Source organism: Glutamicibacter sp. NPDC087661 (assembly GCF_044743275.1).
GTDB lineage: Bacteria > Actinomycetota > Actinomycetes > Actinomycetales > Micrococcaceae > Glutamicibacter.
In genome coordinates this window covers 1-113,615 of record NZ_JBIUWE010000007.1, presented here as the reverse complement: position 1 = coordinate 113,615, position 113,615 = coordinate 1, and the positions used below count along the sequence as shown (strand labels likewise).

Annotated in this window: 108 protein-coding genes, 1 tRNA gene, 1 other RNA gene and 2 pseudogenes (1 of these 112 running past the window's edge); 81 read left to right on the top strand and 31 right to left on the bottom strand. The window is 62.4% G+C overall.

What is annotated here, in order from left to right; translation table 11 throughout:
* From ACIOTN_RS16975 to ACIOTN_RS16910, 14 genes are all read left to right on the top strand, one after another.
* Positions 1–309: the 3' end of a hypothetical protein gene (locus ACIOTN_RS16975; RefSeq protein ID WP_402735760.1), read on the top strand. 330 nt of this gene lie to the left of the window's left edge; the window shows 309 of its 639 coding nt (coding positions 331–639); its start codon lies off the left edge, out of view; it ends in the stop codon at positions 307–309.
* Entirely contained in the window at positions 275–1,495 is a 1,221-nt protein-coding gene (locus ACIOTN_RS16970) for a hypothetical protein (RefSeq protein ID WP_402735759.1), read from the top strand. The genes ACIOTN_RS16975 and ACIOTN_RS16970 overlap by 35 nt, the downstream gene beginning before the upstream one ends.
* A 48-nt stretch (positions 1,496–1,543) precedes the next feature.
* Positions 1,544–1,975 (top strand): ImmA/IrrE family metallo-endopeptidase, encoded by a 432-nt coding sequence (locus tag ACIOTN_RS16965; RefSeq protein ID WP_402735758.1) that lies wholly within the window; start codon positions 1,544–1,546, stop codon positions 1,973–1,975.
* A gap of 90 nt (positions 1,976–2,065) precedes the next feature.
* Positions 2,066–3,490 (top strand): recombinase family protein, encoded by a 1,425-nt coding sequence (locus tag ACIOTN_RS16960; RefSeq protein WP_402735757.1) that lies wholly within the window; start codon positions 2,066–2,068, stop codon positions 3,488–3,490.
* A gap of 141 nt (positions 3,491–3,631) precedes the next feature.
* Positions 3,632–4,051, top strand: coding sequence for a TadE family protein (locus ACIOTN_RS16955; RefSeq protein WP_105658363.1), 420 nt, complete (start codon positions 3,632–3,634; stop codon positions 4,049–4,051).
* The gene (locus ACIOTN_RS16950) at positions 4,044–4,490 is read left to right on the top strand and encodes a hypothetical protein (protein ID WP_105658364.1); all 447 of its coding nucleotides are present in this window, start codon (positions 4,044–4,046) and stop codon (positions 4,488–4,490) included. Before ACIOTN_RS16955 ends, ACIOTN_RS16950 begins: the two co-directional genes overlap by 8 nt.
* Before the next feature lie 49 nt (positions 4,491–4,539).
* Entirely contained in the window at positions 4,540–4,938 is a 399-nt protein-coding gene (locus ACIOTN_RS16945; RefSeq protein WP_105662567.1) for a hypothetical protein, read from the top strand.
* A gap of 391 nt (positions 4,939–5,329) precedes the next feature.
* Positions 5,330–6,445, top strand: a complete 1,116-nt coding sequence (gene prfB, locus ACIOTN_RS16940; protein WP_105658366.1) for a peptide chain release factor 2 — start codon at positions 5,330–5,332, stop codon at positions 6,443–6,445.
* A gap of 280 nt (positions 6,446–6,725) precedes the next feature.
* On the top strand, positions 6,726–7,523 hold the full coding sequence (gene ftsE / locus ACIOTN_RS16935) for a cell division ATP-binding protein FtsE (RefSeq protein ID WP_105658367.1): 798 nt from the start codon (positions 6,726–6,728) through the stop codon (positions 7,521–7,523).
* Positions 7,520–8,434 (top strand): permease-like cell division protein FtsX, encoded by a 915-nt coding sequence (ftsX, locus tag ACIOTN_RS16930; RefSeq protein WP_105658368.1) that lies wholly within the window; start codon positions 7,520–7,522, stop codon positions 8,432–8,434. The genes ftsE and ftsX overlap by 4 nt, the downstream gene beginning before the upstream one ends.
* Before the next feature lie 53 nt (positions 8,435–8,487).
* Positions 8,488–9,951, top strand: coding sequence for a M23 family metallopeptidase (locus tag ACIOTN_RS16925; protein ID WP_105658369.1), 1,464 nt, complete (start codon positions 8,488–8,490; stop codon positions 9,949–9,951).
* Between the two features lie 54 nt (positions 9,952–10,005).
* Entirely contained in the window at positions 10,006–10,485 is a 480-nt protein-coding gene (gene smpB, locus ACIOTN_RS16920; protein WP_105658370.1) for an SsrA-binding protein SmpB, read from the top strand.
* 113 nt (positions 10,486–10,598) lie between these two features.
* Positions 10,599–10,967: a transfer-messenger RNA gene (gene ssrA / locus ACIOTN_RS16915) on the top strand.
* Between the two features lie 177 nt (positions 10,968–11,144).
* Positions 11,145–11,618: a DUF2568 domain-containing protein gene (locus ACIOTN_RS16910; protein ID WP_166650814.1), complete on the top strand. Its 474-nt coding sequence runs from the start codon at positions 11,145–11,147 to the stop codon at positions 11,616–11,618.
* A 47-nt stretch (positions 11,619–11,665) separates the two neighbouring features.
* On the opposite strand, the gene crcB is transcribed toward ACIOTN_RS16910, so the two are convergent.
* From crcB to aroA, 7 genes are all read right to left on the bottom strand, one after another.
* Positions 11,666–12,046, bottom strand: coding sequence for a fluoride efflux transporter CrcB (crcB, locus tag ACIOTN_RS16905; protein ID WP_105658372.1), 381 nt, complete (start codon positions 12,044–12,046; stop codon positions 11,666–11,668).
* Positions 12,046–12,507 (bottom strand): CrcB family protein, encoded by a 462-nt coding sequence (locus ACIOTN_RS16900; protein ID WP_105658373.1) that lies wholly within the window; start codon positions 12,505–12,507, stop codon positions 12,046–12,048. The genes crcB and ACIOTN_RS16900 overlap by 1 nt, the downstream gene beginning before the upstream one ends.
* Entirely contained in the window at positions 12,504–12,989 is a 486-nt protein-coding gene (locus tag ACIOTN_RS16895) for a universal stress protein (RefSeq protein WP_166650813.1), read from the bottom strand. The genes ACIOTN_RS16900 and ACIOTN_RS16895 overlap by 4 nt, the downstream gene beginning before the upstream one ends.
* Before the next feature lie 74 nt (positions 12,990–13,063).
* The gene (locus ACIOTN_RS16890; protein WP_402735756.1) at positions 13,064–13,693 is read right to left on the bottom strand and encodes a metal-dependent transcriptional regulator; all 630 of its coding nucleotides are present in this window, start codon (positions 13,691–13,693) and stop codon (positions 13,064–13,066) included.
* A 14-nt stretch (positions 13,694–13,707) separates the two neighbouring features.
* A complete protein-coding gene (locus ACIOTN_RS16885) occupies positions 13,708–14,514 on the bottom strand; it encodes an inositol monophosphatase family protein (RefSeq protein ID WP_105658376.1) in 807 nt (268 codons plus the stop codon).
* Positions 14,515–14,528: 14 nt separating this feature from the next.
* Positions 14,529–15,620 (bottom strand): ribosome small subunit-dependent GTPase A, encoded by a 1,092-nt coding sequence (locus tag ACIOTN_RS16880; RefSeq protein ID WP_105658377.1) that lies wholly within the window; start codon positions 15,618–15,620, stop codon positions 14,529–14,531.
* A complete protein-coding gene (aroA, locus tag ACIOTN_RS16875) occupies positions 15,620–16,936 on the bottom strand; it encodes a 3-phosphoshikimate 1-carboxyvinyltransferase (protein ID WP_105658378.1) in 1,317 nt (438 codons plus the stop codon). Before aroA ends, ACIOTN_RS16880 begins: the two co-directional genes overlap by 1 nt.
* A gap of 295 nt (positions 16,937–17,231) precedes the next feature.
* Here aroA and ACIOTN_RS16870 point away from each other — a divergent pair, with 295 nt between their 5' ends.
* Both ACIOTN_RS16870 and rsrA read left to right on the top strand, forming a co-directional pair.
* Positions 17,232–17,885, top strand: coding sequence for a sigma-70 family RNA polymerase sigma factor (locus ACIOTN_RS16870; RefSeq protein WP_166650812.1), 654 nt, complete (start codon positions 17,232–17,234; stop codon positions 17,883–17,885).
* A 1-nt stretch (position 17,886) separates the two neighbouring features.
* The gene (gene rsrA, locus ACIOTN_RS16865; protein WP_105658379.1) at positions 17,887–18,147 is read left to right on the top strand and encodes a mycothiol system anti-sigma-R factor; all 261 of its coding nucleotides are present in this window, start codon (positions 17,887–17,889) and stop codon (positions 18,145–18,147) included.
* A gap of 73 nt (positions 18,148–18,220) precedes the next feature.
* Here rsrA and ACIOTN_RS16860 read toward each other — a convergent pair whose 3' ends face one another.
* From ACIOTN_RS16860 to ACIOTN_RS16850, 3 genes are all read right to left on the bottom strand, one after another.
* Positions 18,221–18,295, bottom strand: a complete 75-nt coding sequence (locus tag ACIOTN_RS16860; RefSeq protein WP_369299107.1) for a 50S ribosomal protein bL37 — start codon at positions 18,293–18,295, stop codon at positions 18,221–18,223.
* Between the two features lie 98 nt (positions 18,296–18,393).
* Positions 18,394–18,999 (bottom strand): GDSL-type esterase/lipase family protein, encoded by a 606-nt coding sequence (locus ACIOTN_RS16855; RefSeq protein WP_105662568.1) that lies wholly within the window; start codon positions 18,997–18,999, stop codon positions 18,394–18,396.
* A gap of 215 nt (positions 19,000–19,214) precedes the next feature.
* Positions 19,215–22,973: a multifunctional oxoglutarate decarboxylase/oxoglutarate dehydrogenase thiamine pyrophosphate-binding subunit/dihydrolipoyllysine-residue succinyltransferase subunit gene (locus ACIOTN_RS16850; protein ID WP_402735755.1), complete on the bottom strand. Its 3,759-nt coding sequence runs from the start codon at positions 22,971–22,973 to the stop codon at positions 19,215–19,217.
* A 429-nt stretch (positions 22,974–23,402) separates the two neighbouring features.
* Here ACIOTN_RS16850 and ACIOTN_RS16845 point away from each other — a divergent pair, with 429 nt between their 5' ends.
* From ACIOTN_RS16845 to ACIOTN_RS16825, 5 genes are all read left to right on the top strand, one after another.
* Positions 23,403–24,719, top strand: coding sequence for a hemolysin family protein (locus ACIOTN_RS16845; RefSeq protein ID WP_105658381.1), 1,317 nt, complete (start codon positions 23,403–23,405; stop codon positions 24,717–24,719).
* The gene (locus ACIOTN_RS16840; protein ID WP_332594812.1) at positions 24,712–25,785 is read left to right on the top strand and encodes a hemolysin family protein; all 1,074 of its coding nucleotides are present in this window, start codon (positions 24,712–24,714) and stop codon (positions 25,783–25,785) included. The genes ACIOTN_RS16845 and ACIOTN_RS16840 overlap by 8 nt, the downstream gene beginning before the upstream one ends.
* A gap of 130 nt (positions 25,786–25,915) precedes the next feature.
* Positions 25,916–26,749 carry a metal ABC transporter ATP-binding protein gene (locus tag ACIOTN_RS16835; RefSeq protein ID WP_105662569.1) on the top strand — a complete coding sequence of 278 codons (834 nt, stop codon included), beginning with the start codon at positions 25,916–25,918 and terminating at the stop codon, positions 26,747–26,749.
* A 9-nt stretch (positions 26,750–26,758) separates the two neighbouring features.
* Positions 26,759–27,616 carry a metal ABC transporter permease gene (locus ACIOTN_RS16830; protein ID WP_402735754.1) on the top strand — a complete coding sequence of 286 codons (858 nt, stop codon included), beginning with the start codon at positions 26,759–26,761 and terminating at the stop codon, positions 27,614–27,616.
* A gap of 78 nt (positions 27,617–27,694) precedes the next feature.
* Complete coding sequence (locus ACIOTN_RS16825; RefSeq protein WP_402735753.1) at positions 27,695–28,324, top strand: maleylpyruvate isomerase family mycothiol-dependent enzyme; 630 nt, start codon at positions 27,695–27,697, stop codon at positions 28,322–28,324.
* Positions 28,325–28,369: 45 nt separating this feature from the next.
* Here the strand turns inward: ACIOTN_RS16825 and ACIOTN_RS16820 are convergent, their stop codons facing one another.
* Together ACIOTN_RS16820 and ACIOTN_RS16815 are read right to left on the bottom strand one after the other, a co-directional pair.
* Positions 28,370–29,830, bottom strand: coding sequence for an HNH endonuclease (locus ACIOTN_RS16820; RefSeq protein ID WP_402735752.1), 1,461 nt, complete (start codon positions 29,828–29,830; stop codon positions 28,370–28,372).
* A 114-nt stretch (positions 29,831–29,944) separates the two neighbouring features.
* Positions 29,945–30,370 (bottom strand): Fur family transcriptional regulator, encoded by a 426-nt coding sequence (locus ACIOTN_RS16815; RefSeq protein ID WP_402735751.1) that lies wholly within the window; start codon positions 30,368–30,370, stop codon positions 29,945–29,947.
* A 152-nt stretch (positions 30,371–30,522) separates the two neighbouring features.
* On the opposite strand from ACIOTN_RS16815, the gene ACIOTN_RS16810 reads away from it, so the two are divergent.
* Genes ACIOTN_RS16810 through ACIOTN_RS16795 form a run of 4 tightly spaced genes read left to right on the top strand, consistent with a single transcriptional unit; the run spans position 30,523 to position 32,902 of the window.
* Entirely contained in the window at positions 30,523–31,227 is a 705-nt protein-coding gene (locus ACIOTN_RS16810; RefSeq protein WP_133834478.1) for an MBL fold metallo-hydrolase, read from the top strand.
* On the top strand, positions 31,224–32,060 hold the full coding sequence (locus ACIOTN_RS16805) for a sulfurtransferase (protein ID WP_105658388.1): 837 nt from the start codon (positions 31,224–31,226) through the stop codon (positions 32,058–32,060). The genes ACIOTN_RS16810 and ACIOTN_RS16805 overlap by 4 nt, the downstream gene beginning before the upstream one ends.
* A 29-nt stretch (positions 32,061–32,089) precedes the next feature.
* Complete coding sequence (locus ACIOTN_RS16800) at positions 32,090–32,518, top strand: HIT family protein (protein ID WP_105662573.1); 429 nt, start codon at positions 32,090–32,092, stop codon at positions 32,516–32,518.
* Between the two features lie 3 nt (positions 32,519–32,521).
* Positions 32,522–32,902: a hypothetical protein gene (locus ACIOTN_RS16795; RefSeq protein WP_105662574.1), complete on the top strand. Its 381-nt coding sequence runs from the start codon at positions 32,522–32,524 to the stop codon at positions 32,900–32,902.
* Here ACIOTN_RS16795 and ACIOTN_RS16790 read toward each other — a convergent pair.
* Positions 32,899–33,333, bottom strand: coding sequence for an Lrp/AsnC family transcriptional regulator (locus tag ACIOTN_RS16790; RefSeq protein WP_105658391.1), 435 nt, complete (start codon positions 33,331–33,333; stop codon positions 32,899–32,901). The two genes, ACIOTN_RS16795 and ACIOTN_RS16790, sit on opposite strands and share 4 nt — an antisense overlap.
* An 81-nt stretch (positions 33,334–33,414) precedes the next feature.
* On the opposite strand from ACIOTN_RS16790, the gene ACIOTN_RS16785 reads away from it, so the two are divergent.
* The gene (locus ACIOTN_RS16785; protein ID WP_105658392.1) at positions 33,415–34,191 is read left to right on the top strand and encodes an AzlC family ABC transporter permease; all 777 of its coding nucleotides are present in this window, start codon (positions 33,415–33,417) and stop codon (positions 34,189–34,191) included.
* Complete coding sequence (locus ACIOTN_RS16780; RefSeq protein ID WP_332504321.1) at positions 34,181–34,504, top strand: AzlD domain-containing protein; 324 nt, start codon at positions 34,181–34,183, stop codon at positions 34,502–34,504. Before ACIOTN_RS16785 ends, ACIOTN_RS16780 begins: the two co-directional genes overlap by 11 nt.
* On the opposite strand, the gene hrpA is transcribed toward ACIOTN_RS16780, so the two are convergent.
* Positions 34,499–38,458 (bottom strand): ATP-dependent RNA helicase HrpA, encoded by a 3,960-nt coding sequence (hrpA, locus tag ACIOTN_RS16775; protein WP_402735750.1) that lies wholly within the window; start codon positions 38,456–38,458, stop codon positions 34,499–34,501. The two genes, ACIOTN_RS16780 and hrpA, sit on opposite strands and share 6 nt — an antisense overlap.
* A 398-nt stretch (positions 38,459–38,856) precedes the next feature.
* Between hrpA and ACIOTN_RS16770 the strand changes: the two genes are divergently transcribed.
* From ACIOTN_RS16770 to ACIOTN_RS16760, 3 genes are all read left to right on the top strand, one after another.
* A complete protein-coding gene (locus ACIOTN_RS16770; RefSeq protein ID WP_105658395.1) occupies positions 38,857–39,852 on the top strand; it encodes an ABC transporter substrate-binding protein in 996 nt (331 codons plus the stop codon).
* 99 nt (positions 39,853–39,951) lie between these two features.
* Positions 39,952–40,869: an ABC transporter permease gene (locus ACIOTN_RS16765; RefSeq protein ID WP_105658396.1), complete on the top strand. Its 918-nt coding sequence runs from the start codon at positions 39,952–39,954 to the stop codon at positions 40,867–40,869.
* Entirely contained in the window at positions 40,862–41,653 is a 792-nt protein-coding gene (locus ACIOTN_RS16760) for an ABC transporter ATP-binding protein (RefSeq protein WP_133834474.1), read from the top strand. Before ACIOTN_RS16765 ends, ACIOTN_RS16760 begins: the two co-directional genes overlap by 8 nt.
* 1,213 nt (positions 41,654–42,866) lie before the next feature.
* Here the strand turns inward: ACIOTN_RS16760 and ACIOTN_RS16755 are convergent.
* The 3 genes from ACIOTN_RS16755 to ACIOTN_RS16745 form a co-directional block, all read right to left on the bottom strand.
* On the bottom strand, positions 42,867–43,349 hold the full coding sequence (locus ACIOTN_RS16755) for a hypothetical protein (RefSeq protein WP_133834473.1): 483 nt from the start codon (positions 43,347–43,349) through the stop codon (positions 42,867–42,869).
* Between the two features lie 276 nt (positions 43,350–43,625).
* On the bottom strand, positions 43,626–44,462 hold the full coding sequence (locus ACIOTN_RS16750; RefSeq protein ID WP_133834472.1) for an SDR family NAD(P)-dependent oxidoreductase: 837 nt from the start codon (positions 44,460–44,462) through the stop codon (positions 43,626–43,628).
* Between the two features lie 181 nt (positions 44,463–44,643).
* Positions 44,644–44,719 (bottom strand) — tRNA-Arg (locus ACIOTN_RS16745).
* A gap of 166 nt (positions 44,720–44,885) precedes the next feature.
* On the opposite strand from ACIOTN_RS16745, the gene argS reads away from it, so the two are divergent.
* The 20 genes from argS to ACIOTN_RS16645 all read left to right on the top strand — a co-directional run bounded on the left by argS (position 44,886) and on the right by ACIOTN_RS16645 (position 66,349).
* Positions 44,886–46,529 carry an arginine--tRNA ligase gene (gene argS / locus ACIOTN_RS16740; protein WP_402735749.1) on the top strand — a complete coding sequence of 548 codons (1,644 nt, stop codon included), beginning with the start codon at positions 44,886–44,888 and terminating at the stop codon, positions 46,527–46,529.
* 6 nt (positions 46,530–46,535) lie between these two features.
* Entirely contained in the window at positions 46,536–47,957 is a 1,422-nt protein-coding gene (gene lysA, locus ACIOTN_RS16735) for a diaminopimelate decarboxylase (RefSeq protein ID WP_105658400.1), read from the top strand.
* Positions 47,958–49,244: a homoserine dehydrogenase gene (locus ACIOTN_RS16730; protein WP_105662581.1), complete on the top strand. Its 1,287-nt coding sequence runs from the start codon at positions 47,958–47,960 to the stop codon at positions 49,242–49,244.
* Position 49,245: 1 nt separating this feature from the next.
* Positions 49,246–50,346, top strand: a complete 1,101-nt coding sequence (gene thrC, locus ACIOTN_RS16725) for a threonine synthase (protein ID WP_400343280.1) — start codon at positions 49,246–49,248, stop codon at positions 50,344–50,346.
* Positions 50,347–50,476: 130 nt separating this feature from the next.
* The gene (gene thrB, locus ACIOTN_RS16720) at positions 50,477–51,409 is read left to right on the top strand and encodes a homoserine kinase (RefSeq protein WP_105658403.1); all 933 of its coding nucleotides are present in this window, start codon (positions 50,477–50,479) and stop codon (positions 51,407–51,409) included.
* A 335-nt stretch (positions 51,410–51,744) separates the two neighbouring features.
* Positions 51,745–54,015 (top strand): transcription termination factor Rho, encoded by a 2,271-nt coding sequence (gene rho, locus ACIOTN_RS16715; protein ID WP_402735748.1) that lies wholly within the window; start codon positions 51,745–51,747, stop codon positions 54,013–54,015.
* Positions 54,016–54,203: 188 nt separating this feature from the next.
* A complete protein-coding gene (gene prfA, locus ACIOTN_RS16710) occupies positions 54,204–55,277 on the top strand; it encodes a peptide chain release factor 1 (RefSeq protein WP_105658405.1) in 1,074 nt (357 codons plus the stop codon).
* 7 nt (positions 55,278–55,284) lie between these two features.
* Positions 55,285–56,142: a peptide chain release factor N(5)-glutamine methyltransferase gene (prmC, locus tag ACIOTN_RS16705; protein ID WP_332731250.1), complete on the top strand. Its 858-nt coding sequence runs from the start codon at positions 55,285–55,287 to the stop codon at positions 56,140–56,142.
* A gap of 34 nt (positions 56,143–56,176) precedes the next feature.
* The gene (locus tag ACIOTN_RS16700; protein WP_105658407.1) at positions 56,177–56,860 is read left to right on the top strand and encodes an L-threonylcarbamoyladenylate synthase; all 684 of its coding nucleotides are present in this window, start codon (positions 56,177–56,179) and stop codon (positions 56,858–56,860) included.
* Positions 56,857–57,978, top strand: a complete 1,122-nt coding sequence (locus tag ACIOTN_RS16695; RefSeq protein WP_332488148.1) for an MraY family glycosyltransferase — start codon at positions 56,857–56,859, stop codon at positions 57,976–57,978. The genes ACIOTN_RS16700 and ACIOTN_RS16695 overlap by 4 nt, the downstream gene beginning before the upstream one ends.
* A 247-nt stretch (positions 57,979–58,225) precedes the next feature.
* The gene (locus ACIOTN_RS16690) at positions 58,226–58,582 is read left to right on the top strand and encodes a hypothetical protein (RefSeq protein WP_146112315.1); all 357 of its coding nucleotides are present in this window, start codon (positions 58,226–58,228) and stop codon (positions 58,580–58,582) included.
* A gap of 285 nt (positions 58,583–58,867) precedes the next feature.
* Positions 58,868–59,659, top strand: coding sequence for a F0F1 ATP synthase subunit A (atpB, locus tag ACIOTN_RS16685; RefSeq protein WP_105658410.1), 792 nt, complete (start codon positions 58,868–58,870; stop codon positions 59,657–59,659).
* 107 nt (positions 59,660–59,766) lie between these two features.
* Complete coding sequence (locus ACIOTN_RS16680) at positions 59,767–59,979, top strand: ATP synthase subunit C (RefSeq protein WP_013348621.1); 213 nt, start codon at positions 59,767–59,769, stop codon at positions 59,977–59,979.
* 80 nt (positions 59,980–60,059) lie between these two features.
* On the top strand, positions 60,060–60,614 hold the full coding sequence (locus tag ACIOTN_RS16675; protein WP_013348622.1) for a F0F1 ATP synthase subunit B: 555 nt from the start codon (positions 60,060–60,062) through the stop codon (positions 60,612–60,614).
* Positions 60,614–61,426 (top strand): F0F1 ATP synthase subunit delta, encoded by an 813-nt coding sequence (locus ACIOTN_RS16670; RefSeq protein ID WP_402735747.1) that lies wholly within the window; start codon positions 60,614–60,616, stop codon positions 61,424–61,426. The genes ACIOTN_RS16675 and ACIOTN_RS16670 overlap by 1 nt, the downstream gene beginning before the upstream one ends.
* 125 nt (positions 61,427–61,551) lie before the next feature.
* Positions 61,552–63,189: a F0F1 ATP synthase subunit alpha gene (atpA, locus tag ACIOTN_RS16665; protein WP_133834461.1), complete on the top strand. Its 1,638-nt coding sequence runs from the start codon at positions 61,552–61,554 to the stop codon at positions 63,187–63,189.
* A 76-nt stretch (positions 63,190–63,265) separates the two neighbouring features.
* Complete coding sequence (locus tag ACIOTN_RS16660) at positions 63,266–64,159, top strand: F0F1 ATP synthase subunit gamma (protein ID WP_133834460.1); 894 nt, start codon at positions 63,266–63,268, stop codon at positions 64,157–64,159.
* A 35-nt stretch (positions 64,160–64,194) separates the two neighbouring features.
* Positions 64,195–65,640, top strand: coding sequence for a F0F1 ATP synthase subunit beta (gene atpD / locus ACIOTN_RS16655; protein WP_133834459.1), 1,446 nt, complete (start codon positions 64,195–64,197; stop codon positions 65,638–65,640).
* 2 nt (positions 65,641–65,642) lie between these two features.
* Complete coding sequence (locus ACIOTN_RS16650) at positions 65,643–65,912, top strand: F0F1 ATP synthase subunit epsilon (RefSeq protein ID WP_038990466.1); 270 nt, start codon at positions 65,643–65,645, stop codon at positions 65,910–65,912.
* A gap of 8 nt (positions 65,913–65,920) precedes the next feature.
* The gene (locus ACIOTN_RS16645) at positions 65,921–66,349 is read left to right on the top strand and encodes a DUF2550 domain-containing protein (protein ID WP_105658413.1); all 429 of its coding nucleotides are present in this window, start codon (positions 65,921–65,923) and stop codon (positions 66,347–66,349) included.
* A gap of 129 nt (positions 66,350–66,478) precedes the next feature.
* Here the strand turns inward: ACIOTN_RS16645 and ACIOTN_RS16640 are convergent, their stop codons facing one another.
* Positions 66,479–66,616: a hypothetical protein gene (locus ACIOTN_RS16640; protein WP_181149085.1), complete on the bottom strand. Its 138-nt coding sequence runs from the start codon at positions 66,614–66,616 to the stop codon at positions 66,479–66,481.
* Here ACIOTN_RS16640 and ACIOTN_RS16635 point away from each other — a divergent pair.
* Entirely contained in the window at positions 66,615–67,601 is a 987-nt protein-coding gene (locus ACIOTN_RS16635; protein WP_400343293.1) for an NAD-dependent epimerase/dehydratase family protein, read from the top strand. The genes ACIOTN_RS16640 and ACIOTN_RS16635 overlap by 2 nt on opposite strands.
* 23 nt (positions 67,602–67,624) lie before the next feature.
* Here ACIOTN_RS16635 and nagA read toward each other — a convergent pair whose 3' ends face one another.
* From nagA to nucS, 3 genes are all read right to left on the bottom strand, one after another.
* Positions 67,625–68,833 carry an N-acetylglucosamine-6-phosphate deacetylase gene (nagA, locus tag ACIOTN_RS16630; RefSeq protein ID WP_400290774.1) on the bottom strand — a complete coding sequence of 403 codons (1,209 nt, stop codon included), beginning with the start codon at positions 68,831–68,833 and terminating at the stop codon, positions 67,625–67,627.
* A gap of 129 nt (positions 68,834–68,962) precedes the next feature.
* Positions 68,963–69,709: a DUF4126 domain-containing protein gene (locus ACIOTN_RS16625; RefSeq protein ID WP_402735746.1), complete on the bottom strand. Its 747-nt coding sequence runs from the start codon at positions 69,707–69,709 to the stop codon at positions 68,963–68,965.
* Positions 69,710–69,846: 137 nt separating this feature from the next.
* The gene (nucS, locus tag ACIOTN_RS16620; protein WP_105662590.1) at positions 69,847–70,542 is read right to left on the bottom strand and encodes an endonuclease NucS; all 696 of its coding nucleotides are present in this window, start codon (positions 70,540–70,542) and stop codon (positions 69,847–69,849) included.
* A gap of 59 nt (positions 70,543–70,601) precedes the next feature.
* Here nucS and ACIOTN_RS16615 point away from each other — a divergent pair, with 59 nt between their 5' ends.
* Positions 70,602–70,973 carry a hypothetical protein gene (locus ACIOTN_RS16615; protein ID WP_105658418.1) on the top strand — a complete coding sequence of 124 codons (372 nt, stop codon included), beginning with the start codon at positions 70,602–70,604 and terminating at the stop codon, positions 70,971–70,973.
* 24 nt (positions 70,974–70,997) lie between these two features.
* Here the strand turns inward: ACIOTN_RS16615 and ACIOTN_RS16610 are convergent, their stop codons facing one another.
* Positions 70,998–72,365, bottom strand: a complete 1,368-nt coding sequence (locus tag ACIOTN_RS16610) for an AI-2E family transporter (RefSeq protein ID WP_105662591.1) — start codon at positions 72,363–72,365, stop codon at positions 70,998–71,000.
* A gap of 161 nt (positions 72,366–72,526) precedes the next feature.
* On the opposite strand from ACIOTN_RS16610, the gene ACIOTN_RS16605 reads away from it, so the two are divergent.
* The 6 genes from ACIOTN_RS16605 (at position 72,527) to ACIOTN_RS16580 (ending at position 79,958) form a co-directional block, all read left to right on the top strand.
* On the top strand, positions 72,527–74,221 hold the full coding sequence (locus tag ACIOTN_RS16605; protein ID WP_146112978.1) for a hypothetical protein: 1,695 nt from the start codon (positions 72,527–72,529) through the stop codon (positions 74,219–74,221).
* 5 nt (positions 74,222–74,226) lie between these two features.
* Positions 74,227–75,138, top strand: a complete 912-nt coding sequence (locus ACIOTN_RS16600) for a co-chaperone YbbN (RefSeq protein WP_402735745.1) — start codon at positions 74,227–74,229, stop codon at positions 75,136–75,138.
* Between the two features lie 139 nt (positions 75,139–75,277).
* Entirely contained in the window at positions 75,278–76,036 is a 759-nt protein-coding gene (locus tag ACIOTN_RS16595) for an ABC transporter ATP-binding protein (RefSeq protein WP_105658422.1), read from the top strand.
* Positions 76,018–77,583: a transporter gene (locus ACIOTN_RS16590; protein WP_402735744.1), complete on the top strand. Its 1,566-nt coding sequence runs from the start codon at positions 76,018–76,020 to the stop codon at positions 77,581–77,583. Before ACIOTN_RS16595 ends, ACIOTN_RS16590 begins: the two co-directional genes overlap by 19 nt.
* A gap of 301 nt (positions 77,584–77,884) precedes the next feature.
* Positions 77,885–78,136, top strand: coding sequence for a DUF3039 domain-containing protein (locus ACIOTN_RS16585; RefSeq protein WP_105658424.1), 252 nt, complete (start codon positions 77,885–77,887; stop codon positions 78,134–78,136).
* Positions 78,137–78,191: 55 nt separating this feature from the next.
* A complete protein-coding gene (locus ACIOTN_RS16580; protein ID WP_105658425.1) occupies positions 78,192–79,958 on the top strand; it encodes a DEAD/DEAH box helicase in 1,767 nt (588 codons plus the stop codon).
* 78 nt (positions 79,959–80,036) lie between these two features.
* Here the strand turns inward: ACIOTN_RS16580 and ACIOTN_RS16575 are convergent, their stop codons facing one another.
* Positions 80,037–80,630: an isochorismatase family protein gene (locus ACIOTN_RS16575; RefSeq protein WP_105658426.1), complete on the bottom strand. Its 594-nt coding sequence runs from the start codon at positions 80,628–80,630 to the stop codon at positions 80,037–80,039.
* A gap of 104 nt (positions 80,631–80,734) precedes the next feature.
* Positions 80,735–82,033: a nicotinate phosphoribosyltransferase gene (locus ACIOTN_RS16570; protein WP_105658427.1), complete on the bottom strand. Its 1,299-nt coding sequence runs from the start codon at positions 82,031–82,033 to the stop codon at positions 80,735–80,737.
* A 142-nt stretch (positions 82,034–82,175) separates the two neighbouring features.
* Between ACIOTN_RS16570 and clpS the strand changes: the two genes are divergently transcribed.
* The 4 genes and pseudogenes from clpS to ACIOTN_RS16550 form a co-directional block, all read left to right on the top strand.
* Complete coding sequence (clpS, locus tag ACIOTN_RS16565; RefSeq protein WP_105658428.1) at positions 82,176–82,460, top strand: ATP-dependent Clp protease adapter ClpS; 285 nt, start codon at positions 82,176–82,178, stop codon at positions 82,458–82,460.
* 2 nt (positions 82,461–82,462) lie between these two features.
* Positions 82,463–83,041, top strand: coding sequence for a DUF2017 domain-containing protein (locus ACIOTN_RS16560; protein ID WP_105658429.1), 579 nt, complete (start codon positions 82,463–82,465; stop codon positions 83,039–83,041).
* A 3-nt stretch (positions 83,042–83,044) separates the two neighbouring features.
* The gene (gene murI, locus ACIOTN_RS16555; RefSeq protein WP_105658430.1) at positions 83,045–83,968 is read left to right on the top strand and encodes a glutamate racemase; all 924 of its coding nucleotides are present in this window, start codon (positions 83,045–83,047) and stop codon (positions 83,966–83,968) included.
* A pseudogene (locus ACIOTN_RS16550) lies at positions 83,965–84,759 on the top strand (MBL fold metallo-hydrolase); the annotation flags it as partial. The gene murI and the pseudogene ACIOTN_RS16550, both read left to right, overlap by 4 nt.
* 228 nt (positions 84,760–84,987) lie before the next feature.
* Here ACIOTN_RS16550 and ACIOTN_RS16545 read toward each other — a convergent pair.
* Positions 84,988–85,452 carry a hypothetical protein gene (locus ACIOTN_RS16545; protein ID WP_286134318.1) on the bottom strand — a complete coding sequence of 155 codons (465 nt, stop codon included), beginning with the start codon at positions 85,450–85,452 and terminating at the stop codon, positions 84,988–84,990.
* An 88-nt stretch (positions 85,453–85,540) separates the two neighbouring features.
* Between ACIOTN_RS16545 and ACIOTN_RS16540 the strand changes: the two genes are divergently transcribed.
* The 3 genes from ACIOTN_RS16540 (at position 85,541) to rdgB (ending at position 87,650) form a co-directional block, all read left to right on the top strand.
* A complete protein-coding gene (locus ACIOTN_RS16540; protein WP_105658432.1) occupies positions 85,541–86,197 on the top strand; it encodes a metalloregulator ArsR/SmtB family transcription factor in 657 nt (218 codons plus the stop codon).
* Positions 86,198–86,286: 89 nt separating this feature from the next.
* The gene (rph, locus tag ACIOTN_RS16535) at positions 86,287–87,021 is read left to right on the top strand and encodes a ribonuclease PH (protein ID WP_105658433.1); all 735 of its coding nucleotides are present in this window, start codon (positions 86,287–86,289) and stop codon (positions 87,019–87,021) included.
* Entirely contained in the window at positions 87,018–87,650 is a 633-nt protein-coding gene (gene rdgB, locus ACIOTN_RS16530; protein ID WP_105658434.1) for an RdgB/HAM1 family non-canonical purine NTP pyrophosphatase, read from the top strand. Before rph ends, rdgB begins: the two co-directional genes overlap by 4 nt.
* A gap of 66 nt (positions 87,651–87,716) precedes the next feature.
* Here the strand turns inward: rdgB and ACIOTN_RS16525 are convergent, their stop codons facing one another.
* Positions 87,717–88,844, bottom strand: a complete 1,128-nt coding sequence (locus tag ACIOTN_RS16525; RefSeq protein WP_146112317.1) for an HNH endonuclease — start codon at positions 88,842–88,844, stop codon at positions 87,717–87,719.
* A 383-nt stretch (positions 88,845–89,227) separates the two neighbouring features.
* Here ACIOTN_RS16525 and ACIOTN_RS16520 point away from each other — a divergent pair, with 383 nt between their 5' ends.
* The 5 genes from ACIOTN_RS16520 to ACIOTN_RS16500 all read left to right on the top strand — a co-directional run bounded on the left by ACIOTN_RS16520 (position 89,228) and on the right by ACIOTN_RS16500 (position 93,142).
* Entirely contained in the window at positions 89,228–89,587 is a 360-nt protein-coding gene (locus ACIOTN_RS16520; RefSeq protein WP_181148913.1) for a GntR family transcriptional regulator, read from the top strand.
* 29 nt (positions 89,588–89,616) lie between these two features.
* Positions 89,617–90,534, top strand: a complete 918-nt coding sequence (locus ACIOTN_RS16515) for an ABC transporter ATP-binding protein (RefSeq protein WP_105658436.1) — start codon at positions 89,617–89,619, stop codon at positions 90,532–90,534.
* Positions 90,531–91,226: a hypothetical protein gene (locus ACIOTN_RS16510; protein ID WP_105658437.1), complete on the top strand. Its 696-nt coding sequence runs from the start codon at positions 90,531–90,533 to the stop codon at positions 91,224–91,226. Before ACIOTN_RS16515 ends, ACIOTN_RS16510 begins: the two co-directional genes overlap by 4 nt.
* Positions 91,227–91,415: 189 nt before the next feature.
* Positions 91,416–91,913, top strand: a complete 498-nt coding sequence (locus ACIOTN_RS16505; RefSeq protein WP_402735743.1) for a polyketide cyclase — start codon at positions 91,416–91,418, stop codon at positions 91,911–91,913.
* A gap of 227 nt (positions 91,914–92,140) precedes the next feature.
* A complete protein-coding gene (locus tag ACIOTN_RS16500) occupies positions 92,141–93,142 on the top strand; it encodes an exonuclease domain-containing protein (RefSeq protein ID WP_105658459.1) in 1,002 nt (333 codons plus the stop codon).
* A 77-nt stretch (positions 93,143–93,219) separates the two neighbouring features.
* Here the strand turns inward: ACIOTN_RS16500 and ACIOTN_RS16495 are convergent, their stop codons facing one another.
* Positions 93,220–94,158 carry a hypothetical protein gene (locus ACIOTN_RS16495; protein ID WP_402735742.1) on the bottom strand — a complete coding sequence of 313 codons (939 nt, stop codon included), beginning with the start codon at positions 94,156–94,158 and terminating at the stop codon, positions 93,220–93,222.
* A gap of 51 nt (positions 94,159–94,209) precedes the next feature.
* Here ACIOTN_RS16495 and ACIOTN_RS16490 point away from each other — a divergent pair, with 51 nt between their 5' ends.
* The 3 genes from ACIOTN_RS16490 (at position 94,210) to ACIOTN_RS16480 (ending at position 99,853) form a co-directional block, all read left to right on the top strand.
* A complete protein-coding gene (locus ACIOTN_RS16490) occupies positions 94,210–95,376 on the top strand; it encodes an exonuclease SbcCD subunit D (protein WP_332498733.1) in 1,167 nt (388 codons plus the stop codon).
* Positions 95,373–98,465: an AAA family ATPase gene (locus ACIOTN_RS16485; protein WP_402735741.1), complete on the top strand. Its 3,093-nt coding sequence runs from the start codon at positions 95,373–95,375 to the stop codon at positions 98,463–98,465. The genes ACIOTN_RS16490 and ACIOTN_RS16485 overlap by 4 nt, the downstream gene beginning before the upstream one ends.
* A 113-nt stretch (positions 98,466–98,578) precedes the next feature.
* Positions 98,579–99,853, top strand: coding sequence for an MFS transporter (locus tag ACIOTN_RS16480; protein WP_402735740.1), 1,275 nt, complete (start codon positions 98,579–98,581; stop codon positions 99,851–99,853).
* A 115-nt stretch (positions 99,854–99,968) separates the two neighbouring features.
* Here ACIOTN_RS16480 and ACIOTN_RS16475 read toward each other — a convergent pair whose 3' ends face one another.
* A complete protein-coding gene (locus tag ACIOTN_RS16475; protein WP_105658443.1) occupies positions 99,969–100,664 on the bottom strand; it encodes an IclR family transcriptional regulator in 696 nt (231 codons plus the stop codon).
* Positions 100,665–100,930: 266 nt separating this feature from the next.
* On the opposite strand from ACIOTN_RS16475, the gene ACIOTN_RS16470 reads away from it, so the two are divergent.
* Complete coding sequence (locus ACIOTN_RS16470) at positions 100,931–102,271, top strand: MFS transporter (RefSeq protein ID WP_105658444.1); 1,341 nt, start codon at positions 100,931–100,933, stop codon at positions 102,269–102,271.
* A gap of 197 nt (positions 102,272–102,468) precedes the next feature.
* On the opposite strand, the gene ACIOTN_RS16465 is transcribed toward ACIOTN_RS16470, so the two are convergent.
* Positions 102,469–103,476, bottom strand: coding sequence for a LacI family DNA-binding transcriptional regulator (locus ACIOTN_RS16465; protein WP_105658460.1), 1,008 nt, complete (start codon positions 103,474–103,476; stop codon positions 102,469–102,471).
* Positions 103,477–103,588: 112 nt separating this feature from the next.
* On the bottom strand, positions 103,589–105,277 hold the full coding sequence (locus ACIOTN_RS16460; RefSeq protein ID WP_402735739.1) for an alpha-amylase family glycosyl hydrolase: 1,689 nt from the start codon (positions 105,275–105,277) through the stop codon (positions 103,589–103,591).
* 268 nt (positions 105,278–105,545) lie between these two features.
* Here ACIOTN_RS16460 and ACIOTN_RS16455 point away from each other — a divergent pair, with 268 nt between their 5' ends.
* The 7 genes from ACIOTN_RS16455 to ACIOTN_RS16425 all read left to right on the top strand — a co-directional run bounded on the left by ACIOTN_RS16455 (position 105,546) and on the right by ACIOTN_RS16425 (position 113,467).
* Positions 105,546–106,814 carry a maltose ABC transporter substrate-binding protein gene (locus ACIOTN_RS16455; RefSeq protein WP_105658446.1) on the top strand — a complete coding sequence of 423 codons (1,269 nt, stop codon included), beginning with the start codon at positions 105,546–105,548 and terminating at the stop codon, positions 106,812–106,814.
* Between the two features lie 116 nt (positions 106,815–106,930).
* Positions 106,931–108,526, top strand: coding sequence for an ABC transporter permease subunit (locus ACIOTN_RS16450; protein WP_402735738.1), 1,596 nt, complete (start codon positions 106,931–106,933; stop codon positions 108,524–108,526).
* Positions 108,526–109,440 (top strand): sugar ABC transporter permease, encoded by a 915-nt coding sequence (locus ACIOTN_RS16445; protein WP_105658448.1) that lies wholly within the window; start codon positions 108,526–108,528, stop codon positions 109,438–109,440. The genes ACIOTN_RS16450 and ACIOTN_RS16445 overlap by 1 nt, the downstream gene beginning before the upstream one ends.
* 101 nt (positions 109,441–109,541) lie before the next feature.
* The gene (locus ACIOTN_RS16440) at positions 109,542–110,531 is read left to right on the top strand and encodes a hypothetical protein (protein WP_402735737.1); all 990 of its coding nucleotides are present in this window, start codon (positions 109,542–109,544) and stop codon (positions 110,529–110,531) included.
* Between the two features lie 63 nt (positions 110,532–110,594).
* Positions 110,595–111,350 carry a TetR/AcrR family transcriptional regulator gene (locus ACIOTN_RS16435; protein WP_402697297.1) on the top strand — a complete coding sequence of 252 codons (756 nt, stop codon included), beginning with the start codon at positions 110,595–110,597 and terminating at the stop codon, positions 111,348–111,350.
* A gap of 98 nt (positions 111,351–111,448) precedes the next feature.
* Positions 111,449–113,005, top strand: a complete 1,557-nt coding sequence (locus ACIOTN_RS16430) for an MFS transporter (protein WP_105658451.1) — start codon at positions 111,449–111,451, stop codon at positions 113,003–113,005.
* A 45-nt stretch (positions 113,006–113,050) separates the two neighbouring features.
* Positions 113,051–113,467, top strand: coding sequence for an META domain-containing protein (locus ACIOTN_RS16425; RefSeq protein ID WP_105658452.1), 417 nt, complete (start codon positions 113,051–113,053; stop codon positions 113,465–113,467).
* 22 nt (positions 113,468–113,489) lie between these two features.
* On the opposite strand, the pseudogene ACIOTN_RS16420 reads toward ACIOTN_RS16425, so the two are convergent.
* Positions 113,490–113,615, bottom strand: a pseudogene (locus tag ACIOTN_RS16420) (acyl-CoA desaturase); the annotation flags it as partial.

Sequence of the window (113,615 nt, the reverse complement as noted above, 5' to 3'; positions counted from 1 at the left end):
TTGTCTCTGGTAGCCGCGATGCATGACGCGGAAAGTGGCATTAATGGACAACGAGGCCAATCTCAAGCAAGCGAAACTTCAACACTGCGAGAGGTGGCGCCCGCGGGTGACGCTCGCCCTGGACAGAAGACCGAACGTGACTACGGCATCACGGAGCTCCACGGCGAAGAAGCCAGGAGCATCCCAGTGCCACCACTCCAGAAACTCGCAGCGCACCCAAAGGTGAAGACCAAGCAAGAGCAACTTGACGCGGAATTGGACCACAGTGTGTCCGATGTTGACCCTGAAGGACGTGATTCCGATTTCTGAAATTGATCTCGCAGCGAAAGACAACGCATTTCGACTTTTGCGGGCTACACTCCAAGGAATCTCGGATAACTTCAACGGCTGGGCTCGGACCTTCAACCAGGCAGACCCTATGGGGCGGATGGCGAGCTCAATCGCTTCGGTAATTGATCAGCACACCAACATGTTCACGGGCTTGGTACTTGAGCATTTGACCCAGGTCTCCCCGGACAAATTTGTCAATCTTGAGCGCTATCTTGACCAGTCCTATAAAAAACTGGATCTTTCTTCTGCCAATACACTTCAAGATCTGACGAGGGTTTTGCACTGGATGGAAGAGGTCTACTTCATGGAGTTAGACCCCGCACACTATATTCCCGAGTTGTCTAACGACCCAACTTACGGCAAGAAGTTCTCCAACCTCCGTCGAGATTTCATAGATCTCCAGTATGCCTTGAAGAAGGAGGAGCAGCAGTTGGCGCTTGATCGCCAAGCAGCAGCGGCGATTGATAAACTCAACTCCATCAATCTGGATCCGGATGAGATATCGAGCCTTCGGAATCGGTTGGAAAGCCAAGCTACTGACTTGAGTTCGTGGACAGTTCGAGCAGAGAATTTGGCGAGGGATCTTGAGGGAACTAAAAGCACGATAAGCCAACTAGAGTCACAGGCACTGGATGCAGTAAATAATTTCTCCGCCGCCCAGGCAAGGTATGACGCAGTTTCTAAGCGGTCCTCGGCAGACACGCTTGTGCAACATTTTCAGTCGTTTCGTAAAAAGCATGATGTGTCAACCATGTTCTTCTTCACAATTGGAATCATGGTCCTTTTCGGAGTGGCAGACTTTTCAGTAACCTTTGCATTGCAGTCCGGGGACGCCGAATTTAATTTGCCTGAACTGTCATGGCGGTTCGCAATTGTGGCCGGGGGCGGAGCGATTGGAACTTATTTGTTGCGACTGGCCACATATCATCGCCGCCTCGCAGTTTGGGCGGACACGATGCAAGTTCAGCTTCAAACGTTTGCCTCCTACACCGAGCAAATCGGAGACGAAGCTTCCAAAAATCAACTTCGCGCCGAATTTGCGAAACGAGTATTTGGCGAAGAGCCAGGGCGCCCTCAATCCGGTTCCGGCGAAAAAATCGAAAGTATCAGCATCGCTGATCTTTCGACGCTCATCGCCAATATCGCCAGAATCCAAGTTAAGTAACGTCACCGACCGCTGATGTCACGGACCTGATTCCAGTCATATTGTGACTTGCAAGCTTTCGAACATATATTCGATTATATGCAAACTGTATGGGCTATGCTGCGCTCGTTCGCGCACGTCATTATCATTTGGAATCGTCCTCACCCGGACATAGTTGCGGCCACGGATGGTCGGCGTATCTGGATCGACCCGAAACTCACCGCAGTGGAGCGGAAATGCTTCCTGGCGCACGAGGCAATCCACATCCGGCACGGTCACGACGGCTGCCAGTCGCGGGCCATCGAACGGCAAGTCTGCCTGGAAGTAGCTCGTTTCCTTGTCAGCTTCGAGAGCCTACAGGAAGTTGCAGGCTGGTCACGCTGCCCGGCCGAAATGGCCGAGGAAATCGGCGTCACCGAACAAGTCATCCTGGATCGGCTGGCCACGTTAGACGGCGACCAGATCCAGGCGCTTTGGCCGCCAGGCGAACATATCGCCTAACCACTTATTCCCATCCCGTAATTAGTCGCGCCCAAAAACTCGCGTCAACGCACAAAGTAGAAGCATCTCCGAAGCACAGGAGTGATTCCGATGAATCCAAAGAGGACCCAGCAACGACCCCGAGCTATCCTCTACCTGCGCCAATCCGTGGCCAAGGAGGAATCCATCAGCCTAGAGCTGCAAGAGGACGCAGGCCGCCGCTACGCTACACAGGCAGGCTACGATGTAGTCGCAGTCGAGTCCGATCACGGTATCAGCGGCCGAACATGGAAACGCCCGGCAGTGCTGCGCGTCATGAAGATGATCGAAGACCAGGAAGCCGACGTCATCATCCTCTGGAAATGGTCACGCCTCTCACGCGCACGCCTGGACTGGGCTGTGGCCATCGACAAGGTTGAAGCTGCCGGCGGCCGTATCGAATCCGCGACTGAGCAAGTCGACGTCAGCACGTCCACTGGACGCTTCGCCCGCGGCATGCTCGCAGAATTCGCAGCCTTCGAATCCGAACGCATCGGCGACACCTGGAAGGAGGCACACCGGCGCCGCATCGAGCAGGGCCTGCCGGCGACTGGCAAGAAACGCTTCGGCTACCAGTACGACAAGAAGACCGGTTTCATCCCGGACCCCATCGAGGGCCCGATCCTTCAAGAGTGTTACCGCAAATACGTCGCCGGGGCCTCCTTCTACGACATTACCGACTACCTCAACGCAGGACCCACCAAGCCTGGGGAAGGCTACACCGGGCCGAAGCCGGGCATCTGGTCAGCAAACACCGTACGCCGCGTCATGGACAACCCCTTCGCCTCAGGCCGCTTCATCTCCAAAGGAGAAGTCCGCCAAGGGATCCACGAACCGTTGATCAGCGAAGAAACATGGGAACAATTCCAGGTGCGCCGCAAGAGCCGTCGGGTCACCCGCTCCCGCACCAAAGGAAAATACCCGTACACCGGCCTGATCTTCTGCGAGCTCTGCGGCCACGGAATGTACGCCGGCCTCTTTGGCTCAGACCACACCCTCAAATACCGCTGCAGCGGGGCCGCCCAATGGAAACTCCACCCCGGCGGCTACGTCATGAACAGCACCATCGAAGCCACCCTACTTCCCTGGCTGTCCGACATAGCGGATGAAATCAACGAGGCCACCCAGGACCACAAGGCACCTAAGCCCCACGACCCCACACCCGGACTTCGGCGAGCGCTGATCAAGGTGGAGTCCAGGTTGGAGGCGTTGACTGAGAAGCTGGTGGATGGGACGGTGCCGCAGGAGGTCTATGAGCGGATGCGTGATCAGTGGGTCGGTGAGAAGAAGTCTCTGGAGGATCAGCTGATGGCGGCGCGTGTCGAGTCCCGGGTTGAGCCCTTGAAGTTGCCTCCTGATCTGATGGAGCAGTGGGGTGAGATGCCGGCGGAGGTGAAGCGGGAGCTGCTGGCCAGGGTGGTGGCGAAGATTGTGGTGAAGCCTGGTCGGCCTCGTGGTCAGGTGCAGATCGTGCCTCGCTGGGGGAGTACTTCCTAGTCAGGGTCTAGGAGCAGTCAGGTACTAGTCATACTCATGTCCGCGTTGCTGGTTGCCGCCTTGCTGGCCATTGCAGGGCCTAGGCTGCAGGACCTGTTCAACCAAGCGATCGATCGAGTTTCCGGATTGGGATAACCGCGCATGTGGTCGAGTGCGGGGTCTCCTGGAAATTCGGAATCTGCGGAACTTGTAGATTGCGAGAACGGGTCTGCTGTAGCCGAATTTGTCATGGTCACAACGTTGCTTGTGGTCATCGCAATGACGCTCATCCAACTCGCGTTGGTACTGCATGTGCGCAACACCCTGATTGACGCAGCATCGAACGGCGCCCATTACGGTGCTTTGGCCAATCGGTCAGTATCCGACGCTCGAAGCAGAACTCGGATGTTGATCACCGAAAGCTTGCATGGCGGATTTGCCCGTGACATTGCTGTGAGCACAACCCGCGTTGGTGATAGCCAGTTGGTAACCGTATCGGTTAACACTAGGGTGCCCTTAATCGGGTTCTTGCCCAACGGGTGGGATTTGCAGGTTCAGGGAGAAGCTGTGCGTTATGGGTAGAGCCAAGTATCTCGCTGCCGCGATGCACAAGAGAATCCGGGCCGAAGATCGCGGCAGCGCGATAGTGGAGTTTATTTTTGCTTCAACTGTCTTGCTGATTCCCATGGTGTACCTGATTCTGGCCGTCGGACAGCTGCAAGGCGGTAGCTATGCCGTGGTTGGAGCTGCTGATCATGCAGCGAAGGTTTTCGCCGCCGCCGATAACCCCGCCCAGGCAAGGTCAGATGCGCACGCAGTCGTACGAAGAACCATGAACAACTTTGGATATGCCGACGCTCGCACATCGATTAGTTGCGACAAGGAATGCTTGAGTCCGGGCAGTGTCGTCACTGTGACGGTAGCGTTGGATGTTCCCCTTCCTTTCGTTTCCGACTGGGCAGAGGTATCTGCTTTCACCGTGGATTCTTCAGCCTCGCAAAGGACTGATCGCTTTGGCTAGGACAAAACGCGCTGCCCTGAATCCACGGGACGAGGATGGACAATCCTTAGTGCTGGCAATCGGCTTGTGCGCCATCACTTTGCTGACTATTTCAGTGGTGCTAGCAGTCAGCGCAGTCAACCTCAAAGCGCGTCAGCTGTTGTCAATTGCCGACGGGGCGGTCGTGGCTGCCGTGGATGAATTCGAATTTGTTGCGGACAATGGCGACCCGAGGATTCAGTTGGACCAGCAGCGCGTGCAACAAGCCGTGCAACAGTACCTTTCGGATGTGGGTGCGGCCGGCCGCGTCGACAATTTACGCATTGGCCGGGTGCAGATCACGCCTGATGGGCAAGGCGCGAATCTCGTGCTGCAGGGCTCGGTGCAACCGCCGATAGTGGGGTGGATCGTTCCAGACGGAGTACCAATATCTCTAGATTCATCAGCAAGAACTGTACTGAGCAGGTGAACACCTCCGCGCAGAGCAGCATGGATGTTCCAGGGAAGCGGGAAATGCACAAGTACTGGGAAGCAAGAGAAAGAACGTGTCAGCGAGCAACGCTGCTGCATGCCCCAGGAGCGGAATCCAAGAAGGATGGATCCAGCGCAACCGGATCCATCATTTTTGCGGTAGTTCGGGCTTCTTTGGAAGCTTGCGGACCCCACCTCCAAATCCCAGTTCAGAAATACTGTTCGAGAACTGACTGGCCGGATTCCCGATCGACCCGTGGATGCAAGCCTTGCAAGTTGGCTAGGGGTTCCACAGCGCGATTTTCAGTGAAAACCTCGATTGGAACTTCTTTTCGGCGATAGCACCGGACTCATTGATCAATGGCTAAATGACGTAGTCTTAGAGGACCATGGCAAAAACTGACTTCTCCGCTGAAATCCGCTCACTGCGTTCTACATTCTCCGCAATTGAAGACGTGAGCGATGTCGAGCAGATCAAAGCTGACATCGCAGTCCTCTCGGAGGAAGCTGGCGTTCCGAACCTCTGGGATGATCCGGCCGCCGCGCAGATCGTTACCAGCAAGCTATCGCATCGCCAGTCTGAGCTGGAACGGCTGACCCGGCTGAAGACCCGCATCGACGATTTGGAAGTCTTGGTTGAGCTTGCTGAACTTGAAGACGACGATGATACGTTGCACGAAGCGGATAGAGAGCTCGTCAGCGTCCAGAAGTCCCTTGCCGAACTCGAAATTGTTACCCTTCTCAACGGTGAATTCGATGCTCGCGGAGCGGTTGTCACGATTCGCTCCGGTGCCGGCGGCGTTGATGCCGCCGATTTCGCAGAGATGCTTTTGCGCATGTACCTGCGCTGGGCTGAACGCCGTGGTTACAAGGCCACCGTTATGGATACCTCGTATGCCGAGGAGGCCGGCCTTAAATCGGCAACCTTCGAAATCGACGCACCGTATGCCTTCGGCACACTCTCGGTAGAAGCCGGCACGCACCGTCTGGTTCGTATTTCACCATTCGATAATCAGGGACGTCGCCAGACGTCGTTTGCCGCAGTGGAGGTCGTGCCGCTGATTGAGCAGACTGACACCATCGAAATCCCTGAATCTGAAATCCGCGTGGACGTCTTCCGTTCCTCTGGCCCTGGCGGACAGAGCGTTAACACCACCGACTCTGCAGTACGCATGACGCATATTCCTACCGGAGTTGTCGTCTCGATGCAGAACGAAAAGTCGCAGATCCAGAACCGTGCTGCCGCACTTCGAGTTCTGCAATCGCGGTTGCTGCTTCTGAAGAAGGAACAAGAAGACGCCCAGAAGAAGGAATTCGCCGGAGATGTGAAGGCATCTTGGGGCGATCAGATGCGATCCTATGTGCTTAATCCGTACCAAATGGTCAAGGACCTGCGTACCGAACATGAAGTCGGCAATACCCAGGCAGTACTTGATGGTGAAATTGACGATTTCATTGATGCAGGCATCCGCTGGCGTGCAGGACAGCGTCGCCCTAGTAAGTAAGCGAAATCGCGAATTCCAGCTGGTCTAAACGCTTTTGCCACAGAGGGTGTAAGTATCATCACCGTTACGAACTCCGTTTCGCTAATTCCAGCTAGTCATGCCTAAGCTGGGCATTCTGCGTTAGCTGTATGTACGGCATGAATCTCGCAACACACCTTATATTTCGGCTGGTTAGCTACCTGGCACCGATAGTGTTTGGAAGACTGGCGCACCAAAAGACGTTTGATCTCGAGATTGGTATTCGTGGGTCGCGCCCCGACGAAGACTAGCGATTGAAGACATGATTAAATTCGAAAACGTCTCGATGGTTTACGAGCCAAAGCAGCAGAATGCAGCTTTGGACGATATAAACATCGAGATAGACCGTGGCGAGTTCGCCTTCTTGGTTGGCGAATCCGGTTCGGGTAAGTCGACCTTCCTCAGCTTGGTGCTGCGCGAAAAGCGCTCCACCGACGGATCCGTCTACGTGGCGGGACAGAACCTCAACCGCATTCCGAGCCGCCGTGTGCCTAAGCTGCGCCGTGACATCGGTTTCGTTTTCCAGGACTTCCGCCTGCTGCGCGAGCGCACGGTCTTCGACAACGTCGCGTTCGCCATGGAGGTCATTGGAGCTTCACGGGCCCAGATCCGCGAGCGTGTGCCAGATGCACTTAAAATGGTCGGCCTTGAAGATAAGGCGCGTCGCAAGCCAACTGAACTTTCCGGTGGCGAGCAGCAACGCGTCGGCATTGCCCGCGCCATTGTGAACAGGCCCTCGATCCTGCTTGCCGATGAGCCTACGGGTAACCTCGACCGCAAGAACAGCATCGAAGTCATGAACGTGCTCAACCGCATTAACCAGAACGGTACGACTGTCCTGATGGCTACGCACGCACATGAACTGGTGAGCGAATACCGCCACCGCGTTATTGAACTGAGTCGCGGGCAGGTCATCCGCGATGAAATTGATGGACAGTACGCCCCGATGACCACCGTGGTGAACCAGGACGGTTCGCGCGAACTGCTCGTCGGCGATTCCGCCGTGGAGTACGACGAAGAGTCACAGGTTGCTGAGGACAAGAAAGACGAGGACCAGTGAGACTAGGATTTATTCTCCGCGAAGCGGCGAAGGGCCTGCGGCAGAATGTCGTCATGGTCGTCTCTGTGGTGCTGGTGACTTTCGTATCGTTGACCTTCGTCGGTGCCTCGGTATTACTGCAGCTCCAGATCAACCAGATGAAGGGCTACTGGTACGACCGCATGGAAGTTGCGGTGTACCTCTGTGATGACACGAGCACTTCGCCCAACTGCGCTGGTAGCGCGGTTTCCGAAGAGCAGCGCCAGAGCATTGAAGAGATGCTCAAATCAGAGCAGCTTGCGCCGTATATCAAGGAATTCGCCTACGAGTCGAAGGACCAGGCATACGAAAACTTCCTCGACCAATACGAGAACTCGGCATTGGTTGACCAGGTCACTGCTGAGCAGCTGCCCGAATCATTCCGCGTCGCACTGGTAGATCCGGAGAAGTATCCGGTGATCAACGAAGCGTTCTCCACGGTACAAGGCGTTGACTCGGTCATTGACCAACGGGAACTGCTTGAAAAGGTCTTCCAGTTGGTGCGCGTGGCATCCGCCGCCGCTGCTGTCGTTGCAATCGTGATGATTGTTTGCGCGGTGCTGCTGACCGGTACGACTATCCAGCTCTCAGCCATGCACCGGCGACTCGAAACAACGATCATGCGACTGGTTGGTGCATCGAAAGCAACGATTCAGCTGCCGTTCATTATCGAAGGAGTCATCGCGTCGCTGATTGGTGGATTGCTGGCTTCTGGCACCTTGTGGTTGCTGCTGAAGTTCCTCGTCGAGGATAAGTTGGCCAATGAAAACGTCGGTGTAGCGTTCATCTCCACCAGCGAAATATGGCTAGTTGCTCCGATACTCTTGATTATTGGTATCGTTTTGGCCACAATTTCATCAGTGGTAACGTTGAAGCGTTACCTGAAGGTTTAGCTGAAACGTTATCTAGGCTTGAACTGAAGTACGCAATTTCTAAAAGGAGCTTTATGCTGTCGAACGCAGTGCGACGTAAATTCTTACGCGCCTCCATCGGTGGAGCAATGGCTCTCGCGCTCACGCTGCCCGCAGGGCTGGTAGCCGCCGATGAACTGGACGACAAGAAAGCTCAAGTCGAAAAGAACATCGATACCCTCGAGAACGACATGGAATTCTTGGATGCCGACATTCAAGAAACCGACAGGAAATTGCGTGACCAGCAAGCACAGGTTCCTGTAGCCCAGCAGGCATTGGCTGACGCGCAAAGCCGCGTAGCCAATGCACAGGCCACCCTTTCCGATCTCAACAACCGCTTAATCAGCGCGCAAGCGACTCGTGATGAAGTGGCTAAGCAGATCGAGGAAAACGCGGCTAAGCTTTCCGACGCTCAAGATGCGATGGCGCAGATCGCTTCTGAAGCTTATAAGCGCGGCGGCGTTTCTGGCGGGCTGGACATGATCCTCAACATGGATTCGGCGACCAAGATGGCCGATGGCCTGGACATGGCCAACCGCGCCATGGAATCCCAGAATGCCGCATACAATGACCTGGCCCAGGAACAAGCCAGCAATGAAAGCAACAAGCTTCGCCTGGTTGCTGTTGAAAAGGAAATTTCCTCCCTGAAAGCCCAGGCTGAGGAAGCCTTGGCGCAGGAGCAGGCGGCGCGAGATGCTGCGCAGAACGCCAAGAACGAACTGGATGCGCTGGTTGCCAGCACCGAAGAACTCAGTGCTGAACTTGAAGCGCAGAAGCCGCGTATCCAGGCGAAACTGCAATCGCAGCAGAAGGAATACGCCGCGGTCAACCAGCAGATCAAGGAACGCCAGGAGCGCTTGATCAGGGAAGCTGCCGAACGCAAGCGCAAGGCAGAAGAAAAAGCGCGCCGCGAAGCAGAAGCCGAGCGAAAGCGCATCGCCGAGGAAAAGGCGGCCTACGAAGCTGAGCAGGAGCGCAAGGCAGCAGAAGCTCGCGCAGAGAAAAAGGCCTACAAGAAGAAGGCCTATGTAGCACCCAAATCCGAGCCAAAGGCACCGACATATGCCGAGCCAAGCAGCTGGGGTTTGGTTAAGCCCACTACCAGTAACCGATTGACCTCGACCTTCGGGTGGCGCCCGACTCCAGCTGGAACAATCGACTATGGCGGCCGTGGCGGCTATGTCCACGCAGGCATTGACTGGGGATTCGGCGGCCAGTGCGGCTCGCCAATCACGGCTGCTGCCTCCGGTGAAGTGTGGATGGCCGGTTGGGGCGGATCCTCGGGTAACAAGGTCACCGTTTCTCACGGCGTCATCAAGGGCAAGGCCCTGGCCACCAACTATCACCACATGTCCCGCATCGCGGTAAGCGTCGGCCAGCATGTGAAGCAGGGCCAGGTTATAGGCTACGTTGGCACCACCGGCAATTCGACCGGCTGCCATCTGCACTTCGAAACGATCATCAATGGTTCACATGTGAACCCCTTGGGACTTCTCTAGCGCTAGACTTGTAATCTGTGCGCGGGAATCCGCCCGCGACATGCAAGGAGTAACGTGGCTAAGAAGAATCAAGAAGATCGAGTAATCGCGAGCAACCGCAAGGCGCGCCACGATTTCGAAATACTCGACACCTTCGAAGCTGGCATGGTGCTCACGGGTACTGAGGTGAAGTCGCTTCGCGAAGGCAAGGCCTCGCTGGTTGACGGTTTCGGCCAGTTCTACCGTGGCGAGCTGTACATCGAGAACGTCTACATCCCCGAGTACCTCAATGGATCGTGGACCAATCACGCGGCCCGTCGTCGCCGCAAGCTCTTGCTGCACCGCCAGGAACTGCTCAAGATCGAACGCAAAATCAGTGAAGCCGGCCTGACCGTCGTCCCGCTGAGCTTGTACTTCAAATCCGGTCGGGCGAAGCTGGAGATCGGCGTTGCCCGCGGTAAGCGCGAATACGACAAGCGCCAGACCTTGAGGGAAAAGCAGGATAATCGCGAGGCGTTGCGTGCCATGCGCGAACGCAACCGCGGAAACGCATAAGGTTAGCTTGTGGCGCATTTCGCATTGGGGGAAACCCGGGCAGTGCGCTATGATTGGTAGACACGCCCTAGGGTGTGGTTGTACCCGGGAGACCGGGACTGACAACAAAATACGGGGATGATCGGTTTCGACGGTGTGAGTCGCGACAGATGAAGCGGGCCGAGGACGCAAAGTTATCTCGTAAACGCCCTTTGCAAACCAATAAGTGCCGAATCAAAGCGCACTGACTTCGCTCTCGCTGCCTAAGCAGCCAGACGGTCCGTTAGCCAGGGGACGCTATCGCCCCTGTTCCTAACGTCATTTAGATAGCCAATGTATCCAGCGGATGTTGCCGCTTCTGGATACACATTTAGGCAACTGTGCCCGGATCAACCACATGTTTGCGTGATGGTTGGGGCAGAGAAAATCCGCAGCAAACTGCGCCCGGAGAAGACCTGGCAACACCACATCGGACGGGAGTTCAATTCTCCCCATCTCCACAATATCCAGCTCCGGAGCCAGGCCCATAGGTCTGGCTCCGGAGCTTTTTGTTTGTTTCGGAGTCCGCAGTCACATCGCGAGCCTGTTCGCGGGATGGAGAATTTACACATAGACTTGAAATGAAAGTCCAAGGCTTTCGAAACGACAGCGTGTGCAGAAACGGAGTGAGATTGAAGTCGATGGGTAAAAACAGTTCCCAGCGGGTATCGCCTTTCCTTTCAGCAAGCTATGCGGCAGTTGCCTTCCTCTTGGAAGTAGGATTGCTTTTCGCCGCGGCACTAGCCGCTATCGCTTTCATCCCATGGCCGACAATTCCAGCAATCCTTGTAGTAGTTGTCCCGCTGCTGATCCTCTGGTCGATTTTCTTCTCGCCGAAAGCCGTCATCAAGTTGAGGCTGCGAACCCGTCTGCTCCTGGTCCATATCATTTACCTCATCGGAGCCTACGTGCTGTGGCTGAGCGTCGACCATTCCTTCTACGATCAATCGCAGATTTGGGCCATCGGAATGCTTGCGTTGACCGGTATCAGCGCCATTCTGGTCATCGCCACCGGCGGATACGTGGTCCCGCACGATCGAACCAAGCAGCCACCGAAGCAAGTTCCGAGCCGGGCACGAGCGGGTGCTCCCAAGGGACGCCGGGCAGCACGCTAGAACTGATGGAATGCCAAGCCGAAAGGCTTGGCATTTTTCGTTTGCGGCTAGAAGAGCCCAGCGACGTGGTAGCCGAGCAATGCCGCGAGCACCGCTCCAGCGAGGGTCCCCAATGCATTGGCCAGGCTGGCTGCGAGGCGGCCGGCCTGGAGCAGCCGGACAGTTTCGAAACTGGCCGCCGAAAACGTCGTGTAGCCGCCGAGCAATCCTGAACCTATGGCCGCAAGCCATTGCGCCGACAACAACTGCTGGGCCATCAGCCCGGTCAGCGCACCCAGCGCGAAGGAGCCGGAGAGATTGACCAGGATCGTGCCCCAGGGCAGCGGGGCCGGAAGCCACCGCTTGATCAGGGCATCGACCACGAAACGCAGGCAGGCGCCAAGGCCGCCGCAGAGCGCAACGATAAGAAATAAGCCGGGGGAGAGCACTAGTGAAGCCCTCCCGATTTCCGGGCCATGCGCCTAGCACCGGCGGCGATTCCGCACCAGGTTGCCAATGCACCGAAGAACACCGTGAACAGTGCGTAACCCAGGGCATGGAGCGCTGCGCCGGATGCGAACATCTGCATGCTGCCGGTGGCCAGCGCGCTGTAGGTCGTGAAGCCGCCCAGGAAACCGGTGCCCAGCAGCAGCCGCAGCCGGTGACGCTTGCCCTCGTCGAGGCCGGGATGCGAAAGCGCCTCGAGCAGCAGGCCGAGCAGGAACGCCCCCAGCATGTTGGCTAGGAAAATCGCGATCGGGAAACCGCCGGGATCTGGCAGCAGCAGGCCCAGGCCTTGCCGGCAGGCAGTACCGGCAGCGCCGCCAAGGAATACCAGCAGCAGGAAACGCGGGTTGAGGAAGGAACCCTGCGCGGGGCGCTGGGCCATGGGTGTTGGCGGACGGGTCATGAATTGCGAATCTGTTCTGCGCGGCGTGGCGGGACGAGGAGCACCGGATGGCGCTGTCGATGGGTCAGATGCACCGCTACCGAACCGTTGAGCAGTTCCCCAATAGTGTTGGCCATGGAACGCTCCCGAACCCCGAGCACAATCAGCGCCGCATCATGCTGCAGGGCAAGATGCGACAGCTGCTGACCGGGGCCACCGGCCGCGGCATGCGCCTGCCATTCCAGTCCCGATCCGCCGAGCTGGGCTTCGAGCTGCTGCAGAAGCCGTGCCGGGAAGCGCTCAATTGCTTCGTCCCCGGATTCGGGATCCAGCGGTGCGCTGCGGATGGTGCCATCGGGAAGCTCTTCGAGCGGATAGCGGGTGGGATCCACGTGGACGCAAAGCAACCGCGCTCCGAGCGCGCCTGCGAGGTCTGCGGCTGCGTCCAGAACGTGGGGATCGAGGCGATCCGGGATGCCCAGGATGATCGGTCGTGTCTCCAATGGCCCTCCCTTTGGCAGTGGGGCGCACCGTGCAGCGCGTCGCTGCTTTTAATTCTTGCACAGCCGGCAATCAGCTAGGCTTTGCGCACCCAGATCAGCGAAGCCTCAATGAAATCCAGCTGATGCGGCAGCTCGATGACCGCCCCGGGAACCAGCCCCTGGGCGGCGGCACGACGCAGGAACTGGGGATCTTCATCGCTGATCCGGTCGATGACGGCCCGGGCACCGGAGAAGCGGTCAAGCCGGATGGCCCCGGAGACCGGCAGTTCCCCTTCCGCGCTGGGAATCGCGTCGCCATGCGGATCGTGGCGCGGGTGGCCCAGCCGGGCTTCCAGGGCGTTGATGAAGCGGTCGGTGACGGTGTGCTCCAGGGCCTCGGCCTCGTCATGCACCTCATCCCAGCCGTAGCCCAGCTCATCACGCAGGAATGTTTCCAGCAGGCGGTGGCGGCGCACCATGCGCAAGGCCTCGCGCCGGCCGGTGCCGCTGAGCGTAATGGCCCCGCGCGGCACGTGATGGACCAGGTGCTTGGCTGCGAGCTTCTGCACCATGGCGGTGGCCGAGGCAGGGGACAAGCCCAGCTGGTCGGCCAGCGCGCCGGTGCCCACTTCGGTGTCTTCCCATTCGGTGAGCAGGTACACCGCCTTGAGGTAGTCCTCTTGGCTGGTGGTCAGCCCGGCCGGCCCGCGTCGTGCAGTTGCCATCGTCCTCGCGCTGCCTAGCTGCGGTTCAGGTAGGGAAGGATCGCCTCGTGCAGCTTGCCGTTGGTGGCCAGGGCGTTGCCGCCATGGCAGCCCTCTTCTCCGGCCACCGAGGTGAAGCGGCCCCCGGCTTCGCGTACCACCGGCACCAGGGCGGCCATGTCGTAGAGCTCCAGTTCGGGTTCGAAGGCCGCATCGACCGCGCCTTCGGCCAGCAGCGCGTAGGACAGGAAATCCCCGTAGCCGCGGGTGCGCCACGCGGTATCCAGCAGTTCCAGGAAGCCCTCGAGCTTGCCGGCCTCCTTCCAGCCGTTCAGCGAGGCGTAGGCCAGCGAGGAGTCAGACAGCTCGCTCACCGAGGAGACCTTGATCTGGCGGGTGGCGGTGGTACCGGCGGTGGCACCCGGTTCGGTGACGTACGCGCCCAGGCCGCTCGCGGCATGCCAGCGGCGGGTCATGGCCGGGGCGGAGATGACTCCCAGCACCGGTTCGCCGTCGATCTCCAGCGCGATCAGCGTGGCCCAGACGGGTACGCGGCGCACGAAGTTCTTGGTGCCGTCGATCGGGTCGATGACCCAGCGCCGGGAGCCGGTTCCGTGCACGCCGAATTCTTCGCCGAGCACCGAATCATCGGGGCGGTGGGCGGCCAGCTCGGCCAGGATCAGCTGCTCGGCGCCGCGGTCGGCGTCGGAGACCGGGGTCATGTCCGGCTTGGATTCGACCACCAGGTCGTTGGCGCCGTAGCGGGCCAGGGTGAAGGCGTCGACCTTCCCGGCCAGAGCCAGGGCGAAGTCGAGATCTTGCTGCAGGGTGTATTCAGCCATGGTGTTGCGGGCGCCTAGAGCGCGCCGAGCTCCTTTTCGTGCGTGGTTTCCTCGGTGGTGACCAGCCGGCGGTAGGAGGCCAACCGGTCAGCGGCCTGGGTGCCTTCGGCATTTTCGGCCCAAGCTTCCAGCGCGCAGCCCGCCTCGCCGGCGGCATGGGTGCAACCGCGCGGGCAGCCGGTGGCGATTTCTGCCAGGTCCTCGAAGGCGGCCAGGATATTGTCCCGGTCTACCAGTCCCAGCCCGAAAGAACGGATGCCGGGGGTGTCGATCAGCCAGGATCCAGGGGTGTCGCCCAGGCGCAGTGCCAGGGCGTTGGACGAGGTATGGCGTCCGCGGCCGGTGACCGCGTTGACGTGCCCGGTGGCGCGGGTCGAACCGGTCAGGGCGTTGACCAGGGTGGACTTGCCTACTCCGGAGTGGCCCAGCACTACCGAGACGCAGCCGGAGAGGATCTCTTCGAGTTCGGCCAGCGCGCCGGCATCCAGCCGGGCGCTGGAACCGTCGGCGCCGCGCGCGTCCACGCCGGAGGCGTCGGCAGTGGTGGTGCGGGAGATGACCACGGGGAACTCCAGTCCCTCGTAGTGCTTGAGGAAGTCGGCCGGATCCTTCACATCCGCCTTGGTCACGCACAGCACCGGCTGGATGCCGGCGTCGAAGGCGGCGACCAGCGCGCGGTCCACGAAGCCGGTGCGCGGCTCGGGATTGGCGGCGGCCACGACGATGACCAGCTTGTCGACATTGGCGACGACCACGCGCTCGGTGGCGTCGGTGTCGTCGGCGCTGCGGCGCAGCAGCGTGGTGCGCTCTTCGATGCGGATCAGCCGGGCCAGGGTATCGGGCTTTCCGGAGGTGTCGCCCACCAGTCCCACCAGGTCCCCGGGCACGATCGCCTGGCGGCGCAGCTCGCGGGCCCGGGCGGCGATGACGATGCGCTCCGTGGCGGTGTCCTCATCCAGGATTGCGGTGTAGCGGCCGCGGTCCACGGTGATGATGCGGCCGATGACCGCCTGTTCGTAGGCCGGGCGGTCCTTGGTGCGCGGACGGCTGCCCTTCTTGTTGGGGCGGACGCGGACCGAGGATTCGTCGTAGTCGGAGTAGCGCATTAGCCCTGGCCCTTTGCGGTAGCCGCCATGCGGGACCATAGCTGCGGGAAATCCGGCATGGTCTTGGCGGTGGTGGCGATGTTTTCCACGCGCACCCCGTCGATGGCCAGGCCCAGCAGGGCGCCGGCGGTCGCCATGCGATGGTCCTCGTAGGAATCGATATCCGCTGCCTGCAGGGCTCCGGGAACGATTTCCAGCGCGTCCGCGGTGGCGGTGATTCTGGCGCCCACCTTGGACAATTCGGTTTCCAGCGCGGCCAGCCGATCGGTTTCATGGCCGCGCAGGTGCCCGATGCCGGTCAGCTTGCTCGGCGAATCGGCCAGCACGCACAGTGCTGCCAGGGTAGGGGCCAGCTCGGAGGCATCGGCGTAGTCGATGCCGCGGATGACTCCGGTTCCGCGCACGGTGAGCACGCCGTCGCCGCCGTGGCTGACTTCCGCTCCCATCGCGGCCAGTATTTCTACCCACTTGCCGCCGACCTGGGTGGTCCTGGCAGGCCAGAAGGGCACGCGCACGGTGCCATGGCTCGCCAGCGCGGCGGCCAGGAACGGTCCGGCGTTGGACAGGTCCGGTTCCACGGTGACGGTGAAGCCCGCCAGCTGGCCCGGGGCGATGCTCCAGCCGCGCGCGTCGGCATCGACGCTTACCTCTACGCCCAAATCGCGCAGGGTCTGGACGGTCATCGCGATGTGGTCCGGGGAAGCGATAGGCCCCGGCGCGGCGCGCAGCTTCAGCCCGCCGGGCAGTGCCTGGCCAACCAGCAGCAGCGCGGAGATGAACTGGGAGCTGCCCGACGCGTCGATGACCACTTCGGCATCCTGCTTCAGCTCGCTGGCATCAATGGTGAAGGGCAGCATGCCGGTGCTCCCGGCGTAGTCGATGCGGGCGCCCAAGGCTGCCAGCGCGTCCAGTACCGGGGCCATGGGCCGCACGCGGGCCGCGGCGTCGCCGTCGAAGGCCACCTTGGCGCCGGCGACGGCAGCCAATGGGGGAACGAAGCGCATCACCGTGCCCGCCAAGCCGCAGTCGATCGCCAGCGGTCCGGCGGCCAGCTGGCCCGGGGTGATGTCCACGGTGGTGGAGCCGTCGGCCTGCTCGGTGCGCTTGATCCCGACCCCGAATCCGGCCAGGGCGCTGAGCATCAGCTCGGTGTCGCGGCTGATCAGCGTGTTGTGGATCGTGGATGGCGAGGAGGCCAGGGCCGCAAGGATCAGATACCGGTTGGTCAGCGACTTCGAAGCTGGCACCGGGACGGTTGCATCCAGTCCGGCGGCGGCATAGGGCGCTGCCCACCAGTTCTTTTCTGCGTCGTGCAGCTGATCGAGGGGGCTCCCGGGGGCGCTTGCAGTGCTGATTGGTAGATCCTTAGGCTCGAGGCTTCAATTCGGGGCCGCTGGCAGTACCGCAAGTACTGTGCGCCCACTGCCTAATTCTAGCCGAGATCGGTGCGGGAATAAGGCTTTAGCTCCGCTGGTTATACCTACTGTGACGATACGACAGGACACTTCAAACGCCGGCGGCACCGCTTGCGCCGTCGCCGAGCAACCGCGGCCGGCCCGGGCCCGCGCTGGCACGCGCATAAAGCCGTTCGAACGCGTAGACTCGGCAGTGATGAACAACAAGAGTGTGGACGAGAATTTGCCCGATGTGGCCTCCGAGTCCGAGCAGCAGCGCCGCGAACGCTTCGAGCGTGACGCGATGCAGTACGTGGACCAGCTCTATTCGGCTGCCCTGCGCATGGCGCGCAACCCGTCGGATGCCGAGGATTTGGTGCAGGAGGCCTACACCAAGGCCTATTCCGCCTTCCACCAGTACAAGCCGGGCACCAACCTGAAGGCCTGGCTGTACCGCATCCTGACCAACACGTACATCAATTTGTACCGCAAGCGCCAACGCGAGCCGCTGCGCACTTCCACCGATACGGTCGAGGATTGGCAGATGGCCCAGGCCATGGAGCATTCGCCGACCGGCTTGCGCTCGGCCGAGGCCGAGGCGCTGGACCACCTTCCGGATTCGGATGTGAAAGCCGCGCTGCAGTCGATCGGCGAGGATTTCCGCATGGCCGTCTACTTCGTGGATGTCGAGGGCTTCAGCTACAAGGAAGCCAGCGAGATCCTGGGCGTGCCGATCGGCACCGTGATGTCCCGGTTGCATCGCGGACGCAAGAACTTGAGGGAACTGCTGGCCGATTACGCAGCAGATCGTGGGATCGCCACCGGCACCCAGAGCAAGAGTGCCGCCAAGGCTGACCGAGGAGCGAAATAAGATGGATTGCAATTCAATGGGTGATTGCGCCGATGACCGCATCGTCCGCATCTACGAGTACCTCGACGGAGCGCTGACGCTCGATGACCTCAAGGAGGTCAAGTCCCACCTGGATGGCTGCCCGGAATGCACCGAGCAGTACGATCTGGAGTGCATCATCCGCTCGGTGGTGCGCCGCAGCTGCCAGGAGCATGCCCCGCAGACCTTGAAGGCCAGCATCATCGCGCGGATCTCCCAGATCCGCGTGGAATCAGGCCACTAGCACGGCAAAGAGAAACCCCGTATCTTCCGAGTTGGTCTCGAAGGGTACGGGGTTCTTTTTTTGTTCGCTTCGCTTAGCTGTTTGGGCGCTTGCCGTGGTTGGCACCGCCACGCTTGCGATCGCGACGCTTACGAGCGCGCTTCGACATGGTGACTCCTTAGAGGGAACAATATTGCTTCCCGAAAATTCGGGCCGGCTCATAGTCTTTCACACTTCCGGCCCATTTTCCTAACGGACCGGCGGTCCCTAGCCCTCGCCTGGCTCAGGCAACTCCAGCCAGGAATACCAGCCGCGGTGCAGCACCAGCCAGGCCATCAGCCCGTAGCCTGCCTGGCCGGGCACCCCGCCGGAAGCGTTCAGATCGGCACGCCACTGGGCATGGGAACGCAGGGGCGTGAAGGTATCGACGTAGTGGTGGTTGCGGCGCAGCGCCACATCCGAGTAGACGCGGTTCAGTTCGGCCACGCGCTGGTTGCGCGCATCATCCAGGCCCGGGGCCGGGCCGACCAGCAAGGCCTTGATGTTCATCTGCGAGGCCGAATCCAGGATGTTGGCCAGGTTCAGCCGGCTGCGCGCGGTGGTGACATCCAGATCGACGTCGCGGTCCGAGAGCGCGATGACCAGGCGGTTTTCGTATTGGTCGCTGAATCGGCGGGAGGCTTCCCCCAGCCAGCGTTCGGCCAGCGCTTCGGATCCCTCGGCCGGGGAAGCCAGGACGAAGGACTGCAGGCGCAGGGCCGGATCCTGGGTGCGGGCCATGACGCGGCCGAACCAGCCCAGGCCCCGCGGGTCGCCATGTCCGGCCAGTAGCTCATCTCCGATTGCGGTAATTCGGATTGTGCGTAACTCCAACTGGGCGACCTTTCGTTGGCTCAAAAATGATGAATCGCTCCCCACCTTAGCAGTCGGAACGCTGGCATCGGGGGAGGCGGTCATTGGTTAAACCCCACAATTCCCTGCGAAAAACCAGCGCCGGGGTTAAAGCGCTGTTGCCGGCGAACCTCCGAGGTGGAACCCCCGGATAGTTCGCCGGCAACAGTTGGCCAGCAGCGTTCAGGCGATGCGGTCTAGCGGGCGAAGGCCTGCTGGATCAGCACTGCGTTTTCTGCGTCGTGGCGCTTTGCATTGCCAGCGGAGGTCGCAGCCGATGCCGGGCGGGAGATCAAGGTGATCTTCTGCTCCAGTGCCGGTGCAACGTACAAGCCGAAGAACGGCCATGGACCCTGGTTCGCAGGCTCGTCCTGGACCCAAGCCACCTCGGCGTTCGGGTACTTGGCCAGTTCGGCAGCGATCTGCTCGGCCGGAGCCGGGTAGAGCTGCTCGACGCGTACCAGCGCGGTCTTGGTGTCGTTCGCCTTGGTGCGAGCGGCCAGCAGATCGTAGTAGACGCGGCCCGAGCACAGCAGCACCTTGTCCACGGCGTTCGCATCGGTGATCGACGCATCGCCGATGACCTCGCGGAAGCCTCCGGTGGTGAAGTCCTCTACCGAGCTGGCCGCGGCCTTCAGGCGAAGCAGCTGCTTCGGGGTGAAGACGATCAGCGGCTTGCGCGGACGGGCGTAGGCCTGGCGGCGCAGCAGGTGGAAGTGGTTTGCACCGGTGGAAGGCTGGGCAACGACCATGTTGTTCTCGGCGCACAGCTGCAAGAAGCGCTCGATGCGGGCCGAGGAGTGATCCGGGCCCTGGCCTTCGTAGCCGTGCGGCAGCAGCATGACCAGCGAGGAGGACTGCGACCACTTCTGCTCTGCGGAGGAGATGAACTCGTCGATCACGGTCTGCGCGCCATTGACGAAGTCGCCGAACTGCGCTTCCCACATGACCAGTGCATCCGGGCGTTCTACCGAGTAGCCGTACTCGAAGCCGAGCGCGGCGTATTCGGAGAGCAGGGAGTCGTAGATCCACAGCGGTGCCTGGTCTTCGGCCAGGTGGTGCAGCGGGTACCACTCGGTGTCGTTCTCGCGGTCGTGGAAGACTGCGTGGCGCTGCACGAAGGTGCCGCGGCGCGAGTCCTGGCCTGCCAGGCGGACCGGCACGCCTTCCATGGTCAAGGTGCCCAGGGCTGCCAGTTCTGCGAAGCCCCAGTCGATGCCGCCTTCGCGGGACATCTTCTCGCGGCGCTCGAGCAGCGACTTCAGCTTGGTGTGCATGGTGAAGCCGGCCGGGATATCCAGGTGGGCGGCACCAATCTTCGCCAGCGTCTGGGCGGTGATGGCCGAGCCGCGTGCGCCGTCGACGGTGTTCTCGTCGGCAGCCTGGGCGAATGGCTTCTCCAGGTCGTTGATGGTCGAGCCCGGGGTGATGATCGGGATCGGCGAAGTCTGGGCCGCATGCGTCTCGGCGAAGATGCGCTCCAGGTTCTCCTTGTACTCGGCCAGCACGTTCTCGGCTTCTTCCTGCGTGATGTCGCCGCGGCCCACCAGGGCCTCGGTGTACAGCTTGCGGGTCGAGCGCTTGGCTTCGATCAGGTTGTACATGATCGGCTGGGTCATCGAAGGGTCATCGCCCTCGTTGTGGCCGCGGCGGCGGTAGCACACCAGGTCGATGACGACGTCCTTGCCGAACTTCTGGCGGTACTCGAAGGCCAGCTGGCCCACGTGCACCACTGCCTCCGGGTCATCCCCGTTGACGTGGAAGATCGGAGCCTGCACGGTGCGTGCAACGTCGGTTGCGTACACCGAGGAGCGCGAGGAGCTCGGCGCGGTGGTGAAGCCGATCTGGTTGTTCACGATCACGTGGACAGTGCCGCCGGTCTTGTAGCCGGGCAGCTGGCTCATGGCCAGTACCTCGGAGACCACGCCCTGGCCGGCGAATGCCGCATCGCCGTGGACCAGGATCGGCAGCACGGTGTTCTTCTGGTTCAGGCGGTCCAGCTTGGCGCGGGTGATGCCCTCGAGCACTGGATCGACTGCTTCCAGGTGCGATGGGTTGGCAGCCAGGTAGATCTTGGTCTGGTTGCCCGCATCCGAGGTGTACGAACCCTCGGTGCCCAGGTGGTACTTCACATCGCCCGAACCCTGGACCGAGCCCGGGGTTGCGGTGCCTTCGAATTCGCGGAAGACCTGTGCGTAGGTCTTGCCGGCGATGTTGGTCAGCACATTCAGGCGGCCGCGGTGGGCCATGCCGATCGCGACCTCGTCCAGCTGCTCGTCGGCTGCGTCGGAGATGATCGCATCCAGCAGTGGAATCAGCGATTCGCCGCCTTCCAGCGAGAAGCGCTTCTGGCCGACGAACTTGGTCTGCAGGAAGGTCTCGAAAGCCTCGGCGGAGTTCAGCTTCGACAGGATGCGCAGCTGCTCTTCGCGGCTTGGCTTGGCGTAGCCGGACTCCAGCTTGGCCTGGAACCATTCGCGCTCTTCGGGGTTCTGCAGGTGCATGTACTCGGTGCCGATGGTGCGGCAGTAGGCATCGCGCAGCACGCCGAGGATGTCGCGCAGCAGGCCGCGGTCCTTGCCGCCCAGGCCGCCGGCCAGCCATTCGCGGTCCAGATCCCACAGGGTCAGGCCGTAGGAATTGATGTCCAGGTCCGGGTGCTTGCGCTGGACGTACTCCAGCGGGTTGGTATCGGCCATCAGGTGGCCGCGCACGCGGTAGGAGTTGATCAGGTGCTGGATGCGGGCAACCTTGTTGACCTGCAGGTCGATGTCGACCTGGTTGTCAATGGCCCAGCGAACCGGCTCGTAAGGGATGCGCAGCTGCTCGAAGATCTCGTCGTAGAAACCCTGCTCGCCCAGCAGCAGCGACTCGACCAGCTTCAGGAATTCGCCCGAACCTGCACCCTGGATGACGCGGTGGTCGTAGGTGGAGGTCAGGGTGATGTGCTTGCCGATACCCAGGGCGGCCACGGTCTTCTCCGAGGAGCCGCGGTACTCTGCCGGGTATTCCAGTGCGCCAACGCCGATGATCGCGGCCTGGCCCTTGGACAGGCGTGGAACCGAGTGAACGGTGCCGATGCCGCCTGGGTTGGTCAGCGAAACGGTGGTGCCTGCGTAGTCGTCAGCGGTCAGCTTGTTGCCGCGGGCGCGCTTGATCAGGTCTTCGTAGGTGGCCCAGAACTCGTTGAAGCTCAGGGTCTCGGCAGCCTTGATGTTCGGCACGGCCAGCATGCGGGTGCCATCCGGCTTCGGCATGTCGATCGCGATGCCGAAGTTCACGTGGGCTGGCTGGATCGCAGTTGGCTTCTTGTCGATCACGTCGTAGGTGACGTTCATCGACGGGATCTGCTTCAGCGCACGGATCACGGCGAAGCCGATCAGGTGGGTGAAGGAGATCTTGCCGCCGCGAGCGCGCTTGAGGTGGTTGTTGATGACAATGCGGTTGTCGATCATCACCTTCGCCGGTACGGCACGCACAGTCGTGGCCGTAGGCACGGTGAGGGAGGCATCCATGTTGGTTGCGATGGCCTTCATTGGTCCACGCAGCGGGGTGCGCTTTTCCTCACCGAAAAGTTCGGTGGACGGCGTAGCCTTCGGAGCCTGTGCCGGGATCGGCGCAGTCTTCGGTGCTGGCTCGGCCTTCTTGACTTCAGCGGCCGGAGCTGGTGCTGCCTTGGCAGCCGGTGCTGGTTCGGAGGCACGGGCCTGGGCTGCGGCGCGTGGCGCGCCCTGCCCGTTGGCTGCAGATGCTGCGGCAGGTGCTGCCGCTGCTGGCGCCGGCTGCGCTGCCGGTGCTGCTGGTGCCTTCTTTTCGGCGGCGAGAGATTCGAAAATATCCCACCATTTCTTATCTACCGAGTTCTTGTCGACGAGATACTGTTCGAACAGCTCGTCTACTAGCCACTCGTTTCCACCAAACTCTTCAGTAAGTCGGTGGTGTGCTTGCTCTGGCACGTGCAACGCCTCTTCCCTGATTTCTACGTTGTTCTAGCTTGAGCCGGTGGTCTTTCGAGGACGTGATACGACCACTGCGGCCCACAAGATTTCTAGACCTGCGCACCAGTCTAGTGACTTTTCCGCCCACTTGGCCACGGCACGTATGTAATGTCACGAAAGTGTTGCGCCTAACATGCCGTTCAGCGTATCCAAAGCACCGCTGGGCGAGCATGTGTCGAAGTGGTGCGCAATGGCCCTTCGTTCGATAGACTAATTCGCACTATGGAATCCCACTCTCCAAGCCGGTGTGCCGCCCAAGGGCGCAGTGCCGGCCACAACAGTCCATGTTCAGGAAGTTCCGCCTCCCTTTTGGAGCCTTCTAGTTGCCGCCCTGTCGGCACTGGAACTGAACTTCGCACGCCAGTGAATAGGCGGCGGTAAACGCCTATGGAATGGCTCTCAATACTTTTCGGCCTGCTGCTGATTCTCGGCACCGGCTTCTTCGTGGCCGTGGAATTCTCCTTGGTCGCCTTGGATAAAAGCACCGTGCAGCGTGCCGTAAATGACGGCGAGCGTGGCGCCAAGCCGCTGCTGCAGTGCCTCACCTCCCTCTCTACCCAGCTGTCCAGCTGCCAGCTGGGCATTACGCTGACCACGCTGCTGACCGGCTACGTGCTTGAACCCGCAATGAGCGCGCTGCTCGAGCCGTTGATGGAACAATTCGGCATTCCGGCCGCAAGTTCGCTGGCCATTGCCGTGGTGATCTCGATGGTCGTTGCCACCTTGCTTTCGATGCTGATCGGCGAACTGGTCCCGAAGAACATGGCAATTGCCCAGGCGATGAAGGTTGGCAAGCTGCTGGCCCGCCCGCAGCTGGTTTTCACCGCCATCTTCAAGCCGGCCATCATCGTGCTCAACGGCTTCTCGAATGCGGTACTGCGCAAGTTCTTCGGACTCGAAGCCAAGGAAGAAATCTCCGCGGCCCGCTCCTCGCAGGAACTGGCATCGCTGGTCCGCCGTTCGGCTCAGCTGGGCACCTTGGATGTGCAGACCGCTCGCTTCGTGGAATCCACCATTGAATTCTCCGAGCGCACCGCCGCCGACGTGATGACCCCGCGAACCTCGATGTCCACCATTGATTCCGAGGCGGCCCTTTCCGAGCTGATCGAAGTCAGCGCGGACACCGGATTCTCGCGTTTCCCGGTCACCACCGGCTCCACCGATGAAATCCAAGGCATCTGCCACGTCAAGGCAATTGTCTCGGTGCCCCGCGAACGCCGCGCAGCGCTGCAGGTGGGCGAGTTCGCCCGCGACGCGCTGTACGTTCCGGAAACCATTCACCTCGATGTGCTGCTTGAGCAGTTGCGCGCCGCCGAGTTCCAGGTCGCGATCGTGATGGACGAATACGGTGGAACCGCTGGACTGGTGACCCTTGAAGACCTGGTCGAAGAAATCGTCGGCGAAGTTTCCGATGAGCACGACGAGGATGAAGAAGAAGCGGTCACCCAGCCCGACGGCAACTGGCTGTTCCCGGGCATGTACCGCCCGGACCAGATCAACGAGAACTTCGATACGGACGTCATCCCGGAAGAGTCGACCTACGAAACCATCGGCGGCTTCATGCTCGCCGAATTGGGCCGCTTGGCTGAACTCAACGACCGCGTCGCCACCGAGCACGGCACCTTCACGGTGACCGAGCTCGATGGCCGCCGCATCTCGCAGGTTCGTTTCGAACCAGCAGTGCAGGAGGATGGCAATGAATGACTTCATGGGCCTGGTCTGGCTGATTGTCTTGCTGGCTGGCAATGCCTTCTTCGTTGCCGGCGAATTCGCGGTGATGAGTGCGCGTCGTTCGCAGATTGAACCCTTGGCCGACGAGGGCAATAAGCGGGCAAAGATCGCGCTGTACGCCATGGAGCATGTTTCGATCATGCTCGCGGTGTGCCAGTTGGGCATTACCGTTTGCTCGCTGCTGATCCTGAATATTTCGGAGCCGGCGATCCACCACCTGCTGGCCGAACCGCTGACCATGATCGGCATGGCCGAATCAGCTGCGGACACCGTAGCGTTCCTGATTGCCTTGATCGTGGTGACCTTCCTGCACGTGACCTTCGGCGAAATGGTGCCGAAGAACATTTCGGTTTCCGTTGCGGACAAGGCCGTGCTGCTGCTGGCCATGCCACTGGTCGGCCTGTCCAAGGTGCTCAAGCCGATTACGGCGTCGCTCAATGGCGTGGCGAACCTGGTGCTGCACGCCTTCGGTATCGAACCGAAGGATGAGGTGGCCAGCTCGTATACCGCCGCTGAAGTCCGATCGATCATCGATGCTTCATCCGAGGAAGGCGCGCTGGATGAGGACGATGCCGCACGCTTGACCAAAGCGCTGGAATTCTCCTCGGTTACCGCGCGCAGCTGCATGGTTCCGCTGGATGACCTGTTCACCTTGGAATACGGGCAGACCACCGCGCGCGCTTTCGAGAAGAAGGTCGGCAAGACCGGATTCTCGCGCATGGTGATCACCAAGAACGAGGTTCCGGTGGGCTACTGGCACGTGAAGGACGTGATGCTCATCGATGATGCCCACTCCACGCAGCCACTGCTTGATTTGCCATTGCACCCGCTGGGCCGGTTGGAGCAGGACACCGAAATCGAGGCCGCCCTGGAAGCGATGCGGCAGGAAGGCAACCACCTTTCGGCGGTTGTCGACGAGTCGGGCGCAACGCTCGGCGTGCTCTTCCTGGAGGACGTGATCGAGGTGCTGGTCGGTGAAATCACCGATACCACGCGAAAACGCGTCAACCCGCCTCGCAGCGAAAAACGGGCAAATTAGCTCAAGCTCACCCCTGAGTGCATATTGCGAATGACTCGCAACTGATACGATTGACTGCGGCACCCATTGCGGGTGCCGCAGTTTTTCGTTGCCGGCCCATCCTCAGCCAGCGCAATCCAGAAAGCAGTCAATGACAGAGACCCCCATCGTCAGGTTTGAAGACGCGCGCCTTGCCTATGGCTCCCGCGTGCTCTGGGATGAACTCAACCTATCCATAGCGGCGGGGGAGTTCCTTGCAGTTCTAGGGCCCAACGGCTCGGGCAAGACCAGCTTCATCAACACGATGCTCGGCACCACCGCGCTCAATCGAGGCAGGGTCTCGATCGCCGGGGAGGCCGTGCGCCGGGGGTCGGCTGCCGTGGGGTTGATCCCGCAGCAGCGCCCCTTCGGGGACAACGTTCCCCTGCGCGCTCGCGACCTGGTCGCACTGGGACTGGATGGAACCCGGCCCGGGATTCGCGTGGCCCGCAGGGCCGTGCGCAACAAGGTCGACGAACTGCTGGAACTGGTCGGCGCTACCGCCTACGCCAACCGTGCGGTGTCCGACCTTTCCGGAGGCGAGCAGCAGCGCCTGCGCGCAGCGCAGGCTTTGGCCAGTGATCCCCGGGTACTGCTATGCGACGAGCCGCTGCTCTCCCTGGACCTCAATCACCAGCAGGCGATCAGCGAAGTGATACACCGCCAGGCCGCAGAGCGCGGCAGCGCGGTAGTCTTCGTGACGCACGAGATCAACCCGATCCTGCCCTATGTCGACCGCGTCCTGTACCTGGCCGAAGGCCGCTTCCATCTGGGCAGCGTGGATGAAGTCATGCAGTCTGCGGTGCTCACCGAACTTTACGGTGCTCCGGTCGAGGTGCTGCGGGTCAATGGCCGCATCGTGGTGGTCTCGGGCGATGGCAATCGGGCATTGCCAGCCGATGGGCACGACCACGTTGAAGAAATCGATCTAGAGACCGGAAAGTAGGAGCAGGACATGGACTTTTCGGATCTCATCGAGAAGGCGTTCAACTTCCAGGATTACGGACTGCTGCTTCCGCTGGTGACCAATTCCCTGATTGCCGGTGCAGTTCTGGGCGTGGTTGGCGGTCTGATCGGCATCTTCATCATGATGCGGGACATGGCTTTCGCCGTGCACGGCATCGCTGAGCTGTCCTTTGCGGGGGCGGCCTTCGCCTTGCTCATCGGCGCCGACGTGGTGACTGGCTCGGTGTTCGGGTCCATGATCGCGGCGCTGATCCTTGGCATTCTCGGAACCCGGGCGAGGGACCGGAATTCCATCACCGGCGTGCTGATGCCTTTCGGCCTTGGCCTGGGCATCTTGTTCCTTTCGCTGTATGAGGGGCGAAGCGCCAATAAGTTTGGCCTGCTGACCGGCCAGATCGTGGCCGTGGATGACGTGCAATTGACAGGAATGCTGGTCCTTTCGACGGTGGTAGTGATCGCGCTGCTGGTTATTTGGCGTCCGCTGACCTTCGCTTCGGTGGACCCGGTGGTTGCCAATGCCCGGGGCGTGCGCACTGCTGGCCTGTCCATCGTCTTCATGATGATCCTGGCGCTGGCTGTAGCGGTGACGATTCAAGTGGTCGGTGCCTTGCTGGTGCTGGCGCTGCTAATCACGCCCGCCGCAGCCGCCATGCGTGTGAGTTCCAATCCGGTCATCACCGTCGTGCTCTCCATCGTGTTCGCGGAACTGGCTGTCGTGGGCGGCATCCTTCTTGCGTTGGCTGGTTCCTTGCCGATCAGTCCGTATGTGACCACGATTTCGTTCGTGATCTATGTGGTCTGCCGCGGAATCGAAGCGGTGCGTTCCCCTCGCCGCCACCAAGTCTAGGGGCTGCATTCGGCCAGCGCGCCCCCGCTGGTTCCGGGCTCGGTTGACTAGCCGGCAGCCGAACCTCCAAGCTGGAGCATGAGCAAAATTCCAGCCAGTGAGATCTGGCCATTGGTGCATGCCGAACGCCTGGCCCTGATCGATGATCTGGGAACTTTGGATCCGGATCAGTGGGGAGTTCCCTCCCTGTGCGATGGGTGGAGCGTCCATGACGTGGCTGCTCATTTGGCAGATAACGCGCGTGCGACTTTCTTCCGCCTGCTTGCCGGGATGGCCAAGGCCGGATTCAGCTTGGACCGCCAGAACGACAATGGCGTGGCCGCCGAGAAGGCCGCAACTCCCGATGGGACATTGCGCAGGCTCGTTGAGGTCGCGGCTTTGCGGGCCACTCCACCGGTTCCGATTGCCAGCAGGTTGGTGGAGGAAATCGCCCATGGGGAAGACATCCGTCGTGCCGTGGGCCTGAAACGGGCCTATCCTGCAGAATCCCTGGAGCCAGCAATCAAATACCAGGCAGCCACGCCGCAAGGTGTTGGGGGTGCCAAGGAATTAGCGAGCAGGGTCCAGCTGTGCAGCGACGACGAAGGCTTCCGGCTGGGCATCGGCCCGCAGATTGCAGGACCGCGCCTGGAACTGCTGATGCTGGTTTCAGGCCGAGGCAAGCACGCGGTTGGCCTGTCGGGTCCGGGGCTGGCCCTCGTGCGGTAAATTGCAGAAAGGTGAGGGGCCGCGCGGCAGAACGCGCGCCGCTGCCTAGGTTTCAGTAGGTCCTGGTCCGTCGGGCCTGGTGAGCCGTTCCTTGAAATCAGCGAACCATTTCGAGTCGCGCATTAGTTGCGGGAATGGCTTGTGCATGAATCCAGTTGCCGGTGGCGCAGTGGATCGATAGGACATCGCCGAGCCCGGACAGATCATCATCGAGTGCCGATCGCGGAAAGCGGTGTACTCGTACCAGCCGTCGGCCTGCTTTGCCTTGTTGCAGGTCGCGCAACGGCCCGAGGCATTGGCCACGGTCGTCTTGCCGCCACGTGCATACTGGAGCACGTGGTCTGTTTCTTCGACCAGCCCGTCGCAGAAGGGCGTTCGGCAATGCCGATCGCGAATCCCGATGAACCTCTTGAGCTTATCCGGGAAGATCCGGGCTTTGGAATCCATCGCGATTAGTTCCTGGTCCCCGGGAGCGGTGTAGAGACGAGTTATCTCCGTCATCACTTCGATCCGCTCAATATTCTCGGGGGCGAGTTCGGCTTCCATTTCCGCGAAGGTCAGCTCGTTGGGAATCTGGTGGCCGCCAATGAGTTCCCGCGCAGTCTGCGCGGGGATGAAGCCGTAGCCTTCCAAGTGGGCCGGTTCGCGATCACCCCTGAACAGCGCTCTATCGGTCATGACCAGTCCGAGCTGGACGTTGATCTTCTGCTCATTGTTTTCATCGAAGAACATGTAGCGGGCCAGCAGATCGGCCTGGATCTGGGTGCGGGTGCGGGCATCGCCCTTGCGCTTGATCCTGCATGACTGGTTTCGCAGCGTCATCTGCAATCCGGTTCCGCCAACGATAGGCAGACGGGCCTGGAGGAAGACGCACCCTGCTTCCCGATCGGTGCGGAAGCGAACGTAGCGTTGCTGGTTGGCTTCCTTCAGCTTCTTGTCTTCCCGGTCCGATGCGTACTTGATCGTGGAGCTGGTGACCGTCTCCTTGATGCGCTTGGGGCCCATGGATTCGAACATGTCTGGATTCTGCCCGTAGATCGCATCGAACTCGGTGCGGCGCAATGGCCGGACTTCCTGCAGCGGGGTGAGCATTGCATTGATCTGCGCTTCGGTGAATTCACCACGGGAGAATGCGGCAGCGATATTCGGGGTGTCCTCGAAGAGGATGCGGCAATTGGCCAGGTAGTTCCTGGAGCCTCGTTGAGTCTGCTTGCGGGCGATGGCGACGCGGCTGGCCGCTCCGCGGACCTGGTCATCGATGTTGGTGCCGCGCTCTTCATTCTCGCGCAGGATTTCCTTCTCCAACTGGTGAGCCAGGCCGGCTTGCTGATAGCGCAAGGATGAGACCAGTCCTTCGACGGACTCGATAACCCGGGCGCACGCGGCCTTGCCGCCGTGGTCATGGAACCATGACAGGTCGTTCTGCAGCTGGATCAGGTGGGATTCGAAATCCGGCTGATCTGCTGGGCGGGCTAGGCTGTTTACGTGCGCCTTTGCTTCGAGCATAGTACTAGTATACGCCCATTGTTCGAATATGTCTTCGAATAATTCAGCTGGGGATTACCGAATTCTTGGGGCGCTGAACAGTCCGCTGGACCCAGGTCCAGGCAGCGGAAAGGGCTACGAGGCAGCGGGGGCGCCAGCCTTGGCTTTGGCACGGCAGTCGGCGCAGAGGCCGTAGATTTCCACGGTGTGCTCGGGATCGGCGAAGTCGTGCTCCGCGGCAACCCGAGCGGCCCAGCGCTCGACGGAAGGGGCAAGTACCTCGACGGTTTTGGAGCAAACGCGGCAGACCAGATGATGGTGGTGGACCTCGGTGACGCACTGGCGGAAGCGGGCTTCGCCATCTCCGCTGCGCAGCACATCGACCAGGCCATCGTCGGCCATGGACTGCAGCAGGCGGTACACGGTGGCCAGCGAAACCTTTTTCTCCGAATCCTGCAGCCAACGATGCAGCTGCTGGGCGGTGGCGAAATCATCGACCTCGCCCAGTGCCTCGGTGACGGCCAGGCGCTGCTTGGTGACCCGGGTTTCTGGCTGGGACATCGACGTGCACCATTCCTTGAGTTTGTTGCGGACCGGCGATGAGCCAGCGAACTGGGCCAATCACCTGCGGTTTCCCTCAATTTTAGCCAACTTTGCGTTGCAATGCGTGTCTGGCTCTGGCATGGGCGGGGCGCTGAGCCTACGCTAAGGATATGCGCATCAAACTTAGGGGCCATTCCTGCTTGGAAGCGAGCACGATCGACGGCAAGGTCTTGCTGGATCCGGGCGGATTTTCGCAGCTTGACGACGCGTTCGACGGCATCAATGCCGTGCTGGTCACCCATGAGCATGCTGACCATGCCGACCAGCCGGCCATTGCCGCCGCGCTGGAGGCGAATTCCATCCTGGAGCTCTACGCGCCGGCCGCGCTGGCGCAGGCGATGCGCGACCAGCTGCCGCCAGCGGCCCAATCCCAGGTGGTGACGGTGCGAGCCGGGGCCGACTTCATTGTCGGCGGCATTCGCGTACGGACTTTCGGAGGCACCCACGCCACCATCCACCATTCCATTGCAGTGGTTGCCAACGTGGGCTACCTCCTGGGGGACCGCGCGGTAGGCCAGCTGGAGGTCTTCCACCCGGGCGACAGCTACCAGGTGCCGGTGGGGGCGCAGCCGGATGTGCTGCTGCTGCCGGTGATGGCCCCGTGGGGCAAGATGGCCGAGGCTGCCGACTTCGCGGTGGCCGTGGATGCGAAGTGCTGGATGCCGATCCACGACGGGCTGCTCAACGCCGACGGACTGGGGCTTTTCGATCGCCAGCTCGGCGCGATCGCCCAGCGGGCAGGATGCAGCTATGTGCGCTTGGAACCTGGAATCGAACATCATCTCGACGAGTTGCTGGGAGGCACCAACGAATGAACCCCTTGATAAGCGCCGCGCAGCTTCGCGAAATCCTGGACGCCGGGGGCCAGCCGGTGCTGCTCGATGTGCGGTGGGTCCTGGGCCGCGACGACGGGGCGCAGAGCTACGCTGCCGGGCATATCCCCGGCGCGGTGTTCGCTGACCTGGAAAAAGAGCTTTCCGGTGCGCCGGGCGAGCATACCGGCCGCCACCCGCTGCCTTTGCCGGCGGACTTCGAGCAGGCCGCGCGCGGCTGGGGCATCAACGCCCAGAGCCACGTGGTGGCGTACGACAACTCCGGAGCCCTCGCCGCGGCCCGGGCCTGGTGGCTGCTGCGCCATGCCGGATTCGACCGCGTGCAGGTGCTCGACGGCGGGCTCGGGGCCTGGACGGACGCCGGCGGAGAGCTGGCGCTGGGCTACGAGCAGGCCGCCAAGGGCAGCGTTTCGCTGTCGTGGGGCCGGATGCCGGTGGTGGAGTACGAGGAGCTGGACACCTTGCCCGGCACCCTGATCGACTCGCGGGCCACCGCGCGCTACCTGGGCATCGAGGAGCCCATCGACCCGGTGGCCGGGCATATTCCCGGTGCGCTGAACCGTCCCACCACCGACAACCTCGACGCGCAGATGCGTTTCCGGGCGCCGGAGGTGCTGCATTCCAGCTTCGTGACGCTGGGTGCCCACAGGCCGGGATCGGCCGCCTACTGCGGTTCGGGGATCACCGCGGCGCACCAGGTATTGGCCGCGGCAAGTGCCGGGATCCCGCTGGGGCTCTTCCCCGGCAGCTGGTCCGAATACTGCTCCTACCCGGATGCGCCGGTCGCTACGAGCGACGAGAAGCACCGCCACTAGAATTCAGCCATCGAGCAAGAAAGGCAGCAATGAGTACGCTGTTCACCAAGATCATCAACGGGCAGATCCCGGGCCGCTTCGTGTGGGAGGACGAAACCTGCGTGGCGTTCTTGTCCATCGGGCCGCTCTCCGACGGGCACGCACTGGTGGTTCCGCGCGAGGAAATCGACGAGTTCACCGATGCCTCCGACGAGCTGGTTGCGCACCTGACCCTGGTCGCGGCCAAGATCGGGCGCACCCAGAAGCGCGTGTTCTCCGCGCAGCGCGCGGGCCTGATGATCGCCGGATTCGAGGTGCCGCACCTGCATGTGCATGTCTGGCCGACCAACTCGCTGGCGGACTTCGACCTGTCCAATGCGGCCGATAACCCGGATCCGGTGGCCATGGACAAGAACGCGCAAGCGCTTCGCGCGGGCCTGCGCGAAGATGGCCACGGGGAATTCGTGCCCGAGGCCTAGCCGGTGCAATTCATCCGCTACCAGGGCACCGAGCCCAATCACCGCGGCGTGCACCTGGGGATTTTCGCGCTGGCCAATTCCCTGGGCCACGGCGGGAAGCTGAGCGCCGCCGAACACGCCATCTGGCGTGCGGGCAACGACTGGTACGACGCTGCCTATCCGAACCCGAGCCGCACCCATCGGGCAATCTACGATCATGCGATCAACCCCGGGGCCGTGGCGTGGTTCAAGGGCAGCGCGCAGCACCTGCTGGAGCGCGTCGAGCCGTATTTGCGGTTGCTCGACGCGCACCGGATCGGCTGGGAGAAGCTGGAAAGCAGTGCTCCGGGCACCATCATCTACGAAGATGACGTGCAGGTGATCGCCACGCCCGCAGTGCCCTAGCCCTTCACCCGGCGCATGGTCATGTGGGAGGTGACGCGGCGGACCGCCGGCAGCGCGGTCAGCTTGGGAATCAGGTCCCGGTCGTAGGCCTCGGCATCGGCCACCTGGATGCGCAGGAAGTAGTCGGGCTGGCCGTAGAGGCGGCGTATTTCGGTGACGCCGGCAACGGTGTCCACCGCCTTCTCGAATTCGTCGAGGCTGTGCTCGTTGTTCATTTCGACGTCAATGGCCACGGTAACCTCGAAGCCCCTGCCATAGGCCTTGGGATTGACGATCGCCTTGTAGCCATGGATGATTCCCTCGGCCTCCAGGCGCTGGACGCGGCGCAGGCAGGGAGCGGGGGTCAGGCCCACCCTGCGCGAGAGCTCGAGGTTGCTGATGCGGCCGTCATTTTCCAGTTCGGCAATAATTGCGCGGTCAAGATCATCCATGCATCTATTATTGCCGATCCAACCCGTCGGTTGGCTAGAATTGGCAACCATATTTGGCTTGGAATTTCCTAATATTGCTTCATGAGCGAAAAACTGGCAATTAAAGGTTCCCGGCCTTTGTCCGACGAGGGCCGATGGCAGCAGATCAGGCTGGGCGCGAAAAATGTGCTTCCCGCCAGTCTGGCGGTCATGCCATTGGGCCTGGCCCTGGGCGTGCTGCTGGTGCGCTCGGGATTGCCCTGGTGGTCAGCTCCCTTGCTTGCCGGGCTGGTGTTCGCCGGTTCCCTGGAATTCCTCTTGATCGGGCTGCTTGCCGCCGTGGCGCCGCTGTCCCATATCGCCCTGACCACGCTGGTAGTCAATTTCCGCCACGTATTCTATGCGATCTCTTTCCCGCTGCACCGGGTCAAGGGCCAGGGGGCGAAGTTCTACAGCATGTTTGCGCTGACCGATGAGGCCTATGCGCTGACCCTGCAGGCCGAGCGGAAGGACTATTCCTCGACGCGGATCCTGGCCATCCAGAGCCTGTTCCATGCAAGCTGGACCACCAGCGTGCTGGGCGGATCGCTGCTGGGCGCAATGATCCCCGAATCCATCAGGGGTCTGGAATTCGCGGTGACCGCATTGTTTGCCGTGCTGGCGATCGAAGCGTTCAAGGCCTACCGCAGTGTGCCGCTGTCCATGCTGGCGCTGATCAGCGCCGTGGCGGCCAGCTGGATCGCACCGCAGAGCATGATGGTGGTAGCCATGGCGATTTTCCTGGCCGGACTTGCGGCGGCCTACCTGCTGCGACGGCGCACCGGCACCGCTCAGCAGGCCGGCGGGCAGCAGGCGGGAGAAGCAGCCGATGCCCGATAGCCTCTACCTCTTCTCGGCCATCGCGTTGAGCACCGCAGTGACCTTCGGGCTGCGCGCCTTGCCCTTCGCCTTCATCGCCAAGTTGCGCAGCAACGCGTTCATCAACTACCTGGCGCTGCGCATGCCCTTGGGAATCATGGTGGTGCTGGTTGCTTCCACGGTGCCTGCCGGCATTGCGGATCCGGCCGTGGCGTGGCCGGTGGCCACCGCCCTGGCTTCCACCGTGGTGCTGCACCTGCTCAAGTCCAATGCGGTGCTCAGCGTGCTGGGCGGCACCGCCGTCTACGTTGGGATCCTCAGCTGGCCGCTATAGCTGCGCCAGCGAATCCTTGATCGCCTTGCGGATGCGCTTTTCGCTGACCGAATAGGCGGTGCCCAGCTCCTGGGCGAACAGCGAAATGCGCATTTCCTCCAGCATCCACTTCACCTGGGCCAAGTCCGCCGGCACCCGGGCTCCGGGCGGAACCCGATCCAGGGCGGTATCGTATTCGTCTTCCAGCTTCTGGATCACGACCAGGGCCTGGGAATCACGGGTGACCGCACCTGCGCGCAGCTTCTCCAAGCGCATCTCGATGCCCTGCACATAGCGCGGCAGGCGCATCAGGTTCGCTGCCCCGGTGGCCGCGATGAAGCCCGGATAGATCAGCTGCTCGAGCTGGGAGCGGATATCGGTGACTGCCGCGAACATCGCCAGGGAGTTGGTGCTCTTCAGATCCTTGTTGATCCGGGTCGAGGAGCCGAAGACCTTCGCCACGATCGCGGTAATCGTGAAGACCGTGTCGATCTGCTCGGCGCGCACCGTCTCGAACAGCGCCTCGAATTCGGCGCGGTTCATCGGCAGCTTCTCGGGCACCAGCTGGTCTACCGCGGCCATGGTGCAATCGGCAATCAGCTTCTCGATGGACCCGTGCGGGTTCTGCGTGAACACCAGCTTCTCAGCGTTCTTCAGGTGCGAAATCACGAACTTCCCGGCAGGCGGCAAGCGCAGCATCAGCAACCGGATGACACCGGTGCGGTGCGCCGCATCGCGCTCGGCCTGGGTGCGGAAAACACTCAGGTCGACCTTTTCGCCGGTGTCCATCAGCCCCGGATAGGCGGTGATCTGCTGGCCCATCACCGTGGTGGTGACCTTGGCAGGCAGCGTATCGCCCAGGGTTTCGCCTGATGATTCCAGCTGCGGCCAATGATCCAGCGACTTCTGGTCCCAGGCGCCGGTGGCCGCCGCTGCGGTGGCCGCGGCGCCCTTCTTCTTGGACTGCGCCTTCGACGCGGCCGCAGGCCTGCCAGGCACCCCCGGCTTGCCGGTGGCGACACCGGGGGAGTTGACCCCGCTGGCCAGCGCGGCGCGGTTGGCCGCGGCGAACTTGTACTGCAAGGAGGCCAGGTCATCGCCGCTGCCCAGTGCCTTCCCCGAAACATCGGTGACGGTGAAGCCGAAGCGCAGGTGCGCTGGCAGCGTGGAGAAATCGAACACCGAAGGCTCGACGACCATGCCGCGCAGCCGGCGCAGCACCAGCGCCAGGGAATCGGCCAGGTCATCGGCCGCCGGATCGAAGTCCGCCTCCAGCATGGCCAGCGCCTTGGCCGCCACATCCGGGGCAGGCACGAAGTTCTTGCGGATGGCCTTGGGCATCGAACGGATCAGCGCGGTGAGCAGCTCGTGGCGCAACCCCGGAATCAGCCAGGCGAAGCGCGCGGGATCCAGCTGGTTCAAGAACACCACCGGGACGGTGAGCGACACGCCATCGCCTTCTCCCGGGGCGGCCGCCGGGTTGTACTCGTAGGACAGCGGCAAGTGGATGCTGCCCAGCTGCCAGGTGGTGGGGAACGCGGCCTCGTCAACCGCATCGGACTCGGCCAGCAGCGCCTCGGGGTCGAAGTCCAGCAGCGAGGGATCGGTGGCGCGGGCCTTCTTCCACCAGCGGTCGAAGTGGCGCTCCGAGTAGACCTCGGCGCCCACCCGGGCATCGTAGAAGGCGAACAGGTCCTCATCGGAAATGCGCAGGTCATGGCGGCGCATGCGGGTTTCGAGCTCTTCGACTTCTTCGAGCAGCGCCCGGTTCTTGGCGAAGAACTTATGGTGGGTGCGCCAATCGCCCTCCACCAGCGCGTGGCGGATGAACAGCTCGCGAGCCAGGTCCTTATCCACCCGCCAGTAGTGGAACTGGCGGCGCGGGATGATCGGCAGGCCGAAAAGCGTGACCTTCTCGTAGCCCATGACCGAACCGGTGCGCTTGGACCAGTGCGGCTCGGAGTGGGTGCGCTTGAGCAGGTGCGGAGCCAGCTCTTCCACCCATTCGGGGGAGATGGCCGCGTTGGTGCGGGCCCACAGCCGCGAGGTTTCCACCAGCTCGGCGGACATCACCCAGGTCGGGGACTTCTTGAACAGGCCCGAGCCGGGGAAGATCGCAAAACGGGTGCCGCGCGCGCCCAGGTAGTCGCGCTTGCGCTCATCGTAGAGCCCGATGTGCCCCAGCAGGCCCGACAGCAGCGACTTGTGCACCTGGTCCTCATTGGCCGCCGGGTCGATCGGGGCGGCCGCCATGGTGATGCCCAGCGGCTTGGCCAGCTGGCGCAGCTGGGTGAACAGGTCCTGCCACTCGCGCACGCGCAGGTAGTTGATGAACTCGTTCTTGCACAGCCGGCGGAAAGCGGAGGAGGACAGGTCCTTCTGCTGCTCCTGCAGGTAGGCCCACAAATTCAGCAATGCAATGAAGTCGGACTTGTCATCGGCGAAGCGCTTATGCAGCTCCACCGCACGATCACGCTGCCCGGTTTCCTCGCTGGGACGCTCGCGCGGATCCTGGATGCTCAGCCCGGCAGCCAGCACCATCACTTCCTTGGCGACCCCGCGCTGTGCGGACTCGACGATCATCCGGCCCAAGCGCACATCCAGCGGCAGCACCGCCAGCGCCCTGCCGGTTTCGGTCAGCTTCGCGGCCTTGTCCTGCTCCAGTGCACCGAGCTCGCGCAGCAGGTTCACTCCATCGGTGATGGCCTTGGCTTCGGGCGGCTGGACGAACGGGAAGCTGGCCACCTCGGCGGCCGAAGCGACCACGCCCATGGAGATCATCTGCAGGATCACGCTGGCCAGGTTGGTGCGCAGGATTTCCGGGTCGGTGAATTCGGGACGCGCCTCGTAGTCGGGCTCCGAGTACAAGCGGATGGCGATGCCCTCCGACACGCGGCCGCAACGTCCCGAACGCTGGTTGGCGCTGGCCTGGGAGACGCGCTCGATGGGCAGGCGCTGCACCTTGGTGCGGTGCGAGTAGCGCGAAATGCGGGCGGTGCCGGTATCGATCACGTACTTGATGCCCGGCACCGTCAGCGAGGTCTCGGCGACGTTGGTGGCCAGGATGATGCGCGGGGCGCCACCGGGGTGGAAGACCCGGTGCTGCTCGGCCAGCGACAGCCGGGCGAACAGCGGGAGCACCTCATAGCGCGGCAGGCGCTTATTGGCGGTGACCATGGCGCGCAAGGCTTCGGCCGCGTCGCGGATTTCGCGCTCGCCGGAGAAGAAGATCAGGATGTCCCCGGGCGCTTCGCCGCTCAGTTCCTTGACCGCGTCGGTGACCGCATCCAGTGGGTCGCGTTCTTCCTCCAGCGTGTTCTCCGCGGCCTCGTCCGCGTCGACATCGAGCTCGGCCTGCAGCGGGCGGTAGCGCAATTCGACGGGGAAGGTGCGCCCGGAAACCTCCAGGATCGGGGCAGGCTCGACGCCGCCGCCGGGCAGCGGCTTGCCGAAGTGCTCGGCGAAGCGCTGCGGGTCGATGGTGGCGGAGGTGATGATGATCTTCAGCTCGGGGCGCTTGGGCATGATCTGCTTGAGGTAGCCCAGCAGGAAATCGATGTTCAGGCTGCGCTCGTGGGCCTCGTCGATGATGATCGCCGAGTATTTCTTGAGCAGCTTGTCGCGCTTGATCTCGGCTAGCAGGATGCCGTCGGTCATCACCTTCAGCTTGGTCTTGCGCGAAACCTCGCCGGTGAAGCGCACGTGGAAGCCGACTTCCTCGCCGATTTCGGTGCCCATTTCCTCGGCGATGCGCTCGGCCACGGTGCGCGCGGCCAGGCGGCGCGGCTGGGTGTGCCCGATCATGCCCTTCTCGGCCAGGCCGAGCTCGATGAGCATCTTGGGAAGCTGGGTGGTCTTGCCCGAACCGGTTTCGCCGGCGATTACCACGACCTGGTTTTCGCGGACCGCGGCGAGGATGTCCTCGCGGCGGGCTGAAACGGGAAGGGCTTCGGGATACGTAATGCTGAGCGCCATGATGTTCCCATTCTATTCGCGCCACGCATTTTCGTGGTGGCCGCCGGGCCGAAGCCCGATTCGGGGCAGGAAATGTGCTCCCGGACGCATTGCTCCATGAGTCAAATTTTCAGATTGTCCAAGCAATTGTCGACAAGTTCGGGCCGGTAAATACAAAACTTCCAGATTCTGCTTCCCGGCGGAGCATTTGTGTCCACAAGAATCCGTATCAAGATGCAAACGTCTAGGAATCGACCTTGATTGTAGGCAAGGTGAGGTCGTTCACATGTAAGATCGGGGGTAATCATCGATGTGATGCCTGGACGGTTCCCGCATGCTGCGCACCAGTTGCGCTTCATAACCAGGCTTCCGCGCTATCGGTGGGAATCACTCGCAAGGGAACTTTGAAAGGAACTTCAATGAAGAGCTTCACCGCCATGAAATTCGCTGCCATCGCAGCAGCTGGCGCACTGGCCCTGACCGCCTGCGGCGGCAGTGGCGAGCAGGGCACCGCGGAGGGCGGCGACGAGGCCGTCAAGATCGGCATCTCCCAGTTCGTCTCGCACCCTTCGCTGGACGCAGTGGTCACCGGCTTCAAGGCAGGCATGGAAGAAGCCGGCTACACCGGCGAGAAGATCAGCTACGACGAGAACAACGCCGAAACCGATCAGGCTACCAACACCTCGATTGCCGGCAAGCTCGCCGCTGATTCGGATATCGACCTGGTGCTGGCAATTGCTACCCCATCGGCCCAGGCTGCGGCGCAGGCGATTACCAAGGTTCCGGTGCTCTTCTCCGCTGTGACCGACCCGGTTGATGCCAAGCTGGTCGCCTCCAATGAAGCTCCGGGCGCGAATGTCACCGGCACGTCGGACATGAACCCGGTCGACGAGCAGCTGCAGTTGCTCAAGGACCTGGTGCCCGATGCCAAGAAGGTCGGCATTGTCTACTCCTCGGGTGAAGCCAACTCCGCAGTCCAGGTGAAGATGGCCAAGGAAGCAGCCAAGGGCCTGGGTCTGACCATTGAAGAAGCCGCAGTCTCGGCGTCCAGCGAAGTCCAGCAGGCCGCCAGCTCGCTGGATGTCGACGCGTACTACGTTCCGACTGACAACGCTGTCGTTTCCGCCCTGGAAGGCCTGCTGCAGGTTGCCGAGAAGAACGGCGTGCCGGTCATTTCGGCTGACGGCGAGTCCGTCAAGCGCGGCGCTACCGCAACCTACGGCATCAACTACGAGAAGCTGGGCGCGCAGACCGCTGCCATGGCCGTGAAACTGCTCAAGGGCGAGGCCGAGCCGGCAACCCTGCCGGTGGAGACCATCTCCGAGGTCGATCTCTACCTGAATGAAGATGCCGCCAAGAAGGCAGGCATCGAATTCACCGACGAGATGAAGTCCGAAGCCGTAGAGGTCTACTAAGCCCCGGCAACAACTTACCGACGCAAGGCGAGGCGCATAACCTGGTGCCTCGCCTTTCGTCGTGATTACCTGCAAAACTTACAACTCAAGGATCCACACATGATCACAGCGGTTGAACTCGGCCTGATTTACGCCATCATGGCGCTCGGGGTGTACCTGACCTTCCGTATCCTGGACTTTCCCGACCTGACTGTCGACGGCAGCTTCACCACCGGTGCCGCCGTCGCCTCGGTGGGCATCGTGAACGGGATGAATCCCTGGCTGGCCACCGTGCTGGCCTTCTTCGCCGGCATGGTTGCCGGTGTCATTACCGGCCTGCTGCATACCAAGGGCAAGATCGACGGCCTGCTCGCCGGCATCCTGACCATGATCGCGCTGTACTCGATCAACCTGCGCATCATGGGCAAGGCCAACACCCCCTTGCTGGGGGAGGAGACCCTGATCAGCCCGATGCGCGTCTCGGGCCTGCTCGGCTCATGGGCGTCGGTGGCCATCCTCTTTGCCGTCTGCCTGGTCTTCGTGGCAGCGATCGTCTGGTTCCTGCACACCGAGCTGGGCATGGCCATGCGGGCCACCGGCGACAACCAGGAAATGATCCGTTCCTTCGGCGTGAGCACCGACAACCAGAAGATCCTGGGCCTGGCGCTGTCCAACGGCCTGGTGGCGCTGTCCGGTGCGGTCATCGCCCAGTACCAGGGCTTCGCCGATATCGGCATGGGCATCGGCCTGATCCTGATCGGCCTGGCCTCGGTCATCGTCGGCCAGGCGATCTTCACCCAGCGCTACATCTGGCTGGCCGCCATCGCGGTGGTCTTCGGCGCAGTGATCTACCGCCTGGTGATCCAGATGGCCCTGTCGGCAGGTCTGGAGGTCAACGACATGAAGCTGATCTCCGCGGTCCTCGTCGTCGTCGCCCTGCTGCTGCCGAAGTGGAAGGGCTTCCAGAAGATCATCAAGAACTTCAAGCGCACCCCAGCAGCAGTTGAAACCAAGGAAGAGGTTCGCACCAATGCTTGAAATCAAGAACCTGTCGCGCACGTTCTTCCCGGGAACTGTCAACGAGCGCAAGGCGCTGCGCAACATCAACCTGAACCTGTCGGACGGTGAATTCGTCACCGTCATCGGCTCCAACGGCGCCGGCAAGTCCACCGTGCTGAATATGGTTGCAGGCAAGCTGCAGCCCGATGCCGGTTCGGTGTCCATCGCGGGGAAGAACGTCACCAGGATGGCCGACTACACCCGCGCCAAGTACATCGGCCGGGTATTCCAGGACCCGATGGCCGGCACTGCGCCGACCATGTCCATCGAGGAGAACATGGCTCTGGCCTACGCCCGCGGCCGTTTCCGCGGCCTGGGCCTGGGCGTAGGCTCCAAGCGGCGCGAGCTGTTCGTCGAGGAACTCAAGAGCCTGGAACTCGGTTTGGAAGGCCGCTTGAAGACCAAGGTGGGCCTGCTCTCGGGCGGCCAGCGCCAGGCGCTGAGCTTGCTGATGGCCACCTTCTCCAAGCCCAAGATCCTGCTGCTCGATGAGCACACCGCGGCCCTGGATCCGCAGCGTGCCGCGCTGGTCTCGCGCCTGACCAAGGAAATTGTCGAACGCCACCAGCTGACCACGTTGATGGTGACGCACAATATGGAACAGGCGTTGCAGCTGGGCACCCGGCTGATCATGATGCACGACGGGCAGATCATCCTGGACCTGGACCAGGAAGAGAAGTCCAAGATGACCGTCAAGGGCCTGCTGGAGGAATTCAGCAAGATCAAGGGCGCACAGCTCGATGACAAGACCATGCTGCAGTAGCAGCTGGCCAGTATCCGTGCAGGCTCCGCACCCGATGGGTGCGGGGCCTGTCGGGTTTAAGTCAGCGGTTTGCGCAGGCGGTGCTCGACGCGTCCCGAGCTCCGGTCGATGACTTGCTGTCCTGTCCATTGGTACCCGCAACGGCGATAGAGCGCCTCGGCACATGCATTGCTGGCGATAAGCAGACTGGACATGGCTGGGGCAGTGACCAGCAGGATGGATCAGTTCTACACCTGTCGGCCTGCCTGCGCTGTCAAGATCCTAGTTCACGAGGTACGGCATGCTAGAAGACTCGATTTCTGCCGTTTCAACTGCTAGCTCATGAGAGAGCGCGACATGCGCGGCCGCAGCTCTGGCATCGTAGGTGGCATTAATGGGTTTACTCATGCAGCTGATCTTCGATACTCAATATGAATTTGAGAAATATTCATGCAGTTAAAGATGCATTGCTATAAACCTGCCTAGGATTAACACCTTCTGCGAAACGAATGGTGGACTATTGAGAACCCGTAGCGCGTACATAGCTGCAGCGACAGGAGTCGTCGGTCTGGCTCTCATCACTGGATTGCTGTCGGGTTGCTCTTTGACTGGGAAATACTCCGATGAAACCTGCGACGGCCGCAAACCCGTCAGCTCGTTAGAGCAGGCGGGCACGGAATTGGTAGTTGCTGCGTATGCTGGCGATCGCACTGGAGTTTGCCGGGTTACTTCGCCATTTCCAGGAGGAAACCTGGATGACGAGATGGTCAGCCAGACTCGGCAGATTCTAGAGAACCACGGCATTACACCTGAAAATGTGTCGGTCGTGGTTGGAGAGCAGTTTGGAAGCGCAGTATCCGTTCACCTGACTGACGGTAACCAGTATGCTCGGCACTCACTGTGGGTCGGTGGCCATAGTATCCGTGAGGAAGGATTCACTATAGGGCTACCGGAGGAACTGTATCCTGCTGCGCCCGAGCATCCGGCATCCCAGTCATCCACGGTTGATCCCTAAGCTTTGCAATTCTAGTGATTCAGGATTCTTGGCATCCGGGTATCTCGTAAGCGCGATACAAAGCGAAATTTCCCCGGCTATTGCTCTAAGTGGAGCTTTGGTTCCCTCTCGGCAATGCCGGTTAGGCTTTCGCCGAATCATTAGCGCGGACAGTCAGCTGCCGCGCGATGTCTTTAGGCTTTTCGCCTAGTGTCCAAATGAAACATCGGAAACGCCTGTTTATTCTTCATTCGTGGCATAAACAGTGACCCAGACTCCCACCGGCTCTTTGAATTCGAGCTGTACCTCATTGGTGTTGATTTGATGTGCCGGGGTAGAAAGGCTCGTATATATTTCTGAATTCGAATCGCAACCACTCGCACCGGTTTTTGATCCACCTAGCAGGATAATCTCCCAAGGGGACGTTGCATCACATGAAATTATGAAGCCAACTGAATCAAATCCTCCGGGAAGATCCCCGAGGCGCAGAGTGGTCGAGCCCACGGAATGAGTTTCATTGAGAATCTGGAAGGAGTCTTCGCTCTGGGCGAGGAATTCGGCATGCTTCTTTAGGGGATCTGGCGATTCCGAGGTGCTGGCCGACGTATCTGACGAAGGAATCTCTCCAAGCGCTGTCTCAGGGGAAGTCGAAGGGCTGCATGAAGACAGTGCCAAAGCAATCACAGAAGCAAGTGAAATGATTCCAAAGAGGCGTTTCGTCATGTGTCAAGATTATCTTTTAGCGGGATAAAATCAAGAGTTCATGAGAGTACTTCGATTTCCCGCGTTTTCGCTCGGGTAGTTTGCCGAGGAACTCTTGAATGGCAGCGATGCGAATTCAGTGTCGAGTGGATGGAGTATCGCTCTTTCCATCAAGCGGTGGGCAGTTAGCGGCCGCGGGCAATTTGATGCGGGTATCGCCATCTCGGATTGGTGACGAGCCCGGTCCATGCCGGCAGTAGTTCCCGAATAGGCCGGTCGGGTCGACTCCGAGATCCCCTATGTGCAGTTCTGGATTTGAAGCAAGGTCGCCGAGCGGTCCCAGAGTTGCTTCGCTAGTACCTCATCATGGATCAGCGGGTTGACCTTCGATGCGATCTTTCCCGACTCGTAGTAGGCGCCCGGTTCGAATTGCACGCCAGGCTTCGCCTCCGCAAGCCAGACGAGCTGGTCGGCACCCTTGCTCGAGTCGACCGTGAAGAAGCGCCTAAGCGGACCGTGGTAAAGGAACTTCAATAACCCCTTGGAGTCCGAGGCGAAACTGGTGCCAACGATCCCGGGGTGGAACGCCACGGCGTTAATCCCGGAACCGCCAAAGCGCCGCTGTAATTCCGAGGTGAACAGAATGTTCGCCAACTTTGCATTGCCGTAGGCGGCCCTCGGTGAGTAGCTGTTTTCGCCCTGTAGGTCCGCAATGTCGAATTTGGCCATGAGACGCGCAGCCATGCTGGCGGTCTGAATGACCGTGGCACCCGAATCGATTAGTCGTTGCAACAACAGATTCGTGAGCAGGAAGGGCGCGAGGTGATTGACTTGGAAAGTCTTTTCGAATCCATCCACGGTCAGTTCGCGCTCTGCCTTGATCCCGCCGGCATTATTAGCCAGCACATCAATTCGGGGATACTTCTGGAGCAACTGCGTGGCCAGGCCGCGTACCTGTGCGAGCTGGCTGAAGTCTGCCACGAAATAGCTGGCGCCTAGCTCATGGGCGATGGCCTGGGTTTTGGTTTGCGACCGACCGACAACGACAATCTGGTGCCCCTGTCGTGACAGTTCTCGGGCCGATGCGGCCCCGATCCCGTCGCTGGCTCCGGTAATGAGAATGGTTTTTTTCATGGTGCCCTTAAGCGCTTGTTGGTTTATCCGAGTTTAGGGCCTAGCCGAAGCTAAAGGTTGTGGCGACGGGGAAGCTGCCAGAAAATGCTGACAGGAGATTGTTCGCGGCCTCGCGCGAGCTGCGGCGTGAGAAGAAGAGCGAAAAAAAGCAGGCCCTGGTAACCAGGACCTGCAATTTAGGTGGTGCCCCTGAAAGGAATCGAACCTTCGGCCTTCTGCTCCGGAGGCAGACGCTCTATCCACTGAGCTACAGAGGCGTGTTGCTGGGCAACAGGAAAAATACTATCAGGTCGTCACTTGATCTGCGCAATTCCAGCACCTTGGCACGCATGTGTTGCAAAAGTCACCGGGTTGGGCCAGTCTCACAGGCGATGCAAGTCATGAATGCTGAAGAAGCACGGCAATTGCCGGTATTCTTGAACGGTGACTCCTGAAGAACTCTCCGCAGCAATATCCGCATGCCTCACCGAAGCCGTAGCCGCCGGCGAAATCTCCGTCGAGGTGCCAGAGACCGTACGCGTGGACCGCCCGAAAAGCCGTGAACACGGCGACTGGGCAACCAACATCGCGCTGCAGCTGGGCAAGAAGGCCGGCATGGCCCCGCGCGACTTCGCCCAGATCCTGGCCACCCGACTTGCTTCGGTCCCAGGAGTCGGCGCCGTGGACATCGCAGGTCCCGGCTTCCTGAACATCACCCTCGAAGCCGGCGCTGCCGGCGAGCTGGCCCGCACCATCGTCGAGGCGGGTTCCGCCTACGGCAGCAACGAGGCCCTGGTCGGCCACGTGGTCAACATGGAATTCGTTTCCGCGAACCCCACCGGCCCGCTGCACATCGGCCACACCCGCTGGGCCGCGCTGGGAGATGCCATCTCCCGTGTGCTGCGCGCTTCGGGCGCTTCGGTGACCAGCGAGTACTACATCAACGATGCCGGCAACCAGATGAACGTCTTCGCCCGTTCGGTGTACAACCGCATCCACGGCCTGCCAGTGCCAGAGGGCGGCTACCCGGGCGAATACATCAAGGAACTGGGCGACGCCGTCCTGGCCCAAGCCCCGCAGCTGCGCGAGCTGGACGAAGCAGAAGCAATTCCTGCCCTGCGCGACGCCGCCTACAAGGCGCAGCTCGAAGACATCAAGTCCACCCTGGCCGACTTCGGCGTCAGCTTCGACGTGTTCTTCTCCGAAACCACCTTGCATGAGGGCGGTGCGGTGGCTGACGCCGTGGCCCGCCTGCGCGAACAGGGCCACATCTTCGATCTGGAGGGCGCGGTTTGGCTGCGCACTACCGACTTCGGCGATGACAAGGACCGCGTGCTGATCCGCGCCAACGGCGAGCCGACCTACTTCGCCGCCGATGCCGCCTACTACCTGTCCAAGAAGGACCGCGGCTTCGAAGAGAAGATCTACCTGCTGGGCGCCGACCATCACGGCTACGTCAACCGCCTGAAGGCGATCGCCGCCTGCGCGGGAGATGACAAGGACAAGAACATCGAGGTGCTGATCGGCCAGCTGATCTCCGTCAACGGAGCCAAGCTGTCCAAGCGCGCGGGCAACATCATCGAGCTGCGCGATTTGATCAACTGGATCGGCGCCGACGCGCTGCGCTACTCGCTGGCCCGTTTCCCGGCTGATTCGCCGATCGCGCTGGACCCCGAGCAGCTGAAGAAGAACACCAATGACAACCCGGTGTTCTACGTCCAGTACGCCCATGCCCGTTCGTGCGCCGCGGCCCGCAATGCCGCCGCCAAGGGCGTGACCCGTGACGGCTTCGATGCCGCGCTGCTGACCGACCCGACCGAAAACGAGCTGCTGGCCGTGCTCGGCCAGTTCCCGTCGGTGGTTGCCGGTGCCGCGGAATTCCGCGAACCGCACCGCATTGCCCGTTACCTGGAGCAGGTCGCCGGCGCCTACCACTCGTGGTACGCCGCAACCCGCATCACCCCGGTGGGCGAAGGCGAAGCGGTCGCGCCGGTGCACGGCACCCGGCTGTGGCTGAACGACGCCGCCACCACCGTTTTGGCAAATGGATTGGAACTGCTGGGCGTTTCCGCCCCAGAGAGGATGTAAGACCTTATGGCCGTATCGCCGCTAGCCCCGCAATGGCTGCAATTCCCGGAAAACATCAACGCACTTCGACAGATCGAGTGGGCTTCGGGGGTTTCCCGCGAGGCTGGCGGCGAACTGTCCATCCAGGGCCTTCCCGTCTCCCAGCTGGCCGCCGAGTTCGGCACCCCGCTGTTCGTGCTCGATGAGAACGACTTCCGCGCCCGCGCCCGGGGTTTCAAGACCGCCTTCGACGACGCGTTCAGGCAGCTGTGCGGGGGAGTCGACGTCTACTACGCCGGCAAGGCATTCTTGTGCACCGAGGTGGCCCGCTGGGTGACCGACGAGGGCCTGCGCCTGGATACCTGCTCCGGGGGCGAACTGGCCGTGGCCAACGCCGCCAAGGTGCCCGCTGCCAACCTCTCGCTGCACGGGAACAACAAGTCGGCAGCCGAGATCACCCGCGCCATCGAAATGGGCGTCGGGCGCCTGGTCATCGACTCGCTGGACGAGCTTGACCGGGTGATTTCGATCGCCGACGCCATGGGCCAGAGCGCGCAGGTCATGCTGCGCATTACCCCCGGCGTGCACGCCTCCACCCATGAGGCCATCGCCACCGCGCACGAGGACCAAAAGTTCGGGCTGTCCATCCTGGACGATGCCTCCGGCACTTCTCCTGCGCTGCGTGCGGTCGCCCAGGCGATCGAGGCGCAGAACATCAACCTGCTGGGCCTGCACGCCCACATCGGTTCGCAGATCTTCGAGGCCGAGGGCTTCGCAATGGTCGCCCGCACCATGCTCGGCCTGCTGGCCAAGATCCGCTCGATCCATGGTGTTTCCCTGCCCGAGCTGGATCTGGGCGGCGGCTACGGCATTGCCTACACCTCCGAGGACCACCCCTCCACCCCGGCCAAGCTGGCCGGGCAGATGGCCGAAGTGGTCTCGGCGACCTGCGCCGAACTCGAGCTGGAATGCCCGCGCATTTCCATCGAGCCGGGCCGCGCCATCGCCGGCCCGAGCACCTTCACCCTCTACGAGGCTGGCGTGCGCAAGGACGTCCAGGTGGAAGACGGCTCAGGGGCGCTGCACCCGCGCCGCTACATTTCAGTGGACGGCGGGATGAGCGACAACCCGCGCCCGGTGCTCTACGACGCGCAATATACCGCCGTGCTGGCTAGCCGTATGACGCAAAACGACGCAATTATTTCTCGTGTAGTTGGGAAACATTGCGAGTCAGGTGACATAGTCGTGAAGGACGTTTACCTGCCCGATGACGTGGCGGCCGGCGATTTGATCGCCGTTCCGGCCACCGGCGCCTACTGCTGGGCGCTGTCGAGCAACTACAACTACCTCACCCGCCCCGCGGTGGTAGCGGTACGCGATGGCCAAGCCCGTCTGATCGTGCGCAGGGAAACGGAAACAGACTTGTTGGCCCGTGACATGGGAGTTTAATTGAGCGGCGAAAAGAACCTGAAGGTAGCCCTGCTGGGTTGCGGCACCGTCGGAGCCCAAGTGGCCCGGATCCTGCTGGAAGATGCAAACGAACTGGCTGCCCGCTCCGGCGCCGGCCTGCAGCTGATCGGCATTGCCGTGCGCAACCCGGATGCCAAGCGCGATGCAGTGCTGCCCCAGGAGCTTTTCACCACCGACGCCCACGGGCTGATCGCCCAGGCCGATGTGGTCATCGAACTGCTCGGCGGCATGGAGCCGGCCGGCGAATACATCGCCGCCGCCCTTGCCAAGGGTGCCAGCGTCATCACCGGCAACAAGGCGCTGATTGCGCTCAAGGGCGCCGAACTGAACGCGATCGCTGCCGGCAACGGCGCCCAGCTGCGCTACGAGGCCGCGGTGGCCGGGGCCATCCCGATCCTGCGCCCGATTGCGGACTCGCTGGCCGGGGACCACATCACCAAGGTGATGGGCATCGTCAACGGCACCACCAACTTCATCCTCGACGCCATGGACACCACCGGTGCCGCGTTCGACGACGTGCTGGCCGAAGCCCAGGCGCTGGGCTATGCGGAAGCCGATCCAACCGCCGACGTGGGCGGGCACGATGCCGCCGCGAAGGCCGCGATCCTGGCTTCGCTGGCCTTCCACACCACCGTGTCCTCGGACCAGGTCTGGACCCAGGGCATCACCGAAGTCAGCGCCGCCGATGTCGCGGCCGCGGCCGCCGCCGGCTACGTGATCAAGCTGCTGGCCATCGCCGAGCAGGCCGAAGCCGGGATTTCGGTGCGCGTCTACCCGGCCCTGGTGCGCCGCAGCCACCCGCTGGCTACCGTGCATGGCGCGTTCAACGCCGTGTTCGTCGAAGCGCAGAACGCCGGCGACCTGATGTTCTACGGGGCTGGAGCCGGTGGCAACCCGACCGCGTCGGCGGTCATGGGCGACGTCGTTGCCGTGGCCCGCCAGATCGCTGCCGGAGCCCCGCTGCCCAACGGCTCGGTTAACCAGGCGCCACGGATGCTGGACTTCGAGGCCATCGACACCCGCTACTGGATTGGCCTGTCGGTCAAGGACCAGTCCGGCGTGCTGGCCGCCATCGCCACCGTCTTCGGCGAGCACGGGGTCTCCATCGAGTCGATGAGCCAGCAGGTGGACGCCGAAGCGGGCGCGCAGCTGCGCATCCTGACCCACCAGGGCACCGAAGCGGCCCTGGCCAGCACCGTCGAGGCGCTGACCGCGCTGGACGCGGTGCACTCTGTTCTATCCGTTATGCGAGTTGAAGGAAACTAACGTGGCTCACCAGTGGCGCGGAGTGATCCGCGAATATGCCGATCGCCTGCCAGTAGACGAAAACACCAAGGTCATCACCCTGGGCGAGGGCGGCACCCCGCTGGTCTACGCCCCGGCGCTGTCGGCGCAGACCGGCAACGAGGTGTACCTGAAGGTCGAGGGCATGAACCCGACCGGTTCCTTCAAGGACCGCGGCATGACCATGGCGATGACCGCCGCGGTGGCTGCCGGCGCCAAGGCCGTGGTGTGCGCCTCCACCGGCAACACCTCCGCTTCGGCCGCCGCCTACGCTACCCAGGCAGGGCTGAAGTGCGCGGTGCTGGTGCCCGATGGCAAGATCTCCATGGGCAAGATGTCCCAGGCGATCGCCCACGGTGCGGACATCATCCAGATCGACGGCAACTTCGACAACTGCCTGGAAGTGGCGCGCAAGCTCAGCGAGAACTACCCGGTGTTCCTGGTGAATTCGGTGAACCCGGCCCGCATCCAGGGCCAGAAGACCGGCGCCTTCGAGGTCGTCGACTTCCTGGGCGACGCCCCGGATTACCACCTGCTGCCGGTAGGCAACGCGGGCAACATCACCGCGTACTGGAAGGGGTACAAGGAGTATTCCTCCAAGTGGACCAATGAGGCGGGCAAGGTGCTGGAGCCGGTGTCCACCAAGAACCCGGTCATGTGGGGCTTCCAGGCCGCCGGGGCCGCCCCGATCGTGGCCGGCCACCCGATCACCGAACCGGATACCATTGCCACCGCCATCCGCATCGGCAATCCGGCATCCTGGGAACAGGCCGAAGCCGCCCGCGATGAGTCCGGCGGGCAGATCGACTCGGTCACCGACGAGCAGATCCTCGAAGCCCACCGCTGGCTTTCCAGCCGCGAAGGCGTCTTCGTGGAGCCAGCTTCGGCAGCCGGCGTGGCCGGCCTGCTCAAGCACCACGCCGCCGGCACTGCGCCGACCGGCAAGAAGATCGTGATCACCGTGACCGGCCACGGCCTGAAGGACCCGGACTGGGCCCTGAAGCAGGCCGACGGCTCGGAAGTTGCGCCGAAGAAGGTGGCCTTCGACGTGGTCGAGGTCGCCGGCGCGCTGGGCCTGGCCTAGCAGCTTTTCGCCGGCCAGCCGCCGGCAGCACGACGGCCCGCCGCGTCATTGGCTCTCCCGGACCGGGGGAGCCAATCGCGGCGGGCCGTTGCGCACCTGATACCTATCGCACCGAATTCTTGAAGGAACCATGACGCAGCAGATCGCCCTGGGCCAGAAGTTGATCGTTTCCCCGCCGGCCACCTCAGCCAACCTCGGTCCTGGCTTCGATTCGCTGGGCCTGGCCCTGGAATACCGCGACCGCCTCGAAGTGCGCACCGCGCGGTCCAGCAGTGTCGAGATTTTCGGCGATGGGGCGCAGGAGCTGCCACGCGATGAGTCGCATCTGATCATCAAGGAAATGCACCGCTACTGGAAAGACGCCGGTTTTGAACCGGTTGGCGTCCAGCTGGTCGCGCACAACAACATCCCGCACGCGCGCGGCATGGGATCCTCGGCCGCGGCGATTGTCGCGGCCTACGCCGCCGCCGATGCGCTGCTTCCAGCCCCAGCTCGTGGCGGGACCGAGCGGATCTTCCAGGCGGCTGCAGCGTGGGAAGGGCACCCGGACAATGTGGCTCCGGCGGTCTTTGGCGGGCTGAGCATCTCTGCCACCGATGCCGCCGGCAGCTTCAGCTCGGTGCAGGTGCCCCTGCACCCGGACCTGCGCGCAGTGCTGGCGATCCCGTCCAACGGCTTGTCCACCGAGGTCGCGCGCGGCGCGCTGCCTGCACAGGTCGACCACGCGGTAGCCGCGGCGAACAGCGCGAGCGCCGCGCTGCTGATCCATGCGCTGAGCAACGATCCGCGCCAGCTGCTGGGCGGCACCAAGGACTACCTGCACCAGGACTATCGCGCCGCGGCCATGCCCGAAAGCGCGGCGCTGATTGCCAAGCTGCGCGGCGCAGGACTGGCCGCAGTGGTTTCCGGTGCCGGACCGACCGTGTTGACCCTGGTGGCCTGCGATGAACAGGTCGCTGCCGTGCAAGCGGCCATCGATGAATTCTCTGCAGGATCTCCAGTGTCATGGCGTGCTGAAGTTCCCAAGCTGGCCGCCAACGGTGTTACAGTAGAAGTGCTGTAACACCATGGCAGGCCGGATAGCTGGGCAGTAGCCCGGTCCGAATCCTTTGTGGCCAGTGTTGATGCGGATAAATTCGGTTCTCGAACCCCATTTCATCCGTCCAGCCGTCCCGGATCTTCCTGCAGTTCGCAGCAACTTTGATATCCCGCATTCAGGTACGTCTTCGTGCCTAGGAGATGTCAGTCTCTCTAATCCACTGCAGTTTTGCCTCGAATTCTGGGCCATCTTGCGGGGAGAAAGTGAAGTAGCCACGAAATCTTCGGCTGCTGAACATCATTTACGGCATAGTGGGCCTGCCTTGAAGCGGCCCATCCTACGAGTCAGAAGGAACTTTCGTGACCGAAACCACGAGCCTCAACGAAGGCGTGGACACCAAGACTTCCGAAAACAAGAGCGCCGGACTGGCCTCTTTGAAAATGACCCAGCTCCAGCAGTTGGCTTCGCAGCTGGGTATCACCGGCGGTTCGCGGATGCGCAAGGCTGATCTGGTCAAGGCCATCGGCGACCACCAGCGCGGTGGTTCCGTTGCCGCCAAGGACGCCAAGGCCGCACAGGAAGCGAAGTCTGCCAAGACCGAAGCTCCCGCAGCGAAGGCTGAAGCTCCAGCTGAGCAGGCCAAGGAAACCAAGACCCGTGCACGTCGTGCGCCAAAGGCCGCGGCCCAGGCGCAGGCTGAGACCGAGAGCGCACCAGAGGCCGGCGCGGCTGCTGAAGCTCCGGCTGAAAAGCCAGCTCGCGCACGCCGCACCTCGCGCCGTGTGACCGACTCGGGCAAGGTTGCGGCTCCTGCCGAAGCCAACGAAGCCGCTACTGAGGCTCCAGCCGAGAACCAGGCAGCAGCCGAGGAGTCCAAGGCTCCACGCCAGCGCCGCAACTCGCGGAACAACAAGCCGGTTGACCAGCCAGCAGAGCAGGCAGCCGAGCAGGCCGAGGCACCGGCGGAGAACGCCGAGAGCAACGGCGAAGCACGCGAAGAGCGCCGCGAGCGCGGCAACCGCCGTGAGCGTGGCAACCGCCGCGATCGCAACACCGAGCGCACCGAGCGCACCGAGCGCACCGAAGTTGCCGAGTCGGAGAACGCTGAAGAGCGCACCGACCGCCGCGAAGAGCGCCGCGAGCGCAACAACCGCCGCAACGAGCGCAACAACGACCGCAACGAGCGCAACAACGACCGCAATGAGCGCAACAACGATCGTGCTGAGCGCAACAACGATCGCAATGATCGCAACGAGCGCAACAACGACTCGAACGACTCGGAGAACATCGAGGACCGTTCCGAGCGTGGCGACCGCAATGACCGCCGCGAGCGCCGTGAGCGCAACAATGATCGCAACGATCGCAATGACCGCAGCAACCGCCGCGAGCGCAACAATGATCGCAACGATCGCAACAACGACCGCAACGATCGCAATAACCGCAACCGCCGCAACCGCCGTGATGACGACGAGCCGCAGCTGAGCGAGGACGACGTCGTATTGCCGATCGCCGGCATCCTGGACGTGCTGGAGAACTACGCCTTCGTGCGCACCTCCGGCTACCTGCCCGGCCCGAACGACGTCTACGTCACCCTGGGCCAGGTCAAGAAGTACAACCTGCGCAAGGGCGACGCCATCGTTGGCGCGATCCGCCAGCCACGCGAGGGCGAGACCCCGAACCCGCGCCAGAAGTTCAACGCCCTGGTGCAGCTGACTTCGGTCAACGGCAAGAAGCCAGAGGACAACCGCGAACGCGTCGAGTTCAACAAGCTCGTCCCGCTGTACCCGACCGAGCGCCTGCGCCTGGAAACCGATCCGAAGCTGGTCGGCCCGCGCGTCATCGACCTGGTCGCGCCAATCGGCAAGGGCCAGCGCGGCCTGATCGTTTCGCCTCCGAAGGCCGGCAAGACCTTGATCCTGCAGGCCATTGCCAACGCGATCACCATCAACAACCCGGAAGTGCACCTGATGATGGTGCTCGTTGATGAGCGTCCCGAAGAAGTCACCGACATGCAGCGCACCGTGAAGGGCGAGGTCATCGCCTCGACCTTCGACCGCCCGGCCGATGACCACACCACCGTGGCCGAGCTGGCCATCGAGCGCGCCAAGCGCCTGGTGGAAATGGGCATGGATGTCGTGGTCCTGCTGGACTCGATGACCCGCCTGGGCCGTGCCTACAACCTGGCCGCTCCGGCCTCGGGCCGCATCCTCTCCGGCGGCGTCGACTCGGCAGCGCTGTACCCGCCGAAGCGCTTCTTCGGTGCAGCCCGCAACATCGAGAATGGCGGCTCGCTGACCATCCTGGCTACCGCCCTGGTGGAGACCGGTTCCAAGATGGACGAGGTCATCTTCGAGGAATTCAAGGGCACCGGCAACATGGAGCTGCGCCTTTCGCGCCAGCTGGCCGAGAAGCGCATCTTCCCGGCAGTGGATGTCAACGCTTCCTCGACCCGCCGCGAAGAGCAGCTGATGAGTGCCGAAGAGGTGCGCATCATGTGGCGCCTGCGCCGCATGCTCTCGGGCATCGATCCGCAGCAGGCACTGGAAGTGCTCACCGGGAAGATCCGCGAAACCGGATCGAACGCGGAATTCTTGATGCTGGTCAACAAGACCACTCCAAACAAGGATTAGCACCACCCACCGCCATGGCGTCCAGCCAGCTTGCCGCACCGGCAGCTGGCTGGACGCCATCGGCGCGTAGTGACACCTCGCACGCCGGCCCCGGCCGGCGCAGCGTTTAGAATTGAATTCCAGCAGTGCCCCAGCCGCAATAGCCGGCGGCACTGCGCGGAAAACGCCAACAAGGAAGCACACCCACCATGTTCGAGTCCGTCAAGTCGCTACTAGAAGAGCATGCCGCAATCCAGGCGCAGCTCTCGGATCCAGCGGTGTACGCCGACCAGGCGCTGGCCCGCAAGCTCGGCCGCCGCTCGGCACAGCTGAACGGCATCGTCGAGGCCTACAACAAGTGGCACGCCGCCACCGAGGACCTGGAAGCAGCCAAGGAAATGGCTGACGAGGATCCGGACTTCGCAGAAGAGGTGGAAACCCTCACCGCCGCCCTGCCAGAGCTCGAGGAGAAGCTGCGCCGCCTGCTGATCCCGCGCGACGAGAACGACGGCCGCGACGTGATCCTCGAAGTCAAGGGCGGCGAGGGCGGCGACGAAGCAGCGCTGTTCGCAGCCGACCTGCTGCGCATGTACACCCGTTTCGCCGAGCACAAGGGCTGGAAGGTGGAGATGATCTCCTTCAACGAGTCCGACCTCGGCGGCTACAAGGACGCCCAGGTTGCCATCAAGGGCAAATCGAATGACCCGGCCGAAGGCGTCTACGCCCAGCTGAAGTTCGAAGGCGGCGTGCACCGCGTGCAGCGCGTGCCGGTCACCGAATCCCAGGGCCGCATCCACACCTCGGCTGCCGGCGTGCTGGTCCTGCCCGAGGTGGACGAGCCCGAAGAAGTCGACATCCACCAGAACGACCTGAAGATCGATGTCTACCGTTCCTCGGGCCCCGGCGGCCAGTCGGTGAACACCACCGACTCCGCGGTGCGAATTACCCACCTGCCCACCGGCATCGTGGTGGCCATGCAGAACGAGAAGTCGCAGATCCAGAACCGCGAAGCCGCGATGCGCGTGCTGCGTTCGCGCCTGCTGGCCCACCAGCAGGAGATCATCGACAAGGAGAACTCGGCCCAGCGTGCAAGCCAGATCCGCACCATGGACCGCTCCGAGCGCATCCGCACCTACAACTACCCGGAAAACCGCATTGCCGACCACCGCACCGGCTACAAGGCCTACAACCTTGACGCCGTGATGGACGGGGACCTGCAGCCGGTGGTTGAATCCTGCATCCAGATGGACGAGGAAGAGCGCTTGGCAGCGCTGGGCGAGTAACGACGCCTTGGAAGAACTCACTGCCGTACGCCGCCAGGCGATTGCGGCGCTGGCCGACGCCGGGGTGCCAAGCCCCGGCGTCGACGTCGACCTGCTGCTGTGCCACGTGCTGGGCATCGACCGCTCGGAACTGAAGCTGCGCGAACTGCGTGGCGAGGGCCTCGACCCTGGATCCCGGGAGCAATTCACCGCCCTGGTGGCCGCCCGGCGCACCCGCATCCCGCTGCAGCACCTGACTGGCGTGGCGTACTTCCGCTACCTGGAGCTGAAGGTGGGACCGGGAGTATTCACCCCGCGCCCGGAAACCGAAACCGTGGTGCAGCTCGGCCTTGATTTCCTGGCCGGCCAAGGCATCGGCACCCCGCGGTGCATTGATTTGTGCTCAGGCTCCGGCGCCATTGCAGCGTCCGTGGCCAGCGAAGTGCCAGCAGCCAGCGTCTGGGCCGTGGAGCTCTCGGAGGATGCCATCGGCTACACCCGGGCCAACTGCGAGCCGCACCGGGTCACCGTGCTGCACCAGGATGCCACGGCGGTCCCCGGGGAACTGGAAGGCACCATGGACCTGGTGATCTCCAATCCGCCGTATATTCCGCCCAACGCGGTGCCGCGCGAAGTGGAAGTGCGCGAGCACGACCCGGAAATGGCGTTATACGGGCTCGGGGAGGACGGACTGGACATTCCGCGAGCCATTACCGCCCAAGCCATGAAGCTCTTGCGTCCCGGCGGCTACTACGTGATGGAACACGCCGAAGTGCAGCACGAAACCGCGGCAGCCATGCTGCGCGCGGCCGGATTCACGCAGGTAGCTGGCCATGAAGATTTGACCGGGCGCGCCCGCGCCACATCCGGCTACGCGCCGCAATAACCAAACCACACCCAGTGCATGAAAGAATGATCCCGTGAGCACAACATTTTCGGTAAGCAACGAGCAGGAACACGCTGAAGGCATCGCCGCAGCCAAGGCCGCGCTGGCGGACAAGCGCTGCATCGTCTTGCCTACAGATACCGTCTACGGGATCGGCGCCGATGCATTCAGCGCCCAGGGCGTGGCGATGCTGCTGGCCGCCAAAGGCCGCAACCGCACCATGCCCCCGCCAGTGCTGATCGCCCAGAGTTCCACCATGGACGGATTGGCCAGGGACATCCCCGAGGCCGCGCGCAAGCTGGCCGAAGCGTTCTGGCCAGGCGGACTGACCCTGATCCTGCAGGCCCAGCCTTCGCTGACCTGGGATCTGGGGGAGACCCGCGGCACCGTGGCGCTGCGCGTGCCCAACGACGACACCGCCCTGGAACTCCTGGGCCAGACCGGCCCGTTGGCCGTGTCCTCGGCCAATCGCACCGGCAACGCGGCGGCGCTGGATGTCGAGCAGGCTTTCGCTCAGCTCGGGGAGTCGGTGGATGTCTACCTCGACGGCGGCCCGCGTGGCGAGGCCGGGGAAGAGGTCCTGCCATCGACCATCATCGATTGCACCGGCCAGAACCTGCAGGTCGTTCGCTCGGGCGCGATTTCCATTGAGGAATTGCGCGTGGTCGTCCCTGGCATTCTCGATTTGGGACAGGACGCACCGGAAACCGGCGCATGAGAACATACGTACTGCTCATAGCATTCAGCTTTACGGTTTCGTTCCTGCTCACCCCGATCATCCGCACCCTAGGCCACCGTTTCACCGGCAACCAGCTGGTGCGCGAACGCGACCAGCACGAAAAACCGATCGTGAAGTTCGGCGGCCTGGCGATTATCGCCGCTTTCGCCGCAGGGCTATGGCTGGCCAGCAACTTCCACTTCTTCCGCGGGGTCTTCGGCAATGACGACGCCATCCGCGGAATCGCCTACGCCCTGGGCGTCATCGTGCTCATGGGCCTGGCCGATGACATGTTCGACCTCAAATGGTGGCTGAAGCTCGCCGGCCAGATCCTGATCGGCTGGCTGGTCGCCACCAACGGAATCGTCATCCAGTCCCTGCCCGTGGGGTCGTGGCAGATCGATGAGCAATGGATGCAGATTTCGGTGACCATTTTCCTGATCGTGCTGACCATGAACGCGATCAACTTCTCCGATGGATTGGATGGCCTGGCCGCGGGCCTGGCCGCCATTGGCGCGGCGACCTTCTTCGTGTACTCCTATGTATTGGCCACGCACGTGAGCGCCGATGACTACGCGAACATCGGGGCCTTGCTCTGCGCCTTGCTGCTCGGTGCCTGCCTGGGCTTCTTGCCGCACAACTTCAACCCGGCGAATATCTTCATGGGGGAGACCGGCGTTCTCGCCATCGGCATGATCCTCTCGGTGGCCGCGGTGGCGGTGACCGGTGATGTGCAGGGCCTGGAGGCCCGGCGCTTCCGCAACATCCCGGCCTACATGCCGATGCTGCTGCCGATGGTGATCGTCTTCCTACCAGTACTGGACCTTGTACTCTCGGTCTTCCGCCGGCTGGCCAACAAACGCTCACCCTTTTCCCCGGACGCCAAGCACATCCACCACCGGATGCTGGCCCAGGGCCACTCCGTGCGCCAATCGGTAGTTCTGCTCTACCTGTGGGCCGCCGTGATTGCAGTCTCAGTGGTTTCCATCGCCTTCATCCCGGTCATTCTGGTGGTCCCGATGGCCTTGCTGTTGTTCCTAGTGGCAGCGGTAGCAACGTGGCGTCCCCTGGTGATCAAGCGGGTCGAGGCCTTACGCAAGCGCATGGGCAAAGCCTAGCCCGATCAAATAGCAGGGTAACGCACAAGCAATCTGTTTCTATCTCGTGTAGAATTCAATCTGGATCTTCTTTCATCTGTTCTTTAGGGAATAGGTGGAAGTTTCAAGTTTCATCAGCATCGATGGGTGCACGATGGTTCCTCGGTGTTGACGAAGAAAGGTTGCGGACGTGAATTCTGGTTCTGCCCGCGTCAGTGCTTCGTCAGCCCCGAAATCCATCTGGTTGCCGATTCTTGGCTTGTCACTGGTGTATTCGCTGATCGCTACCGCCATATTTTTCCTGATTTCATGGTTGGTTGCCGATCTTCGCTACGCGCTTTCTGGCGCGCTGGCTGCCGGGATTGTGATTGGCTTTTTCGCGATTGGCATTCTCATTGCCGAAGCTGCAGGGCGAATTCGCCACTCGTGGGCCATGCCCGCGTTCTTGGGTGTCTTTGTCATCAAGGTTTTTGGCATCGCCTTCGTGTTGTTGAACCTGGGGTTGCCCGATTGGGTTAATCGCCAGGGATTCGTTCTTGCAGCTGCTATCTCCCTTGTTGCCTGGCAGGTTGGCGAGGTGCGTGCTTTCATGAAGGCGCGCCTGGCTATCTACAACGAGGAATAGAGTATTCCGCGCGACTTTGTGTCGGTGGGGTGCTGTGAGTTTGATAAGCTTACTTCGGGTCATTTTTGGCCGTCCGCTCAACTGCGGGCGGAATACGCAATATGCATCCGCGGGGTAACCCGCAGATGGACCTTCATCAGGGTTGATGCTTCTGGCATGGGCCATGATGGGATCCCCGTTTGATCTTTTCTTCACACGGTGAGAGGCAGTTACCGCCAGTCACCGCCTTTTGCCCGTGACCGTTACTGCAGAGAGGACAGCGCGTTGTTCGCGTTTGCGCTCCCAATGGCCTCAGAAGAAGGCGGCTTCGTACCGCCATCCGTTTCCGATACCCACCTCCCGGATCTTTTCCCGTGGATGGCTGAGTACGGCACGGGTTTCGGCAAGCAGATGCTCATGATCGTTTTGTCGATCGTGCTTATCTCTTGGTTCTTCACCGTGGCCATCAAGAACCCGAAGCTGGTTCCAGGCAAGATGCAGTACATCGCTGAGTCCGGTTACGCGTTTGTACGTAACGGAATTGGCCGCGACATCATCGGCGAGAAGAACTTCCGTCCTTGGATTCCTCTGCTGTTCGCGACCTTCTTCTTCGTACTGCTGAACAACCTCTTCGGCGCGATTCCGTTCCTGCAGCTTCCATCGTTCTCACACGCTGGTTCTGCATACGCGATGGCTATCATCATCTACGGCACCTGGATTGCTGTAGGCCTGAAGAACCACGGTATCCGCTACTTCAAGTTGGCCGTCGTCCCGTCCGGTGTTCCGGGCTGGATCATGCCACTGATGATTCCGTTGGAAATCATTTCTAACTTCATCGTTCGCCCGCTGACGCACTCGCTGCGTTTGATGGCAACGATGCTGGCCGGTCACATGATCGTGATGCTGGCAGCTGCCGGCGCTCGTCACCTGATCGTTGTCCAGGACTCCCTGGCCATGAACGGCCTTGGCATCCTGGTCATCGTTGGCTCGGTCGCCATGTACTTCCTGGAACTGCTGATCATGGTCCTGCAGGCGTTTGTTTTCGCCCTGCTGACCGCGATCTACCTCCAGGGTGCAATCGAAGCCGACGCCCACTAGGCCAACACTTCTTTTCTTCCAACCCATAAAGATCTTCCTTGAGTCGCTCAAGGAATACCTCACAACCTACCGGCAAAAGCTCGGTATCTTGAAAGGAACATAATCACATGTTGCACGGCTCCCTGAATATGATCGGCTACGGCCTGGCTGCTATCGGTTCGGCTATCGGCGTTGGCTTGATCTTCGCTGCCTACATCAACGGTGTTGCACGTCAGCCTGAGGCTCAGCGCATCCTGCAGCCAATCGCCATGCTTGGCTTCGCACTTGCTGAAGCACTGGCCATCCTGGGCCTGGTCTTCGCTTTCGTCATCGGCGCCTAGTCTTTTCGCAACTGTAGTGGCCTCGCCACTATCGCGAGGCGTACACACAAGCGGAAACTAGTAGATAAGGAATAGTGAGAATGAACAGCACTGATTTCATCCTCGCTGCGAGCGAATCGGTCAACCCGCTGTTGCCGAACCCGTGGGAAATTCTCGTCACGGGTGTTGGTTTCGCGGTCCTTCTGTTCATCGTCATCAAGGTAATTGCTCCGAAGTTCGAGCAGTCCTATGAAGATCGCGTCACCGCGATCGAAGGTGGCCTGGAGAAGGCTGAAGCAGCGCAGAAGGAAGCAGAGGAGACCTTGGCTCAGTACAAGGCCCAGCTTCTGGAAGCACGCACCGAAGCAAACCGCATCCGTGAGGAAGCTCGTAGCGAAGGTGCTCAGATCCTCGCAGATCTGAAGACCAAGGCAACCGATGAGGCAGCTCGTATCACCGAGCAGTCGCACCGTCAGATCGAAGCAGAGCGCGTTTCGGCTCTGGCTTCGCTCCGCACCGACGTGGGCGCATTGGCTACCGAGCTTGCAAGCAAGGTTGTTGACGAAGCTCTGCAGGACGATGCCCGTGCCCAGCGCGTGGTTGACAAGTTCCTGACCGATTTGGAAGCTCAGCAGAACGCAGGTGCATCGAACTAATGGCAAGTGTATCGAGCGAGTCACTAGCAAAGGCTTTGGCGTTCCTGGAACCCAAGCTGGCACTGGCATCTATTGAGCTGCCTAAGGAACTGTTCGCGGTCCTGGAAGTACTGGATGCAAATGCCGGTCTTCGCCGCGCATTGACTGACCCAGCCCGTGATGCTGCCGAAAAGGCAGGCCTCTTGGCCCAGCTGCTGCACGGAAAGGTCTCGGCTGACGCTGAGGACACCGTTGCCCAGCTGGCTTCTACCCGTTGGAGCTCGGAACGCGACATTAGCGATGCGCTCGAAACGCTGGCTGTCACTGCGGTTACCGCAGTGGCTGAGCAGCAGGACGGCGCTTCGGGGCTGAACAAGCTGGAGCAGGATCTGTTCTCCTTCATCGAGGTAGTTCGTGGCAACCACGAACTGCAGCGTGCGTTGGATGATGCACAGGCCCCAGTCGAGGCAAAGCGCGCTCTCGCGCTGAAGCTCGTGCCTAACGCGTCGCAGACCTCTCAGGTATTGATCTCGCAGGCAGTTTCGAACCCTCGTGGTTTGAAGCCAGCAGCTTTGCTTGAACGCTTCGTGGAGCTCGTGGCCAAGCGCCAGCAGCGCTGGATCGCTTCGGTGACCAGCTCTGTAGAGCTTTCGGCGACTCAGCTTTCGCGCCTGGAGACCAGCCTGAACAAGCTTTACGGTCGTCAGCTCAAGCTCAACGCCACTACCGACCCATCGCTGGTCGGTGGACTGGTAGTCAAGGTTGGCGACGAAGTTGTCGACGCTTCCGTGGCATCACGCGTGGCCGAGTTGCGCCGCGCCTTGGCCAGCTAGGACTCATTGGGCTAGGGAGTGATCCTTCGCTTGGTGTTCCTGGCTGCCAGGACCACAACAGACTTCATTCACATTCGATTCGGTCCAATGGACCGGATCACAATTTAGGAGAGCAGGGACTGCAGATGGCCGATTTGACCATCAATGCCAACGACGTCCGCGATGCCCTAAACGAGTTCGCATCTTCCTACGAACCGGGTAAGGCAGAGCGCACCGAGGTGGGACGCGTCGTCGCCGCGAGCGACGGCATCGCCAGAGTGGAAGGCCTTCCTTCCGTCATGGCCAACGAGTTGCTGAAGTTCGAAGATGGCACCCTGGGCCTGGCCCAGAACCTCGATACCCGCGAAATCGGTGTCGTTGTGCTTGGTGACTTCACCGGCATCGAAGCTGGCCAGAAGGTAGAGCGCACCGGCGAGATCCTTTCGGTTCCAGTCGGCGACGGCTACCTGGGCCGCGTGGTCGACCCGTTGGGCGAGCCACTGGACAACCTGGGCCCAATCGCTGCCGAGGGCCGTCGCGCCCTGGAGCTGCAGGCACCAGGCGTGACCCAGCGCAAGAGCGTGCACGAGCCAATGCAGACCGGTCTGAAGGCTATCGACGCCATGATCCCGATCGGCCGTGGCCAGCGTCAGCTGATCATTGGCGACCGCCAGACCGGCAAGACCGCTATCGCGGTTGACACCATCCTGAACCAGCGTGCTAACTGGGAATCCGGCGATCAGACCAAGCAGGTCCGCTGCGTCTACGTGGCAATTGGCCAGAAGGCATCGACCATCGCTGCCGTTCGCCAGACCCTCGAAGAGCAGGGCGCACTGGAGTACACCACCATCGTGGCGTCCCCGGCATCCGACCCGGCCGGCTTCAAGTACTTGGCTCCATACGCAGGCTCGGCCATCGGCCAGCACTGGATGTACGGGGGCAAGCACGTTCTGATCGTCTTCGATGATCTGTCGAAGCAGGCTGAAGCCTACCGTGCCGTGTCCCTGCTGCTGCGCCGTCCGCCAGGACGCGAAGCCTACCCAGGCGACGTCTTCTACCTGCACTCCCGCCTGCTTGAGCGTTGCGCCAAGCTGTCGGACGAGCTGGGTGCAGGTTCGATGACTGGCTTGCCAATCATCGAAACCAAGGCCAACGACGTGGGCGCGTTCATCCCGACCAACGTCATCTCGATCACCGACGGCCAGATCTTCTTGCAGTCGGATCTCTTCAACGCCAACCAGCGTCCAGCTGTCGACGTGGGTATTTCGGTATCCCGCGTTGGCGGTTCGGCACAGGTCAAGGCCATGAAGAAGGTCTCCGGTACCTTGAAGCTGGAATTGGCCCAGTACCGCGACATGCAGGCATTCGCAATGTTCGCCTCGGACCTGGATGCTGCTTCCAAGCAGCAGCTGACCCGTGGTGCGCGCCTGATGGAACTGCTCAAGCAGGGTCAGTACACCCCGTACCCGGTTGAGGACCAGGTCGTTTCGATCTGGGCCGGCACCAACGGCTACCTGGACGATGTCCCGGTTGAGGATGTACGCCGCTTCGAGGGCGAGTTCATCGACTACCTGCGTCACCGCACCGATGTACTGACCGTGATTGGCCAGACCGGCAAGCTGGAGAACGAGACTCTGGAAGCCATGAAGACCGCTGTTGCGGACTTCAAGGCCGGCTTCTTCGGCGAAGGCGACGACAAGCTTGTCGCCGCCGGGCACGAAGAGCACGACGCTCTCGATTCCGAGTCCGTTGACCAGGAAAAGATCGTCAAGCAGAAGCGCTGACAATTTCCTTGCCAAGGGGGAGCGGCGCCGGTAACGGCGCCGCCCTCCCGAGGTAGGGGATAAGGAAAGGACACACATGGGAGCCCAGATTCGGGTCTACCGCCAGAAGATCGGATCGACCAAGTCGATGCGCAAGATCTTCAAGGCGATGGAACTGATCGCTGCATCCCGCATTGGTAAGGCACGTACGCGTGTCTCGGCCTCGCTGCCGTATGCCAATGCGATTACCCGTGCAGTAACCGCCGTCGCGTCCCAGGCCGATGTCGAGCATCCACTGACCACCGAGCCGGCGCAGGTACGCCGCGCCGCGGTCTTGGTGATGACTTCGGACCGAGGACTTGCCGGGTCCTACTCCGCCAGCGTTCTGAAGCAGGCAGAGCACCTCGTGGAACTCCTGCGTGAAGAAGGCAAGGAAGTCAAGACCTACTTGGTCGGCCGCAAGGCCCAGGCTTACTTTGATTTCCGTTCACGCGAGTACGCACGAGTGTGGACCGGGGAAACTGATTCCCCGCGTTTCGAAACCGCACGCGAGCTGCGCGATGTCCTCCTGGAGGACTTCGACACCGATTTCGAGCAGGGTGGCGTGGACGAGATCCACGTCGTCTACACCCAGTTCAAGTCGATGGTCACGCAGGAACCGACGGTCATCCGTCTGTTGCCGTTGGAGGTTGTCGAGGATGAATCCGAGACTCCAACCGACGAGCTGTTGCCACTGTACGAGTTTGAGCCATCGCCGGAAGAAGTGCTTGACGCACTGCTTCCGCGCTACATCGATTCTCGACTGTTCAACTGCCAGTTGCAGTCCGCTGCTTCCGAGCTCGCTGCCCGCCAGCGCGCCATGAAGGCCGCAGGCGACAACGCTGGTGAACTGATCAAGAAGTACACCCGATTGCTCAACAATGCCCGTCAGGCTGAAATCACCCAGGAGCTTTCGGAAATTATCGCCGGCGCCGACGCGCTGAACAGCTAATTACCGATACTCCGACCAGACAAGAAGTGAGAAAGATGACTGCCCAACTCAACGAGCAGGTTACCGCAGGGGCCATCGGTCGCATCGCGCGCGTGACTGGCCCGGTCGTGGACGTCGAGTTCCCAGCCGACGCACTGCCTGCTATCTACAACGCACTGACCGCTGAGCTGACCCTCAACGGCGAAACCAAGAAGATCACCTTCGAGACCAGCCAGCACCTCGGTGAGGGCCTGGTCCGCGCAGTATCGCTGCAGGCCACCGACGGCCTGGTCCGCGGTGCTTCGGTGACCGATACCGGCGCTGCTATCTCCGTCCCAGTAGGCGACGGCGTCAAGGGCCACATCTTCAACGTTCTGGGCGACGCCCTGGACGTTGACAACTCGGAGATCCAGGTCACCGAGCGTTGGCCAATCCACCGCCAGCCTCCGAAGTTCTCGGAGCTCGAGGGCTCGACCGAAATGCTGGAAACCGGCATCAAGTCGATCGACCTCCTGACCCCGTACATCAAGGGCGGCAAGATCGGCCTGTTCGGCGGCGCCGGCGTTGGCAAGACCGTGCTGATCCAGGAAATGATCACCCGTGTTGCACGTAACTTCGGTGGTACCTCGGTATTCGCCGGTGTTGGCGAGCGCACCCGTGAAGGCAACGACCTCTGGGTCGAAATGGACGAGGCAAACGTCCTGAAGGACACCGCACTGGTGTTCGGCCAGATGGATGAGCCACCTGGAACCCGTTTGCGCGTGGCACTGTCGGCTCTGACCATGGCGGAATACTTCCGCGATGTCCAGAACCAGGACGTGCTGCTGTTCATCGACAACATCTTCCGCTTCACCCAGGCCGGTTCCGAGGTGTCGACCCTGCTGGGCCGCATGCCTTCCGCCGTGGGCTACCAGCCGAACTTGGCCGATGAAATGGGTCTGCTGCAGGAACGCATCACCTCGACGAAGGGCCGCTCGATCACCTCGATGCAGGCTGTCTACGTCCCGGCCGATGACTACACCGACCCGGCTCCAGCAGCAACCTTCGCCCACTTGGATGCAACCACCGAGCTGTCGCGTGAAATCGCGTCGCGCGGCCTGTACCCGGCGATCGACCCGCTGACCTCGACCTCGCGAATCCTGGATCCGCAGTACATTGGCCAGGATCACTACGATGTAGCCATCCGCGTGAAGGCCATTCTGCAGAAGAACAAGGAACTGCAGGACATCATCGCGATCCTCGGTATCGACGAGCTGGGCGAAGAGGACAAGATCGTCGTTGCCCGTGCACGCCGTATCCAGCAGTTCCTCTCGCAGAACACCTACACCGCAAAGCAGTTCACCGGTGTCGAGGGCTCGACCGTATCGATCAAGGACACCATCGAAGGCTTCAAGGCCATTTGCGATGGCGAATTGGACCACATTGCAGAGCAGGCGTTCTTCAACATCGGCGGTCTTGACGACGTCGAGCGCCAGTGGGCCGAAATCCAGAAGGCCAGCTAATTATGGCTGAGCTTCAGGTCGAAATCGTCGCGGCTGACCACTTCGTGTGGTCGGGCGCTGCGAAGCTGGTCAAGGCTCGTTCGGTGGACGGCGAGATCGGTGTTCTGCCCGGTCACGTTCCGATGCTGTCCGTGCTTGCCGCTGGGGACCTGGAAATCGAACCGGTTTCCGAGTCCCGCTTCTCGGTCCAGATCGACGGAGGCTTCTTCTCTGTTGATTCGGATCGCGTAGTGATCGTTGCTGACAACGCTGTGCTTGGTACCGCAGCGTAGGCGATGAATTGTTTGAGATAACCGCACCAGTTCTGATCGCGTTGCTGATCCTGATCGGCATCGCCATGTTCTTCGGGGCCATGGCCGTGCGCCGCATCCAATTGCGGCGCACGCTGGGCACCTTCGATGCATCCATCCTGGCGCCTTCGGGCAAATGGATGATGGTCATCGGCCGCTACGGCGGAGCGCATGTGGACCTGTTGCGGTTTTTCTCTGTCTCCCCGGTCCCGAGCTTCGTGATCGAGCGCCGTGGCCTGGATATCACCGGGACACGCCAGCCCACCGATGAGGAAACCTCGCGGATCCCGCCAGGATTCATCATCGTGATGCTGGTGCGCAGCGGTGATGAGCTGCTGCTGGCCATGGACTACCGCGACTACACCGGCTTCTCGGCCTGGCTCGAAGCCGGGCCGATCGCCGGGAGCTGGCAGATCTAGAACTTGATAAAGCAAAGCCGCCGTTGCAGATGCAGCGGCGGTTTTCGCGTTCCCTGGCCAGTCAATGCTGGCAGGCAGCGTTGGCAGGCTGGGGGCCGCTGCGGATCGCCTGCGTGCTCGGCGCACTGCTCAGCTGCGCGTGGCGGCTTGGGGGAGCACCTCCGGATCCCGGGCACCGCAGCCACCGATCCGGAAACGGCCGGCAGGAACTGCGCTGAGTGCGAAATGCCTGGGCGCGTGGCGCAGGACGTAGTTGACTGTTCGCATGAAACGAACCTTGATCCTTGGCGGCACCGCGTGGCTCGGCCGCGAGCTGGCGCGGCAGCTGATCCGCAGTGGCCACGAAGTAACCTGCCTGGCGCGCGGCAATTCCGGCGAGGTTGCCCAGGGCGCGCAGCTGGTGCGTGCCGACCGGAGCCAGCCCGGGGCCTATGATGCCGTGCAGGGCATCGGATTCGACTCGGTCATCGAGCTGTCCTATGAGCTGCAATGGGTGCACGAAGCGCTGGCGGCCCTGGCCGCGAATGCGCGGCACTGGACCCTGGTTTCTTCCATCTCGGTGTATGCCAGCGCGCAGCTGCCCGGTGCCGGCGAAGACGCGCAACTGCATGAACCGTCCGATCCCGGCGATTACGGGCATGCAAAGGTCCTTGCCGAACGGGCCAGCACGGCGATGGTTGCCGACCGGCTGCTCATTGCCCGTCCGGGGCTGATTGCCGGACCTGGCGATCCCAGCGACCGCTTTTCCTACTGGGTTTCGCGCTTGGCCTTGGCCGGTGCCGGCCAGGTCCTCATCCCGCCAACCGCGGGCCGCCATGTGCAGGTCATCGACGTGCGCGATGCCGCCGCGTGGATTATCGACGCCGCCGCGCGTTCGCTGACCGGAACCTTCAACGTGGCCGGAACATCACATGGCTTCGCCCAGTTCCTCAGTACGGCCGCACGGATTGCGGGATTCAGCGGGGAACTGGTCACCGCCCAGGACGCATGGCTGCGCGAACGCCAGGTCAATTACTGGGCCGGGGCGCGTTCGCTGCCGCTGTGGCTTGCGCTGGAGGACCACGGCTTCGCCCAGCGCAGCAACCAGCGGTACGCCTTGGCCGGTGGCCCGGAGCGGGACCTGGAGGACTTGCTTGGCGACGTGCTGGCCGATGAACGGGCTCGCGGACTGGACCGGTCCCGGCGTGCTGGCCTCGGCCGGGCCGAGGAGCTTGAGCTGCTCGGCCAGCTCGGGCGGATCCGGCAGGGCTAGCGCAGTCCGGGATTTTCGGTGGGCTAGAGGTATTCCCCGTTGCGGATCGTCTGGACCAGCTGCAGATTGGCATCCAGGATCAGTGCATCGGCGGCGAAGCCGTAGTGCAGGGAACCGACTTCGTCGGCCAGGCCGATCAGCGAGGCGGGGATGGACGTAGCCGAGTTGACCGCCTGGACCAGTGAGACCCCGGCCTGCACGGCGCGCTGCACGATTTCCAGCAGCGTGCAGGTGCCGCCGGCCAGGGAATTATCGCTGGCCAGCCGTGCCTGGCCCAGGGCCACATTCACATCCTGCGGGCCGAGGGTGTACTGCCCATCGGCCAAGCCGGTGGCCGCCATGGAATCGCTGACCAGCAAGATGTTCTCCGCACCGACCAAGCGGAAGACCAGGCGCACGGTATCGGGGGACAGGTGCACCCCGTCGGCGATCAGCTCCACGAACGCATTGCGGTTCACCGCCTCTTCCAGGCAGGCGGCCACCGGACCGGGTTCGCGGTGGTGCAGCGAAGGCATGCCGTTGAACAGGTGGGTGACCGTAGGGCGTTCGGTGAAGCCGTCCACCCCGGCGCTGCGCAGCTGTTCGCGGGCAAAGCGCAGGGAATCCGCGGTGATCTGGGCGCTGGCATCGGTGTGCCCCAGCGACGGAACCACGCCGTGGGAGACCAGCTGCTCAACGAGTTCCTCGCTGCCGGCCAATTCCGGAGCGTAGGTCATGGTGCGCAGCTGGCCGCGGCTGGCAGCCACCAGCTCGCTGACGAATTCCGGATCCGGATCCTGCAGGAAGCGCGGGTCCTGGGCGCCGCAGCGGGCTACGGAGAGGAACGGGCCTTCGGCATGGATGCCGGCAATCTGGCCGGCCTCCGCCAGCTCGGCGAGCAGCTCGGCGGCCTCGATCATGGACGAGGGCTCTGCGGTGACCAGCGACGCGAGCAGGGTAGTGGTGCCCGAGCGGTGCAGGTACTCCACCGCTTCAGTGACGCTCGAATGATCCGGTGCCGAGAAGTCCGCGCCGAGGGCGCCATGGCAATGCAGGTCGATCAGGCCCGGGATGATGATGGATCCGGGGGCTACCTCGCGTACCGGGTAATCGGCAGCATCGGCCAGCGCGTCGAAGTCATCGCGGTTGCCGGCAAAGCGGATGCGGTCGCCTTCCACGGCGAGCACGCCATCGGTGACCTTGAGGCCATCGGAAATCAGGGTGGCATGAAGGGCGTAGCGCGTCGTAGTCATGTTCCCAGCTTAGAAGAGAGAACGCGTCCAGTCACCGACTCGACGGATTATTTTCTCAGCGGACTTGGCATTTAGCGAATCGGGAACGCAACGGCCCCAGTGCGCCGGGCTCCTGGCCAAGGCGAGGCGCTAGCTGTCCTTGCCCGCAGGATCTTCGGAAGCCGGCGCGTTGCCGGTGGCCAGGGCCTGCAGGGCCTGCAGCGTGCTGGTCTTCGTGCCGGAGGCCAGCTGCGCTTCGCGCGCGGAGTGCGCGGCGGCCCGGTTCTGCCTGATGCTGCCGACCCGTTTCTTCATTGACCGGTAGACCCTGCGGAACATGCGGTAGAGGAAGAAGCCGATGGCAATGGCAACGAGTCCGAGCACGGCAGCCAGTACGGGAACCAGCACAGCTGCGAAGACGAGAACCAGCGCGCCAAGATCTTCTGCTAGGCTGCGCACCCATTGGGTGATGGGTTCGGGCACGGCATTGGTCGCCGCGGTCATCGACGATTTGCCCAGGCTCACCGACAGCGCGGAGCCCGCACCGAGCAGTCCGGTGAGGACGGCAACCTCGACTCCCGAATTGGCGCCAAGGCCGATGCCAACCAGAGCACCGAAAACAGGCCGCAGCCACACCGAGATGGTTTCCATGGACAGATTGAGGAAAGGGATCTTATCCAGGCCGGCCTCGCCGATGGCAAGTACGGCACAGATCGCCAGGACCCACGGATTGGTGATGCTTTCAGGAATCTGCCGTGCCGCAGAAGCGATCATGTCAGGTGCGGTATCGGGGATCACGAGTCCCGCGATGCCCAGGGCCAATACCGTGAAATACGGCCGCAGGCCCGCAGCGGAACCGCTGCCAATGGCCATGAGCGAAGCTGTCAGCGGATCCAATGGACCTCCCGAGCCTGGCGGCCCGGGCCGTGCGGCACCGAGCGCTTTTGGTAGAGGAGATCAGACTAGCAGTCGGGATGCAGTTTTCTGCAGGGCCAAACTAAGGCTGCCAGGCAGCCCGGGGAGGACCCGCAACCCTAGAAGAGGCGTCCTGCCGAGTCGTCGACTCCGCGCATTGCGTCGTAATCCAAGGTGAGGCAGCGGATGCCGCGGTCTTCGGCCAAGGTGCGGGCCTGCGGCTTGATCTGCTGGGCGGCGAAAATGCCGGTAACCGGCTTGAGCAGCGGGTCGCGGTTCAGAAGCTCCAGGTAGCGGGTCAGCTGTTCCACTCCGTCGATATCGCCACGGCGCTTGAGCTCTACGGCAACCGTGGCGCCCTTGGCATCACGGGCCAGGATATCCACCGGACCGATGGCGGTCATGTATTCACGGCGGACCAACTGGTGGCCAGCGCCGAGCAACTCGATCTGCTCGGCCAGCAGGCGCTGCAGGTCGGCTTCGACGCCATCCTTGATCAGCCCCGGATCGGTGCCCAGGATGTGGGCCGAGTCGTGCTCGAAGCTATGGAAGTGGATGGTCAGCTTGTCATCGGTCTTCGCACTGGACACGGTCCAGGTAGCGGTGGCACCCAATGCAGCGGCGTCCTCATCGGGATCTGCCTCACGCAGGATCAACGGCGGATTCATCCAATTCAGCGGCTTGTAGCTGCCGCCGTCCGAGTGGATGAGTACCGAGCCGTCGGCCTTGACCATGATCAAGCGGGTCGCCAACGGAAGGTGGGCTCGAAGACGGCCCTCGTAATCAACTGAACACTTCGCTACCACTAAACGCACCCCACACACTTTACTAGCTGGTTGCGACTTGTGCCGGGAGATACGGCATGATTAAAGACATGCCACGTTCCAACCGCCCGCGCCGCTCCAAGAATTCCCGACCCGCCCAAGGCCGGAACTCCGGCTCCGGCTACGGTTCCGGGGATGAAGAGCAGGGCTACGGTTCGGGCCAGGAAGAGTGGATGCAGCGTGCCCGCTTCGGCGTGGTGCTGCGCCAGGATGCCCCCGACGGCCAATGGCATGTGCGCAAGATTGCGCCGATGAACGCCAACAAGCCCTATTCCTGCCCGGGGTGCCACCGTTCCATCGGAGTTGGAGTTGCCCATGTTGTCGCCTGGCGCGCGGACCACTGGTCGGGCGATGACGCCGCGGCCAACGCGCGCCGCCACTGGCATCCGCACTGCTGGGAAACCCGTTCCTACCGCTACTAGGCCAGCTGCCTGGAGGGGCAGGTGCTAGCGGCGGTCCTGCCGGGCGATGAAGACTTCGCGCAGCAGGATCATGGCGCTGGCTGCCACCGGGATGGCCATGAGCGCACCGGTGACCCCGGCCAGGGTGCCGCCGGCAATCACCGAGATCACCGCGACCGCGCCGGGCACTGCCACCGCACGGCGCATGATGCGCGGCGAAACGAAATACGCCTCGACCTGCAGGTAGCCGAAGTAGCACACCGCGTAGATCAGGGCGGTCTGCCAGCCCAGTGACAATGTCACCAAGGTAACCAGCACGCCGGCGATCACCCCGCCGACCAATGGGATGAAGGCCAGCATCGCCACCAGCAAGGTGAGCAGCGCGGTGAACGGAACGCCCAGGATGCTCATCAGCACCAGCGCCACCAGGCAGTTCAGTATGGCCACAGTGGCTTGGCCCATCACGTAATTGCCCACGGAGCGGGTAATGCGCACGGTCAATTCGGCCACGCGGTCGCGTTTGGAGCGCGGGGCCAGGCGCAGCGAGAAGCCCATCATCCCTGGCAGCGAAGCCAGGAAGTAGATGGCCAGCACCAGCACGATCAGCACGCCGAACATGGACTGGGCGACGGTCTGCGATACGCCCAGGACGCCGCCGAACACATTGGTCACCGCGCCCGAATCGCCAAAGAAACGGTCGACCTCGGTAGTGATGCGCTGGGAAATCGCGTATTGCCGGTCGATTTCCCGGACCCAATCGCTATTGAGGAAATCATCCACGATTTCAGGCGCCCGCGTGATGAAGGCGGTGATCTGGTTGACCAGGGTAGGGATGATCAAGGCCATGAAGCCGCCGAAGATCGCCAGCAAGCTGACCATGGTCGCGGCCACGGCCAGCGGACGGGTCATTCCCTTGCGCATCATGAAGCGCACAATCGGATCAAGGCCCAAGGCGATGAACAGCGCAATGGCAATCCAGGTCATCAGCGAACCGACGTTGGTCAGCAGGTAGTAGCCGCCCAGGGCGATGCCCACGCCAATGGTGCCCAAGAAGCCCATGGAAATAGGGTGCAGCGCCGGAATCGGTTCCGGCGAGCCATCCAGCGGATGCTCCGGTTCCTCGCCCAGGGCCGCACTGCGCTGCGGGGTGTTGAGCATCTTGCCCACGCGTTCGGCGATCTTCTTGGACCAGCCCTCGCGGGACGGATTAGCGCCCGTCGGCGCAGCGCCCGGATAACGGGCCTGCGCGCTGGCGGCCGCAGGTGATTCCGGTTGGGAATTGCCCTCATGAGGCTGGGAATGCGCTGTGGATTCCGGGCCGGAGGTTGCCGGCCCGGAAGAGCGATCCGACGCGTCGGAACGCTGCTCGGGTACGTGCTTATCGCGATGCGGGTGCGGCTGATCAGGCTCCATGGGTCAGAGCATATCGCGCATCGGCCACTGTTAAGTGGTTCAAGACACCGTGCTGTTGCGTTGTTGAGCCAGTTCACAGGCGCGGATCGGAACCATGATCGGCCGCAACTCGTTAGACTTGTCAAAGAACAGCTGTGAGACGTAGGCGAATAGGTGAACTTGTGCGAAAAGTAATCTCCGTGATCGCGATGCTGCTGGGGGCCGCGGCCCTGGTAGTCGGCATCGGACAGAAGACCTTTTGGGCCCCGCCCGAAACGGTGACCGCGAGCATGCCGCAACTAGCTGATGAGGCACCGCTGACCTTGATTGAATCCTCGGTCAACGACCCCAAGCTGGACCCGGTGGAACTGGTGATCAAGTCGAAGGGTGAATTCACTGCTTCCTTGGGCCGCGACTATGACGTCGAGGCGTGGATCGGCGATGCATCGCATGTATCGGTCACCGGCATCGACACCGAAAACCACAAGATGATCGCCGAGCACGCCAAGGGCAAGGCCGATGCGCCTAATCCCGCCGGTGATGACATCTTCTTCGACTCGCAGACCGCGGATCAGACCATGACCTACCGCTGGACCGCTCCGGATTCCGGCGACTGGTCCTTGCTGCTGGCCGCAGGCGGAAAGGATGCCGCTCCGGTGGATATCTCGGTAACCTACGCGAACGACGACGCCATGCCATTTGCCCTGCCGCTGATCATTGCCGGCTCGCTGCTGCTGGTCTTCGGACTGGCCCTGCTGGTCATGCGCCCGGGCAAGCCGAAGAGCGGGGCGAACACCCAGCACTCGGTCGCCGCCGTGGCCGTGGTGGCCCTGGCGATCTCCGGTGTTTCTCTGCCCATGGCGCCAAGCGACGAGTCCAGCGCCAAGCCTTCGGAATCCGAGCAGAAGTCGCAGGACGCCAAGGCGTCCGATGATGCCAAGGGCTCCGAGTCCGCCTCTTCCTCGGTTGAAGAAGTATCCAGCTTCCCGGTCATCACCGAAGAGCAGCTCAAGCGCGTTCTGGCTGATGCCCAGAAGCAGGTAGCCAAGGCCGATGAGAAGATCGACGCCAAGGCCCTGGAACCACGCACCGCCGGTGCGTTCAAGTACCTGCGCGATAAGCGCTACGACATGCTCAAGGAGAAGTTCGAGGTAGACAAGCCGCTGGCGCTCAATACCCAGGTCATCCGCTCGGCCGCTGTGCCGAATGCGAATGAAGCCAAGTTCCCCCGCGTAATCTCCGTGGTGACCGCGAAGAACAATGATGCCGACACCCTGCCGCAGGCGCTGACCCTGGTGCAGGCCAACGCCCGCGATAACTTCAAGGTGGTCTTCGCCGGCCAGATGTTGCCGAACTCCACCTTCCCGGGCATCGCCGTTGGCGACCCGTCGACCAAGCAGCTTGCTGCCAACGCCGAGGGCCTGCAGATGACCCCGGAGAAGGCCCTGGAAGCACTGGGCAAAGTGCTGACCGATGGCAATGCCAAGGACAAGGACAAGTTTGCCGAATCGGACTTCATCAAGGCGGTGCACGCAGCCCAGAAGGATGAGTCCAAGGAAGCCAACGAGGCGGACGTCAAGTACAACCGCACGGTCACCAAGGGCGACACCAAGGTGGTTTCCACCCCGGATGGCGGAGCGATTGTTACCGGCAAGCTGAACAACAAGGCGCTCTTCGTGCGCACCGAAGACGCTGACCCGCTCAAGAGCACCGACAAGCTGACCGAACAGCTGCTGGGATCCAGCTCCTCGAACGGCGACGTGGAAAGCACCTACGCCGAACCGGTGATGTTCTACCTGCCAGCCGACGGTTCCAAGGACAAGATCCAGCTGATCTCTGCAAGCCAGATCCTGCTCGATGTGAAGGAAGTTGACTAACCCCCATGACTGATCAGAACATTCCCTCAACCCGCGGTGCGGTAGATCTCTCCGCCCTGGCCAGCCAAGGCCCGGAAGCTACCGGCAGCATGCCGGCTGGTCCGGCAAGCTGGACCACCAATCTGGATGAGGCTGCGTTCCAGCAGTTCGTCGGCATGTCCCAGCAGGTACCTGCCATCGTTTCCCTCGGCTCGCCTCGCGTGCAGGTCTCGGCAGACCTGGATGCGACGCTGCGCAAGCTGGTGGATGCCAAGGGCGGCAAATTCATCCTCGGCCTGGTGGATGCGGAAACCTACCCGCAGATCGCCCAGGCCTTCCAGGCCCAGCAGATCCCGATGGTGGTGGCGCTGATCAAGGGCCAGCCGGTGCCGCTGTTCCAGGGTCCTGCCGAGGAACAGCAAATTGTCCAGGTTTTCGCACAGCTTGAACAGCTCGCAGTCCAGCAGGGCATGAGCGGTACCGCCCCGGCATTCTCCGGGCAGGCCGGCGAACCTGAACCAGAGCTGCCGCCGCTGCACCAGAAGGCCGTGGACGCCATCGATGCCGGGGACTACGTCGCCGCCGAGGCCGCCTACCTGGAAGCGTTGAACGAGAAGCCGAACGACAAGGACGCGCAGATCGGCGTGTACCAGGTTCGACTGCTCTCGCGTACGCACAACCTGGATCTGAACAAGTCCCGCGAGCAAGCCGCGCAGAACCCTGAAGACATCGCGGCGCAGCTGGATGTAGCAGATCTGGACGTGGTGGGCGGGCATGTCGAAGATGCCTTCGCCCGACTGGTTTCGCTGATCTCCCGCCTGGCTGATGAAGACCGCGAGCGGGTCCGCCGTCGCCTGATTGAGCTCTATGCGGTGATCGGCAACAGCGATCCACGCGTAGCTGCCTCGCGGCAGAAGCTGGCACGCGTACTCTTCTAGGCTGACGTCCAGGGACTGGACCAAGCAGTTCAACCGCCGCGACACAGGGTTTTTCCCTGGGTCGCGGCGGTTGTCTTATACCTGGGTTTAACTCCAAAGGATGATGCGTTCTGACTAGGGGCATTGCTAGCCTTAAGCTATGAATCAGATCGCACTGGACATTCGGGGTCTTGCCAAGCAATTCGGCGCCAAGATTGCCGTGAACAACGTCAGCCTGCAAGTTCCTGCGGGTTCCTTCTACGGTCTTGTCGGACCCAATGGTGCCGGCAAGACCACCATGCTTTCCATGGCCACTGGATTGCTGCGCCCGGATTCAGGCCAAGCGCTGGTCAACGGCGTGGATATCTGGGCTGATCCGCAAGCGGCCAAGGCCACCTTGGGAGTCCTGGCTGATGGCGTGCGCCAGTTTGACCGGCTGACCGGCCGCCAGCTGGTGACCTACTCGGGATTGCTGCGCGGCATGGAACGCGCAGAAGTTGCCCAGCGTACCGAAGACCTGCTGCGCGTGATGGATTTGCTCGATGACGGCGACAAGCTGGTGGTGGACTACTCGGCCGGCATGACCAAGAAGATTTCCTTGGCTACCGCGATGATCCACTCGCCAAAGCTGCTGGTTCTGGACGAGCCGTTCGAGGCGGTGGACCCGGTATCTGCGGCGAATATCCGCGACATCCTGAATAACTACGTTGAATTCGGCGGCACCGTCATCGTTTCCTCGCATGTGATGGACCTCGTCCAGCGCATGTGCACGCATGTCGCGGTCATTTCCGATGGCATGCTCAAGGCGCAGGGCACCGTGGATGAAGTCCGCGGCGGCATGAGCCTGGAAGATCGCTTCGTCGATCTGGTGGGCGGCCGCGCCAATAATGAGGGGCTGTCATGGTTGCGCACGTCCTAAGCCTGAAACTGCGCTTGCTCGCCAACGGCTTCAAGCGCTCCGTCGGCCAGCTCATCGGCGTCATTATCGGTGGCCTGTACGCACTGGCCATGATCACCATGCTGACCTTGGCCATGTGGTTTACCGCCGGCGATATTCCTTTCCAGAGCGAAATCTTCACCCTGATCGGCTCGGCCGTGGTGCTGGGCTGGGCCATCATCCCGCCGCTGCTGACCGGTGTTGACCTCACCCTGGAACCTTCACGCTTTGTCCACTTCGGGATTCCGGAAAAGACCTTGGGGCCAGCGCTGGTGCTGGCTGGCTTCATCTCGATTCCCGCGGTGCTGACCATTGCGGGCCTGCTCGGCGCCTCGCTGATGTGGCGCTTCGATGCGGGCGCGCTCATGCTGGCCCTGCTGGCAGCGGTGGCGACCGCGGTGATGGCGATTCTGCTTTGCCAGTATCTGGTGATCATGGCGACCGCACTGCGGGCCAAGCGCCGATTCCGTGAATTGACCTTCGTCCTGCTGTTCGTGGTGCTCATCGCCCTGGGGCCGATCGTGACCTCGGCATTGGCTGCCGCGCAGAGCATGAGCGACTGGATCCAGCCGATTGCCTCGGTCTTGGGCTACACCCCGTTGGGTGCCTTTGCCGCGATTCCCGGGGCTTTTGCCTCGGCGCACTACGGCCAGATGGCGATCCATCTGGCGCTGGGCTTGCTCTATCTTGGCGGACTCTACCTGCTGCTGGCTCGAGCTACCGCCAAAGCCACGGTGACCCCGCCGCCAGAGCAGCGCGCTGCCACGGCCAAGGGGCTGGGCTTCTTCAAGTTGATGCCGGCCACGCCAACGGGCGCAGTGGCTGCCCGCGCACTGACCTACTGGTTCAAGGATCCGCGCTATGCCATTGGCGTGCTCATTGTGCCGATGCTGCCGTTGCTCTTCTGGTTCACCGGCAACCAGACCGGCAGCTACGTGATGATGTTCCTGCTGGGCCCGTTGATCGGCATCTTGATGGGCTTCTCCATCTCGGCCGACATTTCCTATGACAACACCGCCTTTGCGCTGCACGCGCTGACCGGCATTTCCGGACGTGCTGATCGGGCAGGGCGAGTGCTGTCCTGTTTCCTGATTGCCATCGTTCCGGTCCTGGCGGCAGCCATTTTGCCGGGCCTCATCTCCGGTGCGCTGTGGCGCATCCCGGGAGACCTGGGCCTGTCACTGGCGGGGCTGCTCATCGCGTTGGGCGTCGCGTCGGTGTCCTCGGCCCGCTACACCTATTCGGTGCCGCTGCCGGGTGATAACCCGATGAAGACCCCTCCGGGTAATGGCATGCGCATTGCGCTGACCCAGCTGGGAATCATGCTTGCCATGGGCCTCCTGCTGATCCCGGTACTCATTCCGTACATCATCGGCTGGGTGAAGCAGTCGCAGTCCTTCGGCTTCATCACCTTGGGCGCGGGCCTGGCCGTGGGTATCGGGCTGATGCTCGGCGGCATTGCCCTCGGTGGCAAATGGTACGAAAAGCGCACTCCTGAGCTGATGCAGTCGGTCATTCTCAATAAGTAGGCGCAGCAGCCGAATTGCTGCCTTCGGCCGTCTAGCGGGACGCTGTTTTCCGCTAGGCGGCCGTTTGCCTGCCTTGGGTGCAAGGAGGTTCACAGGATATTGATCGGGTGGCGCCCAATTGGCGCAATATCGACTTCCAACGGCACCGCAACGCATCGCAAGAACATTGAAAAATGGTTGTTGACTTGCAGCGAGGAAGAAATCGATGGGTCGGCCTAGTGCAGCGCGGCAAAGTCAATGTGGACAAGCTCCCGTGCTTGCCACGCGGACAGCAGCGGCAATCCGTATTAGACTTGGAGGCATGGTGGAACAGTCTGAAGAAACCCGCGGTGGCACTGCCACGATTGAACGTACCGAGACAACCCAGAGTGTCGAGGCCGGAGATCATGAGCGTTTTGCTCACTACGTGCAGAAGGAAAAGATCATGGAGTCGGCAATGACCGGCGACCCAGTGATCGCTCTGTGCGGCAAGGTCTGGACGCCAGGCCGAGATCCGCAGAAGTTCCCGGTATGCCCCGAGTGCAAGGAAGTCTACGACTCCATGATGGGGTAGTGCTGCGAATGAACTAGCACTACTTCACACAATGCACGCGGCCGGGAAAAGGTAAATGACCGAGACACTCTTTGATTTTGGCGACAAGCTTCCACTAGAAGACAAGCTGCCGGTAGCGTATCCGGAACGTGCGGCTTGGGGAACTGGGCCGAAGCTGCGTGCCTGGCAGGCCGAGGCCTTGGCTCTGTACTTCGATACGGAGCCCAAGGACTTCATGGCAGTGGCGACCCCTGGCGCAGGTAAGACCACCTTCGCGCTGCGCCTGGCCAAAGTGCTGATCGACTCGGGCAAGATCAACCGCATGATCGTTGTCGCGCCCACCGACCACCTGAAAAAGCAGTGGGCGGATGCGGCGGCGCGTGTGGGCATCTCACTGGACCCGAACTACAAGAACTCCGACGGCCGGCACGGCTCGCACTACATGGGCGTGGTGGTGACCTATGCCCAGGTCTCGCTGAAGCCCGCGGTGCACCGCGCGAAAACCGAAGATGCCCGCACCCTGGTGATCATGGATGAGGTCCACCACGCAGGCGATGCGCTGTCCTGGGGCGATGGCATTCGTGAAGCATTCGAACCGGCCACCCGGCGGCTTGCCCTGACCGGTACCCCGTTCCGTTCCGATGCGGCCCCGATTCCTTTCGTGCAGTATGTGGACGAGGGCGATGGCATTCGCCGTTCCAAGGCGGACTACACCTACGGCTACGGCAGCGCCCTGGCCGACCACGTGGTCCGTCCGGTGCTGTTCATGGCCTATTCGGGCAATATGCGCTGGCGTACCTCCGGCGGCGAGGAGATGGAAGCAAACCTCGGCGAAGGCTTCACGAAGGATGTCACCGCCCACGCCTGGCGTACCGCGCTGGATCCGCACGGCGACTGGATCCCGTCGGTGCTGCAGGCCGCTGACCGGCGGCTCTCGGAGGTCCGCCGCACCGTGAAGGACGCCGGCGGCCTGATCATCGCCACGGACCACGAGGACGCGCGCGGCTACGCGGCCCAGCTCGAAGCGATCTGTGGCGAGAAGGTCACCACCATTCTTTCCGATGACCCCAAGGCATCGCAGAAGATCGACGATTTCTCCGAATCCGACGCGCGCTGGATGGTTGCGGTGCGCATGGTGTCCGAAGGCGTGGACGTTCCGCGTCTCTGCGTGGGCGTTTATGCGACGTCCACCTCCACTCCGTTGTTCTTCGCCCAGGCGGTCGGCCGCTTCGTGCGTAGCCGCAAGCGCGGCGAGGTGGCTTCGGTCTTCCTGCCCTCGGTGCCGATCCTGATGGCCTTGGCCAACGAGATGGAAGTCGAACGTGACCACGCCTTGGACCGTGAAGGTTCCAAGGACGAAGACGGGCTGGACGATTCGCTGCTGGAAGCGGCGAACAAGGAAGACAAGGCCAGCGACGAGCTGACGCGCAACAAGTTCGAGGCGCTGAACTCGCAGGCCTCCTTTGACCGCGTGCTCTTCGACGGCGGCGAATTCGGTACCGGCGCCGACATCGGCAGTGAAGAAGAACTCGGCTTCCTGGGGATCCCGGGCCTGCTGGATACCGAACAGGTTTCCGAGCTGCTGCGCAAGCAGCAGAACAAGCAGATTTCCAAGGGCGGCACCAAGCCCGAGCCGGTCTCGGACCACCGCCGCATGATGGAGCTGCGCACCAAGCTGTCGAAGAATGTCTCGGCATGGGCTGCCCGCACCGGCACCCCGCACGGGCAGATCCACAACAAGCTGCGCAGCGTCTGCGGCGGGCCTGCAGTGCCGCAGGCTACTGCTGACCAGCTGCAGGCGCGCATTGACAAGCTGCAGGACTGGTTCGTCGGGCGAAAATAGGCTCCACGAGAGAACGGCTTTGCCCCTGACCGGAAAATTCGGTCAGGAGCAAAGCCGTTTCTGCTTTCCGGGGGATCATCAACCCAGCGAAATCACCGTTACCCCGGCTGCCCTCAGTTCCTCGCGTATCGCCGGCAGATTCTCCGGCGAGACTGCTGCGGTCAGCGGAGAAATGATGGTCGTGGTGAATCCTGCTTCAGCTGCATCGAAGGCGGTCGCCTTTACGCAATGATCCGCGGCGAGGCCTACGACATCTACAGAGTCAATGCCTCTGGCCTTGAGCCATGGACCTAGCAGTTCTCCGCTTTCATCAGCCTGGTCAGCCGATGGATCCAGCACTCTGGCTTCGAAACCCGAATAGGCTGCGGTGAAGCGCCCCTTGGCGAAGTGCGCATCCAGGGGCACCTCGGCGAGCTGCGGATGCAGGGCGGCGCCAGATGTTCCGGCGACACAGTGCACCGGCCAGGAATCAATGAAGTCGGGGGTTTCCGAGAAATGATTCCCCGGCTCGATATGCCAATCCTGGGTGGTGACGATTGCCGAGTAGGCATCGCGGCGTTCGGCAATATCCGCGGCAATGGCCGTTGCGACGGCGTTGCCGCCGGTCACGGCCAGGGCTCCGCCTTCGCAGAAGTCGGGTTGGACATCAATGATCAACAGGGCTCTGCTCATCGCTGCCTCCTGGCTAGGGGAAGTGTAGAGATTGGAAAACTGCGGACCGCAGGATCCTTGAATCTGGATCCTACGTCCCGCAGCTGGGATTTTCGTGTGTTCGACTAGTCCTGGATCATGACGGTCGGGATGACCGGTTCGCCACGCTGCATCTTGCGTGCCACGCCTGGCAGTTCCTGGACCGATGCGAAGTGGCGCTCGGTGGCGAGCTTGACGCCAGCTGCACCCACGTACGCCTGATCGATCTCGCCATGGCGCACCAACGGGACCACCAGATCCCGCTCGGGGCCGCCGGTGGTGTACTCGGAAATGGAGACGATTTCAGCGACAGCGCGGTTGCGTTCATTGAGCTGGCGCACCGCGTACTTGCGCCCGCCCACGCTGGCCTTGTTCGCCGCGGCCTTGGCGACCGGAATCCATTGACCCGAATCATCTTGGCGGGCAACCAGCTTGTAAACCATCGACGCGGTCGGATGGCCGGAGCCGGTGACCAATGCCGTGCCGACGCCATAGGCGTCAACCGGGGCGCTGGCCAGGGCGGCGATCGCGTACTCGTCGAGGTCCGAGGTCACGGTGATCTTGGTGTTCCAGTTGCCCAGGTCATCAAGCAGCTCGCGAACCCAGCCTGCCTGCTGCACCAGGTCGCCCGAGTCCAGCCGGACTCCGCCCAGTTCCGGACCCGCAACTTCAACCGCGGTGCGTACGCCCTTCTCCACGTCGTAGGTATCCACCAGCAAGATGGTGTCCTTGCCCAGCGAGGCAACCTGCGCTTCGAAGGCGGCGCGCTCGGTGTCGTGAAGCAGGGTGAACGAGTGGGCCGAAGTGCCAACGGTCTTCAAGCCATAGCGGGCACCGGCTTCCAAATTGGACGTTGAAGTGAATCCGGCAATCATGGCGGCCCGCGCGGCAGCCACTGCTGATTCCTCATGGGTGCGGCGCGAGCCCATCTCGATACATGGGCGTTCGCCGGCCGAGGCGATCATTCGCGATGCCGCCGAAGCGATGGCCGAATCATGGTTCATGACCGAGAGCAGGAAAGTCTCGATAACGCAGGCTTCAGCGAAAGTCGACTCCACGGTCAGCAGCGGCGAATTCGGGAAGTACAACTCGCCCTCGGCGTAGCCGGAGATGCTGCCGGTGAAGCGGAAGTTCTCCAGGTACTTGATGGTTTCCGCGTTGACTACCTTGTTGTCGCTGAGGAAACGCAGCTGTTCGTCATCGAAGCGGAAGTTTGCCAACCCTTCGAGCACGCGACCAGTACCTGCGACCACGCCATAGCGCCGGCCCTCGGGCAAGCGGCGAGCGAATGCCTCGAAGACAGACGGGCGGTGAGCTGCACCGGATCCCAGCGCTGCTTGGAGCATGGTCAGCTCATAGTGGTCGGTGAAGAGACTGGTGCGCATGTGACGCTCCTGATGATCGGAAAAGGCCTTATAGGGTGCTGCTTGGGAAAGCAGACCGGTTTTACTGTATAACGGCTCACGCTCAAGGTGATATTTGCCGTGTCCGGTGTTGCGTTCAGCTTCCAAGCGTAAAATGGAAGCCATGACCGCAATGCCCGATGTACTTTCCGAATTTGAAACCCTGGTATCCCAAGACAAGCCCTGGCGCTTGGTCGTGTGGAATGATCCAGTGAACTTGATGAGCTACGTATCCTACGTGTTCCGTTCCTACTTTGGTTTCAGCGCGGAAAAAGCCGAGAAGCTCATGCTGCAGGTGCACCATGACGGCTTCTGCACGGTGCGCAGCGGCAGCCGCGAAGCTATCGAATCCGATGTGCAGGCAATGCACGGATTCGGCCTGAACGCAACGATGACCCAGGGAGCCTGAACGTGGCGAAGGCCTTCAAGAACGGTTCCAAGGGCATTACCGGAACACTGCACTCCGCAGAACGAAAACTGATCCGCGAACTCTTCGGCGATGTCACTGGAATGCTCGAGGAGCGTGCGCAGCTGCACCAGCTGCCCGAAGATGTTGATCCGCTTTACGCCCTGACCGGCATGCGGCCCGAGTCCATGGACCTGCCGCCGGTTTCCGATCCAGCGCTGGCCAGGCTGCTGCCGGATGCCAGCGATGACGCAGTGGCCGCCGCGGAGCATCGCCGGCTGACCGAAGCCGACCTGATCGCGCAAAAGGTTGGCCGCCTGCGCGAGGCCCAGATGCTGCTGGACACCGAAAAGCTGGTCTTGGACAAGGACACCGCGACGCGTTTTGCCCAAGCGCTGAACGACGTGCGCCTGGTGCTCGCAGAGCGCCTGGAAATCCGCAGTGAAGAGGATTCGGCCCGGGTCGCAGAGGTGCTCGATGCATCCGAGGTGAACACCCCGGACGAATACATGTCCTTGGTGTACAACCTGATTTCATGGGTCCTCGATACCCTGATGGCTGCACTGATGGATGCGGAGTTCTAATCCATGAATTCCTACTTTGCTACCGGGCAGGTCTCGGCCCCGGAGGCCGATACCCCCATCGGCATTTTCGACTCGGGCGTTGGCGGGCTGACCGTGGCCCGCGCGATCATTGACCAGCTGCCGGGCGAATCGCTGATCTACGTGGGGGATACCGCCAACTCTCCCTATGGCCCGCTGCCCATTGCCCAGGTTCGGGCCAATGCGCTGGGGGTGATGGATGAGCTGGTCGATGGTGGCGTGAAGCTGCTGGTGATTGCCTGCAATTCGGCCTCTGCCGCAGTGCTGCGCGATGCTCGCGAGCGCTATACCGCGCGCTATGGCATCCCGGTCGTCGAGGTCATCCAGCCGGCGGTGCGCCGTGCAGTAGCCGGCACGAAGAATGGCAAGATCGGCATCATCGGCACCCAGGCGACTGTTGGTTCACGCGCCTACGAGGACGCCTTTGCGGCCGCGCCGAACTTGCAGGTCTCCACCGTGGCCTGCCCGCGCTTCGTGGAGTTCGTGGAGTCCGGCATTACCGCCGGTGCCGAGCTGCTGGAGATCGCGCAGGAATACCTGGCGCCGCTGCAGGCCGCCGATGTAGACACCCTGGTTCTGGGATGCACGCACTATCCGTTGCTGACCGGCGTGATCTCCTATGTCATGGGGGATTCGGTCAGCTTGGTTTCGAGTGCGGAGGAAACGGCAAAGGACGTTTTCCGGGCGTTGACCCGCCATGCCCTGGTGCGCAACGACGGCGCCGCGGCGCGTCATGAGTTCCTAGCCACAGGCAACGCTGATAGCTTTGGTGTACTGGCTCGCCGATTCCTCGGACCCGAGGTGCTGCAGGTGCGCCACGTGGACCATGTAGCCGCCCACTATCCGACCGGAGCTATTTCGCGGATTACCCCGCAGATGATTGCCGCGTCGAAAGCGAGTAACGAATGAAGCTGACCATCATTGGATGCACCGGGTCATTCCCAGGGCCGGGATCGCCCGCTTCCTGCTACCTGGTGTCGGCCTTTGATGGCACGCGCGACTGGAAGATCCTGCTGGATCTGGGCTCCGGCGCGTTGGGCGTGCTTCAGCGTTACACCGATTTAAAAGACATTGACGGGATCATGATTTCCCATCTGCATCCCGATCACTGCATGGACCTTTGCGGTTTGCATGTGGCGATTCGCTGGGACCCGACGGGCTGGGGCCGGGACCGGATGCTGGTGCACGGTCCGGAAGATACTGCCGAACGCATTGAAACGGCCTACTCCCTGCCCGATGGCGACACCATGGCCAAGGACTACGACTTCCAGGTCTGGAAATCCTTGCAGCCGGTGAACATCGGTCCCTTCACCATCACTCCCTACCCGGTGCGCCACCCGATCAAGGAAGCCTATGCGCTGCGCGTGGAAGCGCATGAGCCGGGCCCCGATGGCGAGCTGCTGACCAGCGTGCTGACCTATTCCGGGGACACCGACAGCTGCGATGGCCTGGTTGAGGCAGCCCGCGGCGCTGACATGTTCCTGTGCGAAGCGGCCTTCGAAGAGGGCCGCGATGACCATATCGACGGCGTGCACCTGACGGGCAAGCGTGCTGGCGAAATGGCGACCGCGGCCGGTGCCGAGCGCATGCTGCTGACGCACATTCCGGTATGGACCGACATCAACAAGGTAGTCGAAGAAGCCAAGGAAACCTACGACGGCGGGATCGCTGTTGCCGTTTCCGGGGTGACTTACGGCGTGTACTCCGGCAGCCTGAAGGAAGACAAGGACCCGGCCCTGTTCAAGGGGGAGCGCGGTACCGACTACCTGAAGACCCGTACAGGCACCATGCCGACCATCAAGTACGAGAAGACCCGCAAGTTCCCCTTGCTCAAACGCAAGAAGTAGGCACGCGGAACCGGAGAAAAGCACTGGCGGACAGGAAGAAATATCCTCTGCGCCGGTGCTTTTCGCGTTCCCGGAAGCAGCCTAGCCGGCGCCGTGCTTGGCACCCCAGGGCTTGTCGTATTTGCTGGCCAGTCGGGTCAGGGCCAATGCGGCGACCAGCAGTCCCACGTCGCGCAGGGCGACATCGAGGAAGACGCCCATCGAGACCAGATTGACGATGATGCCCAGCAGCCACAGTGACAGCACATAGCTCGCGTAGCGCGGCTTGATGATCATCGATGCGGCGGCAACCAGTTCCACCACGCCAACGAAATGCATGGCGGTTTGCGCGGAGAACGGCATGACGTCAATGATCCACGGGGCCAGGTATTCCGGCCAGTAGGTCATGACGTTCGCGAACTTGTCCAGTCCCATCAGCAGGGGCAGGACGACAAATCCAATGCGCAGGATCCAGAATGCGCTCAACGACGGGTCGGTGTTGACTCGTGCAGCTGTTGTTGCCCGTATGTGCGAGACCGGATGCTTCTCGCTCCATGAGGCGCTCATGGCGATCACCCTCCAAAGGTTTGAACGTATACCCAGAATTCGCCTCTCGGGCCTATTTGTCAATATCCATTGTTGATAGAATTCTGGCATGTCGACAAAACTGAGCTTGCAACAAGATGCGGTCCTCAAATCGCTCAACGATCCGGTTCGGCGGCGACTGTTCGAATTCATTTCGCAAAGCCCGCAACCGGCAGGACGCGACGCGGCATCCAAGGCCGCAGGAATCAGCCGGACCCTGGCCGCCTACCATCTGGACCGGCTGGCAAGCGCAGGAATGCTGGCGGTGACTTTCGCGCGGCCGGAGGGCAAAAACGGTCCGGGGGCCGGGCGCACCGCGAAACTTTACGCGCTCGCCCAAGAGGAAGTCTCCGTGAGCTTGCCAGCGCGCAATTACCGCCTCTTGGGCAGCTTGCTGGCCAACGCGGCCAGTGCCGATGCCTCGGGGGCTGTGCTCCAGGCGCTGCGTCAGGCGGCACGAGGCGAGGGGCAGAATCTGGGGCAGGCCGGTGACGGGCTCGTGCCGCTGCTGGACGAGCTGGGCTATGCGCCTGAAGCAGACGAGCGAGGAGAGATCTCCATGGGGAACTGCCCCTTCCATCTGGTCGCGCAGCAGCAGACCGAACTGGTCTGCTCCATGAACTATGAACTGGTTTCAGGCGTCTTGGAGGGGTGCCAGTTGGATTGCAGCCGGGCCGAGCTGAGCCCGCGTCCCGGGCGATGCTGCGTTGTGGTGCATCCTCAGTAGCTGCCAAGGATGCGCCACGAGGTGCATTTCACCGTAACTCGCGGGTTCACCCGTACAGATCGCGCGGTGCGCGTGGTTAGGATGGAAGCATGACTTTACGCGCTGACGGCCGAGGAGCCGCGCAACTTCGAGACATTACCATCACCCGTGGCTGGTCCGCTCAGGCCGAAGGCTCGGCGCTGATCGAATTCGGCAACACCCGCGTGCTGTGCACCGCGTCCTTCACCGAGGGCGTGCCACGCTGGCTCAAGGGCGAAGGCACCGGCTGGGTCACCGCTGAATACGCGATGCTCCCACGTGCTACCAACACCCGCAACTCCCGCGAATCGGTCAGGGGTAAGCTCTCGGGCCGCACCCATGAGATTTCCCGCCTGATCGGCCGCTCGCTGCGTGCCGTCGTGGACACCAAGGCCCTGGGCGAAAACACCATCGTGCTGGACTGCGACGTCCTGCAGGCCGACGGCGGCACCCGCACTGCCGCCATCACCGGTGCCTACGTGGCACTGGCAGAAGCAATTTCCTGGGCCCGTTCGCAGGGCATCGTGAAGGCCAACGCCAAGGTGCTCACCGACTCGGTCGCCGCGATCTCGGTGGGCATCATCGATGGCACCCCGATGTTGGACCTGCCCTACGAGGAAGATGTTCGCGCCGAGACCGACATGAACGTCGTGGTCACCGGATCCGGCGACTTCGTCGAGGTCCAGGGCACCGCCGAAGCGGTTCCATTCAAGCGCGAGGAGCTGGATGCCCTGCTGGACCTGGCCCTTGGCGGAACCAACGAGCTGGCCGAGATCCAGCGTGAAACCCTGAGCAGCACCAAATGAGCAAGCCGGTACTGGTGCTTGCCTCGCGCAACCAGGGCAAGCTGCGCGAATTGCGCGAATTGCTGCGCGGGCAGGTGCCGGGCTTGGATGTTGACAGCCAGGTCATCGACGCCGCCACCGCTGGGGCTGCCGATCCGGTTGAAGACCAGGTCACCTTCCAGGGCAATGCGCTGAAAAAGGCCCGCGAGATCTCGGCATCCACCGGCCTGGTGGCGCTGGCCGATGATTCCGGCTTGAGCGTGGATGTGCTCGGGGGAGCGCCGGGAATCTTCTCGGCGCGATGGTCCGGGGTGCACGGCAATGACGAAGCGAATATCGATCTGCTGCTCGGCCAGCTCGGCGATATTGCAGCCGAGCACCGCGCAGCGCAGTTCGTCTGCGCCGCGGCACTGGCTACCCCAGAGGGTGCCGAGCACGTGGAACTGGGCAAGGTCGAAGGCGTGCTGCGCACCGAGCGTGCCGGCGAGCATGGTTTCGGCTATGATCCGATCTTCGAACCGGCCGGCGCCGGCAAGTCCATGGCCCAGCACACTCCGGAGGAGAAGAACGCGATCTCGCATCGGGCTCGCGCCTTCGCCGCGTTGCTGCCCAGCATCATCGACGAGGTCACCAAGGCCTTGGCCAAGTAGCCTCCAAATCCCGGATAGAACAAGAACGCCAGCAAATCCTGAAACGGATTTGCTGGCGTTCTTGCGCTAGTGCGGGAAGTTCTCGCCGAACCGTGCCAGGGCCAGATAGGGCCGCTCGTCGAACTCGGTCACCAGGTATTGGGTTTCGCATGCGCGGCACTGCCACTGTGCGGGAGGCCCCACAGGCATCATGCAGCCAGCGGTGACGTACTCGTCGTCATCGGGCATGAAGCTTGGCATTCCCCAGATGATCTTCAGCGGATTGCGTTCCCCGCATTCCGGGCAGGCAGGCTTCGCGAACTTCCGAAGCTGTTCCAGGGTTGGCTGGTGGGCCATGTCGTGGCAGCCACGGCAAAGCAGCACCACCTCATCGGCATGGTCCTGGATCTCCCAACGCAGGCCGTTGTGATGGCTCTGCGGCAGATGGACCTCGGGCCTGGCAGAAATATCCCGATCGCAGATTTCGCAAGCAAGCGGTTCATACGGTGAAGCCTTCTGGAGGATGGCCACAACGCCGAGCACCTCATTGGCCTTCGCAGGCTGCGAGGGAGTGCAAGGTCCGGCGGTGACGAATATCGGGCGGGGGCGTTCGAGAAGATCCCCGATGCTGCCCAGAAGCTTCTGGGCAAGGGAATCTGCCAAATACTGCGAGCGTCCTGGAAGTTCTGCGCCGATCATGGACTCGAGCTCAGCCACGGAGATCGGGTCGGTGAAGGTCGCCAAATTGGTGAAGGTGAGCCGCTCCGCCTCATCGGCTTCGGTGATTTCAAGGCTGGCAATCAACGCTGGAGTGCCCTCCAATGCCGTCAGGACGAGATCGTCTGCCCGCAGGGGGTCCTCCAAATTCCAGCGGAATGACTCGTTCTCCTGCCCCAGGGCCGCCGCGGAAGCCAGTGCATTTGCCTGGCGGCACCAATATACCGGCTGGCCCTTCGTGCCGGTGAGCAGTGCGCGATTCAATGCCGCTTGGTTCGGGCGGCGCAAGGGGTAGTCCAGGATATTGCGGCCGGGACGCTGCATGGTGCCAGCGCGCGAGTCCTGGATTCTGGCGATCAGCTCGCGCCGGGTAGCGCGGGCCATTTCTTCACCGGTGGATTCGGGGAAAAGCACCGTGTACAGCCCGAGCAGGATCTGGCGATCCAATGCTCCGAGAAGCGGATCCGGAGCCTCAAGGCGATTGAAAAGTTCTTGCATGGTCCCTCCCATAAAGGCCTGCAATCCGTGGATTGCGGTCATTGCCCAGCGTGCGATCACTATTTTCCTGGGCCAGATACTGCAAATTATTCGTAGCCATCGCCAGCCCTTCCCGGTTTCGGGTTGCGCCATGCGTTGTCTCGGTCTGCAGCTCCATTTCCGTGCTCACCACGGTGAACGCACCATCGCCGGTGCCCGTTCCAGGCAGCCCCGTCGACAGTTCCCAGCATAGATAGCGAGGGGGACAGTTTGGGGTACCGGATTTTCCGTGGATATTTTGCCGCCCCGCTATTGCACAGAACCGAACTAGGTTCTATGGTTAGTTACATGAGTAACTAACCCACTAACTAACCTAGTGGAAATGAGCACGGAGAGGAGCCAGCATGATTGATGATTCAAAACCGATCTTCTTGCAGATTGCTGAGCTGATTGAGAACGACATCATCTCTGGTGTTCTTGCAGAAGAAGCGCAAGTTCCATCAACCAATGAATTCGCAGCGTTCTACCGGATCAATCCGGCCACAGCAGCCAAGGGAATCAACCGGCTCGTGGAAGACGGACTGCTCTACAAGAAGCGGGGGATCGGCATGTTCGTCACCGAAGGTGCACCGCGGCGGCTGCGAGAACAGCGCCGCGAGAAATTCCAACAGCAATTCATCACCCCATTGACCGCAGAAGCCTCCAAGCTGGGCATTGGCCTGGATGAGCTGGTCGCCATGATCAAGACCGGTTCGGATTCTTGAAACATCTCTACTAGGCAGGGAGGAACGACATGCCACGAACGACAGCAATCGCCACACGCGAGCTGAGCAAGACCTACAAGGACGTGCGAGCGCTCGACAACGTCAGCCTGGAACTGGAACCCGACCGTATCTACGGGCTGCTTGGACGAAACGGGGCCGGCAAGACCACGCTCATGTCCATCCTGACCGGGCAGAACTATGCGGACCAAGGCACCGCCGAAATCTTCGGCCACGCCCCCTTCGAGCATGATCCGACGCTCTCGCGCATCTGCTTCATCCGCGAATCCCAGAAGTACCCCGATGACTTCAAGGTCCACCAGGCCTTCAAATCCGCAGCCCTGTTCTTCGAGAACTGGGATGAGGAACTGGCCAAGGATCTCGTCGAGGCGTTCGCACTGCCGACCAGGCGCAGGATCAAGAAGCTCTCCCGCGGGCAGCTGTCCGCGGTGGGCGTGATCATCGGCATGGCCTCGCGGGCGGACATCACGTTCTTCGACGAACCCTACCTCGGCCTGGACGCGGTAGCGCGGCAGATCTTCTATGACCGCCTCGTCGAAGACTTCGCGGAATATCCACGCACCATCGTGCTCTCCAGCCACCTGATCGATGAAGTCGCCAACCTGCTCGAACACGTCATCGTGATCGACAAGGGGCGAATCGTCATCGACTCGGATGCCGAAGAGCTGCGCGGCACAGCGGTAACGGTAACTGGCGAGGACGCCAAGGTCCAGGAATTCATCGGCTCCGCGCAGATAATCCATCGTGATGCACTCGGCGCCCTGGCCAGCGTCACCATCAAGGCCAAGCTGGATTCGGAGCAGCGCGAACAAGCGAAGCTCATGGGCCTGGACCTGAGTCCGGTGTCGCTGCAGCAACTGGTAGTCCGCAGCGCCTTGAGCAGCACCACCGAAACAGGGATCGACGAACGGACGGAGGCAAGAAAATGAACCGCATCATCAAAGTCGCCCGCATGCAACTGATCAACAAAGCCACTTTCATTGGAATCCCGCTGATAATCCTGGGTGGATCGTTCCTCTTCACACTGGCCATCTGGTGGCTGGTCCGGCGCAACGGCAGCGACGAAGGGCTGTACAGCGGTGGCGCCCAAGCGCCGATGTGGTACTTCTTGGCCCTGGGTATCCAGGCGCTGACGCTGACTTTCCCGTTCTCCATGGCCATGAGCATTTCGCGGCGTACCTTCTATCTGGGAACCGTGGCACTGTTCTCCGTCTGCGCACTGGTTCTGTCGGTGTTCTACTACCTGATTGGATTGCTGGAAGTCGCCACCGGTGGTTGGGGCATGGGCGGCCAGTTCTTCGCCCTGCAATGGATTGCGGATAACAACTGGCTGGTCCAGATCCTGTTCTACTTCGTGCTGATGGTGCTGCTGTTCATGGTCGGCTTCCTGATAGCGACCATCTACATGAGGTGGCGCACCACGGGCATGGTGGTTTTCTTCACCCTGCTGGGTGTGGTGGTGCTGGGAATCATCGCCCTGTTCACCTTCGGCAATTACTGGGACCAGTTCTGGAGCTGGGCCTTGACCTGGACCGCCGCGGGGATCACGCTGTGGGGCGGCCTGGTGGCCCTGCTGATGGCAGGAGGATCCTATCTCACCTTGCGCAAGGCAACCGCCTAGCCCGGGTCCGAAATGCAGGGCATATGGGCACCGGTTCCCTTTCCCTTGGGGGAAGGGAACCGGTGCCTGCTTTTGCAAGAAGGCGCCCAGCGGCCCGGGACCGCGATTTGCTATTCTTCAATGACTGCCGGTGAAGGCGCTGGAGCCGCCCGTGCCGCGGCGGCAGGGGAGCAACCCAGGAGAGAAATCATGAGCGCCTCGCCGACCGGAATTCGAACCGCAGACGGAGCGCTGGAATTGCGCCGCGAGTTCACCCAATCCCCGAGCAGGATCTGGCGCTATCTGGCAGACTCCCAGTGCTTGGCGCTCTGGTATGGCCCATGGCACGGGGACCCGGAGCGCGGCGCGGTGGACGTGGTGATGCTGCTCGAGGACGGTTCACCCACCGAACGAGTCGAAATCCTGCGTTGCGATCCGCGCATGCACCACCTGCAGGTGCAACTTGGAACAGGCCCCTCGGCCTGGCGGCTGGAGCTCGCGGTGCAGTCCTGCGGCGAGAGCAGTTCCCTGGTCTTCCGGATGCCGGGCCTAGACCCGCAGCTCGCCGGCTCCGTCGGGCCGGGCTGGGACTACTACCTGGACCGCCTGGCAGCCGTGGTGAACGGAGCCGATGCCGACAGCGTGGACTTCGAAGCCGATTACTATCCGGCGCTCAGCGAGCATTACGAGGAGCTGTTCGGGCGCTGAGTTCCCTGCGTGCAGGGTTCGACTCGCTCAATGCGGCCGGCTGATGATTGTGAGATGCCCTGCCTTGCGCCCAAGCCAGCCAGCCCGCCGATAACTTGATCGATACAGGTCAAAATCGGGTTGCAGTGAATTATTGGCCCGTTATCGCCCGGCGGTCACCGCGCGGTGCACGGTGCGCGAATGTCACGCATGCCGGTGCCAGCGATTAAGCGAGTAAGCTATTGGGCGTGGCATTGGACTTCACAGCAGTAGATTTTGAGACAGCAAACGGTTTTATCGGCTCCGCCTGTTCGGTGGGCCTGGTCAAGGTACGCTCCGGGCAAATCGTCGAAACCGAACAGTGGCTCATGCAGCCGCCGGCAGGCTTCGACCACTTCGACCCGCGCAACGTCTCGATCCACCACATCACCCCCGACATGGTGAGCGCCGCGCCACGGGTGACCGACAGGATTCCGGAACTGCTGGAATTCATCGGATCCGACGTGCTGGTGGCCCACAATTCTTCGTTCGATTCCGGAGTGATCCGCGCGGCGTGCGAAGCCGGCGAACTGCCGGTACCGGAAATTGCGCACCTGTGCACCGTCAAGCTCTCCCGCAAGGCCTACGATCTGCCCAGCTACTCGCTGCCGTTCGTTGCCGAAGAAGCCGGGCACCCTATCGAAAACCACCACGAGGCCCTGGCTGACGCTGTGGCCTGTGCCTGGGCAATGATCGATATCGCCGGGCGCAGCGGACAGCAGTCCGTATTGGAGACGGCAGACCACTATGGCGTCCGGCTGAGCCTGACCCAGCCGTGGCAGCCAGGCCACGAACTGTCCCGCGCCACCCGCGACGCCCAAGGCTGGCTGGCTGCAGGCAACCCGTTGCCGCCGCAGGATTCCTTCAACAACTGGCCGCAGGAAGGGCCGAACCCGAAGCCGAGCGACAACGCGGATCCCAGCCATCCGCTGTTCGGCCAGATCATGGTGTTCACCGGCAACCTGTCCATGCCGCGCCCCAAGGCCAAGGAACTGGCCGCCGAACACGGCGCGCAGACCGCCTCGCGGGTCACCCGCGCCACCACGGCGCTGGTCGTCGGAGACGGCTTCGTCCCGGAGGATCTGGCCAACGGGCGGCTGACCAACAAGGCCAAGCACGTACTCCGGCTGCGCGAAAAGGGCCAGCGGGTCAGCATCATCTCCGAAGGCGAGTTCATGCAGATGGTTGGCGGGTTCGGCCTGACCGCCTAGCAAACCGCAGAAGCCCGGCCGGCACAGATCGAATCTGTGCCGGCCGGGCTTCTGCCACTTGGTCCTGGGCGCGGTTCCTAGACCAGCAGCGCCATCCAGCGGTCATGCAGCTCGGAGATGATGTCATCCAGTGCGCTCGCGGGGCGCTCGCCGACGGCTTCGGTGCCGTAGATGGCAGCCAGCAGCGCTACAGCGTAGGCGTCGACCTCGGGATCTCGGCTGGCTTCTTCTTCGGCGGTTGCCGCCGGGGCGGCCTCGATGTCCGATTCCGCGTCTTGCTCGGCGGCATGCTCGCCGAAGTACGCCGCGTAGGCCTCTTCGGAGGACAGCGAGATGTTCTCGGCGATCCTGGTGGCCACCTCGCGCAGCGCATCGGCCGACGGGCCCTGCAGGCCAACGAGCAGCTCGGCCCATTCGCCGGTGGCGGCCTCGGAGCGTTCCATGGCCGAGCGGATGATCTTCGCCGCGGCAATGGCGGTCTTGGCCGCCTGGTCGTCGTGGGTCAGGAAGGCGGCCGAACGGGCCAGGGTCTCGGTGGTGCCCACAGGGACCCGAGCCAGCAGCGCGGCAATCGCGGCACGCGGCAGCACGCCGGTGGAGTCGGCGCCAGCGCCGGTGGGACGCCCCGGCTGTCCCATGTCGGGGCTGTCCAGGCCGGCGAGGTTCTGCGGATCGCCGTCCAGGATCTTCTCGAAGATCTCGACGTTGGCGAATTCCTTGTCGATCCAGCGGCCCAGCGGTTGCGGGGCGCGTTCCGGGAAGGAGCCGGCGATCTTGCTGTAGCCGCGCAGGGCCGCAAGCCACATGCAGGCCGCTTCGTCGCTGGCGACACCGTCGTTGGCCCATTCCAGCGCTTCCAGCAGGCCGTCGGCCAGGTAGAGCGGGAGGATTTCGGTGGCCCCGGGGTCAATTTCGTCACGGGCGTGGGTTGCGCCATCGGCTAGGCCGAGGAGGATCGCAAACACCTTGTCTGAGTAGTTCTCTGGCAGGAGTGCAGTTTCACCGGTTTCATTCACATCACCATTCTAATGTCCAAGTTGTCCGCGGCATTGCATAAGGTTGGACACATGCGATTGCTTCACACCTCGGACTGGCATTTGGGACGGACCTTCCACGGGGCCTCCCTGATCGAAGCGCAGCGCGCAGTGCTGCAGGAAATCATCGATATCACGATTAATCAGCAGGTTGATGCGGTGCTGATTTCCGGTGACATCTACGACCGCGCGCTGCCGCATGTGGATGCCGTCCAGTTGTGCAACTGGGTGCTGCGCGAGCTGCGCGCCACCGGGGCCGCCGTCGTGGTCACCAGCGGCAACCACGACTCGGCCTCCCGTCTGGGCTTCGGCGCAGAGCTCTTGGACAGCGCCGGGGTGCACATCATCGCCGACCTCCAGCGCATGCTGCTGCCGGTTATCCACGATGCCGGCGATCACCGGGTGGCCATCTACGGCATCCCGTACCTGGAACCGCGCATGGTGATGGAACGCCTGGGCGTGGAAAAGGCCAGCCACGAAGCGGTGGTCCGTGCGGCCATCGCGCAGATCGAAGAAGATCTTGCGCAACTGCGGGCAGGGGAAAAACCGGTAGTTTCCATCGCGATGGCCCACCTGTTCGCCGCCGGCGGCTACGGCAGCGACTCCGAACGCGAGCTGAGCACCGGCAACCTCGACGTGGTTCCGGCAGAGCTTTTCGAGCGCTTCGACTACTCGGCGCTGGGGCACCTGCATGGACGGCAGAAGGTCAAGGAGCACGTGCGCTATTCGGGCTCTCCGCTGGCATACTCCTTCTCCGAGGCAACGCAGCGCAAGGGCGTATGGCTGATCGACACCAACGCCCGGGGCATAGAGTCCGTGCAGGAAGTCCTGCTTCCGGTGCCGAAGAAATTGGCCATCCTCAAGGGCAAGCTCGCTGAGCTCCTGGCGGATCCGGAACTGGAATCCGCCGCCGATGCATGGTGCCAGGTCACGCTGACCGATAGCGAACGCCCCGCCGACGCGATGGCAACGATTCGAACCCGTTTCCCCGACACTGTGGTGCTGAATTTCGCCCCCGAACACGCCGGCGGGGATGCCAAGCCGGCGAGCTATGCCGAGCGCATGGCCAAGGCCGCCAGCACCGAACAAGTGGTGGGGGACTTCATGGAACATGTCCGCGAACGCGCGGCCGATGAACTGGAACGGGAAGTCATCGGCGCCGTCATCCAAGCCACCCGAGAGGCACAGGCCAGCCAGTGAGAATCCACAAACTCCAGATCCAGGCGTTCGGGCCCTTCGCAGGCACCGAAGAGATCGACTTCGATGAATTGGCCGAAGGCGGGCTGTTTCTGCTTGATGGCCCCACCGGTGCCGGCAAGTCCAGCATCCTGGATGCGATCTGCTACGCCCTGTACGGTGCGTTGCCCGGAAGCCGCGCCGGCAGCCGGCAGATCCGTTCGGACCATGCCCCGGCCGGTTTGGCTCCGGAAGTGGTCTGCGAGCTGACCATCGGCGACCGGCGCTTCGAGGTCACCCGTTCGCCGGCCTGGATGCGCCCGTCCAAGCGCGGCAAGAACAAGACCACCGAGCAGAAGGCCGCCAGCTTCCTGCGCGAGTTCACCGGTTCGGGCTGGAAGGAACTGTCCACCCGCAACGACGAGGTGGGCCACGTCCTGGGCAGCCTGCTGGGTCTGGACCGCGAGCAGTTCACCAAGGTAGTCATGCTGCCGCAGGGCGGCTTTGCGGACTTCCTGCGGGCCAAGGCCAAGGACCGCGAAGATCTCCTGGCGAATCTCTTCGATACCAGCGGCTATGCGCGGATCGAGGATGAATTCGCCGCTCGGCTGGCCGAAGAGCGCAAGAAAACCGAGAGCCTGGAAGCACGCCTGAGCGCCAGCGAAGAGGCCATCCATTCCGCTGCCCGGGCGTTCCTCGCTGGCCGCGAAGCCAGCGATGAGCCCGCCGAGGCCGACGGCGAAGCGAACGCCGACGCCGATGGCGCTGGACAGGCCGCGGCGGTGGACCTGAGCAGTGCCGAGCAGTTCGCCGGCTATCACCGCCGGATCGCGGCGGTTCACCGGGACTCGGCCCTAGAAGCGGCCAAACTGCGCACCGAGATGACCCGCACCCGCGAGCAGGCGCAGGCCCTGGAGGAACGCCGCCGGATCTTCGCGCGCCTGGCCGAGCTGCGCGGCATGCAGGCCGGCTATGCCCAGAACCATGAAGCGGCCGCAGCGGCTGCCGCGCGCTTGGACAGCGATGCCAAGGCAGGCGCGGTGCGTGCCTACCAGGCCCAGCTCCAGGAGGCATCCGTCGCCCAGGAGCAGGCCAAGGCAACCTGGCTGGACAGCAAGCTGTGGCTTGAAACCGAACAGGGGCTGGACCCCAGCGCCGACGCTGCCGGTCTGGAGCAGCTGCGCCTGCCGGCGCAGCAAGCGGCCGAAGAACTAGCGGTGGCCAAGGCGGGCCTGGACGATGAAAAGCGCCGCGGCGTCCTGGCCGGCCAGGCACGCAAGGCCGCCGAACTGGCCGCTGCGCAGGAAGAGACCCGTGCCCAGGCCGAAGCCGAAGTTGCCTTGCTCAAGGCCGAACGTGCTGCGCTGGAAGCCGCGGACCTCGACCAGGTAGCCGCCGGCGGCAAGGTCCAGCAGGCCAAGGAACACGTGAAGGGGCTGGAGACCAGGATCCAGCATGCCACCGAGCGCGACACCCTGGAGAAGCAGGCGCTGTCCGCACGGGAGAAGTCCAGCGCACAAGAGCTGGAGATTGTAGGCGTAGCCAATACCTTGCTTGACCTGCGTACCGAGCAGCTGGCCCAGAGCGCTTTGCGATTGGCTGCCGCGCTGGAAGACGGGCAACCGTGCCTGGTCTGCGGTGCGCAAGAGCATCCCGCCCCGGCCCGGGCGGATGCCGATGCGCCGCTGATCGACGATGAGCAGATCCAAGCGCTGGAAGCCGCGGTGGCTGCGGCAAGAGCTGCCGGGCAACGGGCCGCGCAGGCGCGCGACACCCTGGTGGCCAAGTTCCAGGCCGCGCAGGAAGCCGCTGGCGATGCCCCGGTCGCGGACCTGCGGGCGGAGCTTGCCACGGCGCAGGCCGGACTGGAACGGGAGCAGAAGCAGCAAGGAGAAATCGCTGCCCGCGTGGCAAAGCTGGATGCGGTGCGCCAGCGTACCGAGCAGCAGAACGCGCGCGCATCCCGGGCGGTACTCGAGCACGCCACCGCGAAGCAGCGGGCGCAGTCCCTGCAAACCCAGCTGGCAGAACTCGATGCCAAGCTGGAGCAGCTGCGTCAAGGCCGGGAGAACCTGGCCGAACTTGTGGCGCAGCTGTCCGCCACGTCCCAGGGCTTGGCCAGCGCGGTGCGGCACCTGCGCCGTTTCCTTGAGGCCGGCGAGGCGCTGGAGAAGGCCGAGGCCACCTGGAATAGCCAGCGCACGGCCGCCGGTTTCGAGAATCCGGCTGCCTTCGAGGCCGCCTTGCTGGACAGCGCCGAACGCGAGCGCCTGAGCCAGCTGCAGCGTGCCGATGCCGATCTGGCCAGTGCCATTGCCACGCTTGAAGCGTCGCAGGACTGCCGCAAGGCCCAGGAATTATCCGCGCAGGGCCTTGAAGGGCCAAGCGAAGAAGGGATTGCCGAAGCGAAGCTGCTCTCTTCCCTTGTCGAAGAACGCTTCGAAGCGGCGCGGGAACAAGAAGTGCTGGCGCAGACCCAGCTCGCTCGCCACGAGCAAGCAGCCACTGATCTTGAACGCCAGCGGACCGAGGCAGGCCCGGTCATCGAAGACTACCGCCGGCTGCGCGGATTGGCTGAAGTGATTCGTGGCGGGGGAGAGAACCTCTACAAGATGACGCTGAGCACCTATGTGCTCGCTGCCCGGCTGGAGGAAGTGGCCATCGCCGCAACGCAGCGCCTGGGCATGATGTCCGGCGGCCGCTACTCGCTGCACCATGATGATTCCAAGCAGGGCAATTCGAAGTCCGGGTTGGGGCTGCAGGTGCTCGATTCGTGGACCGGGAAGCGCCGGGAGACCCAGACGCTCTCCGGAGGCGAGACCTTCATGGCCTCGCTGGCCCTGGCACTGGGCCTGGCGGATGTCATTTCGCACCATTCCGGGGCAGTGGACATGCAGACGCTCTTCGTCGATGAAGGCTTCGGTTCGCTGGATGCCGAGACGCTGGAAGAAGTCATGCAGGCGCTGGAAAACTTGCGTGCCGGGGGCCGCACCATCGGCTTGGTCTCCCACGTGGCGGAAATGAAGCAGCGCATCACCAATCGGATTTCGGTCAGCAAGACCCAGCACGGTTCCACCATTGAACGCGATGGCACTGTGATCTTGGCTGGATAGATTGGACTTGCCCCAGGGCAGTAGCTATCTTGAAGGTAGTGCCATCAGGCATGCCTGGGAAATTTTGTGCGTCGGGGGGTGTGGGACGACGCACGCTTCGTCATGGAGTTTTGTTGACTCAGTCTACTTTGTCGAAGGAAAACAGTGAGGAATCCGAGAAGATGTCCGGATACTCCGCGTTAGTTCCTTTGGTGGGAGCACCCTTCCTGCCGCTTACTTTCCTTGCACGCCTCCCGCTGGCGATGCTCACCATCGGGTCCATGACCCTGGTAACTGCTACCACCGGCTCATATGCCATGGGCGGCTTGGCCGCGGCCATGGTTGGCCTGGGGTCCGCCATTGGCGGTCCGAGCATCGGCTATCTGGCTGACCGGGTGGGCCAGCGCCCGGTATTGACCACTGTCGCGGTCATCCACACCATCCTGCTGGTTGCCCTGACGCTGTTTGCCGATTCGGGACCGGACATGTCCGCGGCCTTGCTCTCGATCATGTGCCTGGCCGCCGGTGCTACCGGCCCGCAGGTCGGCCCGATGTCCCGCGTCCGCTGGATTGCAATCACCCGCCAGCAGAAGAAGAACCACAAGGTCCTTTCGGCGGCACTGAGCCTGGAGTCCATGTTCGATGAACTGGGCTTCGTCTTCGGCCCGGTTGCCGTGGGCCTGCTGGCCTCCCTGGTGGATCCGGTGCTGCCGCTCTACCTTGCCGCCCTGCTGACCCTGGTGCTGGTGCCGGTGTTCGCCTCGCACCGTACCGGCAATGCGGTGAAGCCGGCGAGAACCGCCGAGCACACTCCCAAGGTCTCGATCAGCGGCGCGCAGGTTGCCGCGATCGGTGCCCTGGTCCTGGGCATGATGGCGCTGGGCACGGTCTTCGGTTCCTCGGCGGCCGGTACCCTGGCCTTTGCCGGGGCGCAGGGCGATTCCAACTCCGGCGGCCTGCTCTATGGCGCCATGGGCTTCTCCAGCGCGATTGCCGCGATCTCCGTGGCCGCTTGGCCGCAGGCCTTCAAGCAGATCAACCGCTGGATCCTGTGCGGCGCAGCACTGACCGTGCTCAGCTTCGGCCTGCACGTGGCCGGCAATGTCCCGCTGATGCTGGTTGCCCTGTTCATCGCAGGATTTGCGGTAGGGCCGGTGATCGTCACGGTCATGACCCTGGGCGGCGAAGTCGCTCCGCCGCAGCGCCTGTCCACCGTGATGACCATGCTCTCTGCCGGCATTGTTGTGGGAACCGCGATCGGAAACGGCTTGGCCGGCGTCTTCGCCGAGACCCTGGGCTACCTCGGCGCCTTCTGGGTCTCCACCGGTGGCGCACTGGTGATCTTCCTGGCCGCTGTGGCGATGAAGATCGTTGTCGCGAAGTCCCCGACGCTGGCCCGCGTCCGCTAGGGCAAGAACTCTGCGCATCTTGCGGCCGGCCAGCAAAGCTGGATAAGAAGCATCCCGTTGCACCTCGCCCAGCAGGCGAAGGGCAACGGGATGCTTCTTTCCCCGCCGGGAATTGCTAGTGCGCGAGCTTTTCGCTGATGCGCGCCGCTGCGTGCTTGAGTTCCTCGATCATGCGCTCGTACCCGCCGACCGTGCTGGCGGCGAAGACGACGGCCAAGGCCGCCGGGGTTTGCCCGGAATGCTGGATCGGAACGGCAATGGACGTCACGCCCTGGATGACTTCATTCTCGCTGGTGGCATAGCCGTCAATCCGGGCCGCGACGGCAGCTTCGCGGTACTCGATGCCCGTGTCCAGGGCATCCCACTCGGCCTTGGCATAGCGCGACTGGATCGCGATGCCGGCTGCTCCCACATCCATGCCGTGCACCGAGCCCGGGCGATGGACGATCGCGCGCTGGGAGTTCAACGGGGAGACCGACTGCAAGGTGGTGCACAGGTCGTGTTCCCAGACGGCTACGAAAGCAGTCATCGACAGCTCGTTGGCCAGCGCGGTGAGTTCCGGGGTGGCGGCCGCCTGCAGGTCGCGCTGGACCGAGCGGGCGAGCACGGCCAAGCCGGAAGCGGAACGGATGTGCCCGGCCTCGTCGCGGTTGAGCAGGTGATGCTGCTCCAGGGTGCGGATGATGCGGTAGGCAATGGAGCGGTGGACTTCCAGTTTCGCGGCGATTTCCGCGATGGAAAGGTTGACCGGGGAATTGGCGACGATTTCAAGGACGCGGATTCCACGCGAAAGCGTCTGGGAGGTAGGCATTGCTCTTCAATCTGGCGTGCGGCGCTGCTGGAACGTCGTCGAGGGCCTTCGTAGTGAATCTGGGGACCAAGCGGTCGGTGATCCATATCCGATTTTAGTCGTTCTCTATTAGAACACCGAATTCCCAGCCCGTTGCGGGAGAGGGTGCCTGGCTGGAGCTGGTCACGATTTGGATAGATCTTGTGATCTGCTTCACTGTGGGCATATGATGGTGTGCGACATAAACCGTCCGAACGGTCGGTAAACAACTCGCAAAAGGCCAACTCATGTCATCGACTGTCACTCGCACCCAGGAGGAGCGCCGGGTTCTTGCCGGCACCCTGGTGGGCACCACCATTGAGTGGTACGACTTCTTCATTTTCGCCCAGCTCACCGCGACCCTGCTGACCCCGTTGTTCCTCGAGCCCCTGGGGCAGTCGAATCCGGGTGTCGCGCAGATCCTTTCTTTCGCAATGATTGGCATCTCCTTCTTCTTCCGTCCCCTGGGCGCAGTGGTTGCCGGCCACCTGGGCGACCGCTACGGACGCAAGCGCATCCTGGTGCTCACCCTGATCCTCATGGGCGTTGCCACCGCGGCCATTGGCCTGTTGCCAACCTACGCGTCCATCGGCGTGGCCGCGCCAATCCTGCTGGTGCTCCTGCGCGTGGTCCAGGGCTTCTCGGCCGGTGGCGAATGGGGCGGTGCGGCCTTGATGGCGGTAGAGCACGCACCGAAGGATCGCCGCGGCTACTTCGGCGCCTACCCGCAGATCGGCGTGCCCATCGGCATGATCCTGGCTACCGGCCTGCTCTACATCCTGCGCGTTGCCATGAGCCCGGAAGAGTTCGCCGCATGGGGCTGGCGCATTCCGTTCCTGCTCTCCATTGCGCTGATCTTCGTGGGCTACATGATCCGCCGTGCGGTCGAGGAATCCCCGGTCTTCAAGCAGCTCGCCCAGCGCAAGGCTTCCGAGCACACCCCGCTGCGCGAGCTGATGACCAGCCATTCCAAGCAGGTCCTGCAGGCAGCGCTGATCTTCATCTCGAACAACGCCGCCGGCTACCTGGTGATCGCGTTCTTCATTTCCTACACCACCAAGGTCCTCGAGATGCCGGTGGCACCGATCCTCCTGGCTACCACCATCGGTTCGGTGGGCTGGCTGATCTTCACCCTGGTCGGCGGCTGGCTTTCGGACAAGATCGGGCGCCGCAATACCTTCGTGATCGGCTACGCGCTGGTGTTCATCTGGATGATCCCGATGTTCCTGATGGTCGACACCGGAAACATCGTGCTGTACACCATTGCGATCTTCGTGCTGACCGTTGGCCTGGGCTTGTCCTACGGCCCGCAGTCGGCGATGTACGCGGAGATGTTCCCGGCGCAGATCCGCTACTCGGGCATCTCCATTGGCTACGCCATTGGTGCTATTCTGGGCGGTGCCTTCGCGGCCACCGTGGCGCAGATCCTGCTGGAGACCACAGGCTCTTCGATCTCGATTGCCATCTACATCATGGTGCTGACCATCATTTCCGTGGCAGCGGTGCTCTGGGTGGGCGAGACCCGTGGACGCAACCTGCACGTGGAAGAAATCGAGGGCGAACAGGCCGACTCGCGCGTGGCGCACTAGTTTCGCGGCAGCACCATGCCCGCGCAGGCAACGGATCAAGCGATCCTGGCCTGCGCGGGCATTTGCGCGTCTGGCGACCGGTGGTTTGGCGATCAGCGGGCGGATGCAGCGGGCAGTTTGCTGCACGGCCGACTTCCGGCCACCGCCATCCATTGCGCCTAGGCCGTCGGCATGCGGGACCCGAATGCTTGGCCAGGTTACTGGGCGGGGCGGGTCGTGGAGGAGCGCACGATCAGCCGATGGCCCAACTCGTGGGCTTGCGCCGGTTCCTGGCCGCGGATAGCACGCAGCAGCATGGCGACCGCCAGCTGCCCCTGCTCATGCGGACGCTGCTCGACGGTGGTCAAGCCGAAGAGCTCGGCCAGGTCGTGATTGTCCACGCCGATGACCGACAGGTCATGGGGCAGCTGCAAACCGAGATCGCGGGCGGCCAGGATCGCGCCAATGGCCATTTCATCACTGGCTGCGAACACTGCCGTCGGTCGGGATGCCGGGTTGCCCAGCAGCTGCTTGGCCACCGCGTAGCCCTGGGCCATGGAGAAGTCCGCGCTGGCGAACAGCGACTCATCCAGTTCAAGTCCAGCCTCGGCCAGCGCCCGCTCGTAGCCGGTGCGGCGGTGGGTGGGCACCATGAAATCCACATCGGTTTCCGCGTTGCCGCCGATGAAGCCAATGCGTTCATGGCCCAGGGAGATGAGGTGCCCGGTCGCGAGGGCAGAAATCGCTTCGTCATTCACGTGCAGGGTCGGCACACCGGGAAGCGGTCCTCCCACGCCAACCAGGGGCTTGTCCATGGCCAGCAGCGCCTGGACCTCGTCCCCAGCCAACTCGACGTTGACCGCGATCACCGCATCCACGCGCTGGCGCAGCAGGAAATCGGAGAAGATCTTCTCGCGCTGGGTGCGGTCCTTGGTCAGCTGATAGAGGGTGGTGTCATAGCCCTCGTCCATCAAGCGGCTGGAAATGCCTTCCAGCACGCAGGCATAGAACCAGTGGTTGATCACCGGAACGAGCACGCCGATGTTGCGGGTGCGTCCCGAGGCCAGCCCGGACGCGGAAGATGAGACCACATAGCCCAGCTCGGTGGCGGCGCGCTGCACAGCCTCCTGCGCGGACGCGGAGACAGAACCCCGGCCAGATAATGCGCGCGAGACGGTGGCAATGGATACGCCAGCGGCTTGTGCGACGTCTTTGATCCCGGCCACTTCTCTTCCTTCCTTCATAGGCACAGCCGTGGCTAGGGGAAATTCCTTCCCCTGGCCACGGCTCCTGCCCAACATTACCCGGTGCGGCTGCAACCGGTCAGCAGATTGCCGGCTACGGCAACTGGAACCAGAGCGTGGTTTCGCCCGGAATCATTCCCGATTCCGCCGAAATCTCGCTTTGGCTGCGCACCAGTTCGGTGGCGCCCTGCGCACCGGCAGGCAAAGGCTGTGCAGTTGCAGCGTAGTTGGCCACGACCAGCACAGTGCCGTTGGCGAAAGCCAGAACATCATCTCCGGTGCCTTCGACCCAATCCAGGGTGCCGGTGCCCAGTGCATGATCCTGGCGCAGCTGCAACAGGCGGCGATACAGGTTCAGCGTGGAGGACTGGTCATCGACCTGCGCATCGCGGGCGTAGGAGTCCCAGCCTGCAGGCTGCGGCAGCCAGCTTTCACCGGTCGCGCTGAAGCCGAAAGCGGGCTTGCCGCTTTCCCAGGGCAAGGGCACCCGGCAGCCGTCACGCCCGTAGCGCTCGCCATTGGTGCGCAACCAGGTAGGATCCTGGCGCGCCTCATCTGGCAGTTCAACGGCTTCTGGCAGGCCCAGCTCTTCGCCCTGGTAGATGTAGGCGCCACCTGGCAGGGCCAGCATCAACGCGCTGGAAGCACGAGCGCGACGCAATCCCACGGCAGCCTCCGGCAGGTTCGGGGTGTTCAGGCCGATGCCCTCGCCCTGCGGGTTCTCATCGGTCAGCGCCAAGCGGGTCGCATGGCGCACCACGTCATGGTTGGAGAGCACCCAGGTGCTCGGGGCGCCGACCTTGCCGAACTCCTCCAGAGACTGGTCGATGGTTTCGCGGATCTGCTGGGCATCGAAGTCGCAAGAGAGATAAGGGAAGTTGAAAGCCTGGTGCATCTCGTCCTCGCGCACCCACTTGGCCATCAGCGACAGGGGATTGACCCAAGCCTCGGCGCACAGCACGCGCTCGCCGTCGTACTCGTCCATGACCTTGCGCCAGTCGCGGTAGATCTCATGCACGCCATCCTGGCCCCACCACGGAGCCAGTTCGTCGGTGCCGCCCATGGAGGCGCCGCTTGGGTCCGGGGTGAAGTCCGGCAAGCCCTCGGCCTTGATCAGCCCGTGGGCCACGTCAACGCGGAAGCCGTCGGTGCCCCGGTCCAGCCAGAAGCGCAGGACGTCGCGGAACATCGCGCGCACTTCCTCGTTGTGCCAGTTGAAGTCCGGCTGCGAGGAGTCGAAGATATGCAGGTAGGACTGGCCGGCGCTGCCATCAGGATTCGTGGTTTCGGTCCACATGGGGCCGCCGAAGACTGAATCCCAATTATTCGGGAGCCCGGTTGCCGGGGTGTCCTTGAAGATGAAGCGGTCGCGTTCGGGGGAGCCGGGCGCGGCCTTGAGTGCTTCCTGGAACCACGGGTGCTGGTCCGAGCAGTGGTTCGGAACCAGGTCGATGATGACGCGCAGGCCCAATGCGTGGGCCTTGGCCACCATCGCGTCGTAGTCCTCCAGGGTTCCAAACAGCGGATCCACATCGCAGTAGTCCGACACGTCGTATCCGGCGTCCTTTTGCGGGGAAGTGAAGAATGGCGAAAGCCAAATCGCGTCGACCGAAAGCTGCGCGATGCTTTCCAGGCGTTCGGTAATTCCGCGCAGATCACCCATCCCATCGCCATTGGAATCGGCGAAGGAGCGCGGGTAGATCTGGTAGATCACCGAGGAGCGCCACCACTGCGAGTCTTCGGATTGCACAAGGGAATCAGCTACTGAACGAATTGAAGTCATGACGGTAACGATAAATGATTCACCACAGTTTGTAAACGCTTGCAATTATGCTTCAAAGCCTTCGTTCCATGGTGAGGTCTGAATTCGAGCCTCGGCCGATAAAAACTGATTTTTATCGGCGTTGTTGTCAATTTTCATGATCTGTGCCACGCTGTAAACGCTTACAATCAATGTGTTACTCGCACCACTAAAGACCCGACCGGCAGGCCCAGCGGAAATCGCGGCCGACCCGGTCCCTGATGACACAGTTGTCACGAAAGGACATCCCATGAAGGTGAATAAGCACCCTTGGCTTCTCGGCGGAGCACTGACGGCCATTGCCGCACTCTCGCTCACCGCCTGCGGCGGGTCTGGCTCCAACACGCCAGCAGTTTCCTCCAGCCCCGCAGCGGCGCAATCCTCGCCGGCAGCTGCCTCCGGCGGCAAGCTGACCGTCTGGGTCGACGCCAACCGCGAGCCAGTGCTCAAGGATGCAGCAGCTGACTTCGAGAAGCAGTCCGGGGTCAAGGTGGACCTCGTGATCAAGGACTTCTCCAAGATCCAGGAAGACTTCCTGCGCCAGGTTCCAACCGGCAAGGGCCCGGATATCACCATCGGCGCCCACGACTGGTTGGGCAACCTGGTCAACAACGGCGTAGTCCAGCCAGTTGAGCTGGGCGACAAGGCCGGCGAGTTCCAGGACGTCGCGGTCAACGCCATGAGCTACGAGGGCAACACCTACGGCGTTCCCTACGCCACCGAGAACCTGGCCCTGCTGCGCAATGCGGATCTGGTCAAGGAAGCTCCAAAGAGCTTCGATGACATGATTGCCGCCGGCGAGAAGGCCGGCACCGAATTCCCATTCCTGGTCCAGGTCTCTGATGTCGGCGATCCATTCCACGCCTACCCGTTCCAGACCTCCTTCGGCGCACCGGTGTTCGGCACCGATGATACGGGCGCCTATGACCCGGCAGATCTGCAGATCGGCAACGAGGGCGGCATCGAATTCGCCAAGTGGCTGGCTGAAGAGGGCGAAGAAGGCAACCTGAAGACCAGCCTCGACGGGGACATTGCCAAGGAGAAGTTCGTCTCCGGCGACTCGCCATTCTTCCTGACCGGTCCATGGAACGTGGAAGCAGTAGAAGAAGCTGAAATCAACCTGGAAATCGACCCGATTCCATCGGCCGGTGGCGAGCAGGCCCAGCCATTCGTCGCCGTGCAGGGTTTCTTCGTTTCCGCGAAGACCGAGAACCTGCTGGCCGCTACCGAATTCCTGACCAACTACATCGGCACCGAAGAAGTCCAGACCGAACTGTACGAGGTAGGCAACCGCCCGCCGGCAAACAAGGCGGCATTCGAAGCGGCCAAGGCCGATGAAACCATCGCTGCCTTCGGCGAGGTCGGCGCCAACGGCGTGCCAATGCCGAACATCCCGGAAATGGCTGCCGTATGGGAGTTCTGGGGCGTAGCCGAGGCCGAGATCATCACCGGCAAGGCTGATCCGGCCAAGCGCTGGAAGCAGATGACCTCGGACATCGAAAAGGCCATCTCGAAGTAGGAACGCCTGCCACCAGGCACAACGATGGGCGCTGGGGCCGGGAGGAACTCCTCCGGGCCCCAGCGCCTGCAATTCACCAGCGCTAACTGCACTTGATCGACAGGGACATCTGGAAGATGACAAAGACCGCCCGCCAAGGGCCGCAACCCGGCACCGAGGAGACGAAGCCCAAGCTGTCACCGGCAGCCAGGCGCTTCGCCAACGCCACCAGTACCTCCACTGGCGCCATGCTCGCCAAGATCATCCTGGTGGCGATCGTCGATGCGACCGCGCTCTTCGCGGTCTTCACCGCACTGGGGCGCGAAGCCTGGGCGATCGCCGCGGTGATCGCGGCCATTACCGTGCTGATCAACGTGGTCTACTTCAAGCGCGGATGGCTGCCGGCAAAGTACCTGCTGCCGGGCACCATCTTCCTGCTGATCTTCCAGGTCTTCGTGATCGGCTACACCGGGTATATCGCCTTCACCAACTACGGTTCGGGGCACAACTCGGATAAGGATGACGCGATCAGCGCGCTGCTGCAATCCAACCAGAACCGCGTCGAGGGATCAGCCGGCTACCCGGTGTCCATCCTCGAGGGGCAAGACGGGCTGGCGATGCTCATTGAGCGTGATGGCCAGCAGCTGCTCGGCGATGCGGATGATCCTTTCGCCCCGGTAGACCCCGCTGGCCTGGGGGACTACTCCGAACTGGCTTTCGCCGATTTGCTGGGCCGCCAGCAGGAGGTCACCTCGCTGGCCGTTCCATTCACCGAGAACCCGGCAGATGGCACCGTGCGCACCAGCGATGGCCGCACCGCCTACCAGTACACTTCCTCCATCAAGCATGATGAAGCCGCGGACACCATGACCGATCAGCAGACCGGCGTGGTGTACCGGGACACCGGCGTGGGCGCGTATACCGCGCAAGACGGCTCGCAGCTGATGCCCGGCTGGTCCATCAACGTGGGCTTCGAGAACTTCACCCGTGCGGTCACCGATTCCTCGATCCGCAACGCCCTGTTCTCTGTCACCGTGTGGACCTTCGCCTTCGCCTTCCTGTCGGTGGCGACCACCTTCTTCCTCGGGCTGTTCCTGGCGATTGTCTTCAACGACATGCGCATGAAGGGGCGGAAGGTCTACCGCGTCATCTCGATCCTGCCTTACGCATTCCCTGCGTTCCTGGGCGGGCTGGTCTGGGCCGGCATGCTCAACCGCGACTTCGGGTTCGTCAACCAGGTGCTCCTGGGCGGAGCGCAGATCCCTTGGCTGACCGACCCGTGGCTGGCGAAGTTCTCCGTGCTCTGGGTGAATCTGTGGCTCGGATTCCCATACATGTTCCTGGTCTGCACCGGGGCGCTGCAGTCCATTCCGAATGAACTCTCCGAAGCGGCCACCATCGACGGGGCGAAGCCGTTCCAGATCTTCCGGTTGATCAAGCTGCCGCTGCTGCTGGTCTCGGTGGCTCCGCTGCTGATCAGCTCCTTCGCCTTCAACTTCAACAACTTCAACGTGATCTACATGCTCACCGAAGGCGGGCCGCGCATGCAGGATGCAGGACTGAACGTGGGATCCACCGACATCCTGATCTCCATGGTCTACAAGGTGGCCTTCGTTGGCTCCCAGCGCGACTATGGGCTGGCCAGCGCCTTCTCCATCATCATTTTCGTGATCGTCGCGATCATCTCGATTATCAGTTTCAAGCAGACCAAGGCACTGGAGGAGCTGAACTAATGAGCACCGAAATCACCGGCAGGCCGGTAGCCGGCGCACCCAAGGGACGCGCGGGGCGCCAGGGCCTGGGCAAATGGTTCGCCTCCACCGGCTGGCGCCACCTGATCGGCGTGGCCCTGTGCATCTATGCGGCCTTCCCGCTGCTCTACGTGCTCTCGGCCTCGCTGAACCCCAATGGAACCCTGCTGTCTTCCAACGGATTGTTCACCACCATCGGCTTCAACAGCTATGTGGAGCTGTTCCAGAATCAGCAGCGTCCCTTCGGCGCCTGGTTCATCAACACCTTGGTGATCGGCCTGACCACGGCGGCCGCTTCGGTGTTCCTCGGCGCCTTGGCTGCCTACAGCTTCTCGCGGATGCGCTTCACCGGCCGCCGCGTGGGCCTGGTCAGCTTGCTGATTGTGCAGATCTTCCCGCAGCTGCTGGCCGTAGTGGCGATCTTCATCCTGCTCACCTCGCTGGGAGATGTCTTCCCGGTCTTGGGCATCGATAACCAGATCGCATTGATCATGGTGTACCTGGGCGGGGCACTGGGTGTGAACACCTATCTGATGTACGGCTTCTTCAACACCATTCCGGTGGAAATCGATGAAGCGGCGAAGATCGATGGTGCTGGCCATGCCCGCATCTTCTTCACCATGATCCTGCGCCTGGTGGCACCGATCCTGGCCGTCGTGGGCCTGCTGTCCTTCATTTCCAGCACCTCGGACTTCGTGATCGCCTCGGTCATCCTGGTCTCCCCGGAGAACCAGACGCTGGCTGTGGGACTGTACTCCTACGTCTCGGAGGAATTCACCTCCAACTGGTCGGTCTTCGCTGCCGGTGCGGTACTGGCAGCGATCCCGGTGATGGCATTGTTCCTGTTCTTGCAGAAGTACATTGTCGGCGGCCTGACCGCCGGCGCAGGCAAGTAGCCCGCAGCAACTGACCGCTTCGGGCAGATGGGGCAACGCCACTGGCGTTGCCCCATTTTGCCTGCGTCAGCCCATGGGCCGGAGCACGTAGAGTAAAAGGCATGAAGCCCTACTTGCCGCGCGCCGCCCGCAACTACCTGGAGCAACTTCGCCGTGCGCTGGATTTCTTGTCTTTGCAAGAACGCAACGAAGTCATTGAAACCACCAAGCAGGAGATTCTCCGCCTGCCTGGCGGCGGACGCCGCAAGAGCGATTTGATCCGCTTGCTCGGCGAGCCTGCCTCGCGCGCGCTCAAATTCGAACGCCATGAGCCCGAAGCCCTGGAAGTGGGCAGCGGCAAGTACTTCTTGACGCGTATTCTGGCGTGGCCAATTTTCGCTCTCGCACTGCTGACCCTGATGGTGGTGCTTTTCGCCCCGCCGCAAGCCGCCTTGGCCAACGAACAGAGCTTCGTCTTTGTTGCCGGGGGAGTTGGCGGGCTGCTGGGGCAACTCGAATTGCTGATCGGATCCCAGCTGATTTGGCTGGCGTTCATTCCGGTCATCCTCAGCCTGGTTCCCTTGTGGCTGCCCAATAGTGCCGGCACCACCATCCACATCGTCGGGGCTGTGATCATGACCGTTATCTGCGCGGCGGGTGGCGGACAGCTCTCGCTCTTTTTCATTCCGGTGACCGTGCTGCTCTGGGCACAGGTTTTCACCCCGCTGCTGATGATGCGCGGTTCCATGGCAAGCCCCGGGCCCGGCTGGCTGGTGTGCGCGGCGGTGCTGCTGATCCTGGTCCTGGGGTATGCCAGCTACCAAGGCCTGGCCAGCTTCAGCGCTGCGCCATGGCTGATCCTGGCTCCGGCCGCGCTGCTGGCCGTGCTGGCGATGCTGTTGCCCTTCCGCTGGAAGCTGGCTCATATTGCGCTGGTCGCAGCCGGCCTGCTGGTGATGGCCGCTGGATTCGTCGCTGCGCTGCCAGGAACCTACGGGGCGGTCCTGGCCTGGCCGTGGCTGGCTGGCGGCATGAGCTTCGCCGTAGGACATCTCGCGCTAGCTGCCGGCATGTGGCACGAACGAGCCAGGAAATTGCTGGCCCTGTTTTAGGAGTTTCAATACTTGTAGGCGCTTAATGGGAATTTACAGAGAAAATGCGTATATCCTCGTGACATGGCCGAGAATAAGGAAAATTCCTCTCCTGAACCGACAAAACGTGGTCGCGGGCGCCCGCGCAAGGACTCTGAATTCCAGTCCCTGAGCAAAGAGCAGCTGGCCCAGAAGGCTCTGGAAATCGCCGGTGCCGAGGGCTACGACGCGCTGACCATGCACCGTCTTGCGGCCGAATTCAATGTCACCCCGCGGGCGTTGTACAACTACGTGGCGGATCGCCAAGAAGTCATCAACCTGGCGGTGGGGCGCTTCATCTCGATCAATCCGCTGATCGAGTTCGACTGCAACGACTGGAAGCTCGGGGTGACCGAAGCGTACAACGCGACGCGCCGGGCCTACCGGGCCTACCCCCGGGCCTCGCAATTGACGCTCGACGAAAAGCTCAAGGTGGAGCCCGGCCCGTTCCGCAATGAATTGATGGAACGGATCCTCGCCTTCTTCGTGGATATCGGCCTGACGCTCAAGCAGGCAGTGGCCATGGTCCGCGCCCTGGAACGGGATGTCCTGGGTTTCGTGATGCATGTGGATTACTACTATGACCGCCGCTCGAAGGACAGCCCGGACTACGTGAGCTCGCTGGTGCCGGTCCAATTGCTTGACGCCTACCCGGAAGTTCCGACACCGCTGGCACGCCAAGCGCTCGAGCTGCCGCAGCAAGACAGCGATGACCTTTTCGGGGAAGTCGTCGAGTTGCGGTTGCTGGCCATTGCGCAGATGCTCGAGCTCAACCGGGCCGCCGAAGACCGCAAAGAATGAAATAAGCACTTCGACAGGGAATATTAGCCAGCTGGCCAACGCTGTAGGTTGAAGGACCGCAGGATTGTGCGGCCTGGAATTCGTTTGAAAGTTGGCCCATGTCCCAGAGCAAGCCGCATCCGGTACCAATTGCTGAAGAACTCTCGGCCGGAGCGCGATGGCGATTGCTGGGCGTGCTGCTGGCAGCGATGTTCATGTCGCTGGTTTCGGTCAGCATCGTCAACGTGGTTCTTCCTGCCATCGGTTCCACCCTGCATGCCACCGAATCGGACCTGCAGTGGGTATTGGCCGGATATGCGCTGACCTTCGGCGTGGTTCTGGTTGCTGCCGGACGCGCCGGCGACCTGCTGGGCCGTGGCGTGATGTTCGTGGCGGGTTTGGCGATCTTCACAGCCGCCAGCATCCTCGCAGGGCTGGCCGCGGATCCACTGGTATTGAACATTGCCCGCTTCATCATGGGCGTTGGCTCGGGCCTGCTCAACCCCCAAGTGATGGGCATGATCCAGCAGCACTTCCGTGGCGCGGCCCGTGGCCGGGCCTACGGGCTGCTGGGCACCGCCGTCGGCTTCTCGGTAGCTATTGGGCCGGTGCTGGGCGGATTGCTGATCAACTGGTTTGGCGAAGACGCCGGCTGGCGCGCCACCTTCTTGATCAACGTCCCGGTCGGCGTGCTGGCTATTGTCCTGGCGCTGCTGTGGCTGCCCAAGCCGCTGTTCAACAAGCCAGCGGGCAAGGTGGATCTGGACCCGGTTGGCGGCCTCCTGCTGGCGGTTGGCATTTTCGCCCTGCTCCTGCCATTCGTCCAGGGCCGCGAAACCCCATGGCTCTGGTCGCTGCTGGCCTTGGCAGTCCTGGTCATGGTGCTCTGGGTCTGGTGGGAGAAGAAGTACAAGAAGCTCGGGCGCGAACCAATGGTGGAATTGGCCCTGTTCAAGATCCGCAGCTTCACCAACGGCACGCTCATTGCGGGCCTGTACTTCATGGGTGTTTCCAGCGTCTGGGTGCTGGTGGCCATTTACGTCCAGCAATCCCAGGGTTTCAGTGCCCTGCAGGCAGGGCTGATCTGCCTTCCCGCGGCCCTGCTCTCCGCCTTCAGCTCCGACATCGCCGGACGCTATGTCATGACCGTGGGGCGAAAAATGGTCATCGGCGGCATTCTCAGCGCCCTGTTCGGCCTGCTGGCCACCATTGCCGTGGTGGTCCTGGAGGATCGCGGGCTGCTGAACATCTGGTGGATGCTGCTTTCGCTGGCCTTCATCGGCGTAGCCCAGGGCTTCATTATTTCGCCTAACCAGGCGCTGACCCTCATGGAAGTTCCCGTGGCCAACTCCGGCAGTGCCGGCGGCTTGATGCAGACTTCCCAGCGCGTGGGCACTGCGGTGGGCATTGCGGTGATTACCGCTGTCTTCTACGGCATGAACCACGTAGCCGGGTATTCGATCGCCATGGCGCTCTCATTCGCTGCCATTTCCCTCTTGGTCCTGGCCACCTTGCTGGTCGGTATCCTTGATCTGCGCCATAGCCATGCTGCCCGCAGCAAGCCAGTTGCCGAAGAAGTCGTTCCCGTCAGCACCGGCGTGCAGCGTACGGTGACCGGGGCAATCGAGGTTGTCGGGCCGAAGGAGCCTACCCAGCCAGTAGACTCCCAGCCGTAATCCGGTACTGGCCAGCGGGTGGGCCGAAGACCTAGGCTGGGGGATATGAAGCGATTCTTCCTGCGCACCGCGGCACTGTCTTTGGCTTTCGGTGTTGCCGCCTGCGGGGCGACCCCGGGCGAGCCGGGCGCCAGCCAGCCAACTGAAAGCGAGACCAGCGTGATACTCCAGGATCCGGTCGGCTTGTGGGGCAGCAAGGAGCAAGGCCAGCCGTGGCTGGAGCTTGCCGAAGACGGCAAGATCACCGGCAGCGATGGCTGCAACCGCCTCGCCGGTACCTGGAGTGCATCCGAAGACCTGGAATTCGCCGCGCTGGCTTCGACCAAGATGTTCTGCGAAGGCGTGGATGACTGGCTCTCGCGCGCTGCCTCCGCCAAGCTGGAGGACGGCGAAAAGATGCTTGTCCTTGACGCAGACGGGAAAGAGCTAGGAACCCTTGCCTTTGGTGGCAAGGGATCCTAGCTCTTTGCTGCTTCAGCCTGAACTATGCGCTGACGCGGTAACCGGAGATCATCGGGCACTCGAAAGGATCCCGGGCCGATAGCCCGACCTTGTTCAGGTAGGTGATCACCTGTGCGTAGGATTCGCGGACACTGGCCACGGTGTATGG

Coding starts and splice junctions, on each gene's coding strand:
- ACIOTN_RS16970 (WP_402735759.1), top strand. CDS start 275: ATGTTGACCCTGAAGGACGTGATTCCGATTTCTGAAATTGATCTCGCA.
- ACIOTN_RS16960 (WP_402735757.1), top strand. CDS start 2,066: ATGAATCCAAAGAGGACCCAGCAACGACCCCGAGCTATCCTCTACCTG.
- ACIOTN_RS16955 (WP_105658363.1), top strand. CDS start 3,632: ATGTGGTCGAGTGCGGGGTCTCCTGGAAATTCGGAATCTGCGGAACTT.
- ACIOTN_RS16950 (WP_105658364.1), top strand. CDS start 4,044: ATGGGTAGAGCCAAGTATCTCGCTGCCGCGATGCACAAGAGAATCCGG.
- prfB (WP_105658366.1), top strand. CDS start 5,330: ATGGCAAAAACTGACTTCTCCGCTGAAATCCGCTCACTGCGTTCTACA.
- ftsE (WP_105658367.1), top strand. CDS start 6,726: ATGATTAAATTCGAAAACGTCTCGATGGTTTACGAGCCAAAGCAGCAG.
- ACIOTN_RS16925 (WP_105658369.1), top strand. CDS start 8,488: ATGCTGTCGAACGCAGTGCGACGTAAATTCTTACGCGCCTCCATCGGT.
- ACIOTN_RS16910 (WP_166650814.1), top strand. CDS start 11,145: ATGGGTAAAAACAGTTCCCAGCGGGTATCGCCTTTCCTTTCAGCAAGC.
- ACIOTN_RS16900 (WP_105658373.1), bottom strand. CDS start 12,507: ATGACCCGTCCGCCAACACCCATGGCCCAGCGCCCCGCGCAGGGTTCC.
- ACIOTN_RS16890 (WP_402735756.1), bottom strand. CDS start 13,693: ATGGCAACTGCACGACGCGGGCCGGCCGGGCTGACCACCAGCCAAGAG.
- ACIOTN_RS16885 (WP_105658376.1), bottom strand. CDS start 14,514: ATGGCTGAATACACCCTGCAGCAAGATCTCGACTTCGCCCTGGCTCTG.
- ACIOTN_RS16880 (WP_105658377.1), bottom strand. CDS start 15,620: ATGCGCTACTCCGACTACGACGAATCCTCGGTCCGCGTCCGCCCCAAC.
- ACIOTN_RS16870 (WP_166650812.1), top strand. CDS start 17,232: ATGAACAACAAGAGTGTGGACGAGAATTTGCCCGATGTGGCCTCCGAG.
- rsrA (WP_105658379.1), top strand. CDS start 17,887: ATGGATTGCAATTCAATGGGTGATTGCGCCGATGACCGCATCGTCCGC.
- ACIOTN_RS16845 (WP_105658381.1), top strand. CDS start 23,403: ATGGAATGGCTCTCAATACTTTTCGGCCTGCTGCTGATTCTCGGCACC.
- ACIOTN_RS16840 (WP_332594812.1), top strand. CDS start 24,712: ATGAATGACTTCATGGGCCTGGTCTGGCTGATTGTCTTGCTGGCTGGC.
- ACIOTN_RS16835 (WP_105662569.1), top strand. CDS start 25,916: ATGACAGAGACCCCCATCGTCAGGTTTGAAGACGCGCGCCTTGCCTAT.
- ACIOTN_RS16830 (WP_402735754.1), top strand. CDS start 26,759: ATGGACTTTTCGGATCTCATCGAGAAGGCGTTCAACTTCCAGGATTAC.
- ACIOTN_RS16825 (WP_402735753.1), top strand. CDS start 27,695: ATGAGCAAAATTCCAGCCAGTGAGATCTGGCCATTGGTGCATGCCGAA.
- ACIOTN_RS16820 (WP_402735752.1), bottom strand. CDS start 29,830: ATGCTCGAAGCAAAGGCGCACGTAAACAGCCTAGCCCGCCCAGCAGAT.
- ACIOTN_RS16815 (WP_402735751.1), bottom strand. CDS start 30,370: ATGTCCCAGCCAGAAACCCGGGTCACCAAGCAGCGCCTGGCCGTCACC.
- ACIOTN_RS16810 (WP_133834478.1), top strand. CDS start 30,523: ATGCGCATCAAACTTAGGGGCCATTCCTGCTTGGAAGCGAGCACGATC.
- ACIOTN_RS16805 (WP_105658388.1), top strand. CDS start 31,224: ATGAACCCCTTGATAAGCGCCGCGCAGCTTCGCGAAATCCTGGACGCC.
- ACIOTN_RS16800 (WP_105662573.1), top strand. CDS start 32,090: ATGAGTACGCTGTTCACCAAGATCATCAACGGGCAGATCCCGGGCCGC.
- ACIOTN_RS16790 (WP_105658391.1), bottom strand. CDS start 33,333: ATGGATGATCTTGACCGCGCAATTATTGCCGAACTGGAAAATGACGGC.
- ACIOTN_RS16785 (WP_105658392.1), top strand. CDS start 33,415: ATGAGCGAAAAACTGGCAATTAAAGGTTCCCGGCCTTTGTCCGACGAG.
- ACIOTN_RS16780 (WP_332504321.1), top strand. CDS start 34,181: ATGCCCGATAGCCTCTACCTCTTCTCGGCCATCGCGTTGAGCACCGCA.
- hrpA (WP_402735750.1), bottom strand. CDS start 38,458: ATGGCGCTCAGCATTACGTATCCCGAAGCCCTTCCCGTTTCAGCCCGC.
- ACIOTN_RS16770 (WP_105658395.1), top strand. CDS start 38,857: ATGAAGAGCTTCACCGCCATGAAATTCGCTGCCATCGCAGCAGCTGGC.
- ACIOTN_RS16765 (WP_105658396.1), top strand. CDS start 39,952: ATGATCACAGCGGTTGAACTCGGCCTGATTTACGCCATCATGGCGCTC.
- ACIOTN_RS16760 (WP_133834474.1), top strand. CDS start 40,862: ATGCTTGAAATCAAGAACCTGTCGCGCACGTTCTTCCCGGGAACTGTC.
- ACIOTN_RS16755 (WP_133834473.1), bottom strand. CDS start 43,349: ATGACGAAACGCCTCTTTGGAATCATTTCACTTGCTTCTGTGATTGCT.
- ACIOTN_RS16750 (WP_133834472.1), bottom strand. CDS start 44,462: ATGAAAAAAACCATTCTCATTACCGGAGCCAGCGACGGGATCGGGGCC.
- lysA (WP_105658400.1), top strand. CDS start 46,536: ATGGCCGTATCGCCGCTAGCCCCGCAATGGCTGCAATTCCCGGAAAAC.
- thrB (WP_105658403.1), top strand. CDS start 50,477: ATGACGCAGCAGATCGCCCTGGGCCAGAAGTTGATCGTTTCCCCGCCG.
- prfA (WP_105658405.1), top strand. CDS start 54,204: ATGTTCGAGTCCGTCAAGTCGCTACTAGAAGAGCATGCCGCAATCCAG.
- ACIOTN_RS16695 (WP_332488148.1), top strand. CDS start 56,857: ATGAGAACATACGTACTGCTCATAGCATTCAGCTTTACGGTTTCGTTC.
- atpB (WP_105658410.1), top strand. CDS start 58,868: ATGGCCTCAGAAGAAGGCGGCTTCGTACCGCCATCCGTTTCCGATACC.
- ACIOTN_RS16680 (WP_013348621.1), top strand. CDS start 59,767: ATGTTGCACGGCTCCCTGAATATGATCGGCTACGGCCTGGCTGCTATC.
- ACIOTN_RS16675 (WP_013348622.1), top strand. CDS start 60,060: ATGAACAGCACTGATTTCATCCTCGCTGCGAGCGAATCGGTCAACCCG.
- ACIOTN_RS16670 (WP_402735747.1), top strand. CDS start 60,614: ATGGCAAGTGTATCGAGCGAGTCACTAGCAAAGGCTTTGGCGTTCCTG.
- atpA (WP_133834461.1), top strand. CDS start 61,552: ATGGCCGATTTGACCATCAATGCCAACGACGTCCGCGATGCCCTAAAC.
- ACIOTN_RS16660 (WP_133834460.1), top strand. CDS start 63,266: ATGGGAGCCCAGATTCGGGTCTACCGCCAGAAGATCGGATCGACCAAG.
- atpD (WP_133834459.1), top strand. CDS start 64,195: ATGACTGCCCAACTCAACGAGCAGGTTACCGCAGGGGCCATCGGTCGC.
- ACIOTN_RS16650 (WP_038990466.1), top strand. CDS start 65,643: ATGGCTGAGCTTCAGGTCGAAATCGTCGCGGCTGACCACTTCGTGTGG.
- ACIOTN_RS16635 (WP_400343293.1), top strand. CDS start 66,615: ATGAAACGAACCTTGATCCTTGGCGGCACCGCGTGGCTCGGCCGCGAG.
- ACIOTN_RS16640 (WP_181149085.1), bottom strand. CDS start 66,616: ATGCGAACAGTCAACTACGTCCTGCGCCACGCGCCCAGGCATTTCGCA.
- nagA (WP_400290774.1), bottom strand. CDS start 68,833: ATGACTACGACGCGCTACGCCCTTCATGCCACCCTGATTTCCGATGGC.
- ACIOTN_RS16615 (WP_105658418.1), top strand. CDS start 70,602: ATGCCACGTTCCAACCGCCCGCGCCGCTCCAAGAATTCCCGACCCGCC.
- ACIOTN_RS16610 (WP_105662591.1), bottom strand. CDS start 72,365: ATGGAGCCTGATCAGCCGCACCCGCATCGCGATAAGCACGTACCCGAG.
- ACIOTN_RS16600 (WP_402735745.1), top strand. CDS start 74,227: ATGACTGATCAGAACATTCCCTCAACCCGCGGTGCGGTAGATCTCTCC.
- ACIOTN_RS16595 (WP_105658422.1), top strand. CDS start 75,278: ATGAATCAGATCGCACTGGACATTCGGGGTCTTGCCAAGCAATTCGGC.
- ACIOTN_RS16590 (WP_402735744.1), top strand. CDS start 76,018: ATGGTTGCGCACGTCCTAAGCCTGAAACTGCGCTTGCTCGCCAACGGC.
- ACIOTN_RS16585 (WP_105658424.1), top strand. CDS start 77,885: ATGGTGGAACAGTCTGAAGAAACCCGCGGTGGCACTGCCACGATTGAA.
- ACIOTN_RS16580 (WP_105658425.1), top strand. CDS start 78,192: ATGACCGAGACACTCTTTGATTTTGGCGACAAGCTTCCACTAGAAGAC.
- ACIOTN_RS16575 (WP_105658426.1), bottom strand. CDS start 80,630: ATGAGCAGAGCCCTGTTGATCATTGATGTCCAACCCGACTTCTGCGAA.
- ACIOTN_RS16570 (WP_105658427.1), bottom strand. CDS start 82,033: ATGCGCACCAGTCTCTTCACCGACCACTATGAGCTGACCATGCTCCAA.
- clpS (WP_105658428.1), top strand. CDS start 82,176: ATGACCGCAATGCCCGATGTACTTTCCGAATTTGAAACCCTGGTATCC.
- murI (WP_105658430.1), top strand. CDS start 83,045: ATGAATTCCTACTTTGCTACCGGGCAGGTCTCGGCCCCGGAGGCCGAT.
- ACIOTN_RS16545 (WP_286134318.1), bottom strand. CDS start 85,452: ATGAGCGCCTCATGGAGCGAGAAGCATCCGGTCTCGCACATACGGGCA.
- ACIOTN_RS16540 (WP_105658432.1), top strand. CDS start 85,541: ATGTCGACAAAACTGAGCTTGCAACAAGATGCGGTCCTCAAATCGCTC.
- rph (WP_105658433.1), top strand. CDS start 86,287: ATGACTTTACGCGCTGACGGCCGAGGAGCCGCGCAACTTCGAGACATT.
- rdgB (WP_105658434.1), top strand. CDS start 87,018: ATGAGCAAGCCGGTACTGGTGCTTGCCTCGCGCAACCAGGGCAAGCTG.
- ACIOTN_RS16525 (WP_146112317.1), bottom strand. CDS start 88,844: ATGCAAGAACTTTTCAATCGCCTTGAGGCTCCGGATCCGCTTCTCGGA.
- ACIOTN_RS16520 (WP_181148913.1), top strand. CDS start 89,228: ATGATTGATGATTCAAAACCGATCTTCTTGCAGATTGCTGAGCTGATT.
- ACIOTN_RS16515 (WP_105658436.1), top strand. CDS start 89,617: ATGCCACGAACGACAGCAATCGCCACACGCGAGCTGAGCAAGACCTAC.
- ACIOTN_RS16510 (WP_105658437.1), top strand. CDS start 90,531: ATGAACCGCATCATCAAAGTCGCCCGCATGCAACTGATCAACAAAGCC.
- ACIOTN_RS16505 (WP_402735743.1), top strand. CDS start 91,416: ATGAGCGCCTCGCCGACCGGAATTCGAACCGCAGACGGAGCGCTGGAA.
- ACIOTN_RS16490 (WP_332498733.1), top strand. CDS start 94,210: ATGCGATTGCTTCACACCTCGGACTGGCATTTGGGACGGACCTTCCAC.
- ACIOTN_RS16475 (WP_105658443.1), bottom strand. CDS start 100,664: ATGCCTACCTCCCAGACGCTTTCGCGTGGAATCCGCGTCCTTGAAATC.
- ACIOTN_RS16470 (WP_105658444.1), top strand. CDS start 100,931: ATGTCATCGACTGTCACTCGCACCCAGGAGGAGCGCCGGGTTCTTGCC.
- ACIOTN_RS16460 (WP_402735739.1), bottom strand. CDS start 105,277: ATGACTTCAATTCGTTCAGTAGCTGATTCCCTTGTGCAATCCGAAGAC.
- ACIOTN_RS16455 (WP_105658446.1), top strand. CDS start 105,546: ATGAAGGTGAATAAGCACCCTTGGCTTCTCGGCGGAGCACTGACGGCC.
- ACIOTN_RS16450 (WP_402735738.1), top strand. CDS start 106,931: ATGACAAAGACCGCCCGCCAAGGGCCGCAACCCGGCACCGAGGAGACG.
- ACIOTN_RS16445 (WP_105658448.1), top strand. CDS start 108,526: ATGAGCACCGAAATCACCGGCAGGCCGGTAGCCGGCGCACCCAAGGGA.
- ACIOTN_RS16440 (WP_402735737.1), top strand. CDS start 109,542: ATGAAGCCCTACTTGCCGCGCGCCGCCCGCAACTACCTGGAGCAACTT.
- ACIOTN_RS16435 (WP_402697297.1), top strand. CDS start 110,595: ATGGCCGAGAATAAGGAAAATTCCTCTCCTGAACCGACAAAACGTGGT.
- ACIOTN_RS16430 (WP_105658451.1), top strand. CDS start 111,449: ATGTCCCAGAGCAAGCCGCATCCGGTACCAATTGCTGAAGAACTCTCG.
- ACIOTN_RS16425 (WP_105658452.1), top strand. CDS start 113,051: ATGAAGCGATTCTTCCTGCGCACCGCGGCACTGTCTTTGGCTTTCGGT.